Origin of the sequence: Hymenobacter sublimis (genome assembly GCF_023101345.1) — a bacterium.
Classification (GTDB): domain Bacteria; phylum Bacteroidota; class Bacteroidia; order Cytophagales; family Hymenobacteraceae; genus Hymenobacter; species Hymenobacter sublimis.
In genome coordinates this window covers 3917262-4030244 of record NZ_CP095848.1, presented here as the reverse complement: position 1 = coordinate 4030244, position 112983 = coordinate 3917262, and the positions used below count along the sequence as shown (strand labels likewise).

Annotated in this window: 110 protein-coding genes and 1 tRNA gene (2 of these 111 running past the window's edge); 57 read left to right on the top strand and 54 right to left on the bottom strand. The window is 58.8% G+C overall.

What is annotated here, in order from left to right; all coding sequences use genetic code 11:
• The 3 genes from MWH26_RS16940 to ruvX all read right to left on the bottom strand — a co-directional run.
• Positions 1-431, bottom strand: the beginning of a protein-coding gene (locus MWH26_RS16940; protein ID WP_247975198.1) for a zinc dependent phospholipase C family protein. 562 nt of this gene lie to the left of the window's left edge; 431 of the gene's 993 nt are visible here — the first part of the coding sequence; its start codon is at positions 429-431; the stop codon falls past the left edge of the window.
• A 172-nt stretch (positions 432-603) separates the two neighbouring features.
• Positions 604-1203: a peptide deformylase gene (gene def, locus MWH26_RS16935; RefSeq protein WP_247975197.1), complete on the bottom strand. Its 600-nt coding sequence runs from the start codon at positions 1201-1203 to the stop codon at positions 604-606.
• A complete protein-coding gene (ruvX, locus tag MWH26_RS16930) occupies positions 1200-1610 on the bottom strand; it encodes a Holliday junction resolvase RuvX (protein ID WP_247975196.1) in 411 nt (136 codons plus the stop codon). The genes def and ruvX overlap by 4 nt, the downstream gene beginning before the upstream one ends.
• Positions 1611-2033: 423 nt before the next feature.
• Between ruvX and MWH26_RS16925 the strand changes: the two genes are divergently transcribed.
• Positions 2034-3716, top strand: a complete 1683-nt coding sequence (locus tag MWH26_RS16925; protein WP_244698137.1) for a S41 family peptidase — start codon at positions 2034-2036, stop codon at positions 3714-3716.
• Positions 3717-3888: 172 nt separating this feature from the next.
• Here the strand turns inward: MWH26_RS16925 and MWH26_RS16920 are convergent, their stop codons facing one another.
• Positions 3889-4869, bottom strand: a complete 981-nt coding sequence (locus MWH26_RS16920) for a transglutaminase-like domain-containing protein (RefSeq protein ID WP_247975195.1) — start codon at positions 4867-4869, stop codon at positions 3889-3891.
• Positions 4870-5109: 240 nt separating this feature from the next.
• Here MWH26_RS16920 and MWH26_RS16915 point away from each other — a divergent pair, with 240 nt between their 5' ends.
• Positions 5110-6318, top strand: a complete 1209-nt coding sequence (locus MWH26_RS16915; protein WP_247975194.1) for a homogentisate 1,2-dioxygenase — start codon at positions 5110-5112, stop codon at positions 6316-6318.
• A gap of 279 nt (positions 6319-6597) precedes the next feature.
• Positions 6598-7128 carry a hypothetical protein gene (locus MWH26_RS16910; RefSeq protein WP_244698128.1) on the top strand — a complete coding sequence of 177 codons (531 nt, stop codon included), beginning with the start codon at positions 6598-6600 and terminating at the stop codon, positions 7126-7128.
• Between the two features lie 100 nt (positions 7129-7228).
• On the opposite strand, the gene MWH26_RS16905 is transcribed toward MWH26_RS16910, so the two are convergent.
• Positions 7229-8785 carry a hydroxymethylglutaryl-CoA reductase gene (locus tag MWH26_RS16905; RefSeq protein ID WP_244698125.1) on the bottom strand — a complete coding sequence of 519 codons (1557 nt, stop codon included), beginning with the start codon at positions 8783-8785 and terminating at the stop codon, positions 7229-7231.
• A gap of 289 nt (positions 8786-9074) precedes the next feature.
• Positions 9075-9845 (bottom strand): WG repeat-containing protein, encoded by a 771-nt coding sequence (locus MWH26_RS16900; RefSeq protein ID WP_247975193.1) that lies wholly within the window; start codon positions 9843-9845, stop codon positions 9075-9077.
• Positions 9846-10072: 227 nt separating this feature from the next.
• On the opposite strand from MWH26_RS16900, the gene MWH26_RS16895 reads away from it, so the two are divergent.
• Together MWH26_RS16895 and MWH26_RS16890 are read left to right on the top strand one after the other, a co-directional pair.
• Positions 10073-10888, top strand: a complete 816-nt coding sequence (locus MWH26_RS16895; protein WP_244698118.1) for a phytanoyl-CoA dioxygenase family protein — start codon at positions 10073-10075, stop codon at positions 10886-10888.
• Positions 10889-11005: 117 nt separating this feature from the next.
• Positions 11006-11788: an SDR family NAD(P)-dependent oxidoreductase gene (locus MWH26_RS16890; protein WP_247975192.1), complete on the top strand. Its 783-nt coding sequence runs from the start codon at positions 11006-11008 to the stop codon at positions 11786-11788.
• A 14-nt stretch (positions 11789-11802) separates the two neighbouring features.
• Here MWH26_RS16890 and MWH26_RS16885 read toward each other — a convergent pair whose 3' ends face one another.
• The gene (locus MWH26_RS16885; protein WP_247975191.1) at positions 11803-12435 is read right to left on the bottom strand and encodes a phosphatase PAP2-related protein; all 633 of its coding nucleotides are present in this window, start codon (positions 12433-12435) and stop codon (positions 11803-11805) included.
• A gap of 177 nt (positions 12436-12612) precedes the next feature.
• Between MWH26_RS16885 and MWH26_RS16880 the strand changes: the two genes are divergently transcribed.
• Together MWH26_RS16880 and MWH26_RS16875 are read left to right on the top strand one after the other, a co-directional pair.
• On the top strand, positions 12613-13932 hold the full coding sequence (locus MWH26_RS16880; RefSeq protein WP_247975190.1) for an amidohydrolase: 1320 nt from the start codon (positions 12613-12615) through the stop codon (positions 13930-13932).
• A gap of 252 nt (positions 13933-14184) precedes the next feature.
• Positions 14185-15060 carry an ATP-grasp domain-containing protein gene (locus tag MWH26_RS16875; RefSeq protein WP_247975189.1) on the top strand — a complete coding sequence of 292 codons (876 nt, stop codon included), beginning with the start codon at positions 14185-14187 and terminating at the stop codon, positions 15058-15060.
• Positions 15061-15318: 258 nt separating this feature from the next.
• Here MWH26_RS16875 and MWH26_RS16870 read toward each other — a convergent pair whose 3' ends face one another.
• The 3 genes from MWH26_RS16870 to MWH26_RS16860 form a co-directional block, all read right to left on the bottom strand.
• On the bottom strand, positions 15319-16104 hold the full coding sequence (locus tag MWH26_RS16870; RefSeq protein WP_247975188.1) for an SDR family oxidoreductase: 786 nt from the start codon (positions 16102-16104) through the stop codon (positions 15319-15321).
• Positions 16105-16331: 227 nt separating this feature from the next.
• Positions 16332-17087 carry a hypothetical protein gene (locus tag MWH26_RS16865; RefSeq protein WP_244698099.1) on the bottom strand — a complete coding sequence of 252 codons (756 nt, stop codon included), beginning with the start codon at positions 17085-17087 and terminating at the stop codon, positions 16332-16334.
• Positions 17088-17163: 76 nt separating this feature from the next.
• On the bottom strand, positions 17164-17883 hold the full coding sequence (locus MWH26_RS16860; protein ID WP_247975187.1) for a tetratricopeptide repeat protein: 720 nt from the start codon (positions 17881-17883) through the stop codon (positions 17164-17166).
• A gap of 166 nt (positions 17884-18049) precedes the next feature.
• Between MWH26_RS16860 and MWH26_RS16855 the strand changes: the two genes are divergently transcribed.
• A complete protein-coding gene (locus MWH26_RS16855) occupies positions 18050-18946 on the top strand; it encodes an alpha/beta hydrolase (RefSeq protein WP_247975186.1) in 897 nt (298 codons plus the stop codon).
• A 9-nt stretch (positions 18947-18955) separates the two neighbouring features.
• On the opposite strand, the gene MWH26_RS16850 is transcribed toward MWH26_RS16855, so the two are convergent.
• Positions 18956-19462: a methylated-DNA--[protein]-cysteine S-methyltransferase gene (locus tag MWH26_RS16850; RefSeq protein WP_247975185.1), complete on the bottom strand. Its 507-nt coding sequence runs from the start codon at positions 19460-19462 to the stop codon at positions 18956-18958.
• 246 nt (positions 19463-19708) lie between these two features.
• Between MWH26_RS16850 and MWH26_RS16845 the strand changes: the two genes are divergently transcribed.
• Positions 19709-21379 (top strand): PA14 domain-containing protein, encoded by a 1671-nt coding sequence (locus MWH26_RS16845; protein WP_247975184.1) that lies wholly within the window; start codon positions 19709-19711, stop codon positions 21377-21379.
• Between the two features lie 109 nt (positions 21380-21488).
• Here MWH26_RS16845 and MWH26_RS16840 read toward each other — a convergent pair whose 3' ends face one another.
• From MWH26_RS16840 to MWH26_RS16830, 3 genes are all read right to left on the bottom strand, one after another.
• Positions 21489-22214, bottom strand: a complete 726-nt coding sequence (locus tag MWH26_RS16840; protein WP_247975183.1) for a phospholipase D-like domain-containing protein — start codon at positions 22212-22214, stop codon at positions 21489-21491.
• Positions 22215-22219: 5 nt separating this feature from the next.
• A complete protein-coding gene (locus MWH26_RS16835; RefSeq protein ID WP_247975182.1) occupies positions 22220-23419 on the bottom strand; it encodes a glycoside hydrolase family 1 protein in 1200 nt (399 codons plus the stop codon).
• A gap of 67 nt (positions 23420-23486) precedes the next feature.
• Entirely contained in the window at positions 23487-24440 is a 954-nt protein-coding gene (locus MWH26_RS16830) for a cation diffusion facilitator family transporter (RefSeq protein ID WP_247975181.1), read from the bottom strand.
• A gap of 343 nt (positions 24441-24783) precedes the next feature.
• On the opposite strand from MWH26_RS16830, the gene MWH26_RS16825 reads away from it, so the two are divergent.
• A complete protein-coding gene (locus tag MWH26_RS16825; protein ID WP_247975180.1) occupies positions 24784-26205 on the top strand; it encodes an APC family permease in 1422 nt (473 codons plus the stop codon).
• Between the two features lie 152 nt (positions 26206-26357).
• Here the strand turns inward: MWH26_RS16825 and MWH26_RS16820 are convergent, their stop codons facing one another.
• From MWH26_RS16820 to rocD, 7 genes are all read right to left on the bottom strand, one after another.
• A complete protein-coding gene (locus MWH26_RS16820; RefSeq protein WP_247975179.1) occupies positions 26358-26867 on the bottom strand; it encodes a GNAT family N-acetyltransferase in 510 nt (169 codons plus the stop codon).
• 79 nt (positions 26868-26946) lie between these two features.
• Complete coding sequence (hemB, locus tag MWH26_RS16815; RefSeq protein WP_247975178.1) at positions 26947-27939, bottom strand: porphobilinogen synthase; 993 nt, start codon at positions 27937-27939, stop codon at positions 26947-26949.
• A gap of 80 nt (positions 27940-28019) precedes the next feature.
• Positions 28020-28421, bottom strand: coding sequence for a hypothetical protein (locus tag MWH26_RS16810; RefSeq protein ID WP_247975177.1), 402 nt, complete (start codon positions 28419-28421; stop codon positions 28020-28022).
• A gap of 117 nt (positions 28422-28538) precedes the next feature.
• Entirely contained in the window at positions 28539-29069 is a 531-nt protein-coding gene (locus MWH26_RS16805; protein ID WP_247975176.1) for a hypothetical protein, read from the bottom strand.
• Between the two features lie 163 nt (positions 29070-29232).
• A complete protein-coding gene (locus MWH26_RS16800; RefSeq protein ID WP_244698066.1) occupies positions 29233-29454 on the bottom strand; it encodes a hypothetical protein in 222 nt (73 codons plus the stop codon).
• Between the two features lie 136 nt (positions 29455-29590).
• Positions 29591-30157 carry an HdeD family acid-resistance protein gene (locus MWH26_RS16795; protein ID WP_247975175.1) on the bottom strand — a complete coding sequence of 189 codons (567 nt, stop codon included), beginning with the start codon at positions 30155-30157 and terminating at the stop codon, positions 29591-29593.
• Between the two features lie 459 nt (positions 30158-30616).
• Positions 30617-31885 (bottom strand): ornithine--oxo-acid transaminase, encoded by a 1269-nt coding sequence (gene rocD, locus MWH26_RS16790; protein WP_244698064.1) that lies wholly within the window; start codon positions 31883-31885, stop codon positions 30617-30619.
• A 213-nt stretch (positions 31886-32098) separates the two neighbouring features.
• Here rocD and MWH26_RS16785 point away from each other — a divergent pair, with 213 nt between their 5' ends.
• The gene (locus MWH26_RS16785) at positions 32099-33001 is read left to right on the top strand and encodes an LEA/WHy family protein (protein WP_247975174.1); all 903 of its coding nucleotides are present in this window, start codon (positions 32099-32101) and stop codon (positions 32999-33001) included.
• Between the two features lie 25 nt (positions 33002-33026).
• On the opposite strand, the gene MWH26_RS16780 is transcribed toward MWH26_RS16785, so the two are convergent.
• On the bottom strand, positions 33027-33497 hold the full coding sequence (locus MWH26_RS16780; protein ID WP_247975173.1) for a hypothetical protein: 471 nt from the start codon (positions 33495-33497) through the stop codon (positions 33027-33029).
• A 128-nt stretch (positions 33498-33625) separates the two neighbouring features.
• Here MWH26_RS16780 and MWH26_RS16775 point away from each other — a divergent pair, with 128 nt between their 5' ends.
• The 6 genes from MWH26_RS16775 (at position 33626) to ftsY (ending at position 37662) form a co-directional block, all read left to right on the top strand.
• Positions 33626-33811, top strand: coding sequence for a C1orf53 family protein (locus tag MWH26_RS16775; RefSeq protein ID WP_247975172.1), 186 nt, complete (start codon positions 33626-33628; stop codon positions 33809-33811).
• Between the two features lie 96 nt (positions 33812-33907).
• A complete protein-coding gene (gene rpmB, locus MWH26_RS16770; protein WP_110976335.1) occupies positions 33908-34147 on the top strand; it encodes a 50S ribosomal protein L28 in 240 nt (79 codons plus the stop codon).
• A gap of 238 nt (positions 34148-34385) precedes the next feature.
• A complete protein-coding gene (locus tag MWH26_RS16765; RefSeq protein WP_247975171.1) occupies positions 34386-36029 on the top strand; it encodes an aminopeptidase P family protein in 1644 nt (547 codons plus the stop codon).
• 114 nt (positions 36030-36143) lie between these two features.
• Complete coding sequence (rpmG, locus tag MWH26_RS16760) at positions 36144-36326, top strand: 50S ribosomal protein L33 (RefSeq protein WP_044510387.1); 183 nt, start codon at positions 36144-36146, stop codon at positions 36324-36326.
• Positions 36327-36334: 8 nt separating this feature from the next.
• Positions 36335-36496, top strand: a complete 162-nt coding sequence (locus MWH26_RS16755) for a DUF4295 domain-containing protein (protein ID WP_244698047.1) — start codon at positions 36335-36337, stop codon at positions 36494-36496.
• 188 nt (positions 36497-36684) lie between these two features.
• Positions 36685-37662, top strand: coding sequence for a signal recognition particle-docking protein FtsY (ftsY, locus tag MWH26_RS16750; RefSeq protein WP_247975170.1), 978 nt, complete (start codon positions 36685-36687; stop codon positions 37660-37662).
• Positions 37663-37752: 90 nt separating this feature from the next.
• Here the strand turns inward: ftsY and MWH26_RS16745 are convergent, their stop codons facing one another.
• A complete protein-coding gene (locus MWH26_RS16745) occupies positions 37753-38316 on the bottom strand; it encodes a Riean_0653 family protein (protein WP_247977103.1) in 564 nt (187 codons plus the stop codon).
• Between the two features lie 181 nt (positions 38317-38497).
• On the opposite strand from MWH26_RS16745, the gene rimO reads away from it, so the two are divergent.
• The 4 genes from rimO to MWH26_RS16725 all read left to right on the top strand — a co-directional run bounded on the left by rimO (position 38498) and on the right by MWH26_RS16725 (position 43520).
• Positions 38498-39811, top strand: a complete 1314-nt coding sequence (gene rimO, locus MWH26_RS16740) for a 30S ribosomal protein S12 methylthiotransferase RimO (RefSeq protein WP_244698042.1) — start codon at positions 38498-38500, stop codon at positions 39809-39811.
• Positions 39812-40121: 310 nt separating this feature from the next.
• Positions 40122-41714, top strand: coding sequence for a bacillithiol biosynthesis cysteine-adding enzyme BshC (gene bshC / locus MWH26_RS16735; RefSeq protein WP_247975169.1), 1593 nt, complete (start codon positions 40122-40124; stop codon positions 41712-41714).
• 85 nt (positions 41715-41799) lie between these two features.
• Positions 41800-42375, top strand: coding sequence for a 5-formyltetrahydrofolate cyclo-ligase (locus MWH26_RS16730; RefSeq protein ID WP_247975168.1), 576 nt, complete (start codon positions 41800-41802; stop codon positions 42373-42375).
• Between the two features lie 611 nt (positions 42376-42986).
• On the top strand, positions 42987-43520 hold the full coding sequence (locus MWH26_RS16725) for an ExbD/TolR family protein (RefSeq protein WP_247975167.1): 534 nt from the start codon (positions 42987-42989) through the stop codon (positions 43518-43520).
• Positions 43521-43613: 93 nt separating this feature from the next.
• On the opposite strand, the gene MWH26_RS16720 is transcribed toward MWH26_RS16725, so the two are convergent.
• The 5 genes from MWH26_RS16720 to mnmC2 all read right to left on the bottom strand — a co-directional run bounded on the left by MWH26_RS16720 (position 43614) and on the right by mnmC2 (position 46984).
• The gene (locus MWH26_RS16720; RefSeq protein WP_244698034.1) at positions 43614-43754 is read right to left on the bottom strand and encodes a hypothetical protein; all 141 of its coding nucleotides are present in this window, start codon (positions 43752-43754) and stop codon (positions 43614-43616) included.
• 121 nt (positions 43755-43875) lie between these two features.
• Positions 43876-44469, bottom strand: coding sequence for a GDYXXLXY domain-containing protein (locus MWH26_RS16715; protein ID WP_247975166.1), 594 nt, complete (start codon positions 44467-44469; stop codon positions 43876-43878).
• Entirely contained in the window at positions 44466-45686 is a 1221-nt protein-coding gene (locus MWH26_RS16710; RefSeq protein ID WP_247975165.1) for a DUF2157 domain-containing protein, read from the bottom strand. Before MWH26_RS16710 ends, MWH26_RS16715 begins: the two co-directional genes overlap by 4 nt.
• Positions 45687-45732: 46 nt before the next feature.
• A complete protein-coding gene (locus MWH26_RS16705; RefSeq protein WP_247975164.1) occupies positions 45733-46281 on the bottom strand; it encodes a hypothetical protein in 549 nt (182 codons plus the stop codon).
• A 16-nt stretch (positions 46282-46297) separates the two neighbouring features.
• Positions 46298-46984, bottom strand: a complete 687-nt coding sequence (gene mnmC2 / locus MWH26_RS16700; RefSeq protein WP_247975163.1) for a tRNA (5-methylaminomethyl-2-thiouridine)(34)-methyltransferase MnmC2 — start codon at positions 46982-46984, stop codon at positions 46298-46300.
• A 174-nt stretch (positions 46985-47158) separates the two neighbouring features.
• Between mnmC2 and MWH26_RS16695 the strand changes: the two genes are divergently transcribed.
• Together MWH26_RS16695 and rlmN are read left to right on the top strand one after the other, a co-directional pair.
• Positions 47159-47587 (top strand): thioesterase family protein, encoded by a 429-nt coding sequence (locus MWH26_RS16695; RefSeq protein ID WP_244698024.1) that lies wholly within the window; start codon positions 47159-47161, stop codon positions 47585-47587.
• A 347-nt stretch (positions 47588-47934) separates the two neighbouring features.
• Positions 47935-48999: a dual-specificity RNA methyltransferase RlmN gene (gene rlmN, locus MWH26_RS16690; protein ID WP_373285712.1), complete on the top strand. Its 1065-nt coding sequence runs from the start codon at positions 47935-47937 to the stop codon at positions 48997-48999.
• An 87-nt stretch (positions 49000-49086) separates the two neighbouring features.
• On the opposite strand, the gene MWH26_RS16685 is transcribed toward rlmN, so the two are convergent.
• Together MWH26_RS16685 and MWH26_RS16680 are read right to left on the bottom strand one after the other, a co-directional pair.
• Positions 49087-50250, bottom strand: coding sequence for a hypothetical protein (locus MWH26_RS16685; RefSeq protein WP_247975162.1), 1164 nt, complete (start codon positions 50248-50250; stop codon positions 49087-49089).
• Between the two features lie 193 nt (positions 50251-50443).
• Positions 50444-51415: a YihY/virulence factor BrkB family protein gene (locus MWH26_RS16680; protein ID WP_244698013.1), complete on the bottom strand. Its 972-nt coding sequence runs from the start codon at positions 51413-51415 to the stop codon at positions 50444-50446.
• Positions 51416-51554: 139 nt separating this feature from the next.
• Between MWH26_RS16680 and MWH26_RS16675 the strand changes: the two genes are divergently transcribed.
• The gene (locus MWH26_RS16675; RefSeq protein WP_247975161.1) at positions 51555-52382 is read left to right on the top strand and encodes a hypothetical protein; all 828 of its coding nucleotides are present in this window, start codon (positions 51555-51557) and stop codon (positions 52380-52382) included.
• A gap of 387 nt (positions 52383-52769) precedes the next feature.
• Here the strand turns inward: MWH26_RS16675 and MWH26_RS16670 are convergent, their stop codons facing one another.
• Together MWH26_RS16670 and MWH26_RS16665 are read right to left on the bottom strand one after the other, a co-directional pair.
• Positions 52770-53498, bottom strand: coding sequence for a DUF3891 family protein (locus MWH26_RS16670; RefSeq protein ID WP_247975160.1), 729 nt, complete (start codon positions 53496-53498; stop codon positions 52770-52772).
• A 345-nt stretch (positions 53499-53843) separates the two neighbouring features.
• Positions 53844-54839 (bottom strand): NAD-dependent epimerase/dehydratase family protein, encoded by a 996-nt coding sequence (locus tag MWH26_RS16665; RefSeq protein WP_247975159.1) that lies wholly within the window; start codon positions 54837-54839, stop codon positions 53844-53846.
• A 145-nt stretch (positions 54840-54984) separates the two neighbouring features.
• On the opposite strand from MWH26_RS16665, the gene MWH26_RS16660 reads away from it, so the two are divergent.
• Both MWH26_RS16660 and kbl read left to right on the top strand, forming a co-directional pair.
• Positions 54985-56067 (top strand): patatin-like phospholipase family protein, encoded by a 1083-nt coding sequence (locus tag MWH26_RS16660; RefSeq protein ID WP_247975158.1) that lies wholly within the window; start codon positions 54985-54987, stop codon positions 56065-56067.
• A gap of 558 nt (positions 56068-56625) precedes the next feature.
• Positions 56626-57873 carry a glycine C-acetyltransferase gene (gene kbl, locus MWH26_RS16655; protein ID WP_244698005.1) on the top strand — a complete coding sequence of 416 codons (1248 nt, stop codon included), beginning with the start codon at positions 56626-56628 and terminating at the stop codon, positions 57871-57873.
• A gap of 161 nt (positions 57874-58034) precedes the next feature.
• Here kbl and cdaA read toward each other — a convergent pair whose 3' ends face one another.
• Together cdaA and folP are read right to left on the bottom strand one after the other, a co-directional pair.
• Entirely contained in the window at positions 58035-58877 is an 843-nt protein-coding gene (gene cdaA, locus MWH26_RS16650) for a diadenylate cyclase CdaA (protein WP_247975157.1), read from the bottom strand.
• Entirely contained in the window at positions 58874-59752 is an 879-nt protein-coding gene (folP, locus tag MWH26_RS16645; RefSeq protein ID WP_247975156.1) for a dihydropteroate synthase, read from the bottom strand. Before folP ends, cdaA begins: the two co-directional genes overlap by 4 nt.
• Before the next feature lie 173 nt (positions 59753-59925).
• Here folP and MWH26_RS16640 point away from each other — a divergent pair, with 173 nt between their 5' ends.
• The 6 genes from MWH26_RS16640 to MWH26_RS16615 all read left to right on the top strand — a co-directional run bounded on the left by MWH26_RS16640 (position 59926) and on the right by MWH26_RS16615 (position 67038).
• The gene (locus MWH26_RS16640) at positions 59926-60480 is read left to right on the top strand and encodes a DUF1599 domain-containing protein (RefSeq protein ID WP_247975155.1); all 555 of its coding nucleotides are present in this window, start codon (positions 59926-59928) and stop codon (positions 60478-60480) included.
• 166 nt (positions 60481-60646) lie between these two features.
• The gene (locus tag MWH26_RS16635; RefSeq protein WP_244698003.1) at positions 60647-61753 is read left to right on the top strand and encodes a BT_3928 family protein; all 1107 of its coding nucleotides are present in this window, start codon (positions 60647-60649) and stop codon (positions 61751-61753) included.
• Positions 61754-61839: 86 nt separating this feature from the next.
• The gene (locus MWH26_RS16630; RefSeq protein ID WP_247975154.1) at positions 61840-62898 is read left to right on the top strand and encodes an ABC transporter permease; all 1059 of its coding nucleotides are present in this window, start codon (positions 61840-61842) and stop codon (positions 62896-62898) included.
• Between the two features lie 80 nt (positions 62899-62978).
• The gene (locus MWH26_RS16625) at positions 62979-63545 is read left to right on the top strand and encodes a shikimate kinase (RefSeq protein ID WP_247975153.1); all 567 of its coding nucleotides are present in this window, start codon (positions 62979-62981) and stop codon (positions 63543-63545) included.
• Between the two features lie 71 nt (positions 63546-63616).
• Positions 63617-64291, top strand: a complete 675-nt coding sequence (locus MWH26_RS16620; RefSeq protein WP_247975152.1) for a sterol desaturase family protein — start codon at positions 63617-63619, stop codon at positions 64289-64291.
• A gap of 305 nt (positions 64292-64596) precedes the next feature.
• Positions 64597-67038, top strand: a complete 2442-nt coding sequence (locus tag MWH26_RS16615; protein WP_247975151.1) for a T9SS type A sorting domain-containing protein — start codon at positions 64597-64599, stop codon at positions 67036-67038.
• Between the two features lie 84 nt (positions 67039-67122).
• Here MWH26_RS16615 and MWH26_RS16610 read toward each other — a convergent pair whose 3' ends face one another.
• The 4 genes from MWH26_RS16610 to pheS all read right to left on the bottom strand — a co-directional run bounded on the left by MWH26_RS16610 (position 67123) and on the right by pheS (position 69612).
• Entirely contained in the window at positions 67123-67299 is a 177-nt protein-coding gene (locus MWH26_RS16610; RefSeq protein ID WP_188556951.1) for a hypothetical protein, read from the bottom strand.
• 475 nt (positions 67300-67774) lie between these two features.
• Positions 67775-67848 (bottom strand) — tRNA-Asn (locus tag MWH26_RS16605).
• Between the two features lie 97 nt (positions 67849-67945).
• Complete coding sequence (locus MWH26_RS16600; protein ID WP_247975150.1) at positions 67946-68392, bottom strand: Rieske (2Fe-2S) protein; 447 nt, start codon at positions 68390-68392, stop codon at positions 67946-67948.
• A 182-nt stretch (positions 68393-68574) separates the two neighbouring features.
• Positions 68575-69612: a phenylalanine--tRNA ligase subunit alpha gene (pheS, locus tag MWH26_RS16595; protein ID WP_247977102.1), complete on the bottom strand. Its 1038-nt coding sequence runs from the start codon at positions 69610-69612 to the stop codon at positions 68575-68577.
• Between the two features lie 276 nt (positions 69613-69888).
• Here pheS and MWH26_RS16590 point away from each other — a divergent pair, with 276 nt between their 5' ends.
• The 3 genes from MWH26_RS16590 (at position 69889) to MWH26_RS16580 (ending at position 71751) form a co-directional block, all read left to right on the top strand.
• Entirely contained in the window at positions 69889-70437 is a 549-nt protein-coding gene (locus MWH26_RS16590; protein WP_247975149.1) for a hypothetical protein, read from the top strand.
• Between the two features lie 118 nt (positions 70438-70555).
• Positions 70556-70903 carry a hypothetical protein gene (locus MWH26_RS16585; RefSeq protein WP_247975148.1) on the top strand — a complete coding sequence of 116 codons (348 nt, stop codon included), beginning with the start codon at positions 70556-70558 and terminating at the stop codon, positions 70901-70903.
• A 191-nt stretch (positions 70904-71094) separates the two neighbouring features.
• Positions 71095-71751 (top strand): hypothetical protein, encoded by a 657-nt coding sequence (locus MWH26_RS16580; RefSeq protein ID WP_247975147.1) that lies wholly within the window; start codon positions 71095-71097, stop codon positions 71749-71751.
• A gap of 93 nt (positions 71752-71844) precedes the next feature.
• On the opposite strand, the gene MWH26_RS16575 is transcribed toward MWH26_RS16580, so the two are convergent.
• The 3 genes from MWH26_RS16575 to MWH26_RS20165 all read right to left on the bottom strand — a co-directional run bounded on the left by MWH26_RS16575 (position 71845) and on the right by MWH26_RS20165 (position 75706).
• A complete protein-coding gene (locus MWH26_RS16575) occupies positions 71845-73131 on the bottom strand; it encodes a M16 family metallopeptidase (protein ID WP_247975146.1) in 1287 nt (428 codons plus the stop codon).
• Positions 73132-73256: 125 nt separating this feature from the next.
• The gene (locus tag MWH26_RS16570; RefSeq protein ID WP_375374023.1) at positions 73257-75569 is read right to left on the bottom strand and encodes a TonB-dependent receptor plug domain-containing protein; all 2313 of its coding nucleotides are present in this window, start codon (positions 75567-75569) and stop codon (positions 73257-73259) included.
• Positions 75570-75577: 8 nt separating this feature from the next.
• Complete coding sequence (locus tag MWH26_RS20165; RefSeq protein WP_262921968.1) at positions 75578-75706, bottom strand: hypothetical protein; 129 nt, start codon at positions 75704-75706, stop codon at positions 75578-75580.
• 353 nt (positions 75707-76059) lie between these two features.
• Here MWH26_RS20165 and MWH26_RS16565 point away from each other — a divergent pair, with 353 nt between their 5' ends.
• The 4 genes from MWH26_RS16565 (at position 76060) to ytxJ (ending at position 79216) form a co-directional block, all read left to right on the top strand.
• Entirely contained in the window at positions 76060-78039 is a 1980-nt protein-coding gene (locus tag MWH26_RS16565; RefSeq protein ID WP_247977100.1) for an alpha-ketoacid dehydrogenase subunit alpha/beta, read from the top strand.
• A gap of 67 nt (positions 78040-78106) precedes the next feature.
• A complete protein-coding gene (locus tag MWH26_RS16560; protein WP_247975145.1) occupies positions 78107-78427 on the top strand; it encodes a hypothetical protein in 321 nt (106 codons plus the stop codon).
• 103 nt (positions 78428-78530) lie between these two features.
• Positions 78531-78863, top strand: coding sequence for a hypothetical protein (locus MWH26_RS16555; RefSeq protein WP_247975144.1), 333 nt, complete (start codon positions 78531-78533; stop codon positions 78861-78863).
• 11 nt (positions 78864-78874) lie between these two features.
• On the top strand, positions 78875-79216 hold the full coding sequence (gene ytxJ / locus MWH26_RS16550; RefSeq protein ID WP_244697971.1) for a bacillithiol system redox-active protein YtxJ: 342 nt from the start codon (positions 78875-78877) through the stop codon (positions 79214-79216).
• A 218-nt stretch (positions 79217-79434) separates the two neighbouring features.
• On the opposite strand, the gene MWH26_RS16545 is transcribed toward ytxJ, so the two are convergent.
• Complete coding sequence (locus tag MWH26_RS16545; protein ID WP_244697959.1) at positions 79435-79839, bottom strand: OsmC family protein; 405 nt, start codon at positions 79837-79839, stop codon at positions 79435-79437.
• 118 nt (positions 79840-79957) lie between these two features.
• Between MWH26_RS16545 and MWH26_RS16540 the strand changes: the two genes are divergently transcribed.
• Both MWH26_RS16540 and lipA read left to right on the top strand, forming a co-directional pair.
• Positions 79958-80752 (top strand): hypothetical protein, encoded by a 795-nt coding sequence (locus MWH26_RS16540; RefSeq protein ID WP_247975143.1) that lies wholly within the window; start codon positions 79958-79960, stop codon positions 80750-80752.
• 145 nt (positions 80753-80897) lie between these two features.
• A complete protein-coding gene (gene lipA / locus MWH26_RS16535; protein ID WP_375374050.1) occupies positions 80898-81800 on the top strand; it encodes a lipoyl synthase in 903 nt (300 codons plus the stop codon).
• 145 nt (positions 81801-81945) lie between these two features.
• On the opposite strand, the gene MWH26_RS16530 is transcribed toward lipA, so the two are convergent.
• Complete coding sequence (locus tag MWH26_RS16530; RefSeq protein ID WP_247975142.1) at positions 81946-82551, bottom strand: DUF4136 domain-containing protein; 606 nt, start codon at positions 82549-82551, stop codon at positions 81946-81948.
• A gap of 212 nt (positions 82552-82763) precedes the next feature.
• On the opposite strand from MWH26_RS16530, the gene MWH26_RS16525 reads away from it, so the two are divergent.
• Positions 82764-83057, top strand: a complete 294-nt coding sequence (locus tag MWH26_RS16525) for a hypothetical protein (RefSeq protein ID WP_247975141.1) — start codon at positions 82764-82766, stop codon at positions 83055-83057.
• A gap of 112 nt (positions 83058-83169) precedes the next feature.
• On the opposite strand, the gene gcvP is transcribed toward MWH26_RS16525, so the two are convergent.
• Positions 83170-86094 carry an aminomethyl-transferring glycine dehydrogenase gene (gene gcvP, locus MWH26_RS16520; RefSeq protein ID WP_247975140.1) on the bottom strand — a complete coding sequence of 975 codons (2925 nt, stop codon included), beginning with the start codon at positions 86092-86094 and terminating at the stop codon, positions 83170-83172.
• A gap of 198 nt (positions 86095-86292) precedes the next feature.
• Between gcvP and MWH26_RS16515 the strand changes: the two genes are divergently transcribed.
• Positions 86293-87513 carry an NAD(P)-dependent oxidoreductase gene (locus MWH26_RS16515; protein ID WP_247975139.1) on the top strand — a complete coding sequence of 407 codons (1221 nt, stop codon included), beginning with the start codon at positions 86293-86295 and terminating at the stop codon, positions 87511-87513.
• A 227-nt stretch (positions 87514-87740) separates the two neighbouring features.
• Here the strand turns inward: MWH26_RS16515 and MWH26_RS16510 are convergent, their stop codons facing one another.
• From MWH26_RS16510 to MWH26_RS16495, 4 genes are all read right to left on the bottom strand, one after another.
• The gene (locus tag MWH26_RS16510; RefSeq protein WP_244697934.1) at positions 87741-88568 is read right to left on the bottom strand and encodes a DUF1206 domain-containing protein; all 828 of its coding nucleotides are present in this window, start codon (positions 88566-88568) and stop codon (positions 87741-87743) included.
• 46 nt (positions 88569-88614) lie between these two features.
• Positions 88615-89076, bottom strand: a complete 462-nt coding sequence (locus tag MWH26_RS16505) for a hypothetical protein (protein ID WP_247975138.1) — start codon at positions 89074-89076, stop codon at positions 88615-88617.
• A 607-nt stretch (positions 89077-89683) separates the two neighbouring features.
• Positions 89684-90289, bottom strand: a complete 606-nt coding sequence (locus MWH26_RS16500; protein ID WP_244697930.1) for a hypothetical protein — start codon at positions 90287-90289, stop codon at positions 89684-89686.
• Between the two features lie 32 nt (positions 90290-90321).
• Entirely contained in the window at positions 90322-91083 is a 762-nt protein-coding gene (locus tag MWH26_RS16495; protein WP_247975137.1) for a hypothetical protein, read from the bottom strand.
• Positions 91084-91292: 209 nt separating this feature from the next.
• On the opposite strand from MWH26_RS16495, the gene MWH26_RS16490 reads away from it, so the two are divergent.
• On the top strand, positions 91293-92834 hold the full coding sequence (locus MWH26_RS16490; RefSeq protein WP_247975136.1) for a hypothetical protein: 1542 nt from the start codon (positions 91293-91295) through the stop codon (positions 92832-92834).
• 85 nt (positions 92835-92919) lie between these two features.
• On the opposite strand, the gene MWH26_RS16485 is transcribed toward MWH26_RS16490, so the two are convergent.
• Positions 92920-93282: a hypothetical protein gene (locus MWH26_RS16485; RefSeq protein WP_247975135.1), complete on the bottom strand. Its 363-nt coding sequence runs from the start codon at positions 93280-93282 to the stop codon at positions 92920-92922.
• Between the two features lie 193 nt (positions 93283-93475).
• Between MWH26_RS16485 and MWH26_RS16480 the strand changes: the two genes are divergently transcribed.
• Positions 93476-93919, top strand: coding sequence for a DUF6799 domain-containing protein (locus MWH26_RS16480; RefSeq protein ID WP_247975134.1), 444 nt, complete (start codon positions 93476-93478; stop codon positions 93917-93919).
• A gap of 11 nt (positions 93920-93930) precedes the next feature.
• On the opposite strand, the gene MWH26_RS16475 is transcribed toward MWH26_RS16480, so the two are convergent.
• A complete protein-coding gene (locus tag MWH26_RS16475) occupies positions 93931-96039 on the bottom strand; it encodes a WG repeat-containing protein (RefSeq protein WP_247975133.1) in 2109 nt (702 codons plus the stop codon).
• Positions 96040-96191: 152 nt separating this feature from the next.
• Between MWH26_RS16475 and MWH26_RS16470 the strand changes: the two genes are divergently transcribed.
• The gene (locus MWH26_RS16470; RefSeq protein WP_247975132.1) at positions 96192-96593 is read left to right on the top strand and encodes a hypothetical protein; all 402 of its coding nucleotides are present in this window, start codon (positions 96192-96194) and stop codon (positions 96591-96593) included.
• A gap of 201 nt (positions 96594-96794) precedes the next feature.
• Entirely contained in the window at positions 96795-97823 is a 1029-nt protein-coding gene (locus MWH26_RS16465; protein WP_247975131.1) for a hypothetical protein, read from the top strand.
• A 10-nt stretch (positions 97824-97833) separates the two neighbouring features.
• Here the strand turns inward: MWH26_RS16465 and MWH26_RS16460 are convergent, their stop codons facing one another.
• Positions 97834-98196: an RlpA-like double-psi beta-barrel domain-containing protein gene (locus MWH26_RS16460; protein ID WP_244697908.1), complete on the bottom strand. Its 363-nt coding sequence runs from the start codon at positions 98194-98196 to the stop codon at positions 97834-97836.
• A gap of 609 nt (positions 98197-98805) precedes the next feature.
• Between MWH26_RS16460 and MWH26_RS16455 the strand changes: the two genes are divergently transcribed.
• From MWH26_RS16455 to odhB, 3 genes are all read left to right on the top strand, one after another.
• Positions 98806-99999, top strand: coding sequence for an L-dopachrome tautomerase-related protein (locus tag MWH26_RS16455; protein WP_247975130.1), 1194 nt, complete (start codon positions 98806-98808; stop codon positions 99997-99999).
• 205 nt (positions 100000-100204) lie between these two features.
• A complete protein-coding gene (locus MWH26_RS16450) occupies positions 100205-103051 on the top strand; it encodes a 2-oxoglutarate dehydrogenase E1 component (protein WP_247975129.1) in 2847 nt (948 codons plus the stop codon).
• A gap of 118 nt (positions 103052-103169) precedes the next feature.
• A complete protein-coding gene (gene odhB, locus MWH26_RS16445) occupies positions 103170-104867 on the top strand; it encodes a 2-oxoglutarate dehydrogenase complex dihydrolipoyllysine-residue succinyltransferase (RefSeq protein WP_247975128.1) in 1698 nt (565 codons plus the stop codon).
• Between the two features lie 203 nt (positions 104868-105070).
• Here odhB and MWH26_RS16440 read toward each other — a convergent pair whose 3' ends face one another.
• From MWH26_RS16440 to yedA, 3 genes are all read right to left on the bottom strand, one after another.
• On the bottom strand, positions 105071-105436 hold the full coding sequence (locus MWH26_RS16440; protein ID WP_244697905.1) for a group III truncated hemoglobin: 366 nt from the start codon (positions 105434-105436) through the stop codon (positions 105071-105073).
• A gap of 152 nt (positions 105437-105588) precedes the next feature.
• A complete protein-coding gene (locus MWH26_RS16435) occupies positions 105589-105978 on the bottom strand; it encodes a group III truncated hemoglobin (protein WP_247975127.1) in 390 nt (129 codons plus the stop codon).
• Between the two features lie 64 nt (positions 105979-106042).
• Complete coding sequence (gene yedA / locus MWH26_RS16430) at positions 106043-106960, bottom strand: drug/metabolite exporter YedA (protein WP_247975126.1); 918 nt, start codon at positions 106958-106960, stop codon at positions 106043-106045.
• 204 nt (positions 106961-107164) lie between these two features.
• Here yedA and MWH26_RS16425 point away from each other — a divergent pair, with 204 nt between their 5' ends.
• The 7 genes from MWH26_RS16425 to lpdA all read left to right on the top strand — a co-directional run.
• On the top strand, positions 107165-108829 hold the full coding sequence (locus MWH26_RS16425; protein WP_247975125.1) for a M1 family metallopeptidase: 1665 nt from the start codon (positions 107165-107167) through the stop codon (positions 108827-108829).
• A 443-nt stretch (positions 108830-109272) separates the two neighbouring features.
• Complete coding sequence (locus tag MWH26_RS16420) at positions 109273-109980, top strand: Crp/Fnr family transcriptional regulator (RefSeq protein ID WP_247975124.1); 708 nt, start codon at positions 109273-109275, stop codon at positions 109978-109980.
• 502 nt (positions 109981-110482) lie between these two features.
• The gene (locus tag MWH26_RS16415) at positions 110483-110866 is read left to right on the top strand and encodes a hypothetical protein (protein WP_244697894.1); all 384 of its coding nucleotides are present in this window, start codon (positions 110483-110485) and stop codon (positions 110864-110866) included.
• Between the two features lie 178 nt (positions 110867-111044).
• A complete protein-coding gene (locus MWH26_RS16410) occupies positions 111045-111488 on the top strand; it encodes a hypothetical protein (protein ID WP_247975123.1) in 444 nt (147 codons plus the stop codon).
• An 83-nt stretch (positions 111489-111571) separates the two neighbouring features.
• Positions 111572-112264 carry a carboxypeptidase-like regulatory domain-containing protein gene (locus tag MWH26_RS16405; protein WP_247975122.1) on the top strand — a complete coding sequence of 231 codons (693 nt, stop codon included), beginning with the start codon at positions 111572-111574 and terminating at the stop codon, positions 112262-112264.
• Between the two features lie 37 nt (positions 112265-112301).
• Complete coding sequence (locus tag MWH26_RS16400; RefSeq protein ID WP_247975121.1) at positions 112302-112739, top strand: hypothetical protein; 438 nt, start codon at positions 112302-112304, stop codon at positions 112737-112739.
• Between the two features lie 200 nt (positions 112740-112939).
• Positions 112940-112983 carry the 5' end (the start) of a dihydrolipoyl dehydrogenase gene (gene lpdA, locus MWH26_RS16395; RefSeq protein WP_247975120.1) on the top strand. It continues 1363 nt past the right edge of the window, so only the first 44 of its 1407 coding nucleotides appear in the window; the start codon lies at positions 112940-112942; its stop codon lies off the right edge, out of view.

The window sequence follows — 112983 nt, the reverse complement described above, 5'->3', positions numbered from 1 at the left end:
ATATGCAGAATTCGGTCGGTATCATGAGCCTGGAAAGCGGCCGTGAGCTGGCCCTTCATGCGCGCCACCTGCCAGGGCACGATGCCGTGCCGAAGCAGGGAATCTTCGCCGAGTTGAGCCACGGCATCGGGGTAGGAGCGGGGCAGCTTGTAGATGGCCGAGTCGCCGTACACATCCACATCGAGGAAATGGCGCGGCGCCTCGCCTGGCACTACCGTGCGCCGGGAGTCCGGTCGGGTGGCATTATCAGTGAGGTAGTCGATGTTGGCCTTATAGAACCTAATCATTTCGGGCGGCAACGTGTACACCGCCAGCCGATTAATTAGCCGATGCCCGAAAAATCCCCAGGCCTGCGCCGTTCCAGGAAGCGTGTTAATCAGAATGATAATGACGGCATATCGGATCAGGGCTGAATAAGAACACGTTGTCATCAGCAATGCAGCACCTAAATAGGCATAAGTAGAGAAGGATAAACTTTGGTAAAGCTGCGAAATACTTCACAAAATAAGAACATAGCGAAGCCAGAGCAACCAAAAAAGGAAGAGCAGAAGCTCCAGCATCTGGAACCACTGCTCTTCCTCTTTTTAGTTGCGCTACTTGAGCTTATCGCCGGCCCTGACCTACGAAACGCATCCGGTAGTCGGCACTTACGTCGCCCTTGCTGATGCGCGCTAGCTTGCCCTTGAGCAGTTGCTTTTTCAGGCCCGAAGCGTAGTCGGTGAACAAGATGCCTTCCAGGTGGTCGTACTCGTGCTGAATCACGCGGGCCGTCATGCCCGAAAAGGTTTCCTCGTGCTGCTGACGGTTTTCGTCCTCGTAGCGTAGCACAATGGTGGAGTGGCGCACTACCTTCTCCCGAATGCCCGGAATGCTCAGGCAGCCCTCTTCAAAACCCCACTCCTCACCGGTTTCGCTCACCATGCGGGGGTTAATAAAAGCCCGCTTCACCGGGGCGGCCGTGGGCTCCTCCACAACGGGGTTGCCGTCCTCGTCTTCGTCCAGCATTGGCTCGGAGTCAATCACAAACAAGCGGATGCTCTTGCCTACCTGCGGCGCGGCTAGCCCCACGCCGTGGGCGTGGTACATGGTATCGTACATGTCGGCAATAATTTGCTTTAGCTCCGCGGCCGGAAAGTCGGCAGGAATGTCTTTAGCCGGCGTTTTCAGTACCGGGTCGCCGAAGGCAACAATGGGGTAAATCATCGGGATTCGAGGAAAGATTGCAGAATAATGGTGGCCGACACCCGGTCGACGGTGGCTTTGTCGCGGCGGTCCTTTTTGCTCAGGCCCCCGGCCAGCATGGCCGCGTGGGCCATGCGCGAGGTAAACCGCTCATCTATCTCGTGCACGGGCACCTCTGGAAATTCTTTTCGTAGGCGGCGCACTACCCCCACCACGGCCGGCGTCGAATCGGTGGCCTCATTGTTGAGGTTTTTGGGCATGCCAATAACCAGTGCCGCCAAGGGCTCGCGCAGGTGGTAAGCCTTCAGGTAGGCCAGCAAATCCTGGCTATGCACCGTGTCAAGAGGGGTAGCAATAAGCTGAAGCGGGTCCGTAACGGCCAGCCCCACGCGCTTGTGCCCGTAGTCGATGGCAAGAATTCGGCCCATCGCAAAGAGAAAAAATAGAAAGCCAAACAGCAACGGGTCAGTTTATTACCTCGCGCCGCGCTTCAAAGATACGACACCAGCCCGGAAAGGTGAAGCCCACGGGTGCCACCAGGCAATCCGGTCGGGGGGTAGTGGCGTACGTTTATCGTCGAAACTTACTGCTTAGCCGAAACCAGTTCGTCTTTCTAAAGTCATAAAACAATATTTGCACCAAGTTCACCATCAGGGGCTTCCGAGCCGGGAATATGAACTGAGAAATCTGATACATTAGAGTTTAAGTAATAAAAAATTGCATTGTTATTCGAAAATGCCTATCCCTCTATGTTCGGGGTGGTATTCTTGGAATAGTTTCAATAGTTTTGAAGACCTGCTCGTATTGAAATTCGCTACGTATCGCCTAAACTACTACTCTCTCAACGCTTTATGAACATCGAGCCGACCGACTCGCCACGTCCCGCGTTGGAGTCTGCCCCGCAAAATTCCCGGCGGCAGGTGCGTCAGCCGTGGCTGTTAGCCCTGGCCTTGGCGTGTGGAGTGTTACTGGGCGCTAACCCCTTCCGGCCTTCTGATCAGAACCCCGACCTCACGGCTCGTGGCTATCTAAAGTTCAAAGAAATCCTGAGCTACGTTGACCGCGACTACGTAGACTCCGTTAACGCCGAGGAGCTTTCCGATTACGCTATTAGCCGCATGCTGGAGCGCCTTGATCCGCACTCCGTGTTCATTCCGGCCAAGCAGCAGCAGCAAGCCTCTTCCTTTTTGCAGAGCGATTACGACGGTATCGGGGTAGAGTTCAACCTCTTCCGTGACACGGTAACCGTAGTGGCTCCCCTCAGCGACGGCCCGGCCGAGCGCGCTGGTTTGCAACCCGGCGACCGTATTCTGGCCGTGAACGGGCAGCGTGTGTCGGGCATGCACCTGACGACGGAGCAGATGTTTGGCAAGCTGCGCGGTCCGCGCGGTAGTAATGTGCTGCTGCAGGTGCTGCGCCGCGGGCAGGCCCGCCCGCTCAGCGTGCAGGTAACCCGCAACCGCATTCCTAACTCCTCGGTGGATGTGGCTTATATGGTAGATAACCAGACGGGCTACATCAAGGTCAGCCGCTTTGCCAGTGGTACGTACGATGAGTTTAAGTCGGCCTTGGGCGACTTGCGCCGGCAGGGCCTCTCCCGCCTCGTGCTAGACTTGCGCGGCAACCCCGGCGGCTACCTCGACCGCGCTACCAAGATGGCCGACGAATTTATCGGAGGTACCAAGAAGATTGTATACACTGACGGCAAGGGCGACCAGTACGATACCCAGACGTTTTCGCGGGTAGTCGGCGACTTCGAAGAAGGCTCCTTGGTCGTGCTCGTAGACGAAGGCAGCGCCTCCGCCGCCGAGGTGCTGGCCGGCGCCCTGCAAGACCACGACCGGGCCCTGCTGGTTGGTCGGCGCACCTTTGGCAAGGGCCTGGTGCAGCAGCCCATTGCCTTGAATGATGGCTCAGAACTCCGCCTAACTATTGCCCGCTACTACACGCCCTCAGGCCGGAGCATTCAGAAGTCCTACCGGGGTGGCCTGGCCGAATACGAGCAGGAGTTGCAGAACCGGCAGCGCCACGGCGAGTTTTTCCACGCCGACAGCATCCATTTTGCTGATTCATTGCGCTACCGCACGGCCCACGGCCGCGCCGTGTACGGCGGTGGTGGCATTATGCCCGACCTGTTTGTGCCCCGGGACACTACGGCCCACTCTGCTTATTACACCCGTCTGCAAAGCCTGAACCTGGTGCGCGAGTTTGCCCTAACCTACTACCAGGAGCACAAAGCCGAGCTAGAAGCCCTGCGGTTCGAACAATTCAACCATAACTTCCACATCAACGACGTGCAGTTGCAGCAGCTGGCTGCCAAAGGCGCCCGCGACGGTGTGCCCCAGAACCCCGCTGATATGCGCCGCAGCGCGGCCCTGCTGCGCAACCAGCTCAAGGCCCTAATTGCCCGCAGCGCCTACGGCAAGTCAGCCTACTACCAGGTTCTAAACCAGGAAGACGCCGAGATGCAGCACGCCCTGCGCGCTATGCAGGAGCCCGGAACTACAGCTATGCTAGGCCTGCTGGGTAAATAAAAGCCTCAAAGCACAGTATAAAGGCCCGCTGCTCTTCTAAAGAGTAGCGGGCCTTTGCTTATAGATGATTCAACCGGTTGTAGTCTCAACCGATGACCACCAGAAGGGTACCCCTTTGAGTTGAGAGTAATATACCTCACGCTGCCTTGAGCACGCGTGACCGGGCCCAAGACTATTTTTTGGCCAGATCCTGCATCCGAAACTCCTGCCTGATGCCGGTTAGCGGCTTGCCATCGGCTTCGGCGTAGGGGTAGATAAAGTAGTTCAGCGCCGGGTTGTTCTGGCGTGGCACCAGCACCAAGTCCCGGCCGCGGGTGAACTCCAGACGGTTCTCGTCGTGAGCCCCGAAGAAGTAGTTGCGACGGTCGGGGTTTTTGGCGGCTTCGGAAGCATCGACGGGTACCCAGCCAGTTTCGGGCGTGTAGAACTCGGCCCAGCAGTGGTAGCCTTTAATTTCAGCCGTGCCGCGCTCGGGTGGCAGCGGAAAGCCGATGCTGAAGCGGGCCGGAATACCCAGGGCCCGGCAGTAGCCAATAAATACGGCGTGGAAATCGGTGCAATTGCCGCGGCGGGCGTCGCAGGCGTAGTAGATGTCGCCGCGGCCCCAGCCCTGGCCGGTCTTGTCGTACTTCACGGTGCTGACCACGTGCTCATACACGGCGCGGGCCTTTTCCAAATTGGTTTTCGCCTGGGCCTTGGTAGCTACCTCCAGCGCCCAGAGCCGAATTTGCGGGTCAAGCGGCACGAGGCTGTCGGCGGCTAGCCAGCGCTGCAAGTTGGGGTCGGCAGCTTCGCGAGGCGGGCGCTGCCCACTCAGGGCCGGAGCCAGGTGTTCGCGCCGTGTAGCGCGCAAGCGCATATCCACCGTGAAGCCCTGCAGTGCTTGGCCAGTAGCGCGCAAGTGCAGAATTCGGTTGCCATACGGGCCAGTCTGAATATCGTACGGCACGGGCGAAGTTACCTGCAAGTCGCGGATATCCTGGGATTTATCATCGTGGGGCACGGGCAGCCATAAGTCCACTGCTTTGGTGCCGGCCGGCTGGGCCGGAATGGTGGCGGCATAGTCGAACGTGAACGTGCGGCTACGGGGAGCAGGCGTGGGTGGCTGAGCTATCGTCAGCAAGGAAAGCAAGGGGAGCAAAAACGAGAGCATAACGCAGGGGTAGCTGGGTTGTCCCGGCTGATAATCAGAGTGCAAAGAAACGACACGAAAGATTGTTATGGTTCACGCATCCTTTCTGTCCTTCTGAACGCAGGGAGGAATCTGGGTTAGCCTCTTGTTAGTAGCCCAGATTCCTCTAGTGTCGCACTAACACCCAAGCCTCCGGCCAAACTTTGTACCTTCACGTTACGGCATTCTACCCGCAGTTCCCACCCGCTACTTCCTACCCATATGCCCTTCTATCAACGCCTTGGCCAGATTCCGCGCAAGCGGCACACCCAATTTCGGCAGCCCGATGGCTCCCTTTACCACGAGCAGCTGGTAGGTACGCTGGGCTTTCATGGCGTCTCGTCGCTGCTCTACCACCGCCACGCGCCCACCGACATTCGGAAGGTAGGAGAGCCGCGGCCTTACGCGCCCAAGCTGCTGAAAGACCGGCCCCTGGAGCCGGCTCACCTGCGCACCCTGGCCCAAACCACCACCGGCGGCGACTACCTGCAGGCCCGCCAAACCCTGCTCGGCAACGCCGACGTGACCATGAGCATCTGCAACCCCACGGAGCAGCGCATGGACTATTACTACAAGAATGCCCTGGCCGATGAGGTGATTTTCGTGCATGAGGGCCGGGGCGAGTTGTGGAGCCAATTGGGCAAACTGGCCTTCGAGCCCGGCGACTACGTAGTAATTCCGCGCACGATTATTCACCAGCTGCACTTCGAGGAAGGACCGGTACGCCTGCTCATCATCGAGTCGTTCAGTCCCGTGGAAACCTGCCGGCGCTACCGCAACCACTTCGGGCAGCTGCTGGAGCACGCGCCCTATTGCGAGCGGGACTTCCGCGGCCCCTCGGAGCTAGTAGAAGGTGACGTGCGCGAGTCGGGCGAGTATGAGGTGCGGGTGAAGAAGGACGGGCTGCTGCACACGCTGGTGTATGGTCACTCGCCCTTCGACGTGGTGGGCTGGGACGGCTACTTTTACCCCTACGCCACCAGCATCCACGATTTCGAGCCCATAACCGGCCGCATCCACCAGCCCCCACCCGTGCACCAGCAGTTCGAGGGCAACAACTTTGTCATCTGCTCCTTCGTGCCGCGCCTATTTGATTATCACCCGCTGGCCATTCCGGCGCCCTATAACCACTCCAACGTCGATTCCGACGAAGTGCTGTACTACGTGGCGGGCAACTTCATGTCGCGGCGCGGGGTAGATTTGGCCTCCTTTACCTGGCACCCGAGCGGCATCCCGCACGGCCCGCACCCCGGCACCGTGGAGGCTAGCATCGGCAAAAAGGAAACCCACGAGCTGGCCGTAATGGTGGACACGTTCCGCCCGCTCTACCTCACGGAGGCGGCCCTGCCCTACGTGGACCCGCGCTACCCCATGAGCTGGCAGCCCGACTTCCAGCACGACCCACCCCGCGCCGCTGATATGATGGATTAGCGGTGATTGAATGAGTTAGTGATAGAGCGAGTTTATGCCATGTATGGCATGGTGAGGGTACCAAAGCTATCCTTTCTCTCTTTGCCAAACGCCTGCTAACATAACAAGCCCTTACCTCCACCACGGACGTAAGGGCTTGTCACGTTTCAAAGGGGTAGGGACCTAGACTAGGAACGGTGGCGCCGCGCCGTGCACCCTGGCAAAGGAGCTAGTGGACTAGCCGCGCTAGCAAACCCACAACGGCACGGATTTCGTAACTTCGCCAAAATTGCAAAACCCATGAAAAAAATCCTGTTTCTGGCCCCGGTGCTCCTGCTACTGGCCATTCTTTCCAGCTGTGATAAACTTGATAAGCTGCTGACCTTCTATATCGAAGACTCACAGTCGGTGAAAATTGCCAGCGCTTTCCCCATTGGGCAAGTAGTGCCGCTCACGCCCATTGCCGTGACGACTCGCTCCGACGAGAAGTTCAAGAACGAAAACACCAGCGCCAGCCTGGTGAAAGACGTAAAGCTCGACCGGCTTACGCTCACCATCACCGACCCGAACTCCGAGAACTTCGACTTTCTGCAGAGCATCACCATTTACATCAGCACTGATGCAAACGACAAAATCATGCTGGCCTCGTTGGATAACATCCCGACTGGCGTAAACACGCTGCAGCTGACGCCTTCCACCCAAAAGCTAGACAAGTACGTGAAGGCCAGCAGCTACACCCTGTCCACGGAAGCTAAAATCCGCAAGCCCATCAGCCGGGACATCACCATCCGCACCGATTCCCGCTTCAAAGTAACCGCCGATCCGCTGTAGGTAGTGAGATGGTGAACTAGTGAGATGGTGAGTTTACTGTTCAAACCGCGCCATTAGCGCCAACAGAACAGTAAACTCACCATCTCACTAATTCACCATTTCACCGATTCCGGCCGTATTGCTCGTGGCTGCTGACCCAGTCGGAGGAGGAAATAGCGGAACCTAGGCTAAGCTCCCCGGCCAGTACTACCCCGGCCACGATTTCGGCGAATTTATTGACCGTGCCGCGGCCTACGCAGTTCAGCATCCGCAGGCATTCGTTTTGGGTAGCCAAGCCGGTACCGCCGCCGTGGGTAGCTACTATCAGGGAGGGAATGGTAATGCTCAGGTACAGGTCGCCTTCCTTCGTGACTTCTGAGTAAAGCACACCGGCCGAGGACTCCGACACGTTAGCGACATCCTGGCCAGTGGCAATGAACAGGGCCGTAATGCCATTGGCCGAGTGGGCGCCGTTGTTGTTGGCTCCGCTCAGAAACGCGCCCACGTTGCTAACTTGGCCGTGGTAGGCCAGTTGCTCGGGCGTTACGCGCATGCGCTGCTGCAGAATGTCGCGCTTGATAACGCACTCGGCCACCACGCGCTTGCCGCGGGTACGCATCACGTTGATTTGGGAGGCTTTTTTGTCGGTAGCGAAGTTGGATTCGAGGTAGAAGTGGCGGATGGGCGCGCCTTTGTAGTTTTCCAGAATCCAGGAGCAGGCGGCGAAGGTAGCGCGGCCCACCATGTTCTGGCCCGCCGCGTCGCCGGTTGAAAAGTTGAAGCGCAGGTAGGCGAATTTATTGGCCAGATAGGTGTCGATGTACTGCAGCTTGGCCACGCGGGAAGTGCTTTCCGCCTCGGGCCGAATTCGCTCGATTTCTGCCGCTACCCACTGGCCAAAGTCGCGGGCCCCGCGGGCATCGTCGAACACGAACACTGGGGCCCGCTGCATGGCGTCGCCGATGACGGTGCACTTCACGCCCCCACAAAGGTTGAGCACCTGCATGCCGCGGTTGTAACTGGCTACCAGGGTGCCTTCGGTGGTAGCCATCGGAATCAGGAAGTCGCCCTGGGCATGCTCGCCGTTTACGCGCAAGGGGCCGGCCAAGCCCACCGGAATCTGGGCTACCCCCGTGAAATGCTCACAGTTTCCTTGCAGGGCGTGGGCATCAAAGGAATATTGTTTCAGGTGCTCGAACTGCTGACCCGTAAACTCCTCGGCAAACTGCTGGCGGGCCTGAATGGCGGCCTCGGAATAGTCGTCCTGCTCGGAGCGCGGAATGCGGGTGCGGTTTTCGGGCTGCTGGGCAATGGCGTCCTCCACTTCCACGGTCAGGTCGCCGAAGGGCTCCGCCGCAAACTGCACCTGCACCGTATGCATGCCTTCTTTGAGCGGACGTGTGGCTAGATGAAACGTGGCCGTCTGGCCAACGGGTAGGTTAATTCCCGAGCCATCGGCGTTGAGCACCGTGGCGGGCCGCACGTTCCCGTCGCCTAAATCCAGGGCAATTTGCTCGGCCGGAACCAGCGTGTCGCCAATCCGGACGTGGTCGATACGCGTCACGCGGACTGTATCCAGGCGGTTCTTGATGCTGAAAGCCACTCCTTCGGGCGTGTTATGCAGGCTGCCGCGGGTGTAAAGCAGCTTGAGCAGCATGGGGCTGGGCGTGAAGAGCATAAGGCGGGAGCAGTTAAGGGTTCGGGAGGGAAAGGAAGGTAGGCGGTTTACGGCGAATAGCGGGTAGTAGTAAAAGATGGGACGCCGCGTTTTAGCCTTCTGCGGCCAGTAGAGGCACAGCTGGGAATAAAATAGGTAGCGTATAGGCTACGCTACCTAGCTAGTGGTGGTGCCGTCCTGGCGTGAAGCGTCAACTTAACACCTTCACCAACCGCACTACTTCGACATCTGATGGTGACTACCGGCCTGCTTACCACTCTTCTTACTTCACTACCGCACCATTTCGCCACTACTCCCAGAACTCCTGGCCGTTGGTGTTGATGTAGCCGGGCTGCCCGTCGGGGGCCAGCACCCGGGCCAGGTCGCCGAGGAAAGGCTCGGCCTGGGGGTAGCGGATTTCCGTGAGCGTATTGCCTTCCTCGTCGAGGTAGCCGAAGAGCTGACCCAACTGCACCACCGGAAACATCAGGTTGCCCGTCAGGCGAATAGCATCGTAGCGCACGGGCTGCACCAGCTTGCCTCGGCTATCAATAACGCCCCACTTGCTACCCTGGCGCACAAACAGCAAGCCGTTGTAGTTCTCCCGAATTTCATCGTAGAGAGCCGGCACGCTGCCGCTACCTACCGTGAAGCGGAAGCCTACCTTGCCTTCTTTGCGCACTAGGTCGCCGTGCTCTAAGGGCTCTTCCTCCGGCTCGGCGGGGGCGGGCTCGGTCAGGCGCTGGCCGGTGGGGCCCAACTCGAAGGTTTCGCCGTTCAGCTCCACGGTGGCGCGGCCCAGCCGGAAGGTAGTGGCCCGGGTAAACTGCAGGGGCGTCACGGGGTTACCGCCGCCATCAATGTAGCCGTAGCGCTGGCCCTGGCGCACCCAGGCAATTTCCTCCACGAAGGGCCCGGCCTCGTCGTAGCGCAGGGGCAGCACCAGCCGGCGCGACTGGTCAGCGTAGCCCCACTTGCCGCCCTTCCGAAACGGCACCAGGCGGGAAGTGGCCGTTTGCGCCCACCCGGAATTGGCAGCCGCTAGCATCAGCAACAACAGCAGGAATAGGGGGCGTTTCATGCGCGACAAGGCCTGGGTGAGCCCCGGCTATTGCAGCTAAGGTACGCAGCCGCGGTAAACCAAACGCAGGGTCGGCGGTTGATTCACTCATTCTTCACCGCGGGAGGCGCGCCCTACGGTACTGCGTTGTCGGATTTCAGGGTTGGGAAGCACTTTTTCTGCAGCGGCAACCTTGGTATCGTATCTTTGCCTCCCCTCACTAGGCGTTTTGCTGACCGCCTTTGCTTATGCCCTTACAACTAACCTATCCTCGTTTTACCCTAGGAGAAAGCCTGACGGCCGAACAGCTGGCCTTCTTTCAGGAGCATGGATTTCTCCACTTTCGCGCTTTCATCTCCCCGGAAACCGTTCAGAGCCTGCTGCAGGCTTCCCAGCAGGTACAACACCAGTGGCTGACCGACGACGTCAAGAAAGTAAATGGAGTGCCTATCAAGTACGGTAAGGATGTGGATGGCTCGCCCATTGTGCAGCGCTTTGCTTTTGCTTCTCACCACAGCCCCGTGCTGCACGAATTTCTGCAGGACCCGCGGTTTCAGGCCTTGTTTCCGCTGCTGGAAGCGCCCGGCGGCCGGGTAGGCGAAAACGAGAAGGACGGGCTGGTGATTAACCACTACGTGAACGTGGCGGGCTCGGAGTTTTCGCAGATGGGCTGGCATACTGACTCCCTGCGCGACGTATTCTACGGCAAGAAAATTGGGCCTATGCTCAACGTAGGGGTTCACCTCGATGGCACGCCCGTCACCAACGGGGGCCTGCGCCTCATTCCGGGCACCCACCGCCAGGGCCTGCGCGACATTCTCTTCCGCAAGAAATACTACAAAGACGTAGGCCCCGACCCCCACGAGGTAGCCGTGGAAACTGAAGCCGGCGACCTAACCGTGCACGACGGCCGCATGTGGCACCGCGTGGCCCAGTCGCCGCTGGTGGGCGAAGCCTCCCGCCGCCGGGTGATGTACGTGCCCATTATTGCCGGCAAATACGAGCCCAAGCACGAAAACAGCCCTACCCCGTTTTATCTGCGGTTTCTTCACTTGGTGAAGTAATACTCGGTAAGTAAACCGCCTGTCATCCTGAGCTTATGCAGGGTGACAGGCGGTTTACCTATCTGCCTACTACCTCATACGGCTACTGCACAACCTCACTACTTCACTATTTCGCCTTTGAAAACTGCCCTTATTACCGGTGCTTCCCGCGGAATTGGGCGGGCCATGGCGCTTGTGCTGGCCCGCCAAGGCTACGACCTGCTGCTCACGGCCCGCTCCGCCGACCAGTTGGAGCAAGTAGCCACGGAAGCCCGGCAGCTGGGGCGCTCAGCTCAGGTGCTGCCCCTGGATTTGGCCGGTGCCGGAGCGGCTGCCCAGTTGGCAGCTTGGGTTACCGCCCAAACGCAGGAGTTGGCCGTGCTGGTAAACAACGCCGGCTATGGCCTCTGGGGACGGTTTGAGGAACTACCCCTGGCCCAGCAGCAGAACATGCTCCAGCTCAATATGCACCTGCCCGTGGAGCTGACTTACGCCCTGCTGCCCTTGCTACGTCGCCAGCCCAAGGCCTACATTTTGAACGTGGCCAGCACGGCCGCCTACCAGGCCGTGCCTACCCTTACGCTTTATGCCGCCAGCAAGGCCTTTCTGCTCAGCTTCTCGCGGGGTCTGCGCTACGAGCTGCGCGAAACCAGCGTGTCAGTAACGTGCCTGAGCCCCGGCGCCACCACCACCGACTTTGCCGACCGCGCCGGCATGAACGCCGACCTGCAGGCCGTGGCCAACAAAGTATCCATGACGCCCGAACAGGTAGCCGAAGCGGGCATTACCGCCCTGCTAGCTGGTGAGGCAGAGGTGATTCCTGGCGCGCTCAACAAGGTATCGGCGGCTTTGACTTCTCTGGTGCCCAAAGGCCTCACGGAGCGCATTGCGGCCGGCATCTACGAGAAGCACTTGAAATAAAATCTGAGCTAGACTCAGCCTTGTTTGGGCGTCAGCTTGCCGGCCAGCCAGAAGCTCAGACCCGCAAACAGCGGAGCGGCTAGCACATCGTAGCTGTAGTGGGCCCGTTGCATCATCACCAGCAGCCCAATGGCCACGGTGGCTACGAGCAGAACGCGGCGGCGCCAGCCAGCGGGTACTGCCAGGGCCAGCAGGAACAAGGTGGCGGTATGGCCCGAAAAAAACAGGTCTTTGGTAATGGGGGCGGGCGCCGCGTAAAACAGTTGCTCCACCAGCGGGTCGCGGAGTATAATCAGGCCAATGGGCGGCTCCAGGGGGAATAGAGCCAGGGTCAGGCACCGAAACCCGTGCAGGAGTAGGTAGGCCGTGAGGGCCCGTAGCAGCCGGTAGGGCTGGGGTAGCAGCGTAACTACTCCCAGTCCAATGCCCAGGTAAATAATGGCAAACGTCAGCCCCGATACGTTGCGGGCGGGCAGCAAGGCCAGCAGCGGATCGGGCAGGATAATGCCGGGGCGGGCCTGCACCCAGGCAAAAAAGCGCGGCAGGCTGGCGGCCAGCAGCAGCAGCAGGGCCAGTACCAGCAGCAGGCGCCGCCGGAACGCCGGGTGCCGCCACGCTTCCGGCCAAGTGGGAAAAGAAGACAACATGCAACGAGAGAAGTAAAGCGGCCTCGTCTTGCCGCCCCAGAGGCAGTAGACGCCGCGGTGGCAAACCTACCGCCATTTCAGCTAGCGCGGTTTTTTGCGGGGCACTTTCGGTCCGAAACGGTTTGCGGCGTACTTTTCCTCTCCAACGGCCTGTGCGCCTCTACCTCTAGATTCCTCATGAAGCTTTTTTCCGCTACTACCTGTACTGCCCTCACGGCGGCCCTCCTCACGGCGGCCCCCGTCCTGGCCCAAAACACAGCCCTCGACGCCCAAATTGCCAAGCTCGCGGCCCAGCAGGAAGCCAAGGTTATTGCCTGGCGCCGCGACCTGCACGAGCACCCCGAACTCGGCAACCAGGAAATCCGCACCGCCGCGCTAGTAGCCGAGCACCTGAAAAAGCTAGGCATTGAGGTGCAAACCGGCGTGGCCCGTACCGGTGTCGTCGGGATTCTGAAAGGTGGCAAGCCCGGCCCGGTGGTGGCCCTGCGCGCCGACATGGACGCCCTGCCCGTGACGGAAAGCAACAGCCTGCCCTTCGCCTCCAAGGCCCGCACCACCTACAACGGCCAGGAAGTGGGCGTCATGCACGCCTGCGGCCACGACACCCACGTGGCCATGCTGCTGGGAGCCGCCGAGGTGTTGAGCCAGGTGAAGAAGGACCTGCCCGGCACCGTGAAGTTTATTTTTCAGCCCGCCGAAGAAGGTTCCCTGCCCGGCGTGGTAGGGGGCGCCCGCCTCATGGTGCAGGAAGGTGCCCTCGACAAGCCCAAGGTGGATGCTATTTTCGGGGTGCACATTCAGGCCCAGACTGAGGTAGGCCAGCTTTCCTACCGTCCCGGCGGGGAAATGGCCTCCTCGGACGTATTCAACATCAAGGTGAAGGGCAAATCGGCCCACGGCGCCTACCCCTGGCTGGCCGTTGACCCCGTGGTAACGGCCGCCCAGATTATCCTGGGCCTGCAAACCATCGTCAGCCGCCAAACTGAACTGACGGAAGACGCGGCTGTGCTGACGGTGGGCATGGTGCACGGTGGGGTGCGCAACAACATCATTCCCGAGCAGGTGGAGCTGACCGGCACCATCCGCTGCCTTAACAAGGACATGCAGCAGAAAATATGGGCAGCGGTGCGCCGTACGGCCACCAATATTGCGGAAAGCGCCGGGGCCACAGCCGAGGTAGACATCGTGAATTACGCCCCCGTGACCTACAACGACCCGCACCTGACCGAGCAGATGGTGCCCAGCCTGAACCGGGCCGCCGGCACTACCAACGTGCGGGTGCAGAAGGCCGTGACCGGGGCCGAGGACTTTGCCTATTTCCAGGAGAAAGTGCCCGGCCTGTTCGTGTTCGTGGGTGGCATGCCCAAGGGCAAGAACCCCGCCGACACGGCCCCGCACCACACGCCCGGCTTCTTCGTGGATGAAAGCGGGCTGACCCTGGGCGTGAAAACCCTGGCTACCCTGGCCGCCGACTACCTTAGCGCGGGCAAGAAGTAGCACCCTCAGACTAAAGCAGAGGGAGCTACCTCTGCTTTCCCTTGTCATTCCGAGTGGAGCGAGGAATCTGGGTTACTCTCTAGAGGCGAGCCTAGATTCCTCGCTCCACTCGGAATGACAGCGTGGTTGCGCTTTGTTGCGCTTTAATAAGCAAAGCGCAACCGCAGTGCAACTTTACCGTCTAGTAGCCCATCCAGGCCGCCAACCGGCGCCTGTATCCGAAAAAACCGACAAATTCCCTCTGCACCCGTAATGAATATTGCCTTAGTTACCTGTGAAAGCCTTGCCCAGTACGCCGCCCCCAACGTGGAAGATGAGGACGGCCTGCTGACCCGCTACCTGCGCGAGCAGGGCCATACGGTGGAGCCCCGCGTCTGGACCAATCCCGCCGTTGATTGGCTCCGCTATGATGTGGTAGTCGTGAAATCGCCCTGGGACTACTTCGACCGGGTGGGCGAGTTCTACGAATGGCTCGACCGGATGGAAAGCTTGGGTGTGAAGATGCTGAACCCCGCGGCTACCGTGCGCTGGAATGCCGACAAAAAGTATTTGCTGGATATGGAGCAGGCCGGGGTGCGCATTGTGCCCACCCACTGGCTGAGCCGCGGCCAGGCCGTAGAAACGGCCGCTCTGTTCGACAAGCTGGGCCACGATACGCTGGTGGTGAAACCCGCCGTGAGCGGGGGCGCCAAAAATACCTTCGTGCTCACGCGCCAGGAGTCGGCCATCCGCCAGCCCCAACTGCAGGAACTGCTGCGCGACGAGGATTTCCTAGTGCAGCCCTTCCAGCCCGAAATTCAGGAAGAAGGTGAGTGGTCGTTGATTTATTTCGGCGGCGAGTTCAGCCACTGCGTGCTCAAAACCCCCAAGTCCGGCGACTTTCGGGTGCAACATTACCTCGGCGGCGGCATTGAGCCCCGGCAGGCCCCGGCCCACCTGCGCCAAGCTGCCGATGCCATTGTGCAGCAGTTTGCCGCCGGCTGCCTCTACGCCCGCGTCGATGGCCTGGACCAGAACGGCGAGTTTCTGCTCATGGAGCTAGAGCTAATCGAACCCTTCCTCTACCTGGCCTCCGCCGACGGCTCCCTGCCCCGCTACGAAGCTGCGTTGCGCCACATGAGCAATTGAGTAGGCGTAACCGTTTGTGTAGGCAGGTAGCATTAGCCGCTTCATAAGAACGTCATTCCTCAACAAGCTCGGAATGACGTTCTTTCATTACTGACTACACAGTCTGATCGGCCCACTGCCGACGCCTTCCTGATTAATTTCTTATCTGCTTCAGCCTAAAGAGTCCTTATCGTATGATACGATAAGGACTTTTCAGGCTATTAGGCTCACCTCATGGCGCAGAGTTATTAGCTGCCTACGCCGTTATTCAGTTCTTATTCAGAAGCTATTCACCGAGAAGCCCCCATCGACGCTGATGGTTTGGCCCGTGATGTAGCTGGCGGCCGGCAGGCACAAGAAGGCCACGGCGGCGCTTACCTCCTCCGGCTCCCCAATGCGCCGCATGGGCGTGCGGCTCAGCACCTCATGCAAGTACGCCTCGTTGCCCAGCACACCGGCAGCCAGCGGCGTTTTGATGTACCAGGGGGCCACGCAGTTTACCCGAATGCCCAGCCCGGCCCACTCCACGGCCAGGTTGCGAGTCAGCTGAATCAAGGCTGCTTTGGTCATGCCGTACACGGCCCCGGTGCGCACGTGGGCCAGCCCCGCCACCGAGGAAATATTTACGATGCTACCCCCGCCAGCGGCTACCAGCAGCGGTTGCACCCCCCGGCTTAGCTCCCAGGCCGAATCTAGGTTGGTGGCCAACAAATAGCGGTATTCCTCCTCGGAGTACTCCACGGTGGGCTTACGGATGTTCGTGCCCACGTTATTAACCAGAATGTGCAACTGCGGCCACCGCTCAGCTACCGTAGCCAGCAAGTGGGCCCGGTCGGCCGGTGTGCTTATGTCGGCGGGCAGGGCGTGGGCGTCCAGGCCCTGCTGCTGCCACTGAGCTACCTGCTGCTCCAGGTCCGGAGCCGTACGCGCTACGGCTACCACCGTAGCGCCCAGGGCCAGCAGTTCAGTTGCTACAGCTGCGCCTATGCCTTTGGAAGCGCCCGTAACCAAGGCCACTTGGCCCGTCAGGTTCCAGCGCCCCGGCCTAGATGAGGAAGTTTGCATAGAGAGATATGGGAGTATCTGAAGTGTTGTACGGATTACAGATTGATCTGACAGTTGTAACTGCCCCCGCAAAAATGAGGATTCTACCCTGGCTAGCAGTAGTCGAGCAGGAAACTTCCCGGCACGAAAAGGCCCACCATCTGGCGGGCCTTTTTTAGAAGCACATAACCCTAGAAACACACAGGCCCGACTCTAAGTCAGGGCCTATGTGTTTCTGGAACTGCGCGTTACCGTTTCCAAGGCGCGTACTCTAGTTTCAGCTCCACTTGCCCGAATCCATCGTTGCGGTCAGAGGAGGAGCGGCCGCTCACCGGGCTGATATCATCGAGCTGGTCGGTGGTGGTGAAGGAATAAGCGCCCTCAATGGATGCATTCAGTTGAGAGGTAAGGCGCAACGTGAGTCCGATGCCGACGGGTGCTACCAGGGCCATTGCGGGGTAGTCGTTGCGTTCTGAGGGCAGGAACACGGTATTGTCGTCGGGGCGCATTGTGCCGTTGTACGCCTTGGGACTATAGAGCAGAAAACCCACGCCGGCTTTGAGGTAAGGCTTAATCAAGGCCGCTGGCCGGCGCGGATCGGCAAAAGCTGCCTCGTCGCGGAAAGGCTCAAACCGAACCAGTACTACCCCGGACCCGTTGCGGCTGCGGAAGGCTAGGTTGCGCTCCGCTAGTTGGTCTTTCGCGCCTAGCTGCACATAGGAGGCCTCGCCGCCCACGTGCCAGCGGGGCCGCACTTTGTAGAGCAGCCCGGCGCTAAAGCTAGGCCCTACAAACTGCTCACCCAGGCCGCTGGTCAGGTCGCCGCTGTACAGCCCCACGCCCCCGCCCAGCGTAAACCGAACCGGTCCGCGGTAGTAGGGGCGGGCGTTGCCATCATAATACCGGCGGCGGCGTTCGGGGCCACCATCCTGGGCAGTTGCTTGCTGGGTTGTTGCCAGGCCCGAGAGCAGCAACAGGGCGGGGAAAAGAGGACGAATGTTCACGCGGGTAGACGGTAGGTGGGCCCCCGGCATACGCGGCCGGGGCAGTAGTCGTTGCCTAACGCCAGCGGGCGGGTCTTTATTTGAACTTGCCCTGCGGGTCGGGTAGGTGGGTGAGCAAGTCGGAAACCAAGTCGAAGTCTACCGCCGTAAGGTCGGTGCTCTGGGCTTTGTGCACGGCGGCCCAGGCTTGGTCGTACTTTTCCTGGTAGTAGTAGCCGCGCCCTAGCTGCTGCCAGGCCACGGCATTCGTCGCGTCCTGGGTGGTGGCTTTTTCCAGGAGTTCGATGCCCGTGGTCAGATCTTTTTTCTTCTTGGTCAGCTCGTAGCGCATCATGTAGCTGGTGCCCAGGTCGCTGAGTAACAGATTGTTGGTGGGCGCCAGGGCCAGCCCGCGGGTAAGCAGTTCAATGGCTTGGTCGGGGGTAGGATTGCGGCTGACCACAATGCCCAGGCCGCGGTAGGCGTCGGCGTTGGTGGGGTCCAGTACCCAGGCCAGATTGAAGCGGTAGGCGGCCGTGTCAGGCTGGCTTTCCCGCAGGTACTCATAACCTTTGGTGCTGAAGAAGCGGCTGGCTTCGGCGCGCGAGGCAAAGCTGCCGGCTACCTTGGTTACGTACGCCGGGCCTACCAATTGCTCCGCTTGGGCGGGCGTGAGCCCCCCAAACAGGGGCTGGAGCCGGCGGGCGGCGGTAGTCATTTCCAGGGCCGGGCCAGCCGATTTGCTTTTGCGCTGAGCCTGAGCCGGTGCGGCACCCCAGAGCAGTAAGGCCGCCGCAAGTAAAAATGTGGATTTCATAAAAGCCTAACGAACAGGAGCGGCAAAAAGTAAGCCGCCGGGAACTGTCAAAGATAACCGACGGCGGGCAACCTGCGCGCGGGCTTCCCGTTGGCGCTTTCGGGTAGGCCCCGCAATCCGGCCCGGGTCGATGAGCGTACCTGTTTTCTGCCGTTTCCTGCTTTCTATGCCCACATTATTTTTCCGGGTGTTGCCCGCCTTGTTAGTGCTGGCCCTGCTGCTGGCCGTTGCCAACGAATACGCCACGGCCCGCCCCAGCCGCCGCACCCAAGACGTGGCCTACGTGCCCGTCACCGACTCGGCGTACCAGGACCAGCGGCACCGGCTGGATGTGTATGCGCCCAAAGCCAGCAGCGCCACGTTGCGGCCCGTGGTGGTATTTATTCACGGCGGCAACTGGAACAGCGGCAGCAAAAATCTGTACTCGTTTATTGGGCGGCGGCTCGCCAAACAGGGCGTGGTAGCGGTTATCATCAATTACCGACTAGCTCCGCAGGTACAAGTGCCGCAAATGGCCGACGACTGCACCCGGGCCGTTATCTGGACGGTTGGCCACATTAAGGAGTACGGCGGCGACCCCAGCCGCATCTTCGTAATGGGTCACTCCGCCGGCGGGGGCCTGGCCGCGCTGCTGGCTGCCGATAACCGCCTGTTTGAACGGCGAGGAGTAGCCCAGAATCCGGTGCGCGGCGCTATTCTCGATGACCCCGCCGGCCTAGACATGTACGACTACCTCCAGAAAAAGCAGTACGCCGGTGATGCGCAGTACCTGGTGTCGTTCGGGCGGCAGCCGGAAGGCTGGCGGGAAGTATCGGCGCTCTATCACGTCACGGCCCAGAGTCCGCCTTTTCTGGTGTACGTGGGCGGCGAAACCTACCCCTCTATTCAAAGCAGCAGTGCGCGGTTCCGGCAGAAATTAACGAAGCTAGGCCACGCCCCGGGTTACCGGGTGTTGCCGGGCAAAAACCACATTCCGATGGTGTTGCAGCTGTATTGGCAGCATAACATTATCTACCGGGAGCTTCTTGCCTTCGTGGGGCTACCGCTCCGGCCGGCGGGATAGGTAGCCTGCTTAGCCAAACAACGTCGTCTGGGTCAGCGGCTGCTCAAAGGCCAGCAGCCACCGCTTGCGGTCCAGGCCACCAGCGTAGCCGGTGAGCTGACCACTAGCCCCAATAATGCGGTGGCAAGGCCAGATAATGGTCAGCGGATTTTGGCCGTTGGCAGCGCCCACGGCCCGCACGGCGGCCGGGTTGCCCAGGTGCCGGGCCAGATCTAGGTAGGATGCCGTGCGGCCGTAGCCCACCGTGGGTAAGTTCGCCCAAACCCGGCGCTGAAACTCGGTGCCGGCCGTTACGGCCAGCGGCAAGTCAAACTCGCGTAGCTCCCGGTTGAAGTAAGCCCGCAGCTGCCGGTGCGGCTCCAGCAAGCACACCGGGATGGGCGCCGTTGCAGCGGCCCCAGGAACCGCTGCCAGTAGGTGCGGCTTCACGAATTGCACCTCGTGCAAGCCAGCCTCCGTACCCCGCAATTCCAACGGTCCCAGTGGGGTAGGTAAATACGCAATAGCCTCAGTCATAGTAGGAAGGGAAAGATCAAAAATACGCACTTACCCAGCCGTACCTACGTCCTAAAACCCGATATTTGCGGGACTGTTCACGGGCGAAAAGTCCAGACTGGCAGTGAGATGGGAAGATTCTGGCCTAAATGGCTTATCTTGTTGAAATAGTACCAACCCGGAAAATGTACAAAATGCGTAGGGTTTCCCGAGTTGCCGCTGTAGGGTTCAGCTTCCCCTGATTTGTCCACCCAAAGTTTCCATATTGTGCGATATCTACTAGTCTGTTCCCTGGCCTGGCTGGGTTTCACCAACGGCACGCCTGCTGTGGCAACCACGCCCGGCCGGCCCGAAGCTAGGTTCTTGGCTGACCCTCCCGTGGGTAGGGTAGCTAAGCCAGTGCAAGGGTTCGGTACCGGCCTCACGGGCTTTTACTTCACCAATGGCAGCCTGGCCGGCGCCCCAGCCCTGCAGCGGATTGATGGCGCCATTGACTTCCGATGGGGCATGGCCGCGCCGGCTGCCGGCGTACCGTCCGATAACTTTTCCGTGCGCTGGGAAGGGTTGCTGGCCGCCCCGAGTACCGGCCGCTACCGTTTCGTGGCGCTTACCTCAGATGAGGTTCGGCTGTGGGTAAATGGCAAAAAAGTACTGGATACCTGGGATGGAAAAAAGAACAGCACCCTCGACCCAAACGTAAGCCTAGCGGCCGGTGAAAAAACCACCATCCGGCTGGAGTACAACGATGGCGGCGGCGAAGCGGGCATTCAGCTCCAGTGGGTGCCACCGGGGCAAGCCGCGCAGGTCATTCCTATGGGCAACCTCTACCCCCTAGGTTCCCCCACAACTCCCGATCCGGCAGGGCCGCGCCCGGCCCCGGTAGCCAAAGCCGCTACTCCTCAGCCTGCCCCAACGGCCAAACCGGTGGCTACCACCAAGCCCGCCGCTGCTGCCACCAAGCCCGCCGCTGCTACCGCCAAACCTGCTACGGCAGCGGCCAAACCAGCGGCCCCCGTTAAAGCGGCTCCCAAGCCCGCCCCGGCCCCAAGCGCCGCGGCCTTAGCTGCGAAAGCTAAAGCCGATGAAAAGGCCGCTGCCAAAGCCGCCGCGAAAGCCAAGGCCGCCGCCGAAGCCGCCGCTACGGCTACCCCACCTGTGCCCCTGACTCCCGGCGTGTATACCCTAACGGTGCGTACCACCGGGGCCCCGCTGGAAGTGCCTGACGAAGGCCGGTATGCCAGCCGGGTACTGGACCCTAACAGCAAAGGCAAGGCCCCCCAGTGGAAAATTGAGCCGGCTGGTGAAGGCTTCTACCGCATTTCGGTGCAGGGCAGCAATAAGGTACTGGAGGTGCTGGGCAGCTCCACGTCCAACGGGGCGCCCATGAGCCTCTGGAACTACTACAGCGGTAACAACCAAATCTGGCGCATTGAGGAAGTGGGCGGTGGCTACTACAAGCTGCTTGCCAAGCACAGCCGCAAGGCCCTTTCCGCGAGGGATTCAGCTGACGTTGCGGAAGGCGGCGGAGTGGAGCAGCGGCGTTATTCCGGCAAAGAAGCCCAGCAGTGGAAGTTAACGGCCGTAGCCCCGGCCCAAGCTCCGCCGGTAGTAGCGGCCATGAGCCTGCCCGGCGTAGGAGCCAACCAAATGAGCGTGTACCCCAACCCCAGCAACGGCGTCGTGCAGATGTCGTATCAGCTGGCCCAGGAGAAGCCCCTGGGCTGGGTGCTGTACAACCAGCGCGGCATTGCCGTGCGCGTGTCGGACTACCGTAAGCAGCCGGCCGGTTCGCATCACCAGTCCCTCGATTTTACCGACCTGCCCGCCGGCGACTACAACCTGAACCTGACCGTGGGCATCGAAACCACTAAACTTCCTCTGATCATCCGGCGCCCTTCGGCGGAAGGCGCCCAAATCCAGACTACCTCGGCCAAATAAGCCTAGGCTGGTTCCAGAACTACGCAACAAGGCCCGCCGCTTGGCTCCTGCTGGGAGTTGAGCGCCGGGCCTTGTTGCGTGGTACAGCCCAGGGTATTGAAGCGAGCCGTTAGCCTTGGTAAGCAGACAGTTGGGCCCATAGGCGCTCAAACTCTGCTGCGTAGCGGGCCACAATGGCTGGATCCGAAGTGATGAGCAGGTTTTCTAGGTTGTGCTCCGCGGCCGAGCGAGTCCAGTTATAACTGCCCGTAAGCACCCGTTGGCGGTCGGCTAGGGCAAATTTATGGTGCATGTGGTACTCGGTGCAGTCGGTGCGCACGGGTACGCCGGCGGCGTGCAACTGGCGCACGTCGGAGCCCCGGTCAAAGAGCTTGTCGTTATCGGTGAGCAGCCGTAACCGGACGCCTGCCCGGTGCGCCGTGAGCAAAGCATCAGTCAGCCGATCATCTGCCACCGTGAATACACAAACGTCCAGGGTACTCCGAGCCTCCAGAATAAACCGCCGAATAGCCGCTACGCACTCTTGGCCGGGACTGAAATACACTTCTGCGGCGCTGCTTTGGAGCTGCGGAACCGGAAGGGTTGCTTCGGGCAGTAATATGGTGGCCGCCTCCAGCCACTCTACCACGGCTTTGTCCTTGAAGGTGTTGAACCGCTCCCGAGCCAAGGCAAACACCTGATGGCGCAGTTGCCCCACGTCGCCGCCCTGTCCGGCAAAGCTCGCCAGCCGGTCGCGCAGGTGGTGGGCTTCCGCGGAGGACAGGTTTACGTCGGCAAAGGCCTGCTGGAACTGCTGAAGCAGGTCAGCTGAGGCAGAAGTGGGGCTACCGCTCATGTGTTTCAGGAGAAGGAAAGTTGCTCAACGGGCTGCCGCAGCGCCTTGGCCACGGTGTGCTGCGCCTGGGTGAGAGCATCGGCGGAGGGCTCGTGCAGCAGGCGGGTCAGGCCGGGAGCAGGCTGGGTCAGGTCGGCATCCCAGAGGCCGGCTCGGTGCCAGGGGGTCAGGTGGTCCCAGTCGGGCCGGTCGATGATGGGGTAGAGGCAAACGCCCAGCAGGGGAACTCCGGATTTAAGGGCGTGGGCTGCCTCGCGGGCAATCATGTTCAGCCACAATGGGCGGTCCTGGCCGGGGTGGCTGGTTTCGGTGAGTACTACCGGGCGGCCATAGCGGCGGTAGGCTTGCCGCAGCAAATGACTCAGGGGCCGGAAGCGCGAGTCGTTAAAATCGTTGGCCCAGGGTAGGGTTTGGTGGGGCTCCAGCTGCCACTGGTTGTCGTAGTAGAAATTAAACCCGAGCAGGTCCAGGTACTCTGGGCGGCCGCCTAGCTCCGGGCACAGGCGCCCGGCCAGCATATCCACGCTCTGAAATTGATTCAGGTGAAACTCCCGGGCGCGACGCGTTTCGGCAGGGCCAGCACCGTGGCGGGGCACAATGTTGATCAGAGGTTCCGTGGTCAGAATCCGAATGCCGGGGTCGGCCTCGCGCAGGGCGGCTACACCTTCAATGTAGGCCCGCATCAGCCCGCGCTTCACTTCCCAGCCTTGGCCCACGCAATAAGGTGAGGTGCCCCGCACATCACCGCCCAGCCAACTCATGAAGCTTACTTCGTTGATGGGCGTCACGATAAGAACATCGTGGGGGCGCTGGCTGCGGTAAAACTCCACAAAGGCCCGGCACAGGTGCGCAAAGCGGCGGGCAAACATGGGGTGCAGCGGGGTCAGGTCGTCGGGGTAGCCGAAGTGGCACAAGTCCCAGACCTGCTGGATGCCGTTGCGCTGGCCCGCGTCCAGCAGCACTTGCACCGTGCTCCAGTCATACTGGTAGGGAGTGCGCTCTACCTGGCTCCAGCGGATGCCTTCGCGCACGGTGCCCAGATTAAAGGAGCGCACGGCCTGGTAGTCGTCGTCGAGGAGTTGGAGGTGGCCGGTGAGCGTGAGAAAATCGACGCGGTTGCCGAAGGCGTTCTGCTGGTCGGTGCATTCAAAACCGGCCATCCAGAAAGATTGAAAGGGGGAGGTAGCGAGGAAGTCGTGTGGCATAGCAGCAGGAAAGGAGAGAACGAAGTCCTGGCAGCGCCAGCCGCCAAGACGAGAGCAACCCTTAGAGTTAGGCCGAGGTAGGACCGGGTGGCAGCGGGGTACGCTGCTGGCCGGCCAAACCGTGGGCCTCAATAAAGATGCGCTTGAACTCCGGATACGTGGCCCGGATTTTATCTTGAAGCTCGTCTACGGTTTTTTCAACCTCAACGGCCGACAAATGGTCGTGGAAATCAACGTCTAGGGCCAGTATCACGTCTTGGGGGCCGAGGTACATGGTCAGGGGCCGGCGAGTTTGCTCAACCCCGGCCTGCTGCCGCACCAGTGCTTCCAAGGCATCCAGGGTTTCCTCTTCTACCCCTTCGCCCACAAGCAGGCCCTTGGTTTTGTAGATGAGGAACACGGCCACGGAAACCAGCAGCACCCCGATGCAGATGGAAGCGGCCCCATCAAAGTAAGGATTCTGGAACATGTGTCCGAAGTACACCCCAGCCAGGGCAATAACCAATCCTAGCAGGGCTGCGGAGTCCTCCATCAGAATGGCAAATACCGACGGATCCTTGCTGCGCCCCAGGGTAGCCCAGAAGCCCGCCTCGCCGCGGCTTTTGTTGAACTCGCGGAAAGCCAGAAAGAAGGAAATGCCTTCAAAAGCCAGTGAAAGGCCTAGTACCCAGTAGTTCCAGGTGGCATCGGTGATGGGGGCCGGGTGCTTGATGTGCGCAATGCCCTCGTAGAATGACATGCCCCCGCCCACGGAAAACACCAGAATGGCCACAATCAGCGACCAGAAATACAGCTCTTTGCTGCGGCCGAAAGGGTGGCGAGCATTGGCGGGCTTCTGGGCCTGGTGCACCCCAAACAAAATTAGCAGCCCGTTGCCACTGTCTACAAGGGAGTGAATACCTTCCGAAAGCATGGCCGAGCTACCAGTAAAGAAGGCCGCTACAAACTTGCTGATGGCAATGGCGACATTAGCCCCAATGGCACCGTAAATGGCAATTTTAGACGAGGACTGGGATGCCATGTGGTAGAGCTAGGGCACAGGATAAAAACAACGAGCAAAAAGGGAAGCCCCCGTATAGTGGCCGTAGTGGGTGGTCGTAGCGCCGGCGGCCAGCACGAAGATGCGGCTAAATTCTTGGCCACTACGGCCAGCCACCAGCCGCCGGCCCCCTACTGTTCAGGCTACTACAACGGGGCCTCTAAGTGGCGGTACAGTGCATGTGAAGCGTGGTGACTGAGCCAGTGGTACGAAACCCGGCAAACCCAGGTTGGATGAGCCCGCCGGCTGGCTGCGGCTGGGTCCGGTTCGTAGGTGCATGAACAATCGGGGCTTCTGCGGATTGTACAGCTTCAACTCGTTTCCTATGGATCAGCCTCCCTCTACCCCCGCACCAGCTTCGGCCCCGGCCCCGCCTACCCTGCACCGGCGGTTGGGGCTGGTGCAGGCTACGGCCCTGAACATGATTGATATGGTGGGTATTGGGCCCTTCGTGACGCTGCCGCTGGTCATGGGATTCATGGGACCTAACTTTCTGCTGGCCTGGCTGGTAGGCGCGGCTCTGAGCCTGGTGGATGGGCTAATCTGGAGTGAGCTGGGGGCGGCCTACCCCGAAGCCGGCGGCTCCTACCGCTTCCTGAAGCTGGCCTACGGGGAGCAGAAGTGGGGCCGGCTTATGTCGTTTCTCTACGTGTGGCAGACTTTGGTGCAGGCGCCGCTGGTAGTGGCCTCCGGAGCCATCGGCTTTGCCCAGTACTTCGGCTACCTCGTGCCCCTCACCGAGTGGTGGCAGCCCAAGCTGGTATCGGGCGGGGTGGTTTTGCTGCTGCTGGCTCTGCTCTACCGCAAGATTGAGGATATCGGGCGGTTAGGGGTGCTGTTGTGGCTGGGCGTGCTCGGACTCATGGGCTGGCTGATTCTGGGCGGGGTGACGCACGCTACCCACCCAGTAGCCTGGCTGCCGGCCGGTGGGCTGGGGGCGCTGCCCGGAGTCCTGCTTTCCGCCGCCATGGGCCAGGCCACGGTCAAAACCATTTACAGCTACCTAGGCTACTACAACGTCTGCCACTTGGGCGGCGAGGTCCGGGAGCCCCACAAAATCATTCCGCGCAGCATTTTCTTGAGCATTCTCGGAATTATGGCCCTCTACCTGCTCCTGAACTGGAGCGTGGGCTCCGTAATTCCGTGGGCCGAAGCCAGCCGTTCGGAGTTCATTGTCAGCACGTTTGTGGAGCGGATTTACGGCGCTACGGCGGCCAAAGCGGCTACGGCCCTGGTGCTGTGGGTGGCATTTGCTTCCTTGTTCGCCGTGCTGCTGGGCTACTCGCGCATTCCCTACGCCGCGGCCGCCGACGGCGAGTTTCTGCCCATTTTCGCCCGCACTCATCCTACCAAGCATTTCCCCCACGTTTCCTTGCTGCTGCTGGGTGGGGTAGGGTTTGTGTTCAGCCTGCTTTTTAAGCTGGGCGAAGTCATCAGTGCCATCCTGGCCATGCGGATTCTGGTGCAGTTTGTGGGGCAGGCCGTAGGGCTGGTACTACTGCGTCGGCGGCGCGGCACCCAGGGGCTACCCTTCCGAATGCCCTTGTATCCGCTGCCCGTACTTGTGGCCGTAGCCGTGTGGCTGTGGGTATTCCTGAGCATTCAAGACGGAATCAGGCTCACCCTGTCCCAAACGGTCACGCTGTTTTTGCCTTTCCAGGTGGGGGCCTTGCTGATGATGGCGGTAGGGGTAGGCGTGTTCCTACTCTGGAGCCGTCAGCTCAGGCGCTGGCCGTTTAAGAAGTGAGTTTTCCCGAGTGTACCCCAACCACTACCACGTCGGCCCGGCTCATAGGCGGAACATGCAAGTAGGGTGGCTTGCTTATCCCCGCAGAATAGTGCCCGGAGGATGGTACTGAAAACCAAATAAGGGCCAAACTCCGGGCAATGTACGCTAGCTTACCCCACCCATTTCTCGTAGCAGAAGAACCGTAGCCCCGGCCGGAAAGCCAGCGTGATTTCGCCGGCGTAGCGGTAGCCCAGCCGCGGAAACAGCCGTTGCGTGGCCTGATTTTCGGAGTTGGTATCTACGCGCAGCACGCGCAGACCGTAGGCAAGGGCCAGCCGTTCGGCCTGCTCCAGCAACGCTACGGCCAGCCCGTGGCCCTGAGCGGCGGGGTCGACAGCTAGGCGGTGAGTTACCAGGGCCGGCTCCGCAAAATCCCAGTCGGCTTGGGCGTATTCGGCATCTTGGTCGTTGTGGGTGAGGGCCGCAACGGCCGCTACTGCGCCGTGTAACTCAGCTACCCACAAGTGGCCCCGAGCAATGTCCTGCTGAAACACCTGCTCATTCGGGTAATCGGCGCTCCATTGCTGGTTACCGCCGGCCTGCATCAGCGGCACTACTCGCCGGATAAGAGCCAGAATAGCAGGGACATCGGAAGAGGTAGCAAGCCGAAGCGTTGGCATAAGGAACGTGAATGTTGAGTGAAGACATAAAAAAAGCGGAACAAGCCGAGCCCATTCCGCTTTTCTAAGCATTAGAGTGCTAACCCCGGCGCAGTACCTCGGCGGCTTCTTTGGCGAAGTACGTCAGAATGGCGTCGGCCCCGGCCCGCTTGATGCTGGTCAGCACTTCCATCATGGTTTTCTCCCCATCAAGCCAGCCCTGCTGAGCGGCTGCTTTCACCATAGCGTACTCCCCCGATACATTGTAAGCCGTGACGGGCAGCTGGGTGTTGTTGCGCACCTCCCGAATGACATCGAGGTAGCTTAGGGCGGGCTTAATCATCACCATATCAGCGCCTTCCTGCTCATCAAGTGCCAGCTCAACCAGGGCTTCCCGGCGGTTGGCGTAGTTCATCTGGTAGGTTTTCTTGTCGCCTTTCTTGGGGGCCGAATCCAGGGCGTCGCGGAAAGGGCCGTAAAAAGCCGAGGCGTACTTGGCCGTGTAGCTCATGATGCTCACGTGCGAAAACGCGTTGCTGTCCAGCACCTCCCGAATCCAGGCCACGCGGCCGTCCATCATGTCGGAGGGGCCAATAATGTCGGCACCGGCCCGGGCCTGAGCTAGGGCCATCTGACCCAGCACCTCTAGGGAAGCGTCGTTGAGAATCTCGCCCGAGTCGGGGTCCACGATGCCGTCGTGGCCGTCGCTGGAATAGGGGTCCATGGCTACGTCGGTCATCAGCACTACCTCTGGAAACTGCCGCTTAATCTCGGCTACGGTTTTGAGGTAAAGACCTTCCATGTTGGCCGACTCGCGGGCCAGCCGGTCCTTTAGCACCTCGTTCACCTGCGGAAACGGCGCGAAGCTCTTGATACCTAGCTCCACGCACTGACCAATTTCATCGATAACCCGATCAACCGAAAACCGATGAATACCCGGCATCGACTTGATGGCCACCTGCTGGTTCTGTCCCTCGGTGATGAAAATGGGGTAAATAAAATCGTGGGTTGTAAGGCGGGTTTCCTGCACCATGTCGCGAATAACCTGGGACTTACGGTTGCGGCGCGGGCGGTGCGTAGGCAAAATAGGCATGGGTAGCTTTCAGTTATCAGTGAGGTAGACGGGGTAGAACAACCGCGGCAAAGGTAAGGTTGCGGAATTGGCAGATCAGGCTACCACTGGTTCACAAAACCTAGGAAGCCCAGCACTACGGCTGCCAGGCCTGCCACGGCTACCATAATGCCAGCAGTAGAACCGATAAAGGCACCCACAATCAGGCCTATAACTCCTCCAACCACTAGCAGTAAAAAGGTGCCGGCGTTTGGCCCAAAGTGCAGTTCGCGCGGGCTCCGGTAGTGAAACGACGGTTTCGGCTGCTGGCGGTGCTGAGCAGCATCCGTGCGGGTATGGCTGGTGGCTGCGGAAGCTGGCCGCCGCTTGGCTGCCGGGCGTGGTTGTTTGTTTCGGCTCCGGGCTGAGGACCGCCAGTCAGGCCCTACCGGTAGGCTCAGGCGGGCCACCTTCGCGGCGGGTGGCGAGGCTGTGCCAACCGGAACCTCCGGTTTTGCTACCACGGGAGCTGGCCTGAACTGAAACCCAGTCCTTTCGCTTCGGCAACCCGTGACCAAAGCACCAGCAAGGAATAGCAGGATGCCCTTACCGTACGCCATAATTTGTGCAGTATGTGGTGGTTACATGTTGAAAAACTCCTGAAAAATCTCCAGCCACGCGTGTTTGCCACCTAGGCCCAGCACCAGAAAGTAGTAGCCCAGAACAACAATCAGCGCCCCTACACCTAGCCCCAGCCAGCCGCCCAGCAGCAGCCCCGTTACTACCCCAGCCGCTATCAGCAACCCACCCAGCAGCAGATGCCACGTGTCGCGCCTGTCCGGAAGCTGTGCCTGGGGCCGGGCCGTAGTTTCCTGGGATTGATGGCGACGAAGTAGTTGACGGTGAAGCTGTTGAGGTGGCTGTGGCAGGTGAGCCAGTTGCTGCGTTTTCGGGCGGGCCGGGGTAGCAACGGAGGCCGTAGGGGTGGGTTCCAGCGGGGCAGGGGCCGGTGCCGGTGCCGGAGAGGGAGTAGTGGGAGAGGGGACAGAAATGGGGGCCGGAGCAACGCTGGGAGGAGTAGGTCGGAATTGAAAGGCTACCTGTTCGCTGCGGCAGCTAGTGGCCAGCAGCGCAATTGCCGCCCAGCCGCGGCACCATCGGAATACATGCATGGCCCAAGGTAAAACAAACGCCGCGCCGGGCCGCATTTTCGGGCTCCCGGAAGCCAGCTGGCCGAAAACACCACCGCCGCGGCCCCGCCCACTTTGGACTGGACCACGGCGGCGTGGTGTGTGAAAATCAGGGTGAAACGTCAGCGGGAAACCCGCTCCCGGCTTACTGCTGGCGGAAGGCAGCGGCTTCGGCGGCCGTTACCTGCACCCGAGTGGCCTGCGGGCCCTGGGAGTCGTGTAGCAGCAGTACCGTGGTAGCCGTGTCAGCGGAAAACGACATTACCGGACCCAAATGCCGGGCCTGAAAAGCCGAGCGACTCGTCTGGCAGCTGCTTGCTAGCATTGACACCAAACCACACAACAGAAGCAACCGACGAGTACGCATAACGAGTAGATGTTGAAGTAGTAATGAGTCAAAATTACTACCTCGTCTAGCCCCCTGCTGGCATCCTCGGCTAATCTGCGGCCATGCCCCGCCAGAAGCGCGGTTTCGTCGGTGGGCGTGGCCGCTGGCCCGCCACTTAGCTGGCTGAAGCTGCTGCTCCTTGGTGGCTGGCCTGCCGCCGCAGCCGGAAGGCCAGTATCGCTAATAGAATCCCGAAGGCAAATGCGTAAGCCCCCACCCACCAGGCAATAACCAGGGCGCCCGCAATGGGCCTCGTCATCAGTATCAATCCGAACAGTACCGAAAGCAAGCCCCCGGCCATCAGCACCCACTCCCCGGTTATGTGCTTGCGCAGCCGAATGGCCGAGCCGATCTGGAGCAGCCCGGTTACCAGGGCCCAGATGGCTACCACGTACAGAAGCACCAGGGAGGTAAGATCGGGCCAGGCTAAAGTCACGGCCCCAGCAACCAAACTGACGGCCCCTTCTAGAACCAGGGCCCACCAGCGCGGTTGGTTGCGCCCCCCGCGGAAGGCCGTGATTAGGGTGAGCACCCCATTCACCAGGCAGTATGCCCCGAACAAGGTTATCAGCACCAGTAAGGTCAGGCCGGGCATCAGGAAAGTAAGCAAGCCGAATAGCACGGCCGACAGTCCGCGCAGGGCCATTACCCACCAGTTTGAATACATAACTGATTGTAGCATAGCTGCTAGTCGTAAAGTTTGGAAGATTGCTCCAGCATACTCCCGCGGCCAACTCCGTGTTGCGGCCGTGCCGACCAACGCACCCAAATTCAGTATTTCCCGGTAAGGCTGCTCCGTTTTTGTGCGGAGCAACCGGGTAATACGTACGGCAAGCAAGCCCCATACTACGCCAAAGCGGGGCCCCTACTCAGGGACCCCGCTTGTAAAAGGATACTGCAGCAAAATGGCAAACCAGCCTTCCGATTAGGAAAAGGATAAGCCAGCGTACCGGGTTCAAGTATGGCAACCTAACCGGCGTGGACAGTAAGGGTGTTTGAGCTAAAAAAGAACGTCAGGCTGATTATTCTGCGCATCATGCAGAGACGAAGCATCTCGCGGGCTGACAGTAGCATGCGAAATGTTTTACTGTGCTCAGCCTGACGACCTGTGTTAATCCAAAGTTTTTACTCTTCATAGAGCTTAGAACTCCCGGATTACCTGCTCAATAATGTCGCAGGCTTCGTGGAGCTGTTCCTCGGTAATAACCAGGGGTGGGGCAAACCGAATGATGTCGCCGTGGGTAGGCTTGGCGAGCACGCCGCGCTCCATCAAGGTCACGCACACGTCCCAGGCCGTGCGGCCGTCGGGGCGGGGCTTGATAACCACGGCGTTGAGTAGTCCCTTGCCACGTACTAGCTCTACTACCTCGGGGCGCTGCTGCTGCACCCGGCGCATCCGCTCCCGGAATACTTCACCCAGTACGCGGGCGTTTTCGGTGAGCTTTTCCTCCAGCAGCACGTCCAGGGCGGCCCGCAGTACCACGCAGGCCAGCGGATTACCCCCAAACGTAGAGCCGTGCTGCCCGGGCTGAATAGTGAGCATGATTTCGTTGCGAGCCAGCACCGCCGACACCGGCATCACGCCCCCACTCAAGGCCTTGCCCAGAATTAGAATGTCGGCGTGCACACCCTCGTAACACACGGCCAGCAGCTCACCGGTGCGGCCCAGGCCCGTTTGAATTTCATCGGCAATAAACAGCACCTTGTGAGCCTTGCAAATAGCGGCGGCCTGAGCCAAGTAGCCCTCCGAAGGTACCATGACGCCGGCCTCACCCTGAATGGGCTCCACTAGGAAGCCGCACACGTGCGGGTCTTTCACGGCTTCTTCCAGGGCCGCCAAATCATCGTAGGGTACTACCTGGTAGCCGGGCGTGTAGGGGCCGAAGCCACCAGTGGAGTCCGGATCGGTGCTAAAGGAGATGATACCCGTGGTGCGGCCGTGGAAGTTGTGCTCGGCCACCAGAATGCGGGCCTGATTCGGGGCAATACCTTTTTCCTGGTAGCCCCACTTGCGGGCCAGCTTCAGGGCAGTTTCTACGGCCTCGGCCCCGGAGTTCATCAGCAGGGCTTTATCGTAGTTAAACAGTTCACAAAGCTGCTTTTCGGCCGGGCCCAATTGGTCGTTGAAGAAGGCGCGGGAAGTAAGCGTCAGCTTCTGAGCCTGTTCCGTGAGGGCGCCAATGATGCGCGGGTGACAGTGGCCCTGATTTACGGCCGAGTACGCCGACAAGAAGTCGTAATAATGCTTGCCTTCCACGTCCCAGAGGTGCACGCCCTCGCCCCGGGCCAACACCACGGGCAGCGGATGGTAATTGTGAGCCCCATACTGGTCCTCCAGCGCCATAAGCTCCTGGCTGCGGCTGGGCGAGGTGAGTACGTCGGCAGTGGGGTGGGTGGGGGCGGACTGCATAACAAGGGTGGTTTGGGTTAACAGCGGACTTAACTAGTTCAAAACTACGGAAAAAGGCGGGCCCGATACGGAGCTGCCAAGGCAAGCTCGGCCATAACCATTTCCCTGCTTTCAGGAGTAAGAGAAAAGTGCTGCCTTGTAAATTCTTGAAGCTCAACCGTATATACTATCCGGTAGCATTCTAGTTCACTCTCCAACGCAGCTTCCGAAACTATGGCCGCTACTTTCGTACGCCGTCACCCCGTCTGGACTTTTATACTGGCTCTGCTTGTGGTTCTATTGCTGGGCGGCGGCTGGGCCTACTTTTCAACCGATAAGGGCAAGGAACTGTTGCCGACCCTGGAAAATACTTCCCTCTCCGTTAATAATATTACCGCCGACCGTTTGCAGGCTCAGGTAAAGACGGATTTGCGCAACCACATGCCCGTAACCCTGCAAATTGATAGCCTAAGCTACCAGACCCGCGTAGATGGCAAACTGCTGGCTGAGGGTACCAAGGACAAGCCTACCGTCATGCAGGGCAACGCCGTCAGCCACCTGCAGCTTCCCATGTCCGTGGATTTAAGCAACGTCAAGAACACGCTCAAAAACAGCCAACAGGACTGCGTAGACGTGCAAATGACCATGAACCTGTACACCCGCTTACCCGTGGCCGGCCCCCAGAAGATTCCGGTGAACATCACCAAACGGGTGTACCTGCCCAAACTTCCGAAGGTGGAAGTAGCCGACGTAGACGTAAAAGACTTGGGGCTGAAGAACGGTGAAGCCGTTGTCACGCTGAAGGTGACCAATTACAACCCGTTTCCCGTCACGGTTCGGCGCGTGAGCTATGATTTCCGCATCAGTGACGACATGCAGGTGCAGGGCGTGGAGGAAAAGGATGTCTCGTTTCGTAAGCGCGGCACGGAGCTTATGCCCATTCACGTGAAGTTTGAACCCAAGGGGTTACCCAAAGTTGCCTTCAAAACCCTTTTCAAAGCGAAGAAAACCAACTACAAGCTCACCGGCGCGGCCGTAATTGCCGCCGGCCAGCACAACCCCAAGGACATGACCATGCGCTTCAATAGCAGCGGCACGTTGCAGGATTTGAAGAACATTCCGAAGAAAGGCGAGTAAACCGACGGCCGGCGCGGCAAACTACCTAGTCGTGCAGAGTTGCCAGTCGGTCTTCCAGGTCCAAGAATTTGCCGAGGTAGTTGCCTTCCTCCGCGCCGTTGGGCTGCACCAGCACCCAGTCTAGCACGGCAGCTTCCTCGAACTCGGCAGCGGGGCCGGGGGTAGCGCGGCCGTTGGGGTCTAGCCGCAGAATACGGCCGCTGATGCGGCTACCCTGCCACCGCTCAACAAGTATTACCACGGCTTCGGGGGTAGCCGTTTCATTTAGTACTCGGGCCGTGAGGTAGAAGTTAGTGCTGGCCGGTAGGCCGCGCTGGTAGCGCTGCCGCGCTTGGGGCAAGGTGCGACGGGCTTCTTTCAAGGGTAGTTCCGGCAAGGTTTCCGGCGCCTGAGCTAGTTGCTCAACCAGCAGCGCAACACCAGCCGATTCAGAGTGTTGGGCCTGCGCTGCGCCGGTCAGCAGCACAGCCAAAAACAAGGGTAGCAGAGGGCGCATGATGCAGGACAGCCGGCGCCATAAGCCCAAGCGCGGAGTAGACTATATACTCCCAAGGGTAAGAACATGTTTTCAACGGCCGCACTGGCTGAGCCTGCGTATCTTGCGGCTTCACTTCCTGTAATTTCGTGGCCCGTTCCGCTCCCCAACCCCTCCAGCCCGGCGACTATTACCTGACCCCGGAAGGCTATATGGTTTTCACGGAACAGTACCATTTGCGGCGGGGTACCTGCTGCGGCAACGGCTGCCGGCACTGCCCTTGGCAGTTCGGGCGCGACAAAAAGAAGCCCCGTCCGGGCCGGAAAACGGGCTAACCTGCTATTTTTCAGCCCGTGGGTTTGCTTCTGTCAAAATACTTCGGATATTTGCGTCCCTTTTTCTAGCATTGAAACCTCTAAGCTCCTGATATCATGGCCCGAGTTTGTGATCTGACCGGCAAGCGTACCCGCGTAGGCAACAACGTTTCGCACGCCAACAACAAGACCAAGCGCAAGTTCTACCCGAACCTGCAGAAGAAGCGTTTCTACATCCCGGAGCAAGACGCCTGGGTTACGCTCAAAGTTGCCGCCAGCACCATCCGTACCATCAACAAGAACGGCATCATGTCGGTCCTGAAGAAGGCCAAGGAGCAAGGCTTCATCGTGTACTAGTTTCTTCGGAAACCAGTAGCCTTTTAGCGCGAAGCTTCCGCCACGCGCAGATTCAGAGTATTTCCTTGTTTGGAAGTTCTCGGTTCTGCGGGTAGCGGAAGCTTCGCGCTGTTGTATAGCAATAGGTAGCAGGTGCCGTATTCCGGGCTGGCATAGGTGCTGCTTTTTTCGGAAGTTGCAGTATATCTGGTCCGCACCCTGCCTCTCGTGGGTAACTCCAGGGACCCAACTCCTCGCTATGCCTATCTCGCTGCTGCCCAAGCCCGCTCATCTTCTCCTGCTCGCGGGCCTGCTCCTAGCGGCTCCCTCGGCCCAGGCCCAGCGCGCCGCCGGCCCCGACCGCCCGGCCGATTTTCTGTCGCCCTCATTTCACAAGCAGCGGCGGGAGTTGCTGCGCCAAGCTTTGCCGGCCGGCTCAGTAGCGGTGCTATTTGCCGCCCCGGTGCGCAACCGCGCCAACGACGTCGATTTCACCTACCACCAGAGTCCCGATTTTTACTACTTGACTGGCTATACTGAGCCGGACGCGGTACTGGTGCTGTTCAAGGAGCCACAGACCGTTAAAGGGCAAGCAGGCGTTACGGAAGCCCTGTTCGTGCAACCCCGCGACCCCCAAGCCGAACAGTGGACTGGCCGTCGGCTGGGCACGGAGGGCGCCAAGCAGCAGCTACAGGTGCAGTTTGTAGCCGATAACAAGGAGTTTGCAACCGCCGGCATTGGGTGGGCTGGCTTCGCCCACATCATGTACTCGCCCCTGGCCACGGACGTGCGCGACGACAGCCGGGACCCCGCCGACCTATACAACCTTCTCGCCTCGTTTCGGCAGCAGGCCGCCCTCCCTGCCGATGTAAACCCCGTCGTGGCGGAGGCTCAGCAGCTTATTCAGCAGCGTGGCCTGACGGGTGCGGCGCGGCTGGTCCCTTACCTCCAGAACCTAACCCAAACTCAGCCCGCTCTAGCCCAGGATGCCTACGTGCAAGGGTACCTGAACGCCAAAACCGACGCCGAGCGCCAGAAAGCTGTGGCTAACCGCCCCGCCAGCCGCTTCGACACGCAAGTGCTTGATGCGGCGCTGGCCCAGTTGCGGGAAGTAAAAACCCCCGAGGAACTTGTCCTCCTGCGCCGGGCCGTGCGCATTAGCGCCGTGGGCCAGCAGGAGGTAATGAAGGCAACCCGTCCTGAAATGGGCGAAATGGAGCTGCAAGGCGTGCACGAGTACGTGTACAAAAAGTACGGGGCCGAGTTCGAGGGCTACCCCAGCATTGTGGGGGCTGGTGGCAACGCCTGCATTCTGCACTACACCGAAAACGACAAGCCCCAAGTAAAAAACGACCTGCTGCTGATGGATTGCGGCGCCGAATACCACGGCTATACTGCTGATGTTACGCGCACTATTCCGCCCTCCGGCAAATTCAGCCCGGCCCAGCGCCAGATTTACGAGTTGGTGCTGGCCGCTCAAGAAGCTGGATTTGCTGCCTGCAAGCCCGGCAATGAGTTTCAAGCTCCCAACAAGGCTGCCCAGCAGGTAGTAGCGGAAGGGCTACTTCGGTTAGGTATTATCAAGAAGCCGGAGGAAGCCCGCAAGTACTTTCCACACGGCACCAGCCACTACCTAGGCCTCGATGTGCATGATTCCGGTACTTATGGTCCGTTGCGCGCAGGTAGCGTAATCACTGTGGAACCAGGTATTTACATCCCCGAAGGCAGCCCCTGTGACAAGAAGTGGTGGAACATCGGTGTGCGCATCGAGGACGACGTACTAATTACGACCATGGGCTACGAAAATCTCTCGCGGGAAGCCCCGCGTACCGTGGCAGAAGTAGAAAGCTTAATGGCCAAGCCCAGCGCTTTGGATGATTTCACGCTGCCTGCACTCAAGTAGGAGCCAGTCGGATAAGGGCCGAGCACAGTTTTGCGGGGAATGTCACTGACTGTTTGGCAATTCCAAAAAGGGTCGTACCTTTGCAGTCCTTAATACCAAAAAAACCCCGTCGAGATGGCTAAGAAAGGCAACCGGGTGCAGGTAATCCTTGAATGCACTGAGCATAAGAACTCGGGGCAGCCGGGCACCTCGCGCTACATCACCACCAAGAATCGTAAGAACACTCCTGAGCGCATTGAACTGAAGAAGTTCAACTCCGTGCTCAAGAAGATGACCGTTCACAAGGAAATCAAGTAATCTGAGCAATGGCTAAGAAAGTAGTAGCTACCCTGAAAACTGCCGGCGGCAAGGACTGGGCGAAAGTTATCCGTGCTGTGAAATCGGAGAAAACCGGCGCTTACACCTTCAAAGAGGAAATGGTGCCCGTTGATAAAGTGCAGGAATACATCGCCACTGGCGTTAAGTAATCCGGCGCCCCCGTGGCATTCCGACCGAAGTGAAGAAGTCCCGCCACCGTGGGACTTTTTTGCGTTCTAGCACGAAGCTCCAGCTTTGTGCCGCTGAACCGCTGCCGCTGAGTTTCTAAAAGCTCGGCAAGCCGTTCAGCCTCAGCAACGATGCGCGAAGCTGGAGCTTCGCCCTACATCCTGACCGCATGGGACTTTTCGATTTTTTCAAGAAGGACAAGGAAAGCAAGGAGCAGCAGCAGGCCCTCGATGAAGGGCTGCAGAAAACTAAAACCAGCTTCTTCGATCAGCTCAGCAAAGCCGTGGTGGGTAAAAGCACCGTGGATGAGGCCGTACTCGACGACCTGGAAACCCTGCTGGTGCATGCCGATGTCGGGATTGATACCACCGTGAAGGTGATTGACCGCATCGAAAAGCGCGTGGCCCGCGACAAATACGTGAGCACCTCCGAGCTGGACCGCATCCTGCGCGAGGAAATTGCCGATTTGCTGGACCGCAACAGCAGCGCCACGGGCTCCCGCGCCATCCTTGATCGGCCCGATAACACTGGTCAGCCCTTCGTGATTATGGTGGTAGGCGTAAATGGCGTGGGCAAAACCACCACCATCGGCAAGCTGGCCCACCGCTTCCACTCGGCGGGCAAGAAGGTAGTGCTGGGCGCTGCCGATACCTTCCGGGCTGCCGCCGTGGACCAGCTCATCATCTGGGGGCAGCGGGTAGGCGTGCCGGTTATTTCGCACGGCATGAACACTGACCCCGCCTCCGTGGCCTATGACGCCGTGAAGAAAGGCGTGGAAATGCAAGCCGATGTAGTCATTATTGACACGGCCGGTCGCCTGCACAACAAGGTGAACCTGATGAACGAGCTCAGCAAGATCAAGCGGGTGATGCAGAAGGTGATTCCGGATGCGCCCCACGAAGTCCTGCTCGTGCTCGATGGTAGTACCGGCCAAAATGCCTTCCTGCAAGCCAAGGAGTTTACCAAAGCCACCGAGGTATCGGCCCTGGCCATTACCAAGCTCGACGGCACGGCTAAAGGCGGCGTGGTCATCGGTATTTCCGATCAGCTGCAGGTACCAGTGCGCTACATCGGGGTAGGCGAGAAGATGACTGATTTGCAGCTTTTCGACCGCCACACCTTCGTAAACTCACTGTTCAAGAAGTAGAAGATTCCCTGGGTGCCCTTGTAACAAAAAGCCCGCCTGTGCTTTCGCAGGCGGGCTTTTTGTTTTCGCGGCATAGATTAAGCACTCGTACTAAAACCGTACATCAAACCGCCCTTCCGTGACGCGAACTTGCTTGCGAGTCGTTTGATTAGTCCCAACAAAATGAAATCGACCCGACAGGATTCGTTGCGTGGCATCAAAGCGGGTAATCGTAAGCTCTCCTTCGTCGGAATCTAGTTTCTGATGTTTACCTCCTTCGGCATAAAAGGCGTGTACCGTGCCTTTGCTGTTTTTAAACGCATACGTTTTACCTTCCTCGACCAACAGACTATCCGTGGTGATGCTCACTGCCTTGATCGGGGTTGCCTTCCAGTCTGCTGCTGGAATATTCAAGTAACAGCCCCCCTGTGGCCCGGTGCCCAGATTGACGTATTGCACGTATAGGCCCTCTTGGCCTTGTCCATTGCGCGGCGTGAAGACGTGACCATCTACTTTGCAGCCGAAGGTCATGGCCCCGGTCGTAGTTTCGGGTGGAAGCTGCGGCTCGACTTCTTTCTTCTTGCACTGCGCCAGCAGCAAAGCTGAACCTAGCAGGGGTAGCAAACCCAGGCGCGGATACGATCCAAGGAATGAGGTAAACATAAAATAAAGCACCAAGCAAAATAGAGGTAGTAAGATAGGAAAGAAACCTTACGGGTAGGAAAAGGCGTTGCGGGCTGCGTACCTTTGCGGTCCGATTTTCCCTACGGGCCGTAGCGGGCAACTTTCTCAGCTAGAAAGTCTTGTCCGGCCGCCTGTTCACTGATTCGCGAAGCAAAACTTCGCGCTACACTCTATGAAAGTAAGAAGCCAACAGGCCAATAAAGTCAACGTTATTACCCTGGGCTGCTCCAAAAACCTCGTCGATTCGGAGGTGATGATGGGCCAGCTCCGCGCCAACCAGTTTGAGGTAACGCACGAAGCCGACACGAGCGACGCCAACATCGTCATTATCAACACCTGCGGCTTTATTGACAACGCCAAGCAGGAGAGCATTGACACTATTCTGCGCTACGCCGACGAGAAGGAAGCCGGCCGCCTGGAAAAACTCTACGTGACGGGCTGCCTGTCGCAGCGCTACAAGGATGACCTGGAAAAGGAAATTCCGCAGGTGGATGCCTACTTCGGCACCCTGGAATTGCCCCAACTGATGAAAAAGCTGGAAGCCGACTACAAGCACGAGCTGGTGGGTGAGCGGCTGCTGACGACCCCCGCCCACTACGCCTACTTCAAGATTGCCGAAGGCTGTAACCGTCCGTGCTCGTTCTGCGCCATTCCGCTCATGCGCGGCAAGCACCAGGACCGCCCCATCGAGGACCTCGTGAAGGAAGCGAAGCGCTTGGCTTCCATGGGTACGAAGGAGTTGATTCTGATTGCCCAAGATTTGACCTACTACGGCCTGCAGCACTACGGCGAACGGAAGCTAGCCGACCTGATGCGCCACCTTTCCGATGTAAACGGCATCGACTGGATCCGGCTGCAGTACGCCTACCCCTCCCAGTTCCCCATGGATGCCCTAGACGTGATGAACGAGCGGGAGAACATCTGCAAGTACTTGGATATGCCCCTGCAGCACGTTTCCGATAACATGCTGAAAACCATGCGACGGGGCATCAGCAAGCGCCGCACCGTGGAGCTAGTGGACACCATCCGCCAGCGCGTGCCCGACATTGCCCTGCGCACGACCCTTATTGCCGGCCACCCCGGCGAAACCCAGCAGGACTTCGAGGAGCTGTACCGTTTCGTGGAGGATACTCGCTTTGACCGCCTGGGCATCTTCACGTATTCCCACGAGGACAACACCCACTCCTACACCCTCGAGGACAACGTGCCCGCCGAGGAAAAGCAGCACCGTGCCGACCAGATCATGGAGCTGCAGCAGGGGATTTCCATGGAGCTGAACGAGGAAAAAGTAGGCCAGACCCATAAAGTTCTCTTCGACCGGAAGGAAAGTGGCTACTTCGTGGGTCGGACCCAGTTCGATTCGCCTGAAGTAGATAACGAAGTGCTGGTGCCTGCCACCAAAGACACCTACGTGCGCCTCGGCGACTTCGCCCAAGTGCAGATAACCGAGGCGTCTGACTTTGACCTGTATGGCAAGCTGATCTAGAAAATTTGAGAGCTTCTTATCTGAAACCCTACCCCAGCATGCTGGGGTGGGGTTTTTTGTATCCGCTTTGCAAGCAGTGAGGGTGCAGCTTATCGGGTAGCATAGCACGCTAGTATTCTCTCCCGTCTGCTGCAAGGGCGCGCCCTGATTCTAAACGTGGATACGCTTTGGGTTTTGCAGTAAACAGGGTTCGGGACTGCTTAAAAGTGCCGCCAGCGGGGAGTCGACAGGGCTAAAATCTGCGGGTCCGGGAAATTGCCAGTTACTTTGTGGACGCTGGCCGGTTATAGCCGAATATTTCTCCCTCCGTATGTCCGTCACGACCCTACGTTACGCCGATACCGGCGCGTTTTCTTCCCTGCTGACCGATTACCTGGCCCGGCACGAAGCCCTGGCTCCGTTTTATCACCGCTTCCCGGCCCTCGATGAATTTGCGGCGCAGATAGAGGAAAAGCGCGCTTCCTATACGCCCGAGGCGCGGCAACGGCTGGTAGACGCCTTGCGGGCGCAGTACGCTACGCTACCTACCGTGCATCCCGCCGTGCAAGCCAACCTCGACTTGCTCCGCCAGGAAACGACGTTCACCGTCACTACCGGCCACCAGCTCAACCTGCTCACTGGGCCCTTGTACTTTGTGTACAAGATTGTTACGGCAGTGAAATTGAGTCGGCAGCTCAAGGAAAAATATCCGCAGTACGACTTCGTGCCCCTGTACTGGATGGCTACGGAGGACCACGATTTCGCTGAAATCAACCACTTTAACCTGTTCGGCAAAAAGTACGAATGGAACGCCGCCGAAACCGGTGGGCCGGTAGGCCGGCTGAAGCTGGACGGTATGAAGGAAGCCTTGCTCGACCATTTGCCCGCCGATGTGCCGGCCCTATTTCGCCAGGCGTACGAAGAAGCCGACACCTTAGCCGCCGCTACCCGCCGACTCACCCACGACCTATTCGGCGAGCTGGGTCTGGTAAGCCTGGATGCCGATACGCCAGCCCTGAAGCAAGCGTTGGTACCCGTGCTCGAAAAAGAAGTTGAGGCGCAGGCTTCTCACCGCGCCGTACAGCAGGCCAACGCCCGGCTGGAAGCGGCCGGCTACAAGCCCCAGGTGTACTCGCGCCCGCTTAACCTGTTCTTCCTCACCGACACCGGCAAGCGGGAGCGGCTGGAGTACGATGCTGCCCAGGACTGCGCCCAGATTACGGTACGCAATACAGAGCGTTGCCACAGCCAGGCCGAGCTGTTGGAGCTGGTGCGGCAGCACCCGGAGCAGTTCAGCCCCAATGTAGTACTGCGCCCACTCTACCAGGAACTGTTGCTACCCAACCTCTGCTACATTGGCGGCGGGGCCGAAGTAGCGTACTGGTTTCAACTAAAAGGGGTGTTTGAAGAAAATGGCGTGCCCTTTCCCATTCTGCTACCCCGCAACTCGGCCCAGTACGTGGGCAAGGCTAGCGCCGGCAAATTGCGCAAGCTGGGCTTGACCTCCACGGACATTTTCCGGCCGCTGCCGGAGCTGAAAAAACAAGTAGGTGCCACGTTGGGGCAAGAAGAAGTCAGCCTGCAGGAGCAACAAAAGCAGCTAGCCGCTGCCTTCCAAGCCGTGTCGGCCCTGGCCCAGCGCCTCGACCCCACGCTAGTGAAAACGGTAGCCGCCGAGCAGCAAAAGGTAACGGGCATCGTAGCGGGGCTGGAGAAGCGCTTGAGCAAAGCCGCCGAAGCCAAGCACGAAACGGCCTACAATCAGCTCACGGCCCTCAAAGACAAGCTCATGCCCGGCGGCCACCTGCAGGAGCGCACCGACAACGTGCTGAGCATCCTGATTAACAACCCGCAGTTTATTCAGCAGCTGGTGGAAGCTTTCGACCCGCTGGCTCTGGAGTTTACGGTGTTGGAAGAGGAGTAGGGTTGAACTGGCCCGAAACAGAGAGTATTTCCAACGACCCGCCTCATGTTGAAGCGGGCCGTTCCCTGTAAAAAGCAAGTGAGCCATGCTGAAAGCCGACCTCCGCCGCGAGGCCCTAGCACGCCGCCGCGAGTTACCCCCGCAGGAGTTGGCCCGCCGTAGCGAAGCGCTGTGGCAGCAGCTACGTCAAGCATTTCCCCTGCAAGCCTGGCAGTGGCTGCATGTATTCCTACCTATTCCTCGGCAGCAGGAGCCCGATACGTGGCCGTTACTTCGGCAGCTGTGGGCTGAGCTGCCGACGTTACGGATAGCCGTGCCGGTAGTCCAGTCCGACGGTCAAACGCTGCGCCATCATCATCTTACGCCCGAGACGCAGCTACGCACTAACCGCTGGGGAATCTCGGAGCCGGTTGGGGCCGAAGAAGTGCAGCCGGCCCAGCTTGATGCCGTACTGATTCCCCTGCTGGCCTTCGACGAAACCGGCCACCGCGTGGGCTACGGCAAAGGCTTCTACGACCGATTTCTGCTGGAATGCCGCCCCGACGCGCTACGGATTGGGGTAGGCCTGGAGCCACCCGTGCCCCGCATCCTGGACGTTTGGGAAGGCGATACGCGCCTGCACGCCTGCCTCACGCCGGAGCGAGTGTGGCGATTTACGTAGGTGAAAGTAACTACCGAGAGCGATGGAGGCGCCAAAAGGTTATGCCCGACCAGATTACGACTCCAAGCAAAAATGCTTGCACTACCCACCCCGCCTTCACTAAGCGGCTTACCGCAGGAGCAGTTGTTTGGGCGGTTTGCAGCAGCCAAGAAGCAGGATGGAAATAACTGAGCATTGCCCACCTGAAGAGCAGCAGAGCGCTACCAACGCTACAAGCTAAAGCCACCGTTGCGCTTTTAACTACCTGCCGCCGGATGAAATGGAGGAGCAATGTGAAAAGCAGCAGGAGCAGAAAAGAGCACAGTTGACTAGCATAACTGCCCACAAGAAAGTAGGTGTTATGCATCTGTACATCGAGGGTGGGCTGCCAAAGCAAACGTGGACCAACAAGCGTCAGCCACAGCACCAGCCAAACGGCTAACGCCGTGGCGAAAGAGTACAAGAAACGGGTCATCTGAAGTGCCGCCAGGTTGGCCACTATACAGCAAGGTAGCGAAGTAAGAAGCGCAATGGGTACGTGTGAAAAGCAGCCTGCCTGTGGAGCTGACAATAACGCGCAGCAGTATAGCGTTAACTGAATACAACCTTATCCACTCAATCACTACTCTGTTATGGCCGAGATTCAAGCATCACCCGTAACCCGTGGCGGCAAACCCCGCGCGAAGAAAATTGCCTTTCGTCTCGACATGACACCCATGGTCGACTTGGCTTTTCTGCTGCTTACCTTCTTCATGCTGACAACTACCTTTAACAAGCCGACGGTAATGGACTTGGCCATGCCCGTAAAGCCGGATGTTGATGAGCCTGATTCCGCAGTGCCAACGAAAAAGGCATTGACCTTGATTTTGGGCAAGAACAGCCAAGTGCATTACTTTTTCGGGCTGAACACGCCAGCAGGTACGCCCAACGAGCCGCGCCCTACTCTGTACACCACCAATTTTAGTGATGCTGGCCTGCGCCAAGTACTTCTAAAACGCCAACGCCAGCAGCCTGCCCCTGTAATTCTGATTAAAACCAGCGAGGGTGCCAAATATCATGACCTGATAGATGCCCTGGATGAAATGAACATCACAGACCAGAAAAAATATGCCCTGGTAGAAATGGAGCGGGCCGATGAGGATTTGCTCCGCAGCAGTAATCTGTAGCCAGCGCCTACTGAGCGCCTTTTGAACTGATTGTCTAGCATAACCTTAAAGCAACATCGCCCGAACCTACATATAGGTCCGGGCGATGTTGCTTTACTTTTTGAGGGTAGTTGGGGCTACGGAATGAAGCGTAGGCTCGGCAGAGGTCGTAGTTTTTTTACGGGTAGCCTTAGGCTGAGTAGCCTGGCGCTGAGCGGCCAGCACCACGGACAAGTTGGATAGGTTGACTTTCATGCGGTAGAAAATGGAATGGATACAGCAACATGCAATAGGGTAGGTAGGGTAGGAAGAATGATAGCGCGACTTTAGGTCAGCAATATAATAAAGCAAGGTAATATATGAATAGTGGAGGGTACTATTCCGGGCTCGTTTCAACCTTGGTGATGCGGGCTTGCCCCCAGGGGGCTATGCTGACTTGCACCCGCAGGCTCTGGCGCTGCTCTAGTTTCCGGCCCATGTCCTCGGGCACGTAATACCGCTCTAGGCCGTAGCGCAACCGAATGCCGCGCCGCCATACATCCTGCACGGAGCCCCGCAGCACGGCTTGGCGCCCCACTGTGGCGGGCTTCTCGGGAAAAAGGCCGGTGGCTTCGTAGGTGCCATCAGGTTGGGGCTCTAGCAGTACGTAGGCTGCATCGTGGCGGCGGGGCATGGCTGAGCCCCGCCACAGGCTGCCGGGCAGCTCGCTCACATGGTAGCGCAGGTTTACGTAGTCGCCGTACAGCAGGTCGCGTGGGTCTACGGGTCGGGTGCGCAGCACCACGGTGCGCCCCAGAGCGGCAGTAGCGTAGCCAGCAGCAGCTACCCCTAACACGAACACCACCTGAGCCAGCACCAGCCACCGCATTCCGCGCCGCCGGCTACCCTCCGACAGTTCCAGTAGGGGCGTTGTGCTTCCTTGGAGGGAAGGAGCGGCAGAGTGCGCCGCAGTAGGAGTAGGGTGGCTCATGGCTTGGTAGGGCTTGATGAGGAAAAAGTGCGGGCCGCGCGGCGCCGCAGCCACCAGCTCAGCCCCAGTAGCAGTAGTCCCCCCAGCAGGAAAAACACCGACTTGTCAATAAAGCCCCAAGTCAGCTTAAAGTACGCCACAGCCGTGGTCAGGATAAACAGAACAGTGCCTAGAGTCACGCGGTCCTGATTTTGCTCCTGGTGGGCCCGCAGCAGTACCGCCCCAGAGTAGGCATAGAGCACTACCAGCGTGGCCACGGCTAAAGCCAGCCCGCCGGTAAAGTAAAACCCCGGCAGTAGCAGTAACCAGTCGGTGAGGCTGCCCAGGCGGCCCCGCCGCCGCTTGCCCAGCACCGAAAGCGCCAGCACGCTGCCCAAAGCCGCCACGTAAGGTAGCAGCGGCGCCCGCAGCTGCCCGGCGTAAAAATCCGATTCGCCAAACAAGGCCAGCCCCAGGGTGAACAGGAAAGCCGCTACCAGCGGGGGGCCCTGCAAGGCCCGCCCCGCCGGCCGGTCGGGCTGCCAGTCGCCGAAGGCATACACCAGCATGGCGGGAATAAAAAACCAGGTGATTTTTACGTGCAAATGACTGATGAGCAGAGCGGCCTGCCAGAGCAAGCCCGTGGCCAGCACTCCGCCTAGCAGGGCATCGGGGCGGCGCCACCAGTAGTAGCCCAGGCCCAACGCCGTGCCCGCGGCCGTGAGGTAGCTGAAGGCCCCGAGCTGTCCTGTGTTGTAGCCCTGCACAATGCCGCTGATAATGGCCGTCATCAGGAACAGCAGGCGGCTGCGGTACAGCCACGTTAGGCCCATGCCCGCCACGGCCCAGGCTAGCAAGCCCGTGAGGTCGTAGCCGATCAGTTGGTAAAGCTGGCTGGTCAGCACAATACTGGCCCCGAATAGAATTAGCCCCAAGGCCAACAGGCCCATGCCCAGGTTGTCGTTGCCGCGCCGCCGGAAATACTCGCCCCCGGCGTAGGCCCCGCACAAAGCCCCGAGCAGCAGCCCCAGCCGTACCAGCTCCGGCAAGCCTTGCCAGTTGGCCGCTACTACGCTCAGGGCACTCAGGCCAACTAGTAGGCTGCCCAGTAGGGGTAGCAGGCCAATAGCAGCCGTATCAATGGGGTAAAGGGCGAGCAGCTGCTCCCGCTGCGTCTCCGTGATAATACCCTTTTGCACCCATTCCTGCCCGTCGGTTTCTAACAGTTTGCGACTCATAGTAGAGGCAACTTACGCAGGATGCAGGAAGTAAACCGGCACCTTGTTATTCCTCCAGGTAGTTCCGCTGGTTGGCCCAGGCTTTTCGCTCCCGGCGGCGCTGCTCCGCTCGGTGGTCGAAGTGGCCACCGTAGCAAATCCGCCTGTCAGTGTTGAATTTCATAACACCTTCCGCAATGCGCGTTCCTTGTCGAATCATCACACCATTGAGAGGGCAAGTGTCGTAACCGCAGTTATGCTTGGAGTACGTGCCAAAATTGCGGTGCCGGATACGCTTCTCCGTTAGTATGCGCTGTTGCGTTCGGCCGATTTCCTCCCACGCGGCCCGCTCATCGGCTATGTTTAGCTCTTGCCCCAGGGTGCTAAGACGAAAAAATGTGGCTGGGTCTTTCAGCTGTAGAAACTCGTAGAACCTCGGAAAAACTTCCGTGGCCGCATCGCGCAGGCAAATTTGCTGCTCCAGATTCAGCTTCTCACTCTCAAGCAAACTGCGAAACAGGCCCAGCAAGTTGAAATCGGTGTAGCGCCGATAGTTAATCAACAGGTGCCGGTAATCGGCTTCGGTGAGTTGGTTCAAACGACGATTAAGCTTCATAACATCTACAGATAGGTTACCTCACTTTCCAGGCCCGAGTCATTTCGCGCTTGCCGGGCGGGCCGGGAATTTTTTCGACTAACCAGCCGGCCGCCTTGAGACTGCGCTTAAAGGAGCCTTTGGCGCAGTAGCTCACCAGCACGCCGCCGGGCGCGGTGGCCTGGTAGAGTTGCGCGAACACCTCGTCGGTCCACATGTCTGGCTGCTTTTCGGGGGCGAAGGCATCAAAATAAATCACCTGATAGGTATCCTGAGGTAGGGCTGTGGCTTGAAGTTCCCCAGAACGCTTGAGCAGCTTGAAATTGGGCGTCAGGTCGATAGGCCGGTTCCAGGTGGCGGCGTGCAATTGGTGCTGGTAGTCGAGCAGCTCGGGGCCGGAAAGGTAGTTTTCCGTGTTCAGCTGGCTTACTACCTCCCACGGCAGCGGAAACTTCTCAATGGTATCGTAGAAGATGGTGCAGTTAGTGCTGAGGCTACGCTCCAGAGTCAGCAGGGCGTTCAGGCCGGTGCCAAACCCGATTTCCAGCACCCATACCAGCGTGGTACTGGCGGCCAAAGCCGGCTCTAGACCCGCTGCTAGGTACACGTGTCGAGCCTCTTGCAGGGCCCCGTGCGTGCTGTGGTAGTGCTCATTAAGCGCGGGTACGTACAGGGTGCTGGAGCCATCGGCGGTAGCGCGAACTTCAACGTAGGGCGTAGACATGGAAACGAAAGAGAGGGCAGAAAGGCAGGAACACTCCCAAAAAGTAAGGCGGCGTTTGGCTAATATACTGCGTTTGTTATTGTGGCGGTAGTACTGCCGCGGCGCCGTAACTGGCAGTAACAGCCTCCCCTTAGGTAGGCCGCCGCACCTTCACCCTGTTTTCCTTTCCCCATTATGGCCCGCGTAAAAGTCCAGCTTCCCGATTCCTACTTGCTTACCATCGAAATTCCCATCCGTATCACCGACCTCAACTATGGGGCTCACCTCGGCAACGATGCCCTGCTGAGCATCCTGCACGAGGCCCGGGTGCAGTTTCTGCGCCACTTAGGCCACGCAGAGTACGACCCCACTACGGGCCTGGGTCATATCATGGCCGATGTGGCCATTGAGTACAAGGGCGAAGGATTTCAGGGCGACATTCTTCACATTCAGATGGCCGCCACCGACCTCAATAAGTACGGCTTCGACCTCGTGTACTGGGTAAAAAATCAAACCGGTCGCGAAATTGCCCGGGCTAAAACCGGCATGCTCGGCTTCAACTACAACACCCGCCAGCTGCTACCCCTCAGCGAAGAATACGCCGCCCGGCTGCGCGGTGAGTGATGTAGTGAGTTGACGCATTGAGTGATTAAGTGAAGCGCCCTGGCGAGCAGGTGGCGCATCAAGCTAGTGTTGATGCCATCCTTCCCGCTCAACCTACTACTCCCTGAAATGCGACAAGCCCTCGACGACTGTGTTAGCGCCAAGGGCTTGCCAGGTTATTAGGCTGGTCACAAAGAGAGGACGGATGGCTTCGTCGTGCCTCCTCGCCATGACAGTGCATCAACTCACCATTTCACCGCTTCAGCACTTGAGTAGTCGGCACTTTTTTCATGTTCAGCGGGTTAAGCAGTGTTCTGGAAGAGAAGGCGTACACCTTCGGCTTTCTGCCTTGTATCTTTGCCGTTATGATGATTGACCTGCCCGTAGTTTCGAAGCGCGATATTCGCAAACTCACCCCCGACGAGCTCAAGGCCTTTATGGTGGAGCACGGTGAAAAACCGTTCCGGGCCAAGCAGGTACTGGAGTGGCTGTGGAAGAATACAGCCGGCTCGTTCGAGGAAATGAACAACATTTCCTTGGCCACGCGCGAACTGTTGGCCCGGCACTTTGTCATCAACGGCGTGCAAGTGCAAAACTCCCAGCTTTCCAACGACGGCACCATCAAATCGGCTTTCCGCTTGCACGATGGCAACATTGTGGAGGGCGTGCTCATCCCGCACGACACGCGCATGACCGCCTGCATTAGCTCGCAGGTGGGCTGCTCCCTGACGTGCAAGTTCTGCGCTACCGGCTACATGGAGCGCAAGCGCAACCTTGATGCGGCCGAAATCTACGATCAGGTAGTGCGCATTCGGGAGCAGTGTGAGGCCCAGTACGGTACGCCGCTCACCAACATCGTGTACATGGGCATGGGCGAGCCGCTATTGAACTACGCCAACGTGGTGAAAAGCATTGAGCGCATCACGGCCCCTGACGGCCTGAACATGGCCCCGCGCCGCATCACCGTCAGCACCGCCGGTATTGCCAAGATGATAAAAAAGCTGGCCGACGACGGCGTGAAGGCTAACCTGGCCCTCTCCCTGCACGCCCCGAACGATGCCAAGCGCAACGAAATCATGCCTATCAACGAAGCCAACTCCCTGGCCTCGCTGAAGGATGCGCTCAAACACTACCACCAGGTAACGGGCCGCAAGGTGACCTACGAGTACATTGTGTTTGAGAGCTTCAACGACACGCTGCAGGACGCCGAGGAGCTGTTCCAGATTTCAAAGTGGATTCCCTGCAAGGTGAACCTCATCGAGTACAACCCCATCGAAAACGCCGACTACGTCAACACCGCCGACGATAAGCTGATGGCCTTCCACAAGTACCTGGCCGACCGGGGTGTGCAAACCAACGTGCGCCGCTCCCGCGGTAAGGACATTGATGCCGCCTGCGGACAGCTGGCCGTAAAAGAAAAAGCAGAGGCATAGAGCAACCCGCCTACCTGTTTACAGTTGTAGTGCGTTTCATATTAGCCGAGAAGTGCAAAAAGCCCTCGACTTCAGTAGCGCTTTTTCCTACTTCACTCGTCCGAATCGGTAAGCTACTTCTGCATAGGCCGGATAAATTCTACCCCCGTTTACTCCGTACAAAAAACCTAAGCTACCACTCACGCGCGAGGCCGCTACCCGGGCGCCTATTAAACCCACGAAGTCTTCTCCAAAAATATACGTTTCGTTTAGCAGCGAGAAACGGCGGGAGATGCGGGTAGTGCCGCCCAGCATCACTACTGGCGCGCCTTCATCTGCATCGGCGAAGCCGTATCCTAGGCCCAAAGTGGCATTATTGTCAGCGGAGCCTACTGTAGCTACTCCGTATCCCACCCCAGCGCCGCCGCCACCACTGCTAAATAACCCAAAAGCACGAGCATAAAGCACTCCCGCGCCCAAGTGAAATTTCTCGCTCACGGGTATGCTAACCTTTGGAGTTATTGCCAACAGGCCCGCGCCAAAGCCGGGAATGATGGGCACCAACAGACCGACGGAGAAGTGGTCAGTGACGCCATAGTTCGCCCCAAGTAAGAAAATATCAATGTTTTGCACGTAGCCCTCGCCCCGACGCAGATTGCGGGCCGTGGGAGCGAAAAATAGTCGGGTACCATTGCCTACCGACTCGTAACCACGTTGGACTTGAGTGGCCGATAGCTCCACTATCTGGCGGATATTATTTCGTTGAATTACCACTTTGCCTAGCTCCGCGGTAGTAAACTCCAACTCCGTGGGCCTGCTAGCTACCAGTACACCAATAAAGCTGGTACCAGACCTTAACTCTACGGAGTAGCTTTTTCCTACCACCTCACTGGGGCCAGCACTCCCTGGGGTGGTAGCATTGGCCGACCCGCTAGGAGTACGGCCCAACTCCTGCTCCCGGCTTTCTATACTTTGCTGTACCGCAGCTACTTCAGCGCGCGAGAAATATCTAATGAGAGTGCGGCCGTCGCGCAGTCGCGTAAACAAGCTAATGGTGCTGTCAGGGGCTACGTTTTCCTCGAAGTGAGCCTCCACAAAGCTGTCAGCCGAGTAGTACGGAAACAAGCCATACATTGCTTTTTCTTTGCGGTCAATGGTTTCTCCAACCAGGGGGCTGATGACCACAATACGGCTGGTTGGCTGCTGGGCGTAAGCCGCCGAGCTGAACAATAGCAACCAGGCTGCTCCCAATAATTTTAGTGCGCCAGACATATAAGTAGGGTGTAGAAAATAGGAGAATCAAACCTACTGTTTTACCTATATATTCATTCATTATCCTCTATAAATAGTTGAAGTTGATAGACCTCTCAGGGCCATCTAGCGACTGCTAAAAACCAATAACCCCCGAAAAACCCACAACTCTGCGGATTCTTCGGGGGTTACTAGCACAGGCAGATCAGACTTTCTAGTTCTTCCAGCGGCCCTCGGAGCGGGGGCGGCCGGTGCTGATTTCTTCCTTGGTTTCGCCCGCCGGCACCTCGCGGGTTTCAATGCGGACGGCGTGGGCCTTAGGCTGCACTTTCTGGCCAAAGGCATCGGCAAACTCCTGGGTAAACTCGGCCCCGAAAAAGATAATGAGCGAGGAGTAGTTCACCCACACCAGTAAAACAATGGCCGAGCCGGCGGCCCCAAAAGCGGAGCCCGGATTCGCCTTAGCAATGTAGAAGGCAATCAGAAACTTGCCTAGTACGAACAGCAGGGCCGTAATGAAAGCTCCCACGCCTACGTCGCGCCACCGGATAACGGCATCGGGCAGAAAGCGGTAGATCAGGGCGAACAGCAGGGTTGTGACGCCCAGCGACAAGGCGAAGTCAACTAACCGGATAACCACCACCCCAATTTCGGGAAACCACTGCTGCAACTTGCCGGTAAAGGCGCTGAGTACGGCACTAATCACAAAGGAAACGAGCAGCAATAGGGCCACGCTCAGAATAAGCCCAAACGAAAGAAAGCGCTGCTTGATGAACTGCCCAATGCCAATACCTACGGTGTTGACCCGCAAATTCCAGATGTCGTTGATGCTTTCCTGCAAGGTCACGAAGAAGGTAGTAGCGGCAAAAACCAGGGTGCCAATTCCGATGGCAGTAGCAATACCACCTTTTTGCTGCTTGGTAAACTCGGCAATGCTGTCCTGCAGAAACTTGGCGGAATCAGCCCCGACCAAGCCCTTCATTTGCCCGTACACCTGGCCCGTTACGGCATCATGACCATACACGGAGCTGGCTACCGTAATGACGATGAGCAGCAGCGGAGGCAGGGAGAAAATGGTGTAATACGACAGGGCCGCTGCGTGACGCAGGGAGTTGTTCACCATAAACTCGCTCGCGGTAGTCTTTAAGATACCAATAATGTCGGAAAAGCGGTAGTGCGTGGCCATGAGGCAAGGTTTCGGGGAAAGTCGGTGCAGGTAGTACGGGTAGGACAGACCCGGCGTTCGGTGGTGTTAGCCAAATACCGTTGATTTGCGTAGGAAGCTGAGCCATCCGGCGTTGTTGTCCGCTGATTTTCATTCTGCTATGCGTATTCTTCGTTTCGCTTTGCTGGCTTCCTTGGCCGCAACAGCCGCCTGCCAAAGCAGCCCGGCCGGAAACCCGGCCACGGCTACCTCACCCATGCCCGTGCTTAAAGCCAACAAAGGTGCTTCTTACCCGGCGGCCGAGGGGTTTGATCAGGCGGGCTCCGATGCCAAGGCTATGGCGCTGGCTGATAAGGTAATGGCGCAAATGGGGGGCTACTCGGCCTGGCAGCAAACCCGCCTGCTGGGCTGGGATTTTCTGGATGGCTCCTACCAGCTCTGGGACAAGCACACCGGTGACTTCCGCTGGCAGAAGGACAGCACCGTGGCCCTCTACAATCTCACCTCCAAGCAGGGGCGCGTGTACCGCTCGGGCCGCGACATTTCCGCTACCCCCGACGGCACGAAGCTACTGGGCCGGATGTACCCCATTTGGGTGAACAACTCCTGGTGGCTGCTGATGCCTTTCAAGCTCAAGGATTCCGGCGTAACGCTGACCTACAAAGGCGCGGGCCAGCTTATGGACGGTACGCCCGCCGAGGTGCTGAACATGACGTTCAAAAATGTGGGCGTTACGCCCGATAATAAGTACGAAGTGCTCGTCAACCCCAAAACCAATTTGGTGGAAGAGTGGGCCTACTTCCCCAAGGCCACCGATGCCCAGCCCGCCTTCCGCCGCCGCTGGACCGGTTACCAGCGCTACGGCAGCATCCTGCTTGCCACCGACCGCTCTGATGGCAAAGACGGCCGCGGCTTGGCCCACCTTTCGGCCCGCAACGAGGTGCCCACCGGCCTTATGCAAGACCCCAAACCGGTAACCAAACTATAGGGTTTAGGCGGCCGTTTTCGCCGAAAGGCGCCCTTAGACCTGGTATTACCCTCCTCATTTTCTGCATTATTCTGAGCGAATGACTTTATCACGCCTGAGCAAGTCGCAGAGTAAAGCGTCTTCTAGCAGGATAAGATCCTGTGCTTGAACTCAGGATAATAGGTACGGATAGGATGAGGTAGTAAACGGGTAGAAACCGGCTGCTCGCGCTACGATGCCGAAACGTATGGATAGGGTGAAGCAGTAGTGAACGGTTGTGCAGAGCCAAACCAGCTGGTGTGCTGACGACTGGTTGCTACTGCAATAGCAGCACGCTAGATGCTTCTGTAAATGGTCGCGTATGTGGACTCGCAAGGCTTTATTGCGCGCATACGTCCTGCAAAGGGGCTATTGCATTAGCTCCCAGCGCAAGGTTTCGATGGGAGCTTCGTGTAAGGCGGCAGCTAGTTCGGCGTCGTCTTTGAACTGTAGTTGGTGCAGCACCAGGGCCTCAACGCTTACAGTGAATTGTTTGGTCTGAAATGGCCAAGGGTGCACCCGAACGGGACCACCCGGCTCGGGTTGGAGCAGCTCGTAGTGCTTGCCATCCGGGCCGGTATGGATTTCGACGGCGCGGCCCATTTCCGGAATTTCATGTCGGCACAGAATCAGGCTCAATCGGTCGCACCAATGCAGCAGGGTATAGGCTTGCTCGGCCTCAGATTTCTTGACGTGCAACTCTCGCAGCCAGCGTTTCTGGTTGGCCCGCTGCTCGTCGAGAAAAGTATCAATTTGCTTTTTTTGCCCGCGCAGGCTTTCGTATAAAGTGCTCAGGTGCATGCTAGTAAGCAAACTACGCCAGCGCCCCTGGAAGCGGGCAGCCTTCATTACGCCGGTGGCCTGCTCCAGCGAAAATTCCTTCATGGTGAAATTAGCGGGAGCCCCGGCAGGCGTGATACCATAGTGGCCGCTCCAGTCCTGCTGCTCATCATCGTGCTGGGCCGCGGCGGCCAGCAGGCCTACCCACTGGTCGGAGGGTAGAAAGGCGGGCCACTGGTGTAGCAACTGGGCCGCCAGTAGGGCGTGAGCTTGCTGGTAGATAATCTGCCAGCCGGCCGGTACGTGGTTTACAATCATAAGCGCGGTAGGTAGTTGCGTTTCGGTGCAAACGCAGAGGGTGCGCAGAGGTTGGACCTTATTCCTCTCGATTTCTTTCTTATAGAGGGGGAGGCTGATAACTCTGTGCTACACTACTCGTCAGGCTTTCAGCTTACGTGCCGCTACTGTCTGCTTAAGGCCACCAACTTAATGTACCGCGAGATTCTACTTCACGACCCATCAGAACGATGCCCTTGGTCGGGTCATCCTATCAAGTCGCGAAGTAGAACTTCGCGGTACACTAGGTTGGTGGCCGCTCTGGAAACGCGAGCCGCATAACGACCCGCGTCAACATCAGCCCCTGCAGAAGCCGGAAATCCGGCTTTACACGCCTGCTGTTACCGGCTGCCGCAGGTGAAGCAGCATGTCATCGGTCATCTTGTGCAGGTCGAACTGCGGCTGCCAGCCCCAGTCCTGGCGGGCCTGGGTGTCGTCGATGCTGGCGGGCCAGGAGTCGGCAATCTGCTGGCGGGCATCGGGCTGGTAGCTGACCTGGAACTCGGGGTAGTGGCGCTGAATGCTGGCCGTAATTTCGCGGGGGCAGAAGCTCATGGCGCCCAAATTATAAGAGCTGCGTACTTTGATGCTGTCGGCCGGGGCGTGCATTAGGTCCAGGGTAGCCTTCAGCGCGTCGGGCATGTACATCATGGGCAGGTAGGTTTCCTCCGAAAGGAAGCACTCGTACTGCTGGCCTGCTACGGCCTTGTGGTAGATGTCCACGGCGTAGTCGGTAGTGCCGCCGCCGGGCAAGCTTTTGTAGCCAATGAGGCCGGGGTAGCGCAGGCTGCGCACATCCAAGCCGTGCTTGCGGAAGTACCACTCGCACCACTGTTCCCCGGCCAGCTTGCTGATGCCGTACACCGTGTTGGGGTTCATTACCGTCAGTTGGGGCGTGTTTTGGCGGGGCGTATCGGGCCCGAAGACAGCAATGGACGAGGGCCAGTACACCTGCTTTACGCCCAGGTCCACGGCCGCGTCTAACACATGAAACAGGCCATCCATGTTCAGCTGCCAGCCAAACTTGGGGTTCTTCTCGGCCGTGGCCGACAGCAGAGCCGCCAAATGGTACACTTGTTTGGGCTTGTACTGCCGCACTACTTCTTCTAGGCGGTTCTTGTCCAGCACATCCAGCAGCTCAAATGGACCAGCCTCAGCGGTTTCCGCGTCCTTGGGGGCGCGCACGTCGGCGGCTACTACGTTGGAGGCGCCGTACATCTGGCGCAGCTCGTGGGTAAGCTCCAGGCCCAGCTGTCCGCCGGCGCCGATAACGAGGATGGTGTCGCCGCCGGGGGTAGCGGCCGAAGTGCTGGATGCGTTCATTCGGGGGTGGTTGAAGGGTAGGAGGTGGATGGGGGCTCAAAGATAACCGGGCTGAACGGTTCTCAGGTGATGGCGCGGCAAGGAAAGTAGCCAAGACAACCCGTCGGCTCCTTTCAGTATCCTCTGCCTAACTACTCTGCTGTTTATGCGCCGCTACCTGCTCCTGTCCGTTCTGCTCCGCCTGGTTCTGTTCTCGTCTGCTGCCCTGGCCCAGGCGCCTACCCCGGTGGTGTACCGCAACCTGGTGATGGAAGGCGGCGGCATCCGGGGCATTGCCTACGGCGGAGCCCTGCTGGAACTGGAGAGGCGCGGGGTACTGGCGGGGCTGCAACGGGTAGGCGGCACTTCGGCCGGCGCCATTCAGGCGGCCCTGCTGGCAGTGGGCTACTCGGCCCAGGAAATCAGGGAGGTTGTGAACAGCACACCGGTGCAGCGCCTCAATGATGGGCGACTGCTGTTCTTTGGGGGCAGCACCCGCCTCGTCAGGCAGTTCGGCTGGTACCGCGGCGACGAGTTTGCCCGCTACATGAGCGAGCTAATCGGCCGCAAAACCCAGCTCCCTGACCTCACCCTGGGCCAGCTGCACGCTCTGGTTCAGCAAGCACCCGCCCGCTACCGTGACCTGTACACCACTGGCACCAACCTCACTACCCAGCGCGTGCAGGTGTTTAGTTACGAAACCCACCCCAACCTGCGCGTGGCCGATGCCGTGCGCATCAGCACGAGCATTCCGCTCTACTTCCGGGCCGTACTGCTCGATACACAAGGCCGCGTGGTGCGCCGTCCCGCCAAGGGCCAGGCAGTAGAGGTGCTAGTAGATGGGGGCCTATTGGCAAATTATCCCATTGATCTGTTCGACCACCCGCGCTACTGGGCGGCCGGCGCGGCTACGGCCACTGCGGGTGTTACCCCTGCTCCGTCCGTGAACCCCGAAACCCTAGGTTTGCGCCTCGACCGGGCCGAGCAGATTGCCTATGATACCCAGCCCGGTGGCCGGCAGCAGCTAGCGCCCTATCCCATCCAGGACTTTGGGTCCTACGTAGGCGCCCTGTACACGCTGGCCCTGGAGAACCTCAACCCCACTCAGCCCGAAGATTGGCCCCGCACCATCAGCATCAACACATTGGGCTTCAACCCAAAAATCAAGCGGATTTCCGAAGTGCAAAAACAGCAACTGATGGAAAGCGGGAAGGTAGGCGTGCAAGCGTTTTTCGGGCGGCAGCAGTAGGCAGCATGGAAGAAAAGCCTAGCACGGAATAACTCGATTTCGAAAGTCGTATTGTTTGCATGTGTCTGACAGACAGAAGACTTTACGAATAAACACACGGCGACTTGAGAGCCGGGACTATAACCGCCGCCATCCTACGGATGTCCGAGCTAGTGGCTGACTACAGCCCGAATTGCTCCTACTACCATTGCTTAACCCGGCTCCAGCAGCATGCGGAACCGACCGGCCATCGGCACCTTCTTTTTCGCACACTTACCCATAACTGATTAGGTTGAGGGTGTGCATATCACCCACTTCCTGAAGCCTCGGCAGATCCACCTGCCAGGGCTTCGTCTTTTCAGACGACGCGTTGGCGGGGTGACAACCGTGCGAATAGGGCAAAGACAGTACCCGGCTCTACGTTGAAGTAACCTTGTCATTCCAAGCGAGGCAAGGAATCCGAGTTACTCATCAGTGGCTAACCCAGATTCCTCGCTTCGCTCGGAATGACAGCCGCGATTGTCCTGTTACCTTTGTCTAACCTCCCACTCACGCAGTCACTCACTTACCCATTCACCGATGTACACCACCCTTCAGCCGGACCTCGAAAAGCAGCTTCAGGAAATCAAGGACGCAGGCCTCTACAAAAAGGAGCGCGTCATTACCTCGCCCCAGGGCGCCGAAATTGAAACCACCGAGGCCGGTGAAGTGCTGAACTTCTGCGCCAACAACTACCTGGGGCTGTCGTCGCACCCAGAGGTAGTGCGGGCGGCCAAGGAAGCCATTGATACCCACGGTTACGGCATGTCGTCGGTGCGCTTTATCTGCGGCACCCAGGATATTCACAAGCAGCTGGAGCAAAAGCTGGCCGAGTTTCTGGGCACTGAGGATACCATCCTGTACGCGGCGGCTTTCGATGCCAACGGCGGCGTGTTCGAGCCTTTATTCAACGAGCAGGACGCCATTATCAGTGATGCCCTGAACCACGCCTCCATCATTGATGGGGTGCGCCTGTGCAAGGCCCAGCGCTACCGCTACGCCCACAACGACATGCAGGACCTGGAAAAGCAACTTCAGGATGCCGTAGCCAAAGGCACCCGCCACCGCATCATCGTCACCGACGGCTCCTTCTCCATGGACGGCACCATCGCCCAGCTCGACCAGATCTGCGACCTAGCCGATAAGTACGAGGCCTTGGTAATGATTGACGAGTGCCACAGCATGGGCTTCCTGGGCAAAACTGGCCGCGGCACCCACGAGTACCGCAATGCCATGGGCCGCGTAGATATCATTACCGGCACACTGGGCAAAGCCCTGGGCGGTGCCATGGGCGGCTTCACCTCCGGCCGCAAAGAAATCATTGACATGCTGCGCCAGCGCAGCCGCCCCTACCTGTTCAGCAACACGCTGGCTCCGGCCATCGTGGGCGCTTCTCTGCGGGTGCTGGAACTGCTCACGGAAAGCACCGAGCTGCGCGACCGGCTGGAAGAAAACACCAAGTACTTCCGCGCCAAAATGACGGAAGCCGGCTTCGACATCAAGCCTGGTGAGCACCCCATCGTGCCCGTCATGCTGTATGACGCCAAGCTTAGCCAGGACTTCGCGGCTAAAATGCTGGAAAAAGGTATTTACGTGGTGGGCTTTTACTTTCCGGTAGTGCCCAAAGGTCAGGCCCGCATCCGGGTACAGCTCAGCGCCGCCCACACCCGCGCCCACCTCGACAAGGCCATCAATGCCTTCATCGAGGTAGGCCGCGAGCTAGGCACCATCAAAGAGCCCTCAGCCCAGCAGCCAGAAGCCGGCCAGGTTGTGCAAAACACGCCGTAAGCATCCTTATATACAATCTATGTCCGTCATCTTGAACGGAGCGAAGGACCTTATGAGGCCTGAACAGCAGTCAGCCAACGACTCATTCAGGCCTGGTAAGGTCCTTCGTTCCGTTCAGGATGACGGGCTTTAATGACTACGAGAAAGGAATTAATCAGCCGCTATGCTGCTACCTCGGCAGTAGCGGAGCCAGCTGCGGCGGTGGGCTTGGGTGCCACATCAAACAGAAACTCGTTGAGGCGGGCGCGCAGGTCGGCGGGGGCTAGGTTGCGGAATACTTCGCCGCCGCGAACCAGGGAAATTTGGCCGGTTTCCTCGCTTACTACCAGCACAATAGCGTCGGTAATTTCGGTGAGGCCGATGGCGGCGCGGTGGCGCAAGCCCATGGAGGCGGGCACATCGGGGTTTTCGCTGACGGGTAGGATGCAGCGGGCGGCCCGAATGCGGCCGTTGGTGATAATGACGGCGCCGTCGTGCAGGGGCGAGGTTTTGTTGAAGATGCTCATGAGCAGGCGCTTACTCACGGCCGCATCAATCAGGTCGCCGGAATCAGCGAAAAACTTCAAGTCAGAAGCCATGCTGAAGGCAATGAGGGCCCCGGTTTGCTTGCTGGCCAGGCTTTTGGCGGCTTCAATAAACGGGGTGATGTTCATGCGCTCCTGCTGGGGCTCGCGCCGCCACGGAAACATGCGCAGACGGTTGCCAAACGAAGTAGCCTTGCCCACATTGAGCAAAAACCGCCGGATTTCCTGCTGAAACAGAATGATGCCGGCCAGCACACCCACACTCATAAACTGACCTAAAATACTGGTTAGCAGCTCCATGCCCACCGCCTTTACCACCAAGTACACCAGGTAAAGCGACATGAAACCCAGAAACACCTTCAGGGCCACGCTACCCGTCAGTAGCTTGTAGAGCTGGTAAAACAGGGCCGTGACCAGAAGTACGTCCACGACGTCTATCCAGCCGATGCGCAGGAAGCCGATGGTGAAGGCGCCAATCACGACGAGTGGGGTAGGGGGTAGGTACTGGAAACGAGCTGGATAGTTTGCACTGCTTCGGCCACGTCGTGTACGCGCAGCAGACGGGCCCCGTTGAGCACGGCCAGGGTATTGACGGTAATGGTGCCAGCCAGGGCCGCCTCGGGCGTAAGGCCCAGAGGTTTGTACACCATGCTTTTGCGCGAGAGGCCCGCCAGTATGGGCAACCCCAGCACATGCAGCTCCCGCAGCCGCCGCAGCAGCTCGTGGCCCTGGGCCGGCGTTTTGGCAAACCCGAAGCCGGGGTCCAGCACCACATCTACCACCCCGTGGTGGCGCAGCTCGGCCAGCTTGTCGCGGAAGTAGCGCACCAGCTCCAGCACCAAATCGTCTTCGTAGTGGGTAAGCTGGGTCATGGTTTGGGGCGTGCCGCGCATGTGCATCAGAATGTAGGGCACGCCCAGCCGGCCCACCGTGGCAAACATGTCCTCGTCCAGGGTGCCCCCGCTGATGTCGTTGAGCATGTCGGCGCCGGCGGCTACGGCCTCGGCCGCTACCGCGGCCCGGAAGGTATCCACGGAAATAACGGCGTCTGGAAAAGTTTGGCGCACGGCCTCTACGGCGGGCAGTAGGCGCTTTTTCTCTTCGTCGGCGGAAATGTGCTCGGCGCCGGGCCGGGAGGAGTAGCCACCCAAATCCAGCACGGCAGCCCCAGCGCGCAGCATCTGCTCGGCCCGGCGCAGCAGCTCATGCTCACTACCAATGCGGTTACCCGCGAAGAATGAGTCCGGAGTCAGGTTCAGGATGCCCATCACCTGGGGCTGGCGTAAATCTAGCACCCGGCCGCCGCGGCAGCGCAGGGTTTGCCTCGGGGAAAAGCACGTATCTTGCGTTGTCATGGGTCTTGGGGGCTTCGGGTCTTGGGGTCTTGGATGGCCGGTGGGTGGGCAGGAGGCAGGTCAGCGAGGAGCTGGGCGGCTGTCAGTGTCTGATGGAGAAGAATCAGCTCAGCGCGTAATCCAAGACCCCAAGACCCGAAGCCCCCAAGACCCTCCAAAATAGCCCCAAAAACTTGGAGAATCAAACCCAGCACGAATACGACCAGGTCATTGCCCGGTGTCGGCAGCTGTTTCTGGCCAAAACCCACGACTACGGCACGGCCTGGCGCATCCTGCGCCTACCCTCCGTTACGGACCAGATTTACATTAAAGCCCAGCGCATCCGCAGCATTCAGGAAAAGGGCGTGCAGCTGGTGGCCGATGGAGTAGAAGAAGAATTCGTGGCCATCATCAACTACTGCATTATTGCTCTCATGCAGCTGGGCCTACCCCCTGAGGCGCCCCTAGAGCTGGAGCCCACCGCCGTAGCCGCCGCCTACGACGCGCAGGTAGCCGAAAACCGCCGGCTGCTGTTCGCCAAAAACCACGATTACGGCGAGGCCTGGCGGCAGATGCGCATTGAAAGCATCACGGACATCATTCTGATGAAGCTGCACCGCACCAAGCAAATCGAAGATTTGGGCGGCCTCACCCGCGTTTCGGAAGGCGTAGAAGCCAACTACCGCGACATGCTGAACTACGCCGTGTTTGTGTTGATTAAAATGGGACTTGGGGACTCGGGGTCTTAGGGTCTTGGTTCTCGTTCTGTTACTTTGTTCAGAGAAGCGGGCCCTACTGTCATAACTCTGCGAGGAAAAACGGAACAGCGCAGGCTTGCCAGCAGTATGTGCCCTTGGCTGGTTGCTAACCTGGCTACATCTAAGACCCCAAGACCCTAAGTTTCCAAGACCCCACATGAAACAAGTTACCCGTATTTGCTGGCTGCTGCTGGGCGTTGTGTTTATCTTCTCGGGCCTCGTAAAGCTGAACGACCCCGTGGGCACTGCCCTCAAGCTGGAGGAGTACTTTGAGGTATTCTCCAAGGACTTCGGCTCTTTCTTCGAAATCTTTATTCCGCATTCCCGCACCCTGAGCATTGTGCTCAGCTCCCTGGAAGTGGTGCTGGGCGTGGCTGTGCTGCTGCGCTGGATGCTGCGCCAAACCCTGTGGGTGCTGCTGGCCCTGCTGGTGTTCTTCGGGTTCCTGACGTTCTACTCGGCGGCCTTTAATAAGGTAACCGACTGCGGCTGCTTCGGCGACTTCATCAAGCTCACGCCCTGGACTTCCTTCTTCAAGGACCTGTTCCTGCTCGTGCTCTGGGCCGTGGTGTTCTTCAACCAGCGCTACTTGCGCCGGGTATTTGCCAAAGGCACGCTGGGCGTGATGTACATCACCCTGGCCTCGGCCGTGGCCATTGGCATTGGGGTGCGGGCCCTGGGCCACTTGCCCTACTTCGACTTCCTACCCTACAAGGTGGGTAACGACATAGGCAAGCTCATGAAGCCCCAGGAGCAGGCCAAGTACCAGTACGTGATGGAGCGCAACGGCGAAACTAAAACCTTCACGGAATACCCCACCGACTCAACCTGGAAATACAAGAGCATGGAAGTGCTCAACCCGCTCACGTCCAAACCCGTCATCACCGACTTCTCCATCTTCGATGCCGAGGGCAAGGACCACACCCAGGACGTGCTGACCGGCAACAAGCTGCTGCTGATTGTGCAAAGCGCCAATACGGCCGACCGAGACCGGTTCAAGGACATCAGCAAGCTGATGGAGGATGCGGCCAAGTCGCGCAAGCAGATTCGGCCCCTCATCATTACCAGCAGCAGCCCGCAGGAGTTTGACGCCTTTCGCCACGACGTGAACCTGGCCGGCACCTACTACTTCGCCGACGCCACCGTGCTCAAGTCCATGATTCGCTCCAACCCCGGCTTTATTCTGCTGCAGGATGGGGTAGTGAAGGGCAAGTTTCATTACCACGATATTCCCGAAGCCAGCAAGCTAGAGGAACTGCTGTAAATCAGTTGCCAGCTGCCGGTTATCAGTCACCAGATTATTCTGTTGCTCACTGAAAACTGGCAATTGGCAACTAGCAACTGAAGAAGATGCTAGGTTTCATTTTAAGCCGATTGTGGCAGGGCGTACTGGTGCTAGTTGGGGTAGCGCTGACGGTGTTTTTCCTGTTTCAGGTGCTGCCCGGCGACCCGGTAGCCCTGCTGGCCGGGCAGCGTAGCGACGCCGCAACCCGCGCCGCCATTGCCGCCGACTTGGGCCTGGACCAGCCCCTACCCGCCCAATTGGCTGGCTACCTGAATGACGTGTCGCCGCTGGGCGTGCACCCGCGCGACTCGGCGGGGGTGGCCAAGTACGGCGGCGTGCAGTTGCTGCCCCTCGGAAGTGAAAAGGCGTTGGTGCTGAAAACGCCTTACCTGCGCCGCTCCTTTCAAAGCAACAAGGAGGTGCTCAGCATTCTGCTTGACCACTTCACCGGCACGCTCTGGCTGGCCGTGGCGGCCATGTTGCTGGCGGCGGTGCTGGGCATTGTGCTGGGCATTGTGGCGGCCCTAAAACCCCACTCCTGGCTCGACCGGACCCTGCTTTCCACCTCGGTGCTGGGCATTTCGGTGCCATCCTTCGTGGCGGCCATTCTTATTGCCATGACGTTCGGGTTTTACTGGAGCAACTGGACGGGGCTGAACCTCACGGGCCAGCTCTACGAAACCGACGCCTTTTCTGGCCGCCACCTGACTCTGAAGAACTTGCTGCTCCCAGCTTTTGCCCTGGGCATCCGCCCCTTGGCCGTTATCGTGCAGCTAACCCGCTCCTCCATGCTGGAGGTCATGAGCCAGGACTATATCCGCACGGCGCGGGCCAAGGGCCTCTCTAGTTACCGCACCGTCATGGGCCACGCTGTAAAAAACGCCCTGAACCCGGTGATTACGGCCGTGTCGGGGTGGCTGGCTTCGCTCATGGCGGGTGCCTTTTTCATCGAGTACATCTTCAACTGGAAGGGCCTGGGTACCGTCACATTGCGCGCCGTAGAAAACCTGGATTTCCCCATTGTCATGGGCGCTACCATCTTTATTGCCGCGCTTTTCGTGGTGGTTAACATTGTAGTTGATGTACTCTACGCCCTGCTGGACCCCCGCGTGAAGCTAGGATAGGTGCTGAGCCTTTTTCTATTACAGTCCGAGCAAGCATGCAACCCTACATGGCTTTGCTGATCAAGTAGTTTCTTTTCCTCATGACTCGCCCCAGCCCAGTTCGTTACGCCCTACCTGCCACTGCTAAGCGGCTGCATTTGATAGGGATGCCGGGGGCGGGCAAAACCACCCTGGGCCGGGCCTTGGCCGTAGCCTATGGCCTCCCCTTCCTGGATTTGGATGAGGAAATAGTGCAGCGGGAGCAGCGCAGCGTCTCTGAAATCTTCGCCCAGGAAGGCGAGGAGTATTTTCGCCAGCGGGAAGCCGATACCCTCCGCGACGTGGTAGCTACTTACCCACGGCTGGTGCTGGCTACGGGTGGGGGCACGCCCTGCTTTCATCATAACCTGGAGGTACTACTGACCACCGGCCTAACGCTTTACCTGGCCGTGCCGGTAGAGGAACTGGTGCGGCGCCTGCAAGCCGTGGCGGCTAGCCGCCCCCTGCTGGCCGCTTTGCCCGACGCAGCCGGGCTGGAAACGCGCCTGCGCGAAACCTTAGCTGCCCGCCAGGGGTTTTACGACAGCGCCCCAATTTGCTGCGCGGCTCCTACCTGCTCCTTGGAGGCCGTGCAGCAGCTAATAGCGCGTTATTTCACTACTGCCTAAGGGGGGTAGTAGTTGGCCTGGCATTTGCGCGGCCCTGTGTACTTTTGCGCCTTCATCATTCCTGTATTGGCATGAACACCTCTTCTGAAACCCTGGAAACCAGCACTACAGTAACGCCGGTTAAAACTCCCGAGGCCATCAAGCCGAAACACAAGGGCTCGGCCCGTCTGTTTGAAAATCCGGTTCTGGAGCGTCTCACGCACACGCACATTGCCGGTCCGCTCTCTATTTTCTTTGCCGTGGCGGGCGTGAGCCTCTACTACAGCCTCAGCGAGGGCCTGCTTACCGGGTTGTCGGCCTTTGGTCTTTTTCTGGGCGGATGGCTGCTCTTTACCCTGGCGGAGTATCTAATGCACCGCTTCGTGTACCACATGAGCACCAATACGCCCCGTAAGGCTAAGTTTCAGTACACCATGCACGGCGTCCACCACGAGTTTCCCAAGGACAAAACGCGCTTGGCCATGCCGCCCATCCTGACGGTGTTCGTAGCTTCGCTTCTGTTTTTTATTTTCCGCTTCACTTTCGGTAACGCGGGCTACGGCGTGCTGGCTGGCTTCGTATTTGGCTACGCCCTGTACCTGTTTGTGCATTACGCCATCCACGTGTATTCGCCCCCGAAAAACTTTCTCAAGTTCTGGTGGCACCACCACGCCCAGCACCACTACCGCCAGGATGAAATTGCCTTCGGAGTGAGCACCACCTTGTGGGACCATATCGTCGGGACCATGCCCAAGAAGAGCGCATAGGCAAGCATACTCCTGTTTTCCCGCTTTGAAAGAGCCTGACCAAAACGTCAGGCTCTTTTTTTATGTCCAACCCTATACTCAGTGTGAGTTGTCCGTAGGCAAGCTCTACAATAAAAAATTGAATTAATGAAAGAAGTATCAAGAAATGGTAGGTAGATTATATAATTTAACTTCTAAATATACTTATTCAGCTACTGATATAATTTATAATAGGAATGATTATATACATTTGAAAAACCATTGTGGGAAAATTCAGAAGGATTTTGTCAGAATGAGTCTTTCAGCCATATCCTTTACTGCTCTGTATGAAAGCACCCTCTACCCGAGTATTGCCTTTGCTTACCTTGTTGGCCTGCTGCTCGGGCGTAGCGCAGGCGCAGTACGTGTTCAAGGACAAGCCTACCACCGACGGCACCTCCAACGGGCTGGCTCCTTACGTGCAGAACTTTAATGCGCTCGGCAACACAAACAGCGTGTTTGTCAACAACCAAACGCTACTGGGCGTGTACGCCGGCTTTACCCTGAACAAGCACGGGGCTCAGGAATTTCCGACCAGCATTCGGGCAACTCCCACCGCCATATTCTACGACCGGACCATTCCGCCCGACAATGGTTCCCAGGGCAAGACGGTAAACCCAGATGGCACGGCAGCTGGCGCGGGTTGGTACCACTTCGGCGCTGCAACCAGCTCCCCCGACCGGGCCCTGGGTGGTATTGCCGCCACTAGCACCGACACCGGAGTGGGCTACATCGGCATTCGGCTGCAAAACTCGTCTGGTACGCTAATCAAGAACCTGGAAGTGGCCTACGCCATGGAGCAGTGGTACAACTCCGGCAAAATGGATGACGCCCGCGTACGGGTGTGGTACCGCAAGCTGCCGGCCACGGCCAGCGCTGCGGAAAAGGCAGCTTTGGTAAGCGGCACCTGGACGGAAATCGGTGACTTGATGGTGAATGCGCCCTCTACGGCGGCCGTTATTGCCAGCAGCGACGGCAACTCCGCCACCAACCGGCGGGTAGCGCGGGCCAAGCTTATTGGGGGCGGTAGCTCGCCCTTCGGAGCCGGCTTAGCCAACGGCGAAGAGATTATGATTCGTTGGTCGTACGTGTTCAACTCGACTTCCAACGGCAACGGGCTAAGCTTGGACGACGTGACCATCACGCCCGAAACCAATATTTTCTATTCGGCCACTACTGGCAACCTGAACGACAAAAGCAGCTGGGGTGTGAATGCTGATGGCACCGGCACCCAGCCCGCTAACTTCAACCTGGATAACACAACCTTTTATGTGCGGGGCAATACGGCCGGAGTTAGCCGCCTGAGCAGCGGGGCGGCGCTGAGCCTGAAAGGCGCTAACACCAAGCTGGTAGTGGGGCGGCCCGGCGAACCGGCCACGCTTTACCTGGGTGGCCACGACAACCTGAACGCCACGGTGGATGTTACGGCCGGCTCAGTACTGCAAATCGATAAACTGACCAGCGGCGGCATTACCCTGGGCGCGTTGGCTACCACCAGCACCGTGGAGTACAGCAACACGACTACCACGGGTCCGCAAACCGTGGATGGAGGCAGCTATGGTATTCTGAAGCTAACCGGCACCGGAGCCAAGCAGCTAGGAAGCAACGTGTTGGTTAGCAACAAGGTAAGCTTCAGTAGCACCGGTCTGTCGGCCCTGGCTCTGCGCGACTTCGACCTGACCATTTTGAAAGAAGGCTCGGTGGAAATGCTGGCCGGCTCGGGGCTTTTTGTAACCAACGGCAAAGGCGGGCTGCGTCAAACCGTCACTAGCTCCGGCGCCGAAGTTAACTTCCCGGTGGCCGTTACCCCCGACCTGAACGATTACTCGCCGGTAGTACTCTCGCAAACGGCTGCTAACTCCGAGGATACCTATAAGGTGCGGGTTGCCAACAACGTGTACCGCTCCTACGATGCCAATGAAAACGGGGCTGAGCCGCTAACCATAGGCGTGGTCAAGAAAACCTGGTTTGTAAGCGAAGAAGTCCCTGGCAACTCCGACATAACCCTGCAGGCCTTCTGGACTACCAAGGACGAGGGCACCGACTTCCAGGCCAACAACGCCTTTATTGACCACTACACAACCGGTGCCAGTTGGGATGGAGTGCGCGATACGCCTTCCTTGATTGTGAGAGGCAACACGAAGGGTAGCAAAAAAGGCGGCATTAAAAAGTTTTCGCCCTTTGGCGTTACCTCCCAGAGCCGGGGCGTACTACCCGTGCAGCTGGTGGCCTTCAGGGTCACTCGGGTTGGCGCTGCCGTGTCGTGCAACTGGCGAACGGCTGCGGAGCTACACAACAACGGATTTACTGTGGAGCGCAGTGCGAACGGGCAAGCCTTCAGCGCCATTGGAACGGTAGCCGGGCATGGCACCACCAGCCAGGGACAGCAGTACCGCTTCCTAGATACGGCTCCGCTACCGGGCATCAGCTACTACCGCTTGCGCCAGCGTGATACGGACGGTACCGAGGCCCTGTCGCAGGTAGTGGTGGTAGCGGCAGCGGAAGTAGCGGCCCAGGTGGTGCCTAACCCCGGTACTACCCGCTTTCAGGTACTGCTACCCAGCGGCACGGCGGCTGGGGGCGCTGAAGTGCTGAACGTGCTGGGCGCCCGGGTAGCCGCTATTGCTCCCGACGGTAGCTTCGACCTAACCCACCAACCAGCCGGCATGTACGTAGTGCGCATTCGCACGGCTGAAGGCAGTCAGAGCATCCGCGTGGTGAAAGAATAACGAACTTCAAGCCCTAGAAAAACACGCAACGGCCGCCCCTACGTAGGGGCGGCCGTTGCGTGTTTGTGGCAGGAAAGGGAACGGTTAACGCCGGCGGAAGCGGTTAACTACCAGCCAGAGCAGCAGCACAATCAGGAACACGCCAATCAGGCCCGTCCAGGCGCCGGCCTTGAAGATGGTGCCAATAGCATCGCAACTGCTCAGTGAAAACGTGAACAGCACAAGAAAAGCCAGGGTGAGGGGAAAGCGGAAAGTAGTCATGGTGCAGGAGAGATAGTGGAACGCAAGCCACGATGAGAGGGCTCTTTCTGCATGTACTCTTTCGCCCCGGAAAAGGTTAGTATCCAGGGCGGTGAACAGCCTAGCTCTGGGTATTCTACAATGATTTGGCGTGAGAGGTAGCGAAACCCCCGGTCTGGACGTGCAGCAGGTGCGTGTATCAGGAAGTGTGCGGGCCAAGTCAAAGCTCTCCAACAAACCCGAGGCTGGTACGGTGGCCGCTTGTTCCCTGTAAGGCCATCACCTGAAGATGTACTGGGCGTGGGCAGTCATCACGGTCTGAGATTTCGTCAACTCATTAACCGCCACCACCCTGGCAATTATGGCAGTCGTCAGGAAGCGGGCGTTTGTTAATCAAATGGGCGGAACATTCTTTTAGCGTTGTCCCACGAGCTGTACTACCAGCAAAGAAAAAACCCGGTAGCAGACTAAGTGTAAGTCTACTACCGGGTTTGTGCGCTCCCTCCTGGGCTCGAACCAGGGACCCTCTGATTAACAGTCAGATGCTCTAACCGGCTGAGCTAAGGAAGCGGCTATGGCGGCGTGTTTTTCGCCGTTGCTGGTGCAATATTAGAGCAAAGTTCTGGAACGTCCAAACATGTATTTCGAAAAAAATACAGAAAAACAATTAGTTCGTGATTGTCAGAGTATTGCCAGACAGCGCCGTGTTGTACTGGCGCAGGGGGCGGGTGGCTGGGCCGCCCTGTACTTGCCCCTGAAAGCTAAACTGTGACTTGCAGCACGGATCGTAAAGCCGCAGAAATGGGTCGATTTTTACCCGTGCGCAGGTGTCCAGAGGTTGGTAGGGGCAATTACGGTCGAAGGCTAGGTAGCTGTTGGCATTTTGCCGGACAATGATGAGGCCGCGCACGCCCCCCTTGTGGTACACAGCTCCATTATCAAAGCGCAGGTTGCTGTTTTCCTGATTGGTCAGAAACACAACCTCGTTTACGGCCGCTAGCGGAATTTGAGGTTGGGCGTCGTTGGTGGCGGAATTGCAGGCCGCCGACATCAGCCCGGTGGCCAGAATACTACAGGCAACAGCGCACGTGCGTCGGAAAGGAGTGAAGAACATAAGTGGAAGCGTAAAACAGCGGAACGGGTAGAACGCACAACTTGCCCGCACTGATACACGCAAGGCTTACGGTTGGTTGTATATCCAAGAGAAAGCTCTTGTTCAGCGTGGCTAAGGTAGGGATGCAAAAAGCTCCCACCTACAGCCGTAAATGGGAGCTTGCCTAGTAGTGATTAGGCGCTTTACTGGGCACTTTCAAACTGACGCAGAAAGCGAGTGTCGTTTTCCGTGAACAAGCGCAGATCCTTAATCTGGTACTTAAGCATGGTGATGCGCTCAATGCCCATACCCCAGGCGTAGCCAGAATAGCGTTCCGGATCAATGCCGGATTGCTCTAGCACGGCCGGGTCCACCATGCCGCACCCCCCAATTTCTACCCAGCCCGTACCCTTACAGATATTGCAGCCCTTGCCTTTGCAGATCAGGCAGGTAATGTCGATTTCCGCGCTGGGCTCCGTGAAAGGGAAGAAAGAGGGCCGAAACCGCACCTGCATGTCTTGACCAAACAGCTCCTGCACAAAGTAATACACCGTCTGCTTGAGGTCGGCGAAGCTAACGTTTTCATCCACAAACAGGGCTTCCACTTGATGGAACATCATGTGGGCCCGCGCCGAAATGGCCTCGTTGCGGTACACGCGGCCGGGCATAATGCTCCGAATTGGAGGCTTCTGCGTCTGCATCACGCGCACCTGCACCGGGCTGGTGTGCGTACGCAATACCCATTCCTGCTCGCCGGGTGTGCGGCGCACGAAGAACGTGTCCTGCATGTCGCGGGCGGGGTGGTTTTCCGGGAAGTTCAGGGCCGTGAAGTTGTGCCAGTCGTCCTCGATTTCCGGGCCTTCCTCCACGTTAAAGCCGATTCGGGCCAGAATACGCACGATTTCCTCGCGCACCAAGCTCAAGGGGTGGCGGGTACCGAGAGCATTGGGGGTGGTAGGCAGCGTGTAATCGAAGGTAGGATCGGCGGGGGCGTTGGCCGCAGCGGCCTCCAACTCCTGCTGGCGCTGCTCAAAGCGGGCCAGAGCCTGCTGCTTGAGCTGGTTAAGCTCCTGGCCCACGGCCCGGCGGTCTTCTTGTGGTACCGTTTTCAACTGGTCGAACAGATCGGCTAGCTGGCCCTTGCGGCCGGTATAGGCAATGCGAAACTGGTCGAGCTGTTCCGCTGTAGAAAGGTCGTAGGCTTCAATTTCGGCCCGCAGCCGCGCGATGTTATCCTGCATCATGGGGCAAAGGTAACTTGATTGCAGCGAGATGCCTGCTATTCGCTGATTGATGAAAATTACTGTCTGATTATCAATAACATATGATTTATACAACGCAAATTTCATGTAAGTTAACCACCTGCTCGGACCGGAGTAAAAAACTGGTATGGTTGCTGCAAATAGCCTGAACACAAGCGGCAACTGAGGCTGAACGTGGGGCGCCACCCGTTAGCCAGCTGGCTGCAAGCCCGGTTCGGCCGGGTGTGGTATTCACCTCCTGATCTGCCTTTCCCGATGAAACGTTACCTTCTCTCCGCTGCTGTGGCAGTGGCCTTCTTTAGTGCGTCCCAGGCGCAGGCACAAACCCAATCGAAAGTGAAAGCTGGCAAGCTGGCCAACACCAGCGTGGCGCCTTCTGCCGCAGCTCCGGAGCCCGAGTGGCCGGCGCTGGAAACCTGGAGCGAGCCGGCCGCCCTAGCCAGCCCCAGCAATAGCTGGGAAGCTGCCGCTACCACCGATACGGACCCCATGATGCAGTCGTCGGGGGTGATGGTAGCGCCCGGCATGAGCTCCTCACCCTACCGCGGCACCAGCACCGACTACCACGGCCGTCCTGTAGCCAAGCCCAAATCCAAGCGCCCCCGCTCCGTAGAAGTAGCTCAGGACGACCCGATGATGCGTTCCTCGGGCGTTATGATAGCCCCCGGAATGAACACGGCCCCCTACCGCGGCACCAGCACTGATTACCACGGCCGCCCCGTGCGCAAACCCGTAGCAAATACTACCGTGTCGGCCTCCGCGCAAGCTGATGTAAGTCAGGAGCCCATGGCAGCAGGTTGGTAAGCCCATGTTCTGTTGGTTCAGTACCGCGTACAGCCCGGACGGCATAGCCGTTGCCGGGCTGTTGCCGTATGAGGGAAAACACGCGGTAACTACTTGAACTTCTTACGGCTTCCTTCCTATGAGAACCTCACTGCTACCCTTTTTGCTGGTTGGCCTAGCTTGCCTATTTACGGAGGCACCTACCCAGGCACAAACCAAACCAGCGACGCGCACCAAAGCCGCCTACCAGCGAACCTCTAGCTCCCGCCCAAGAGCCCGAGCCGGAGCTTACGCGCGCTACGACCGCTCCGGCCGGCGTGATGAGGAAAACTTGAAGCTGGCTCCTGGCTTACGCCTGAACATGCCCAGCCCCCCAACCACAGACTACATGGGCCGGCCACTAAAGAAAAAGCCTGCCAAACAGCCCGCCGGTGGTCCGACCACCATTTCAGCTGAGGGCGGCAAGAAAGCCGCCGGCCGACCGTAGAAGCCACCGCCGACTGTAGCCCTACCACCATGGAGGTGCGGTAAGCTAAGGGCCCGTTGAATTTCTGAATTTCGGCTTTGAGATGGAACTTCTCGGGCAAGGCCGCGTTAGGCCAAAATGTGAGGCGGGGGTTTCGGGCCCGCGCGGGGTGCCGTACCTTTGCGGTAAGAATCTGCTTTATACCTTCTTTTATGACTCGTCAATTCCTCCCACTGTTGCTGATTGGCGGCGTACTGCTGGCAGCGCCAGCCGTAGCCCAGAAAAAATCATCGGGCGGCTGGGATACTGCCTCCGATGGTTGGGGTGCTCCGGCCAAAAAATCGGCTGCTCCTGCCAAGAAAACCACTGCTGCTAAAGCGGCGGTAGCCCCTGCTGCTGAGCCCGCAGCCGCCACGCCTGCGCCCACCGCTACTGCGGCTCCTGCTTCGGGTAGCGGAGAATGGGGTGGTGCAGCCGGCGGCGCTGCTTCGGCCGCTCCCGCTGCTGAAAGCCAGCCGATTGGCGCTAGCCTGGCCCCCGGCTTTTCGGCCGCTCCCTCACGCCGCGTAACCACGGATTATCGGGGCCGCCCCATGAAGCCGTATGTGCGTCGGAGTGTGCGCTCTGCTGACCCAATGCCCACTGCGCCAGCGCCAGCTCCTATCATTCCGGTAGCAGAGCCCGAGCCCGCTCCTGTAGCAGCTACACCGGCTCCGGCGGCGCCTAAAGCCAGCGGTGCAGGCGCTTCGGGTACTGCCAAAAGCGGTGGTGCTACTAGTACCACCAAGAAAACGGCTGCTCCGGTGAAGAAAGCTGCTCCCAAGAAGAAGGCCGATGACGGCTGGGGTAGTGGCGGTAGCGGCTGGTAAGCCTCTCCGTGAAGTACTTAGGTAACAGAACAGCCCGCTCGGTAATCCGAGCGGGCTGTTCTGTTATAAACTTAGTGTACTTACACTTACCGTCTAGTTTGCCAATTCTACCAATTCCGGCTCCGCCGGAAGAGTAGTAGCGGCAGATGCCGCCCGATAAAACAAGGTGCTGCAGTTGTCGGGCCGCAGGACTTCCTGGGCTGCGGCCAGCACGTGCGTCGGCGTAACAGCCTGTACCTTGGCGCTTTCTTGGTTAACGAGGTCGGCGTTGCCGAGCAGCTTGCTGAACGCCAGATTCATGGCGCGGTTAAGCAACTCTATTTCGCTGAATACAATGCTGGCTTCGGCCTGATTTTTTACTTTCTCTAGCTCCGCGGTGGGCACTTCCGTGGCCCGAAGTTCTGCCAGCACAGCTTCCACCGCTGCATCGGCCTCCTCTATAGTTACGCCGTTATTGAGCTTGCCGCTCACTACCAGCAGGCCCGGCTCAAAGGAACCCATAACGGAGGCCGAAATTGAGTTGAACAGGGGAGTTTCTTTCACCAACTGCTGGTACAAGCGCGAGGATTTGCCCCGGCCCAGCAAGTCGCTGAGCAAGTCGGCGGCGTAGTAGCCCTCCTCGGCCCGGCCCGGAATGTGGTACACCTTATAGAGCGCCGACAAGGGTACTTCGGCAGTTACCTCCAGGTGGCGGGCCTCCGTTTGGCGCGGTTCCCGAGGAAGCTGCCGCTCGTAGCGGGTACCGCCGGAGATGGGTCCAAACCACTTTTCAGCCAGGCGCTGAGCTTCAGCCACTGTCACGTCGCCGGCCACCACCAGAATGGCGTTGCTGGGCGAGTAGTGCTTGGCAAAAAAGTCGCGCACCTGCTGCATGGTCGCGTCTTCGATGTGGCTGACTTCCTTGCCGATGGTAGCCCACTGGTAGGGGTGGTGCTGGTAAGCCAGGGGGCGCAGCTTTAGCCACACGTCGCCGTAGGGCTGGTTGAGGTAGTTCTGCTTAAACTCTTCCACCACCACTTTACGCTGTACTTCCAAGCCATTTTCCGAGAAAGCCAGGTTTAGCATACGGTCCGACTCCAGCCAGAAACCAGTTTCCAGATTGGCAGCGGGCAGGGTGAGGTAGTAATTGGTAATGTCGGGAGAGGTGAAGGCGTTGTTTTCGCCGCCCACCAACTGCAGGGGCTCGTCGTAGCTGGGAATGTTCACGGAGCCCGAAAACATCAGGTGCTCAAAAAGGTGCGCGAAGCCGGTGTGCGCGGGGTCCTCGTCGCGGGAGCCGACGTTGTAGAGCACGTTGAGCACAGCCATGGGCGTACTGTGGTCTTCGTGCACAATGCAGCGCAGGCCGTTTTCAAGGGTAAATTCTTCGAAGTGAATCATAGAAAGTCAGCGGGGAGGTAGTGCCCAGCGGGGCAATAAGATAAACAACCAGCCGCCCGAAATAGAAGTTTCGGGCGGCTGGCTAGGCAAGGTCGGAAGATGTACGCAGGCCGCCAAGCCGGGGGTTACAGCGTGGCCCGCAGGCCTAGCAGCAGGGTGCGGGCCGTGGGGTAGGCCCCGGCATCCAGGCCAGCCTGCTGGTTGTCGGCGCCAGCGGAGCTGACGTTGGGGTCGTAGCCGCGGTACTTGGTGAGCACCAGTAGGTTGTGGCCACCCAGCCACACGGATGCACTGCGTGCTTCTTTCTCCCAAACCTTATAGCTGACCGTAACGGCCGACAGCCGCGCATGATTACCGGATTGCAGGGTGTAGGTGCTAGCAAGGGTCTGAAAGTAGGTGCCCGCTGCCGGAACCTCGGCGGTGGGAGTGGTAGGCGTCCAGCGTTGCCGCACCCGGCCCGAAGAATTCCGGTAGAGTCCTTCTGGCACGTCCAAACTCAATAGCGTAGTGTTTAGCATCTGCTGCCCAAACATGCCATCGGCCTGCAGCTGCACGCCAAAGCGGCCCAGGGCAAAGTGCTGATTCAGGCTGAGTAGCTGCCGGGGCAGGCCGCTACCTAGGGGCGCCTGGTCGGCGAAGTTGCCCCGTCCGTCCCCGTTTCCATCTTGGAAAGCAGGCTGGCCGGTGGCATCGGGCCCCAGGTAGCGCAGGCCGTTAAAGGTGCTGAGCGGTTGGCCGGAATAGGTGCGGTGATAAGCGAAGAAGTAGCCAAACACGCTGGCATCAGTCTCTAACCGGTTACGGTTAAAAGCCGCCGCCAATTGGCTAGTGGCCTGAAGCCTACCGGCCTGCCAGCTGCTGCGTACCGTCAGCTCCAGGCCCGTGTTGCGCAGGCGGGCCAGATCAGTGGTGTTGGTAGGGGTGATGCCCTGGTGCCGGGTGCGGCGGGTGTATCCTTCCACGGTCACCGTCAGCCGGTTGTTGGGCAGGCCGGCTTCCAGACCCGCGTCCAGGTGGGTGGTGTGGTCGGGGGTAAGCACAGTGATGCGCTGCGAGATAGTACCGTTTATAGGAATGAACTGATACGTGAAGTTGCGCCCCGTCAGGCCCCGAGCCGACGTCCGCCCCCCGCCCGTCCACAGCTTTAGGTGGAACCCCGTACCGGCCAGAAATTTTTCCTGCGAGGCGTGCCAGATAACTTGCCCGCCGGGGAGCCACTGCCACCGGTCCTGGACGACAAAGCTGCTGCTGGCGTCGCGGCGCAGGGTGCCCCGCACCTGGTAGCGCCCGGCAAAGGTGTAGTCGGTTGTAAGCTGATAGAAGTTCAGCTGGTCCTCGGTGCTGCTGCTGCTACCGCCCAGCGTAACGCCGGGGGCCGTACCGGGTAGGTAGGATTGTTGCTCGGTAGTGGTCAGGCGGTCTTGGCGCTGGGCTTCCACACTGGCCGCCACCACGTGCTGCTGCAACTGTCCGAAGCTGTGGGCGTAGCGCAGGGCCGAGCTGAGCACCAGCTGGCGGTAAGTGAAGGCGAGGTTGCCGTTTTCGCCGGCCGGAATACCAGAAACAGCCATCTGGTAGGAGTGACTGCGCAACGTGTTGCGCTCCAGCCCGGCGCGCACATCCAAGGTAAAACCAATGGGTAGCCGGTACTCGGCCCGGAGCTGAGCCAGCAGGCGGCGGTGCGTGGGCGTTTGGTAATTGCCCTCGGCCAACCGTGCCGGATTAAGCTCGAAAATGGAAGTAGTAGGCATATTGGGCGCAGTGGTGGGCAGGGCCAGCAGGGTAGCACTCGTGACTCCGTTGTTGGGTAGGCGCTGCTCCAGGTGCGCTAGGCTGCCGCTGGCTTCCAAGCGTAGGCGCTGCCCAAGTTGCTGGGTAACGGCTGCCCGGGTGGCGTAGCGGCGCAGGCGCGAGTTCAGCACTACGCCTTGTTGGCTCAGGTAGTCGGTGGCCACGTAGTAACGGGTGGCACTGCTGCCGCCCGCCAGGCCCAGGTGGTGCTCCTGCACGGCGGCCGTGCGCAGTACTTCCCGCTGCCAGTCGGTACCGGTGCCCAGGGCGGCTATATCGGCGGCAGAATAGGGCGCGGGGTCACCGTAGCGCTGGGCAGTTTCGTTGCGGAGAACGGCATACTCCCGCGCATCCAGCAAATCGTAGCGGTAGCGGGTGCGTTGCACGCCGCCGTAGCCGGCGTACGTAAGGCGGGGCTTGCCTAGCTGGCCCCGGCGGGTAGTAATCAGGATAACGCCATTCACGGCCTGGGAGCCGTAGCGAGCGGTTTCGTAGGCCCCTTTCAGCACCTGTACGCTCTCTATATCCTCGGTAGGAATGCTCAGCAGCGGATTCGCGTCCAACTCCTGCATTTCTGTCGCTACAAAGCCTATTGTGCCATTAGAAGTACTGGTGCCCGGCCGAAACGTGTTTTGAAACACGGGCATGCCATCCACTACGTATAGGGGCTGGGCATTGGATGACAGGCTGGCCGCCCCCGGATGCGCACCGCCACTTGGGCCCCCGGCGCCCCGGAGTAGGGCGTGGCCTGTACTCCAGCTACTTGGCGCAGCTGTTCTTGCACAGGGAGGTAGGGGAGTAAGTTAGCTGATGGAGTAAGTTGAACGCCTGGTACTTTATTACTAAACCCATTTGGTTCGGTGGTAGCCGCAGGCAGCGCCGCTAAACTATCGATTGGTAATGCCACGCCCGCGCGGCGCGACGCCAGGGTATCGGGCTGCTGGGCCTTGGCAGCAATAGAAAGTGGGAGTAATAAACCGAGAGGTAATAGTCGGGGCATAGAGAATAGGTAGGATGAAAAAGGGTCCCGAAGATAGATGCTCAACAACAGCCGATTTCACAAAGACCAGCCGATAATTTCCCTTCCCCGCCAAACCCGTACTTTTGGCCCTACCCACCACTACCTGCTACCTCCCGATGAACTTCGACCGCAAGGATTACTCCAACGATACGCTGCTGCATCTGTACCAGGGCCTGCTTAAGCCCCGGATGATTGAGGAGAAAATGCTGATTCTGCTGCGCCAGGGCAAAGTCAGCAAGTGGTTTTCGGGCATCGGGCAGGAGGCTATATCGGTAGGTAGCACCCTGGCCCTGGAGCCCGACGAGTACATCTTGCCCCTGCACCGCAACCTGGGCGTGTTCACGGGCCGCAACGTGCCCCTGGACCGGCTCTTTGCCCAGTGGCAGGGCAAAACCACGGGCTTCACCAAGGGCCGCGACCGGTCCTTTCATTTCGGTACCAACGAGCACCACATCGTGGGCATGATTTCGCACCTGGGGCCCCAGCTGGCCGTAGCGGGCGGCATTGCCTTGGCCGATAAGCTCGATGACAAGCCCAAAGTAACCATCACGTACAGCGGCGACGGTGGCGCTTCTGAGGGTGACTTCCACGAGGCCCTGAATGTGGCCGCTGTGTGGGAGCTGCCCGTCATCTTCATCATTGAAAACAACGGCTACGGCCTGAGCACCCCCAGTCGGGAGCAGTTCCGCTTCCGCTACTTCGTCGATAAGGGTCCTGCTTACGGTATGGAAGCCGTGCAAGTGGACGGCAACAACGTGCTGGAAGTGTATGACACGGTGCGCCGCCTAGCCGAGGACCTGCGCCAGAACCCGCGCCCCGTGTTGCTGGAGGCCCTTACCTTCCGCATGCGCGGCCACGAGGAAGCCAGCGGCACCAAGTACGTACCCCAGGAGCTCTTTGAGGAATGGGCCCAGAAAGACCCGGTAGAGAATTACGAGAAGTGGTTGCTGCAGGAGGGCATCCTGGATGAGGAAGCCCGCATGCGCTTCCGCGAAACCATCAAGCGCGAAATTGAGGAAGGCCTGCGTATCGCCGACACTACCCCCATGCCTACTGCCGATCCTCAGCAGGAGTTGGCCGACATGTACCAGCCCTTCCAGGCCCCTGACCAAGCCCCGGCCGCCGATGCCGCTACCACCGACAAGCGCTATGTAGATGCTATTTCCGACGGGCTGCGCCAAAGCATGGAGCGCTACCCCGAGCTGGTGCTCATGGGCCAGGACATTGCCGACTACGGCGGCGTGTTTAAAGTCACGGAAGGCTTCGTGCAGCAGTTTGGCAAGGGCCGGGTGCGCAATACGCCCCTCTGCGAGTCGGCCATTGTGGGGGCCAGCCTGGGCCTGAGCATTAAGGGCAAAAAGGCCATGGTGGAAATGCAGTTTGCGGATTTCGTGACCTGCGGCTTCAACCAGATTGTGAATAACCTGGCCAAAAGCCACTACCGCTGGGACCAGAACGCCGACGTAGTGGTGCGCATGCCCACCGGCGCCGGCACCGCCGCCGGCCCCTTCCATTCCCAGAGCAACGAGGCTTGGTTTACCCACACGCCCGGCCTGAAAGTGGTATTCCCCAGTAACCCTGTCGATGCGAAAGGGCTGCTCTGCGCCGCCATCGAGGACCCCAACCCGGTCATGTTTTTCGAGCACAAGCTGCTCTACCGCAGCGTGTCGGCGCCCGTACCGGATGCCTACTACACTACACCCATCGGGAAAGCGGCCCTGGTGCGCGAGGGCGACGAGATGAGCATTATCACCTACGGGGCCGGCGTGCACTGGGCTTCGGCCCTGGCCGATGAGGTAGGGCTTTCGGCCGACATCCTCGACCTGCGCACCCTGCTGCCCTGGGACACAGAAGCCGTGCGCCAGACCGTGGAGAAAACTGGTCGGGTTATTATTCTGCACGAGGATACGCTGGTAGGCGGCCTGGGCGGCGAAATAGCGGCCTGGATTGCCGAACACTGCTTTACCCACCTCGACGCGCCCGTACACCGCGTGGCTTCCCTGGATACGGCCGTGCCCTTCGCCCCGCCCCTGGAAAAGGTATTCCTACCCCAGCAGCGCCTGCGCGAAACCGTGGCTAAGCTGCGCAGCTACTAGTCCGCTAAACCCGTAATTTGCGTCCTCTGTCCCGCTGACGAGAAGCTGATTTATACTAGAAATGAACATGTTTACTGCTTCTGGGCCGCGCGTACGGCTGGTGGTACTGGTGGCGTTGCTACTACTCACGGCCCCGGCCTGCCACCGCTACCGCCTGCCTAGCCCCACAGGGCCGCCCCAGCCCAAAGTCAAGAAGGCCAGCAACCCCGACAACCAGTCGGCCGACGGGCGGGCCTTGGATGTGGAAAAGGAAGCCGTGAAAACCAAAAAGAACAGCTACGACAAGCAGGGGCTGCTCAAAAAGCCCAAGTATGAGCGCCGCCGCCTGAAGCATAAAGTAGGGCAGCGTAAAATCCTGGGCATCACCCTGCCCGATTTTATGCAGTAAAGGAAGCTTCCCTGGTTGCTGTGCCGTATGTGGGCTATCTTGGGGCACGTGCGCTGCCTAGCTGCCGGCTATTTTCCTACCCCTCACATTATCTTTCTACCCTATGCGCTACTTGTTCCTCACTACTTTCGCATTGGTCAGCCTGGTAAGTAACCGGGCGCTGGCGCAGCTGGAATCTACGAATCCGGCCCAGCAGCGCGTCGCCAACCGCCGCGCCCTGCGCGAAGCCGCCCAGTTCAAGGGCGAATACAAGGAGTCGCATCTGACGGTGACGAAGGCTGAGCTCAAGCACGCCGGCAGTGGGCGGCAGGCGGCTACCAAACCCACCGATGGCCGGGCTAGTTATCAGTTTGACCGCACGGGTACGCCCCGCGTGTCCGAACCATCCCGCGTGAGTTTTCGTCTTCGGAAGAAGAAAGAATCCAGTTCCCAATAACCACCCCGCATATGACTCCCTGGCAACCCCTCACGCAAGCCGAGCAGCTCACTGATATCGTCCGCGAATCATTTGAGCACCCCGTTCTGATCTTCAAACACAGCACCTCCTGCTCTATCAGCGCCGCGGCCAAAGGTAAGGTAGAGCGCCAGTGGGACGAGGCTGGCCTATCCGCTACCAAGCTGTACTACCTTGATCTACTGCGCTTCCGGCCCATTTCCAGCGAAATAGCCGAGAAATTCGGTGTCCGTCACGAGTCGCCCCAACTACTGCTGATCCAAAACGGCGAGTGCAGCTACGACGCCTCCCACATGGGCATCCGCCTGAGCGAGGTAGCGCAACTGGTGAAATAGTGAGAGAGTGAAACGGTGAGTGAAGTACTGTCATGGCGCGGAGCGCGGCCATCCGTCCTTTACGAGAAGCACTACCTCTAGAAAGATAACAAGCCCTTACCTCCGGGCTGGAAGTAAGGGCTTGTCTGATTAGTGGGCTGGTCACAGAAGAGAGGACAGATGACCTCATCCCGCGTCCTTGCCATGACAGCTCACTCATTCACTATTTTACCGCTTCACTACTCATAAATAAACCGAACCTCCTGGCGGATTTCTGGGTTTAAACTCAGGGCTACCGGGCAGGTACGGGCGGCGTTTTCCAGAATCGTTTGCTCCTTCTCGGTGAGGGTGGCAGGCATGCGGAACGTAACGTCAATTTGCCCGATGCGGCGGGGCTCGGCCAGCATGTGCTTGGTTACGTCCCAGCTGGCGCCGGTCAGGTTTAGGCCGTGGCGCTCCGCCACGATGCCCATGATGGTCATCATGCAGGAGCCCAGGGCTGCGCTTACCAAGTCGGTGGGAGAAAAGGCCTCGCCCCGGCCGTGGTTATCCACGGGAGCGTCGGTCAGGATGATGTTGCCGGAGGCTACGTGGGTAGCTTCGGTGCGCAAATGGCCGGCGTAGCGGGCGGTGGCAGTGCTCATAGGAAATCGAAAATCAGGTACTTGTATGCGGGTAAATTTACGTACTTTCGATAGGGTTGCTGGTGGTTTGCAGCTGCTGGGCCCACAATTTTCCCACCGTTCTTTCCTTCCCCGAACCGTGCGCACTCCGTTCGTTTTTGGCTGCGGCCTGCTGCTGGCAGCCATTGGGGCTGCCCCGGCGGCGCAGGCCCAGCAAACTCAGGTTACTTCCTCCAGCAACGACGAGCCGTCGTACCGCAAGGAGTTTACCTACGGTATCAATTTTAATACCCGGGGTGGCTTGATTGGCGGCGCTTCCGTGCGCTCTACCCGCCTGCTCAACCAGGACTGGTCGCGCTTTTGGAGCCTGGAGGCCGTAGAGATAAAGCACCCCAAGGAGCAGAAGGTAGCAACCCGCTACGGCGGCTCGTTTGTGTATGGCAAAAGCAACTACCTATTTGCCATTCGGCCTTCGGTGGGCCTGCAGCGGGTCATCTTCCGCAAGGCGCCGGAGTCAGGGGTGCAGGTGAATGCGCTGGTAGGAGCCGGCCCTAGCATTGGCCTGCTCATGCCCTACTACATCAGCTACGACTACGGTAATGGCCAAGGCAACCCCAATGCTTCCGATATCCGCAACGAGCAGTACAACCCCGATATTCACCGCAGCCCCCAGGAACTGGTCGTGGACCGAGCGCCGCTGTTTTCGGGGGCGGGTGAAACCAAACCGGCTCTGGGTGCTCATTTGCGCGGCGCCCTCAGTTTTGAGTATGGCCGTTACCGGGATGCCGTGGCGGGGGTAGAGGTAGGGTTTCTGGTGGAGGCATATACCAAAGACCCGGCCATCATCCGGGTGGCGCAGGTGCCCGACAACGACCTGAACGACCAGTTTTTGCCTTCCGTTTATCTGACGCTGTATTTGGGCACCAGAAATTAAAAAGTGAAAAACAGCCCCCGGAGCCATCCTTCGGGGGCTGTTGTGTTTTCCGGGGATGCCGCGAAACCACAAGGGGGGCGGAATTGTCTTAGAAGCTGACTCTGTAGCAACCCATTCCCCTTACCTTTGCAGCATGGATGAACTGTTGCTGACCCTGCCCATCATTCAGCCCGTGGCGGCTGCTCCCGTAGCGCCCGCCAAACCGCGCAAACCCGATTGGTTGCGCGTAAAGCTGCCCGTGGGTCCCGCCTACGCCAATGTCCGCCGCTTGGTGGATGAACATAAGCTGCATACCATTTGCGAGAGTGGCAATTGCCCGAATATGGGCGAGTGCTGGGGCGCTGGTACGGCTACCTTCATGATTCTGGGTAACGTGTGCACGCGCTCCTGCTCATTTTGTGCCGTAGCCACCGGCCGCCCCACCGAATACGACCTCGACGAGCCGCGCCGGGTAGCCGAAGCCATTCAGCTCATGGGCGTGAAGCACGCCGTAATTACCTCCGTCAACCGCGACGAGCTCAAGGACCGGGGCGCCAGCGTGTGGTACGAAACGGTGGTGCAAACCAAGCTGCTTTCGCCTACCACTACCATCGAAACCCTAATTCCGGACGTGAAAGCGAACTGGGCTGCTTTGGATACCATGATAGCCGGCGGCCAGGAAGTAGTGTCGCACAACATGGAAACCGTAGGTAGTCTTTACCGCCTCGTGCGTCCCCAAGCCAAGTACGACCGGAGCCTGGAGCAGATTCGCCGTACCAAGCAGGCCGGCAAGCGCACCAAATCTGGCATCATGCTGGGCCTGGGCGAAACCAAGGACGAGATGTACCAGGCCATGGACGACCTCGCCGCCAACGGCCTCGACATCCTGACGCTGGGCCAGTACTTGCAGCCTACTAAGCGCCACATTGAGGTAGCCGAGTTTATTCACCCTGACCTCTTTGCCCATTACCGGGAAGAAGGCTTGAAGCGCGGCCTGAAGTACGTGGAAAGCGGCCCGCTGGTGCGCTCCAGCTACCACGCCGAGCGCCACGTGAACGTGCCGATCTAGCAACTCGCCTAACTAGCATCAACAGAAAGGTCCCGCTCTACATCAGAGCGGGACCTTTCTGTTGATGAAAACCGAGTAAGGGCTCAATAAAAGACCTGCTCCGCATAGCGCGGAGCAGGTCTTTAGATATGATACTGCTAATAGATTAGCGGCTGGCTTGCTCAGCACCGGGAGGGTAAGTGCCCAGGATGCTGGTTACAATGCGCTGCACTTCGGTTTCAGAAATGGTCTGGTTGTCGACTTGGGCTTGGCCCTGACCGCGCCACGCCAACTCCTTGCGGCGGGCATCTACGAAGTCGAGAATTACGGTGCCAGCCTTGTAATCGATTACTCCCTGGTTGAAGCCACGGCCGTACCAGCCGCCCCAACCATAACCGTACGGGTAACCATAGGGGCCATAGCCGCCAGTGGTGCGCTGCTTGTCCTCTACGCGGGCACTGTAGGCAACGTACACATCAGGGTTCTTTTCAACCTGGGAGAGGCCTTTTTGGGCGAGTTGCTGCTCCACGGCGCTCCGGATGCGCTTGTCCAGAAACGACTCATAGCCTTTGGCCGGGCCGCCTTCCGTATCGGTGGGCTGCTGCGGATACCAGGCCCAGGTTTTGTAGGCGCGGAAGTTTACGGAATGATCAAAATCGTTGCTTACCCCAACACGAGCCGAGGTAGCACAGCCACTTACCCCCAGAAGTAGGGTTAACCCTAGCACCGACAACGTCAGGGGGCGGGCCAAGAATTTCGGAATACGGTTCATAGGAAGAAATCAGTAGGGATGATGGCCACCAGACGCGGATAAATCCCAAGTTCCTGGCTAGCTCTGCCAAATAAACAGCAGCACGCTTCAGGTCGTTCCCCAGGAAATAGGATGCTTGCAGAATAATTCTGCGAAGAATCCGACTAGGAAAATTCCTTTCCGCCTTAAAATGTGCCTATCTTTTGCAGAGCTATTTCTCCACGTACTGACCTATGAAAAAACATCTACTTTGCTTGAGCAGCCTAGCCCTGCTCGCCTCTTGCAGCGCCACCAGCAATGAATCCCGCTCCAACCAAGCATCCACAGGGCCCGTGGCCCACAACACAGTGGTAGAGTGCATCTTGTACGACGGCATGACGAAAGAATCCCAACAGCTCACTACCATCAGCTCCGGCAACGAAGTGCAGGTCATGGACACCGTGGATGCTCACTTTGTGAAAGTGCGGGTAACGGCGGCCGGCAAAACACAGAACGGCTACATGTATCGCACCTGTTTCTCCAAGTAGGATTCTGACCTTAATCCCGCTAAACTCTCCGCTGCACACGTAAGCACACATAAAAAAGCCCCGGCTAGCATATAGCCGGGGCTTTTTTATGTGTGCTTACGTGTGCAAGCGCTTAGTACGAAGGACCTTTATCGGTGTCCACGAGCTGCTCCTCAGCATCCACGTACTGCTCTAGCGGGGTGCAGGAGCAGATCAGATTCCGGTCGCCGTAGGCCGAGTCGATGCGCGACACGGCAGGCCAGAACTTGTAGGCGCGGGCGTGCTCGGTGGGGTAAACGGCCTCCTCACGGGTGTAAGGGCGAGTCCACTCGTGGGTCAGAACCGTAGCGGCGGTGTGGGGAGCGTGCTTGAGCACGTTGTCCTTGGCATCGGCGCGGCCTTCTTCCACGGCCGCAATTTCCTTACGAATGGAAATCATGGCCTCAATGAAGCGGTCCAACTCCTCCTTGCTCTCCGACTCCGTAGGCTCCACCATCAGGGTGCCCGCTACCGGGAACGACACGGTGGGAGCGTGGAAACCGTAGTCCATCAGGCGCTTGGCAATGTCTTCGACCTCAATGCCAGCCTTCTTGAACTGGCGGCAGTCGAGAATCATTTCGTGGGCGCAACGGCCGTTGGCGCCGGTGTAGAGCACGGGGTAGTGCGCTTCCAGCTTGGCCTTGATGTAGTTGGCGTTCAGAATGGCCGTGCGCGTAGCCTGGGTCAACCCTTCACCGCCCATCATGTTGATGTAGGCGTAAGAAATTGGCAGGATGCTGGCCGAACCCCAGGGTGCTGAGGTAACGGCCCCAGCCGTACGGCCATCGGCGTCAATCAACACGTGACCCGACAAGTAGGGGGCCAGGTCGGCGACTACCCCGATGGGGCCTACGCCGGGTCCGCCGCCGCCGTGCGGGATGCAGAACGTTTTGTGCAGGTTCAGGTGGCACACGTCGGCCCCGATGGTGGCGGGCGAGGTCAGGCCTACCTGGGCATTCATGTTGGCGCCGTCCATGTACACGCGGCCGCCGTGCTGGTGAATAGTCTGGCAGATGTCGATGATGGTTTCCTCATACACGCCGTGGGTGCTGGGATAAGTCACCATCAAGCAGCTGAGCTTGTCGGCATACTGCGCGGCTTTAGCCTTCAGGTCCTCCACATCGATGTTACCTTCCTCGGTGCTTTTCACCACTACCACTTGCATGCCGGCCATAACGGCCGAAGCGGGGTTGGTGCCGTGAGCCGAAGCCGGAATCAGGGCCACGTTGCGATGCTGGTCGCCGCGGGCATCGTGGTAGCCTTTGATGGCCAGCAGGCCGGCGTACTCGCCCTGAGCACCCGAGTTGGGCTGCAGTGAAACAGCCGCAAAGCCGGTTACCTCGCACAGCCAGGCCTCCAAGTCGCGGAAGATTTCGGCGTAGCCCTGGGCTTGCTCCCGCGGGGCGAAGGGGTGCAAACCGCCAATTTCCGGCCAGGTCACCGGAATCATTTCAGCGGTGGCGTTGAGCTTCATGGTGCATGAACCCAGCGGAATCATGGAGTGAGCCAGGCTCAGGTCCTTGTTTTCCAGCTGCTTCATGTAGCGCAGCATCTCCGTTTCGGAGTGGTGGGTATTGAAGACGGGGTGGGTCAGGTACTCGCTAGTCCGGATCAGGCCCGAAGCCCAGTTCACCTGCACCTCCGTGGGTAGCTCCACCGTAGCGGCTTCCTTGCCGAGCACCTTGGCAAACACGGCCACGATGTCCTGCACGTCGCTGATTTCGGTGTTCTGGTGCAGGCTAATGCCTACGCGGGGCGTACCGTGCTCCTCGAAGTAGCGGAAGTTGATGCCAGCCGCCTCGGCTTCCTGCCGGATGGCCTGCTGCAGCTCCTGGCTTTCTAGCTTGATATCGAGCGTATCAAAGTAGAACTCATTGCGCTGGTTCAGGCCCAAGCTAGTGAGGGCGCCGGCCAGAGTTTGTGCCAACGTGTGCACGTTGGCGGCAAACTGGCGAATGCGCTGGGGGCCGTGATACACGGCGTACATGCCTGCCAGCACCGACAGTAGCACCTGCGCCGTGCAGATGTTAGAAGTAGCCTTTTCGCGGCGGATGTGTTGCTCGCGGGTTTGCAGGGCCATGCGGTAAGCCTTGTTACCGGCGGCGTCGATGCTCTGGCCAATGATGCGGCCTGGAATTACGCGCTTGAAGGCGTCCTTGGTGGCCAGGAAACCGGCGTGCGGGCCACCATAGCCCATGGGCACCCCAAAGCGCTGGGAGTTACCCACCACGGCGTCGGCGCCCATTTCGCCGGGAGGCGTGAGCAGGGTCAGGGCCAGCAAGTCGGCAGCCACGGTTACAAACAGGTTGTTGTCGTGGGCCTGGGCAATAAAGTCGGTGTAATCGTACACGGCACCATCGGCGGCGGGGTACTGCAGAATGGCCCCGAACAGCGTTTCGTCGGTGAGGTCAATCGTGCGGTGGTCACCTACTACCAGCTCAATACCCAGGGGCGTGGCGCGAGTGCGCAGCACGTCAATGGTTTGGGGCAGTACCTGTTCCGAGACGAAGTAGCGGCTAGCGTTCTTCTTCTTGGTCAGGGAGTGGAACATGTGCAGGGTCTCGGCGGCGGCAGTACCTTCGTCGAGCAGGCTGGCGTTGGCAATTTCCAGGCCCGTGAGGTCAATTATCATCGTCTGATAATTGATGAGGGCTTCCAGCCGGCCCTGAGCAATTTCAGCCTGGTAGGGCGTGTAGGCCGTGTACCAACCCGGGTTTTCCAGAATGTTGCGCTGAATAACGGGGGGCAGCTGGGTGTCGTGGTAGCCCAGGCCGATGTAGTTCTTGAAGAGCTTATTCTTACCGGCAATCTTTTTGAACTTCGCCAAAAAGGCCTGCTCCGTGAGGGCTGCGGGCAGGTTCAGCGGCTTTTTCAAGCGGATGGCGGCCGGCACGGTTTCGTCGATGAGCTGGTCAATCGACTCCACACCGATGGTGCGCAGCATCTGGGCTACGGCAGCGTCGTCGGGGCCATTGTGGCGGTCCACGAACACATCAGCGGGCTTGGGTTGAAGCAACATAAAAGAAGGGGTGAGGGTGGCAACAGAACGGGCCCCGGGTGGAGCCTTGACAAAGGTAGCGCGAAACGGCTTCACAGGTAAGTGCTAAAACCCGCAAATGTTTAGGCTTGTTCCGCCATACCTACTGGCAGGAGCAGGACTACGGCACAGGTTAAATTTTTTGCCCAGATTGAGGCCCCATCCTACCCATTCTACCCCATGCGTCCCATTACCATTGGCCTGATTTGCGAAGGAAAAGTCCCCCCCGACAAGCGCGTACCGCTCACGCCCAAAAAATGCGTCGAAGCTGAAGCACGGTTTCCGGGCCTGAAGCTGGTAGTGCAGGAAAGTCCCGGCCGCTGCTTTTCCGACCAGGAATACCGCAGCCTGGGCATTGACGTGCGCCCCAAGGTAGCGGACTGTGATATTCTCATGGGCGTGAAGGAAGTGCCAGTTTCCCAGCTTATTCCCAATAAAACCTACCTGTTTTTTTCGCACACGGTGAAAAAGCAGCCCGCCAACCGGGAGCTGCTTCGGCAAGTACTGGCCAAGAACATTACCCTCATCGACTACGAGCTACTGACCAACGAGCAGGGCGAAAGAATTGTGGCGTTCGGGCGCTGGGCCGGCATTGTGGGCGCCTACAACGCCCTGCTGACCTACGGCCGCAAGCACCAGTTGTATGAGCTAAAGCCCGCCTACCAGTGCGTGGATATGGAGGACATGCAGGAGGAGTTCTTTAAGGTGAAGAAGCTGCCGCCCATTAAAATTGCCGTTACCGGCTCGGGCCGCGTGGCCCAGGGCGCCGTGGAAGTGCTCAATCTGATGCGCATCCGCAAAGTGAGCGTGTACGACTACCTCTACCAGGACTTCAACGAGCCGGTGTACACCCAGCTGCGCTCCGCCGACTACAACCGCCGCCGCGACGGCCGCGTCTGGGATACGCCCGATTTCCACCGCAACCCCCAGGAATACGAGTCCACGTTTCAGAATTTTCTACCCGTTACCAACTTGCTGATAGCCTGCGCCTACTGGCACCCAGCCGCCCCCAAGTTGTTTACCCTGGAGGATACCTGTCGCGCCCACTTCCGCATTGACACCATTGCCGACGTAACCTGCGACGTGAACGGCTCCATCCCAACCACGTTGCGCAGCAGCAGCATTCAGGAACCCGCCTTCGACTACAACTGCCAGACCCGCCAGCTAGAGCCCGCTTACTCCCGTCCCAACAACATCACCGTGATGGCCGTGGACAACCTACCCTGTGAGCTACCCCGCAACGCCAGCCGCGACTTCAGCCGCCAACTCATTGACAACGTCTTACCCCACTTGGTGCAGGAACACGGCCCCGATGCAGTAGTAGAGCGCGCCACCATTGCTCGCAACGGCCAGCTCACGGAACGGTATCAGTACCTAGCTGATTATGTGGCAGCTGATTAGTTGCTAGCTGTCAGTTGATAGTTGCTGGTTGGTAGCGGCCGATTGACAGGTGCTAGTTGGTAGCTACCGCAAAAAAACTGTCCTTCTGAGCGGAGCGAAGGACCTTATTACGTCAGCACGACCTCGTTGTAACGACTCGGCTAAATGTAATAAGGTCCTTCGCTCCGCTCAGGAGGACAGTTTTTTATTTACAACTGCCAGCTGACAACCAGCAACTACCAACCAAATCAGATACGCAGTACGGGGTAGCGGGCCTGAACTAGCATGTAAAAGCCGTAGGCCATCAGGCCCAGGGCTACAATGCCCAGCACTGCCGGGCCCATAGATGCCAGCAAATCAAAGGCTTCGCCGGTGGTGCCCACGGCTGCGGCGCGTGACTGCTGGCCTGCTTGCACGAAAAAGTAGCCAATAAGACTCATGACAATACCCCGGGCGGTGTAGCCTACCTGGCCAGCTCGGTACACTACTTGTTGCTGGTTGGCGGGTAGCCCGCTGGCGTTAACGTGCTTATGAAAAGAGCCGGAGTAGGCCTTGTAAATCTGGTAGATGCCGCTGCCAATGATGACCAAGCCCAAGGCCATGATGATCCATTCGCCCGCGGGCCAGCTCAGGATTTTTGCGGTCAACGTCTGCTGTCTGTTGCCGCCATCATCAGCCGAGCCATTCAGGGCTAGCCGGGCGGCGTACCAGGCCACACTGGCGTATAGCAGTCCGCTGCCCGCGTACGCCAAGCGCCGCCCGAGGCCTTTGGCATCGGAGCCTTTCTGCTCAGTATCAACCAGGGCTTGGGTAAACCGCCAAACGATGTATCCTAGTAGTCCAAAGGCTACTAGGCCCAACAGTACCGAGCCGCCCGGCAAATCCTGGAGCGTTTGCACGGCCTGCTTCTTGTCGGCAGTTTGACCACCCTGTTGGCCGGTGGCAGCTAGCAGGGCCAGAATTCCCATCAGCAAGTACACTACGCCCTTGGCCGCAAAGCCGAAACGGGCCAGCGCCCGAATGCCCGAGGAGGGCGAGTGGGGAACGGCAGAAAGAACAGTATCGGCAGCAGACATGGGGTAGGGGAGCTAGGTGAAGAATATTCCCACTACGCGAGAAGGCTTAGCTAAGGTTGGGCTGGGGTGCCCCCACGGAGTGCGCCAACAGGCCCGGGGGCTGATAGATGCGAGCCCCCGAGCGTAACAAGGCCTCGTTTTGGGGCAGGTCTAGGGTGATGATGGGCTTGCGGCGGGCGGCTTCACTTTGCAACAGCCGCTCCAGGTTGCCGCCGGGCGTAACGTAGGGAATGAAAAAGCGCTCGGCCAGCTCCACCAGCAGCAGGTCGCGGATATCGGACGTTTCCGGGGTGACGGTTGAAACCGAGGCCTCGAAGGGCGACACGAACAGCAGGCGGCCCAACTGAATATCCCGCTCGTAGTCAAAGGGCAACGTAGGCTGAATACCCCGCCCCAGCACGTATACAATGGGCTGCTGCACATCCTGCCGCAAAAACCGAAACACGGATTGCTCCAGTCGGGAGTTGAACCCTGAAACTACGCAGTAGCCAAGCTGGCGCTGTTCCATGGCCCAGAGGTAGGTAGTCCGCTCAACGCTCACCGGGTATTCGCGGGAGCACAAAAAGGCAGTTTTCGGTAAGCGTAGCAGCGCCGTGTTTCCTAACGTTCGTAGTTCTTCAGCCCTCATCTTCCGTTCTCCTTATGAATGTTAAGTTATAAAAAATATATAATACAGTATATGTATGAGTTAGACGTCGTATAAAAAACAGCGCCTGACACTGAAGTAGTGTCAGGCGCTGAGGTAGTATAAGAGCCGCTTAAAAGTACGGTGGATCCAGTTTTCTAAATCGGTAAAGACTTCACTATGCTTAGCCTGTTTGCCTTCTTCACAGTGCAAAGTCGTTGTCAGTGGGATTGACCTGCTTGTGCTTGGCCTTACCTTTTACCTCTTCCCAATTGCTCCTGGCGCGCAACTCGGTGAAATCGTTGATACCGTTGTTGGCGTCTATGAGAGGGGAAAAATGTGAGTAGAAACCAAAGATACTTTGCGGTGCTGCTTGGCGCGGAGTTGTGCGGGTACTGCACTCCGTGAGTTACCGGCCAGGGTGGCGTGGCTTCATAACCTAGGCCCCGTGGACTTAGGGAAAGCAGAAGAGGACAGCCTTGGCCAGCAACTATATGTGCTTGATTGTGGAAAATGCAATCAGCAGCCACAGGGCGGCTCCGGTTACTAGGCCCGTACCGAAGCCGGCCGCCGCTTTGCCTACCTTTTTGCGCTGGGCCTGCTTCTCGTAGCCCCGCATATAGTTGGCGTCGGACTGGCGCTGGCGGTCAGGCACGTTCAGGTTATGCTCCTTGGGCGGCGTCACGGCAATGGCCGTGCCGGTTGCCAGGCCTCCCAAACCTCCCAGCACGGGTATGCTGACTGCTGTGGCTCCGAATGTACCCCAAAACGCTCCCGGCGCCTTGAAATGCACGCGGGCATCGTGGCGGCCTTGGGCGTAGGCTTCGGTGGGGCTAATGGCAGGAGTAGGGGCCGGGGCTGGCGTGGCTAGGTTGCGGAGCACTTCCTTCGTGCCGTTGGCATAGCGAATCAGGAATACCTGCGCGGCAGGCAGTTGCAGGGTGTCGGCGGCGGCACTTACGTAGGTAACGCGCTCCGGCGTAATGGCAAGCACTTTACCCGGAACCTCGGCTCCATCGGTTTGCAGGATAACATCCTGGGCGGTAGTAGGTAGCGCCAACAGTAGGCTGCTCAGGAAAAGTAGAATAAAGCGCATGCGGATGAAGATAAAGAAGCGAGAAAATCAGACTACCGGCGGCGGGAGTTAAACCCAAACAACAAACTGAAGCGGGCCCCGCCATTGCCGGGGACTACCGCAAAATTCACCGGGAAATTGATGCCCTGGCTGCGGAAGGAAGTGCCCACGGCCAAGGCAATGCTGGCTCCGGTTGGCGACACGTTGGGCCCCAGGCCAAACTCCAAGCCCTTGGGCCCGCGAATTCCAATTAGCGCGTTCAGGCTGGGCAGAAACTTGCCCTGCTCCAGGCCGCCAATCAGGGGCACTAGCTCTAGCAGACCCGCAGTACCGTTATCAAGGCGAAAAATCCGGGTTTCAAACTGCCAGCCAAACTGGGTTAGAAACGGATTGACATTGTAGTCTTTATCAGCCTTGGTAGCTACCCCGCCGCTCAGAACGGTAAAGCCCAGGCGGGGGCCGTTCAGCTGCACCTCCTCGTACATAGACTCCTCGTCGCCGGGAACGGTTCCGGTTCGGGAAGTGGTAGTAGTGCTGCCCGCGGGAAGGGGGGCGGGGGTGGTAGCAGGTAGCGCGCTGGCCCCGCTAAGCAGCTCCTTCGTGCCATTAGCGTAGCGAATCATGAACACATCCGTGCGGCGCGCCGTGATAAGGGGGCCGTCGGGGTTGTCGGTGCGCTTGTAGCGGACTTCGGTGGGCGTAATTTCCAGCACCTTCACCTGCAGCTCCTCCCCGTTGGACTTGGTGAGCACATCCTGGGCGTGGGCTACTACCCCGGCCAGCACAAACAAGAAAGTAAACAGTACGCGGATCATAATAGAAGGACAGAAAGTGGGGGATAGAAGTGATGAATCGAAGGTGGGCGTTAAGAACGGATAACCCCAACCAGCTTTTCCTTTATTCAGACTATTGGATGTTTATATAAATGCCTATAAGATATTGTAAAACAATACCTTGCGTAAAATACTTCTGACTTATCGGCTGGGAAATTGGGGGATGTCGAACGGAGCTTTATCTTCCCGACATGGATGACTTGCGCACTACGCTCCTGACTTTTTCCGCCGACGACCGCAAGGACTTTCGGCAGTTTATCCAGCGCCAGCGCCGCAAGCAGAAAGGCCGGATGGACGTCCGCCTCTGCGACTTGCTCTTGCACCAGAAAGAGTATGCTACCGAGGAGCTGCTGGCCCGGCTTTACCCCGAGGAGCCCAACGCCGTAGCCTACTACGCCCTGCGCAAGCGCCTCATGCGCCACCTCACCGACTACCTGCTGCTGCGCCAGCGCCAGCAAGACGCTACCGCCGCTTCCTCCGTGCGCAGCCTGCTCACGTTGGCCCAGTATCTGTTTGAGGTGAGTGTGCCCCGGCTGGCCTGGAACACGGTGCGCAAAGCCGAAAAGCTGGCCCGCCAGAACGAGCAGTATCAGCTGCTCAATACCGTGTACAACCTCCAGATTGCCCAGGCCGGTAGCAAGTACGCCGATGACCTGACGGACATCATTCAGCGGCGCAACCTCAACAAAAAAGCCGCCGACGAGGAGGAGCGTGCCAACATTGCCGACAGCCTGATTCGGCAGCGGCTGCGGGAAGCGCGCGTGAAAGGCCGGGCCGGCGAGTCGTTCGATACCATTCTGCAGGACGTGCTACGCGAGTATGATCTGCAGGAAGCTTTTGCCCGGCGGCCGGCCCTGCTCTACCGGCTAATGTCGCTGGCCCGGGCAGCCATGCTCGTGCGCCGCGACTACCTTTCCTTCGCGCCCTTCGTGATGCGCTGCTACCACCTCATGGAAAAGCGCCACGGCTTTCAGCCCGCCCACCGCGAGGCCCAACTGGGGTTGCTGTACATGATTGCGCACTCCCTGTACCGTACCCGGCGGTTCCGCGAATCAGTGGAATACCTGGAGCGGCTGCGGGCGGTGCTGGAGGCGGGCCCGAAGTTGCAGGCCAGGGAGCTGCTGGCCCGCTACACCTTTTTGCTGGCCGCTAACTACGCCTTCCTACGCCGCAACGCCGACAGCATTCGGCTGCTGGAAGACATTTTGCGCACCCCACTTACTTCCCGCGACCAGCTCACGGCCCGTTTGGGCCTGGGCTTCCATTATTTTGCCGAAGGACAGTTTCAGAAAACCAACCAAATTCTGCTGGCCATTGGCCGTACTGACCACTGGTGCGAGCAGGAAATGGGCGTGGAGTGGGTGCTCAACCGCAACATGGGCGAAATGCTGACGCAGCTAGAGCTCGGCAACCCTGACCTGGCTCTGAACCGGCTGCGAGCCATTGAACGCCTAATCAAGGAGCGGTTCGGGCCCGATGGGGGCGGCTACGCGGCCGTGCTGTACTACCTGCAGCTGGTGCGCGATATTATTGATGAGCCTACCCTAGCCCGGGCGCCAGCATTTGCCGCCCGCGCGGCTAGCATTCCTTCTTTCGTGCCCCTAGAGCAGGAAGACTTGCAGGCCCTGAGCTTTTACAGCTGGCTGCAGGCCCGCATTGAAGGCCGGCCCTACTACGAGGTGCTGCTGGAGCTGGCTGGCGCTTCCGATACTGCCTTGGTTAGCCAGGGGTAGGCCGGCGGGAGCTGCGACACTAAAAAAAGAGCCCGTGCTAGCTGTTAGCACGGGCTCTTTACAAAGCGAATGACCTTGGCTGCGACTAGTTATTTTTAGTAGCAGCGTTGATTTCGGCTTTGGCGTCAGCGGCAGCTTTGTCGGCGGCGGCTTCGGTCTGGTTGGCAGCTTCCTTGGTTTCAGCAGCGGCCTCGTTGGCAGCAGCTTCCGTCTTGTTAGCGGCTTTGTCGGCGGCATTTTCTACGGCCTGACCAGCGTTTTCAGCGGCGGCTTCGGTTGCGTTAGCGGCGTTGGTTGCTTCGGCAGCGGCAGCGTCGCCGGCGTTTTCAGCGGCAGCTTCCGTGTTGGCAGCAGCGGCGTCGGCGTTTTCTTTGCCTTCCTGAGTGCAAGAGGTAGCGGCAAAGGCAACGGCAGCAGCCAGCAGCATCAATTTGAAGGTAGCTTTCATGATGTTAACAAGTAAGGTGAGGGTAGTAACAAGCGCAACAGTGGTTGCTAAGCCTTTATAATTCTGCGCATAGAAGGTAACCCAGGCCCAACCAAGATTTTGGCCCCTGCTTTGCGCTCCTAACTTCCGGCCTGCTTCCGCGTACTGCGGGCTACCCCCACCTGCCCAGCTTCCCTTGAAATTTCGCTTCTCTATGTTTTCCCGATTTAGCCTGCTGACTTGCTGTCTCGCTCTGCTTGCCCACTGTGCTACCGCTCAGGCCAATGATGGTTTTCAGCGGCGCGACGGCGGCATGTACCTTATCCGGAATGGGGAAACCCGCCCCATGACGCGCGACATACGCCTACCCAACGGCCGCTTGGTTACCCGCGACGGATTTGTGGTAGGGCGCGATGGAAGCCGGACGGAGTTAAAAGACGGACAAGGCTGCTCCCTGCTGGGGGAGGCCGTGGCCAGTAGGCCCCAACCCGATGGCCGGGTACTCTTGGCTACGGCTACCAGCCCAGGGAGGCGCTCTGCCCCAGCATCCTCATCAGTACGCAGCTACCAAGCCGCCGTGTGGCAGTGGTTAGAGGGCCGGGGCAAGGGCAAAGGACACGGCAAGTTCAAGCGCAAACACAAGCGCGACGACGACTAGCGCCGCCTAGGCTACTCTTTTACTTCATCCCCGTCCCGATCAATAAAGAAGGTGCGGCCCTGCTGACTAACCCGGGCGCGGCCTTGGGCATCAAAGTCGGTGGCACTCGTGTAGCGCCCGAACGGCGCCGTTCCCACGGTGGTGTCGGCCAAGTACTCAGGCCCGATAAACGTGAACTTGTTTTGCGTCTTAACCCGCGCCAACTCTTGCTCGAAGGAATAGGCTTCCTGGAAGATGACGGGAGCCGTAGCTGGCTCATCGGGGCCAGTCAGGTAATGCCAGCCGCGGTAGTCGAGCACGGCGGCATAGCCCCCGGCAAAGTCGCGGGCGGCGTAATAATAAGCGCCAAATTCCTGGCCCGTAGCGTCCAGGAAAGTGTAGAGCTGCCCCACACGGGCTCGGGCGTACCCATCGGAGTACGGATACAGCGCATCGTAGGCGGGCTTCACCACTTCCGTACCATCGTCGCGGATAAACCCGAAAACGCCGTTTTGCTCGACTACCGCCACGTGGTTCTTGAACTCGCCAATTGTAGTGTAACGGGCCGGTAAAAGCGTGTCGCCATTTGAAGCCAGCAGGCCATAGCGCCCCTGCTCCTGAAAAGGAACCGGGGCTCCGGCGCTGCTGCAGCGGACAATGCCTACGGCCACCAGCAAGGCTATTCCCGCGCTAGCTGCATACAAAGTCTGCCGGGGCTGCTGGCGCACCTTGGCCACCCACGGCCCAAAGCGGCCCGTCAGTTGGCGCAGCGCGGGCCGCCAGCGGTCCAACCCAGCCAACAGCCGCTGCCGCGCTTCCGCTGGCCGGCCAAACTGCTCCCGCCGCGGAGGCGTGGTAATAGGCGGCTTCGGCGCGGTAGGCGGGACCGTTGTTGTAGGACTCGGTGCTGTTGGGGCAGCCGTTACCGGTGGAGCTGGCAGCACTGGGGCTGCTAGCGGAACCACTGGAGGCTCGGGGGCCGGAGTAGGCTCGGCTGTTGGTTTGGGCAAAGCAGGTGGTTCCGGGAGGACGGCCGTACTACCCGGGGGCACAACGGTAGGGGCCGCAGACAGGCGCTGAATCAGGTTTTCCAGCTGCTGAATTTTGCTGCCCAACTCCTGGTTGCGGTTTTCTAGCTCCGTACGGTACGCCTGAATGGAAGACTCCAGCGCGTCCTTTTCGCGTTTTTCGGTGGCTAGCTGAGCTTGCAGGTCTGGGGCTTCGGCCGCTACGGGGGCAGCGGCTAGCTGCTGCTGCAGTTGCTGAATGCGCTGCTCCCGTTCCGTTTCCCGGGTTTCCATGGCGCGCAGCTGTTGGCTTAGATCCGTCTGCAAGCTGGTGCGCAACTGCTCCAGCTCCTGCTTTTCTTGGCTGCGCGCCTCTAAGTCAACCTCGTAGCCAGTGGAACGGCGGTCCAGCTCATCTACATCCTCCGCGCCCAGCCACCGCCACAACTGGCCAGCTTTCTGCCGCAGCAAGTCACCGGCCCGAGCCGGCTCAGCCGCTACTGGCTGGTCCGGCTCGGGTGCTGCTGCTGCTGGCGGTGAAGCGGCGGTTATGCCGAGGCTGTGGACGAGCTGCTCTAGGTCGGCGGGGGTAAGGTCAATTTCTGGGGTAGCCAGCTGGGCCAAGCGGCGCGTGAACCGGGCGGGGTCGGCCAACAGATGGAAGGTAGAAGCCGCAGGTACGGCCGCCATGCGCGCTTCCACTTCGGGCCCAAACCGCACTGGCGCCCCGAACAGTACCAGGCCAGTGGTGAACTGCAGGTTAGCGGCTTCGGGCGGTAAATGCGGAGCTAGCCACGTTGCCAGCACGGTGCGCTGCTGCTCAAACAAGGCAAACGGGTTAGCTGCTTCGCCGGGCAGTTCCAGGGGTATGCCGTCCAGCAGCCAGGTGCTGGCGCGCAAATCCGGGATATGCAACAGTCCGCCGGCCGCTATCAACTGCAGAATAGTCAGGCTGCGCGGCCGAATAACCACCGCATCTAACTGTAAATCAGGTTGGGAAGGGTCTGGTGTGATGTTGGCCAGGACCAGGGTGTAGGGAGCCCCCGCCTCCGCGCGCAAGGCCGCCACCACGGCTTCAAACTGTTGCTGCCGGGAGGGAGAAGAAAAAGGAGCCGATTGGTAGATGTGCAGCATAGGTGGGCGGCGCGGGCCGCAACTTTCCGGCCAGAATGGGCCGCGCGGCATTGTACGGTCATTTAGCGGTTGAGGTATGCCAACTTTTCCGGGCCTGGGCAAGTATAGGTTGGTAGCCTTCTTACTCATCCGTTTGAATTTCTTTCCCGCTTATGGATTCCACCGCCTCCACCCCCCAAACCCCGGCTACCCCTACCGTGCCCCTCGATGTTACGGATCAGCAGAACTCTGCCCTGCTCGATGATACCCTGAGCCTGTTGAGCGCCGGGGCTCCCGACAAAGCCGGTGAAAAAGGCCTAACTGAAATTGACCGGTGGGCTGAAGTGCTGCGCGCCTCCGAGCGCCCCGGCCTGGCCAAAATTATCCAGGAGCTGACTACCCTGCGTGAGCAGCTCAGCACCCCGGGAACCGAAGCCCACGACATTGCCGAAACCATGGCTACGCTCGGGGCCGAAACCTCCAAAGTAGCCGACGAAACCTCCGATGGCTACAGCGCCCCCCTGGCTCAGCTAGGAAAGCTGCTAATCAAACTAGGTTCCAGCCTGTCGCGCTAGGGCCTGACACTTGAGCAACATAGCAAAGCCCCTGGCTACTTGATAGTCAGGGGCTTTGCTATTTTTGGGTTTTGGTAGCAAACAATTAGCGAGTAGGGAAGTATTCAGGCTTCACTTGCCGCAATGGGAAGAAGTTGTCTGGCCCTGTTTGCGCGGCCGGACGGCCGCTTGCCGTACTTTTGCGGTTTCATTCCAGTTGCCATGTCTGAATTTCCGCCCCGCGCCGCGTTGTCCTTGTATGATCCTTTCGATGGTATGCGCTTCGGAATGCGTCACTGCTTTCTGTGCGGCACACCTACCACGCCTCCTCAGGACACCATACCCGTGTTTGCCGAGTGGCTAATGCAACGTTATAACCTGCACGAACGACAGATTAAGTTGCTGGATATGAGTATTGTGCAGTATCAGCAGCTACGCATTGCGTGCTGCGCCCACTGCCGCACCCAGCACGTAGCACCCCTGGAGGCCCGGGTAGAAGCAGCGGCTACGGAAGGCATAGCCGGTTTCCGCCGCCTCGATGAACAGACGCTGTTTCTGTGGCTAGGCAAAATGTTCTACGGCATTCTGGTAACGGAACTCCTGAACGAGCTGGACCCGTTGGCCCGCCCCCAGTATCCGCTGGCCGAAAACGCTTTGCTGCTACGCCGATTTCAGGCGTTTTTCCAACCGCTGCAAGCGTTGCGAGTGCCCATGGAATATGATGATTTCACGCCTGGTTCCGTGTTTATTCTCGAAACGGATCCGCGCGAAGACACCATGCCCTTTGAGTACGATGACGACTTAAGCACCATTGCCTTTAGCATCAAGCTCGATAGCACCGTGCTGGTGGCTTGTCTGGTAGATAATGGCATTATTCAGCAGGCCATGCGCCGTGTGTACCAGGACGCCTACCGGCCCCTGCATCCGGTGCAAATAGCTGAGTTTAAGGCCCGAGTGTACTACGCAGCGTACTTACTGAACATCATTCCTGATTACTACCCCCGCGCCGTAAAGCCCGGCGACACCGAGGTAATCCTGGATACGCTGATTGACGACATCAACACCGCTATTTTCAACCCCTGGGAAAATAGTGGGTACGCGCAGTCCTTGCTGGAAATGTGGAAAAAATGGCAGATTCCGTTGGATGAAATCATGCGAAACCCGGCCGAGCCGCTCACCTTCCTGTATGATGCGGACGGGCAGCCCCAGTTGCTGGAGCAGTTTCCTAAAAAGGCCGGGGGAATTAGGTAAGTAGCCTGTCCTAGCTGGCTTGCCAGGGGGTAGGCTCCGTGTACCGTGTAAGCTTAATGTTAGTCCAGCGTCCTTCAAAGCCGCTTTTCTTCTTGCATTCACGCTTGCTAACCAGCACATCCACGCAGTGGCGGTGGCGTCGGTTCATCGTGTCATGAATGATATAGACGCCATCTAGGTCGTCGGAAATACCGCGTACGCGCACTTTGTCGCCGTAGCGGAAGGGGCCTCCCCACTTATTGAGCAGGTCGCGGGAAACGGCTAGCCAGCGGGTTTTGCTGGAGTGCCGGGTAGGAATGATGGAGCCATCGGCGGTTTCCATCGGGTTATCATCGGTCTGGCCCACTTCGGGCCAGTAGGTAGTTGCCGTCACACGGTACGACAAGGTTTGGGGAGCCTTTTTTACGGGCTCTACCGGTATGGCTACGGATACCGGACGGGGGCTCAGGCTAGCAACCGTGGAAGGTAGAGCCAGAGCGGAGACAGAAAGAGTACGGGGGGGGAATAGGAAGGTCAGTAAGAATAACGCAATGGACATGACATTTGGGTTCGTGAACTCTCACTTGGGCCCGGAGAGGATGGACAGCCGGCCCGACTCGGCTAGTGGGAAGCGCGCCATCTGCATTAGCAGAATAAAAACGCCTTTTAAACTATAGTGAGCGGCTTTAGAAGCCGGAAACATGCTCTAGATGGAGGTGATAGAGGGTTTAATATAGATAATTATTATAATTGGTTGTACTTATAATATGTTGTCGTGTTGCAGGGCTCAAAGGTAAGAACTTTTTTTTAAGTGAGCTTTTTGTGTATTGCTAAATAATTTAGCAAAAATTCCCCTTCAAAACGGCAATAGTCCCGCCCCTTACGGACGTTGCGCAAGCAAGGTTATGGGCGAGGTAGGAACCCACTCTGGGCCAGGCCGTATGGATATAGTTAGGATTAATAGCCTTTTGTCTTGCCTCTTTCCAACCAACCCTTGCTGATTATGCTTTACCCTACTTTGCCTAAACCGGCGGCCACTGCCTTAGCAGGTGCGCTTGCAGGTTTGCTGTTCACAGCCTGTTCCTCACCTTCTACCACGCCTGATAACGCTTCTGGTTCTACGGCCTCCACTGATTCCGCTACCACTGAAGCTCCCACCGCGCCAGCTAACTCGCCCCTGCAGGTAGTAGCCCAATTTCGGGAACCGCAGATTGTGGGTGTAGCCGTTACGCCCGATGGCCGCGTGTTCGGCGACTTTCCGCGCTGGGACAACAACCCGGTGAACCCCGTGGCCGAAATCATGCCCGATGGGTCCGTGAAAGGCTACCCCGATGCCAACTGGAACCTCTGGAACGAGAGCGTGCGCAACGAGCCGCAGAAGCACTGGATCTGCCCGCAGAGCGTGTACACCGATAAAACGGGCATGTTGTGGGTGCTCGATCCGGCCTCACCTGGCATTAAAGGCACCGTGCCCGGTGGTCCCAAGCTCGTCAAGATTGACCCCAAAACGGACAAAGTGATGCAGAACATCAGCATCCCCGAAAGCGTGGCCTCGCGCAAATCCTACCTCAACGACGTGCGTGTGGATACCCAAAACCAATACGCTTACATCACCGAGTCGGGGGTAGGCAGCTTGGTAGTTGTGGATTTAAAGTCTGGTAAGTCGCGGAAGCTGCTGGCCCAGCATCCGACCATGATGGCTGACACTACCCTCAACATCAAGGCCGATGGACACGAACTAATTGACCCCAGCGGCAACAAGGCCCGCTTTAATGCCGATGGCATTGCCCTGAGTCAGGACCTGCAATACCTCTACTGGAAGCCGCTGACCAGCTATAAGCTCTACCGCATCAAAACCGAGGCCCTGCGCAATCCAGCTTTGTCGGATGCCCAACTGGCTCAGCAAATTGAGGATTTGGGCAAGGTGCCCGCCTGCGACGGCATGGAGCTGGATGCGCAGAATAACCTATACATGACCACGTTCGAGGATCATTCCATTAAACGCCGCACGCCCGCCGGCAAGATTGAACTAGTGGTGCAGGACCCGCGCCTAGAATGGCCCGACAGCTTCTCGTTAACGGCTGATGGCACCCTGTACGTGACCAACTCAGCCATCCACAAAACGCCTACCTGGAACAAAGGCATTGGTAAGCAGGACCAGCCGTACCACATCTTTAAGATGAGCTTACCGAAATAAGGGTAATCGAATCAGTGAAAAAGCCGTTCCTGGTTATGGGAACGGCTTTTGTATTTATTTGATAGATTGGGCATTCTAACCAATCACTTAGCGTTGAGGAAATGCATAGGCTTGATAAACAAGTTTATTTGCATATGCGCATATCGGTTTTAGCTTTCTGGTCAAGCTAGTTATCTTTACTCCTGACACTACCAGTTCCCACCGCATGGATGCTTACTCTTACATCGCCAATGCACACGGCGAATACATTGATCAGCTCTACCAATCGTACAAGGCCGATCCGCAATCGGTTGACGTAAGCTGGCAGAAGTTTTTTGAAGGCTTCGACTTTGCTCAGCAGTATTCCGAAGATAGTGCTGCGCAGGCCGATGGTGAAGGTGTACTCGGCACTACGGCCAGCACCAACCAAGCCGGCACTATCCGCGCCGTAGACACCGTATCGGCCGATAAGGAAACCCAAGTCCGCAACCTGATTCACGCTTACCGCAGCCGCGGCCACTTGGTGGCCCGCACTAACCCGGTACGGGAGCGGAAAGACCGCAAAGCCCGCCTAAGCTTGTCGGACTTTGGTCTAAGCGAAGCTGACCTTGACACAACGTTCAAAAACGGCGAAGTACTAGGCCTCGGGCCGAATGCCAAGCTTCGCGACATTGTGGCCGCCCTGGATAAGGTGTACACCCGTACCATCGGATTCGAGTACATGTACATCCGCGACCCGCAGGTGCTCGACTGGTTCCGGGAGAAAGTAGAAAAAGACTCGCTGAGCTTTAACCCCGGCGTGGAGTACAAAAAGCGTATCCTGAGCAAGCTCAACGAGGCCGTTGTATTCGAGAACTTCTTGCATACTAAGTTTTTAGGTCAGAAGCGCTTCTCGCTGGAAGGTGGCGAAACCACGATTCCCGCCCTCGACGCCATCATCCGGAAGGGTGCGGAGCTGGGCGTGGAGGAAGTGATGATTGGCATGGCCCACCGCGGCCGCCTGAACGTGCTGGCCAACATCATGGGCAAAACCTACGAGCAGATCTTCTCGGAATTCGAGGGCACTGCCGTACCGGACCTGACCATGGGTGACGGCGACGTGAAGTACCACATGGGCTACAGCAGCCAGGTAGATGCCGGTGGCCGCACCGTAAACCTGAAGCTGGCGCCCAACCCCAGCCACCTGGAGGCGGTAAACCCGGTAGTAGAAGGCTTTGTGCGCGCCAAGCTCGACCACGGTTACCAGAACGACTATAATAAGGTGTTGCCCATCCTGATTCACGGCGACGCGGCCGTGGCGGGCCAGGGCATTGGCTACGAGGTAACGCAGATGTCGCAGCTGGAAGGCTACAAGACCGGCGGCACCGTGCACTTCGTCATCAACAACCAGGTAGGTTTTACCACCGATTTCGAAGACGCCCGCTCGTCTATCTACAGCACCGACCTGGCGAAGATTATCGACGCGCCGGTGATGCACGTGAACGGCGACGACCCAGAGGCCGTGGTGTTTGCCGTGCAGCTCGCCACTGAGTACCGTCAGCAGTTTCACGCCGATATCTTTATTGATATGGTGTGCTACCGCCGTCACGGCCACAACGAGTCGGACGAGCCGAAGTTCACCCAGCCCACGCTCTACAACCTCATTAGCAAGCACCAGAACCCCCGCGAGGTGTACAACGCCATGCTCGTAGAGCGCGGCGACGTGGACAAGGAGCTGGCGAACCAGATGGATAAGGAGTTCCGCGACACCCTGCAGGCCCGCCTGGACCTGGTGAAGCAGAAGCCGCTACCCTACAACTACCAAGCCCTCGAAAATGAGTGGCGCAGCCTGCGCCGCAGCAAGCCCGAGGACTTCGACCAATCGCCGGTGACAGGCATTAGCGAAGAGCTGGTGCAGAAAGTCGGTAAGGCCCTGACGACCCTGCCTGAGGGCTTCCGCCCCTTGAAGCAAATTGAAAAGCTGATGGAGGAGCGTCGGAAGATGTTCTTTGAGTCGCGCAACCTGAACTGGGCGGCGGGTGAGCTGCTGGCCTACGGTTCGTTGCTGGCCGAAAAGCACATTGTGCGCCTGAGCGGCCAGGATGTGCAGCGCGGCACGTTCTCGCACCGCCACGCGGTGCTGCACGACGCCGAAACCTCGGCGCCTTACAATTCCCTAAACTATATTGAAGAAGGGCAGGAGCAGCTCCGCATCTACAACTCCCTGCTGAGTGAGTATGGCGTGCTAGGCTTCGAGTTTGGCTACGCCATGGCCAACCCTACGGCCCTAGTTATCTGGGAAGCCCAGTTCGGCGACTTCGCCAACGGCGCCCAGACCATGATTGACCAGTTCATCGTATCGTCGGAAAGCAAGTGGCAGCGCATGAACGGCTTGGTGATGCTCTTGCCCCACGGCTACGAAGGCCAGGGCCCGGAGCACTCCAACGCCCGCCCCGAGCGGTTCCTGCAGTTGGCCGCCGAGCACAACATCGTGGTAGCCAACATGACCACGCCGGCCAACTTCTTCCACGCCCTGCGCCGCCAGCTAACCTGGGAGTTCCGTAAGCCGCTGGTGGTAATGTCGCCCAAGTCCATGCTGCGCCACCCGCTGTGCGTGTCGCCGGTAGAGGAGTTCACCTCCGGTACCTTCCGCGAAGTGCTCGGCGACGTGTACGCCGAGGACAAGAAGGTGAAGCGCGTGTTGCTGTGCACGGGTAAAGTGTACTTCGATTTGCTGGAAGAGCAGCAGAAGTCGGAGCGCCGCGACGTGGCCATTGTGCGCCTGGAGCAGCTGCATCCTTTCCCGCAGAAGCAGCTCGCCGTCGAGCTAGCTAAGTACCCAAAGGCCAAAGTGTACTGGGTGCAAGAGGAGCCCGAAAACATGGGCTACTGGAACTACCTGCTGCGTTTCATGCGCCGGGAGCTGGAAGACGTGATTTCGCGCAAGCCTTCCGCCTCGCCCGCTACCGGTTACAACAAGGTGCACGTAAAGGAGCAGAAGGACCTCGTGGCCCGCGCCTTCGACAAGCCTCGCGAAGCCGTAGCGGACACCACTATTAAGGAAACCGCAGCCAACGCGCAAAAGGCAGACTAGTTTTTCGAGCTGTTAGCTCCTGGCTGCTGGCTGTAGCTTCATCACTCGAAAGCTGACAGCTATCAGCCAGGAGCTAATAGCTAAAGATACCTACCGAAACCCTTCAATTCTCCCACCTATGGGTCTGGAAATTAAAATCCCCGCCGTTGGCGAGTCTATTACCGAAGTTACCATCGCCAAATGGCTGAAGGCTGACGGAGACGCCGTGAAGCGCGACGAAGTAATTGCCGAGCTGGAATCAGACAAAGCTACATTTGAGCTGCCCGCTGAAACCGACGGAATCCTGAAAATCCGCGTCGCTGAGGGCGAAACCATTGGCATCGGCACCACCATTGCCGACATCGACGGAGCCGCTGGTGCTTCAGCGGCACCAGCTACTGCTACTCCCGCCGCTTCGGCTGCCAGTGCTCCGGCCGCTACGTCTAGCACTGACCCGGTAACTCAAGGTGAGCAGAACCCCGCCGCCAGCAACCAAAGTGGCTACGGTGGCTCCCAGGCCGGCTCGGCTGATACGCCTACGGCTGCCGCCCCGGCAGCTGCTAGCGCACCCGCCAGCAACGGCGGCGGTAGTGCAGCTACTGTAGAAATGAAAATTCCAGCCGTGGGCGAGTCCATTACGGAAGTAACGGTAGCCAAATGGCTTAAGGAAGACGGTGCCCAAGTGCAGCGCGACGAAATCATTGCCGAACTGGAGTCGGACAAGGCCACGTTTGAATTGCCCGCCGAGGGTAGCGGCACGCTGCGTCACGCCGCCAAAGAAGGCGAAACCATCGGCATCGGCGCTACCATCGCCCGCATTGAAGGCGGCAGCGGCGCCCCGGCTGCTACTTCCGCTCCGGCCGCTCCGGCCGCCAGCCAGGCTAGTGCAACGGCTCCGGCTACCTCCAGTGCTACCAGCTACGCTACCGGCACCCCTTCGCCAGCGGCTGGTAAGATTCTGGGTGAAAAAGGCATCAACCCCGCCGACGTACAAGGTTCCGGCCGCGATGGTCGCATCACGAAGGAAGACGCTCAGAACGCTCAGGCCCGCCCAGCGGCCCCAGCTCCGGCGGCTACCCCCGCTGCTCCGGCCAAAGCTACCGCGCCAGTAGCAGCGGCTCCGGCTGCCAGCGGCAACCGCAACGTGCGTCGGGAGCGGATGAGCAACTTGCGCAAGACGGTAGCTCGCCGCCTGGTATCCGTGAAGAACGAAACGGCCATGCTCACCACCTTCAACGAGGTGAACATGCAGCCTATCATGGACCTGCGCAACAAGTTCAAGGACAAGTTCAAGGAGAAGCACTCGGTAGGTCTCGGCTTCATGTCGTTCTTTACCAAGGCCGTGTGCGTGGCCCTGAAAGAATGGCCCGCCGTGAATGCCCAGATTGACGGCACCGACATCGTGTACAACGACTTCTGCGACATTAGCATCGCCGTATCGGCGCCGAAAGGGCTGGTGGTACCGGTAATTCGCAACGCCGAAGAACTGTCGTTTGATGGTATCGAGAAGGAAATCGTGCGCCTGGCTACCCTGGCTCGCGACAACAAGCTCACCATCGAGCAAATGACCGGCGGCACGTTCACCATCACCAACGGCGGCGTGTTCGGCTCCATGATGAGCACCCCGATTATCAACGCCCCGCAGTCGGCTATTTTGGGTATGCACAACATCGTGCAGCGCCCCATTGCTGAAAACGGCCAAGTGGTAATCCGCCCCATGATGTATCTGGCCCTGAGCTACGACCACCGCATCATCGACGGCCGCGAGTCGGTATCGTTCTTGGTGCGCGTGAAAGAGCTGCTTGAAGACCCGACCCGCCTGCTGCTGGGCGTGTAAACGGACTATTTGAAGCGTTAATGGAAAAGGCTACCCGCCATAATGGGTAGCCTTTTTCATGCCTCTCTTGTCTTGGCAGCATGATTGCGCAAAAAAGCCCTCTGGAACAAACCAGAGGGCTTTTCAGCGGGTGGGTGGGTGGATGGGTGAGTGAGAAAGGAGCGGGAATTGGGGGTGGGATAAAAAGAGCGGGGTAATATCGGTTAGGCGGCGCGGGAGTTAGAGGCCAGCGTCGCTACTTTGCTTTTGGCTTCTTCGGCTTTTGAGCCGGCAAACTTCTCGTCAACGGTGCGTTTCAGCAAAGAAACCCAGCGCTGAAACAAAGGACCTTGCGCCGGCAGCGCCGAGTGCAGGGGAACCATCTGGCCTTCCTGGTAACGGGTGGTGCCTAGCAGCGCCGTGCTCCAGTAGTCATACATGGAGGTGAGGTGGCGGGGCCAGTGCACGCGCGCAACGGCGCTGCATAGAGGAGCCAAGAGCTCATCTTCATTGGCTTTGCTGAACGCGGTATCCACCAGCGTCTTGATGTCACCTTCGGTGCACAAATCGGGAAGAGTAGAAGTAGCCATACGAGCAGAGGTAGGACCAGTGGATACGGAGCGAATTTACGCAGGTTGCACAACTTTCGCTAAAGGGCTAAAAAATATTTTTATGATTCCTTGAAATTATGTTCTTTCTAATTGATTAATAGCCGCTAAAGCTAGATCCGGCTTGAAAAAGTTTAAAGCAGGTTGAGCGGGTTGTTGGCTTGCTGGATACGATACTCAAAAATGGAAGCAAGGTTACCCGCCTTGTACAGCGCTTCGTCGGCGGTAGGGCCGGCGAAATGGGCTTCTACCGTTTCCACGAATAAGGCAAGCCAGCGCCGGAAATGCTGACTGTTGATGGGTAGGGCCAGGTGCTTGGGAAAGGGCCGGCCCCGGTAGCGCCCCGTGCCTAGTAGCAGGCTGCTCCAAAAGTCATACATAGTAGCCAAATGGCGGGGCCACTGCCCCTGAACCACTGCCTCGAAGATGGGCCCAATCAGGTCGTCGGTTTGCACCCGGCTATAGAAGGAATCTACCAGCAGGCGAACGTCCTCTTCGGATTGAATATCGGGTAGGTGTTCCATAACAGAAGTAGACAGGAGAAGGGCGGAACAAAGCAACTTACGGCCGACGCTAACATGGGCGCCGTTAGGCGGCGCGCCTACCGCCCAACACCACCAGCACCACGGCTAACACAATCAGGGCCGCGCCCCCAAGCATGCCGGCGTTCAGTTGCTCGCCGGCAAAGGCCCAGCCCAGCAGCACCGCCACCACGGGGTTCACAAAGGCATAGGTACCAGCCAGGGCTGGCTCCACGGCCCGTAGCAGCCAGATGTACGCCGTAAAGGCGACAATCGAGCCGAACGTAACCAGATAGATATACGCTAGCCATGATTTCGACGTCACCTGCGCCAGCTCAAAGCCCTGAGCCTCGCCCCGAACTAGGCCCACCACCACCATCACCAGTCCCCCGCAAAGCATCTGCATACCCCCCGACAAGAAGGGCGACGGACTCGGCTGGTGCCGCTTGGAGTACAACGAGCCAATGGCCCACACCAGCGCCGCTGTTAGCACCAGAACCATCCCAATGCCCTCGTGCCCGGGCAGGGCTACGTGGCTAGCGCCGGGCGTACGAGCCAGCAAATACACGCCGCCCAGGCCGCACACCAACCCTAGCGTTACGGCCGGGGTAGGCCGCTGCGCTACCCCGCTCCACCACCCCAGCACCGCCAGAAACATAGGTACCGTGGCCACCAGCAATGCCGCCAGGCCCGAGGGAATGTACTGCTCGCCCAGCGTGACGCCCCCGTTGCCGAAAGCCAGCAGGCAGATACCAATAAGCAGGGCCACACCCCAGCCGCGCCAGGTGGGGGCCGGCTCCCCGCGCAGGCGCATGAAGCCGTAGAGCAAGGCTCCCGCCAGGGCATAGCGGCTGCCGGCCATGAGCAGGGGCGGCATGGAGTCGATGGCGAAGCGGATGCCCAGGTAGGTGGAACCCCAGATGAGGTAGACGGCCGCAAAGGCCAGGAGCAGGGCCGTGCGGGAAGGAGGTAGCTGATTCGCCATAAAAACCGGAAGCATGTAGACTGCAAACCTACGCCGGTTTTGGCAGGATGGCCGCGTGCTACCAGCCGCTTGTCAGGCCACTTGGCTGGGCGACTAGCAGTGGGGCAACCCTGGCCTTGCAGCGTACCGGCTTGGGTAGGGCAGGAGATGCAGCGCTTGCGCCCGAATCCCGTTCTTTACCGCGTACTCCTACCTTGCTTGCCTGTGCGCTCTTTTCTTCTACTTCTTTGGCTGGGCCTGCTGGTGGGCCTGAGCAATCCGGCCGCCGCCCAACTGCTTCAGGCCAAGCCTGCCTTCACACGCGCCGATTCCCTGCGCGGGGCCCTCACGCCCCTGCGCACCTGCTACGACCTCAACTACTACCACCTGGATGTGCGGCTGGATATCGGCAAAAAGGCGCTCAGCGGCTCCAACCTGTTCGGTTTCACGGCCACCCAGGATTTCAGCCGGCTGCAGTTTGACCTGTTCGCGAACCTGAAGGTGGAAAAGGTGGAGTACCAGGGCAAGTCGGTGCCGTTTACCCGCGAAGCCAACGCTGTGTTTGTCACGTTTCCGGAGCCCATCCGCAAGGGCAGCCGCGCCGCCTTCACCGTGTTCTACTCCGGGCAGCCCACCGAGGCCAAGCACGCGCCCTGGGACGGCGGACTGGTGTTTACTCAGGATAGCAAGGGCAAACCCTGGGTTGCCTCGGCCTGCCAGGGGGTAGGGGCTAGCATTTGGTGGCCCACCAAAGACCACCAGGCCGACGAGGTTGACAGCATGCTCATCAGCGTAACGGTGCCCAAGGGTTTAAAAGACATTTCCAACGGCCGTCTGCGCAAAACCACTGCCCTCACAGGCGGCGCCACCCGCTTCGACTGGTTTGTGAGCAACCCCATCAACAACTACGACGTGGCCCTGAATGTGGGCGACTACACGCACTTTGCCGACGAGTATGCCGGCGAGAAAGGCAAGCTCACGCTGGACTATTGGGTGCTACCCGAGAACCTGTCCAAGGCCAAAACCCAGTTTGCGGCCAACGTAAAGCCCATGCTCAAGTCGCTGGAGTCGTGGTTTGGGCCTTACCCGTTTTATGAGGATGGCTACAAGCTGGTGGAGGCCCCGCACCTGGGCATGGAGCACCAGAGCGCCGTGGCCTACGGCAACAAGTACCAGAATGGCTACCTGGGCAAGGACCGCTCCGCCACCGGCTGGGGCCTGAAGTGGGACTTCATCATCATCCACGAAAGTGGGCACGAGTGGTTCGGCAACAACATTACCAGCAAGGACATAGCCGACATGTGGATTCACGAGAGCTTTACTACCTACTCCGAGGCTCTGTTCGTGGAAAGCCAGTTTGGCAAGCAGGCCGCTCAGCAGTATATCCGGGGGCAGCGCCGCAACATTCAAAACGACGCGCCCATTATTGGCCCCTACGAGGTAAACCGGGAGGGTTCCTCCGATATGTACGACAAGGGTAGCAACGTGCTCAACCTGATCCGGACGGCCTACGTGCCCGATGATGCCCGGTGGCGGGAACTGCTGCGGGGCCTGTCCCGCACCTTCTACCACCAAACCGTAACTACGCCCCAGGTAGTAGGCTACCTCAGCCAGCAAACCGGCTACAACCTCACGCCCATTTTCGACCAGTACCTGCGCTACGCCAGCCTGCCAACCCTAGAAATTCGTTTCGAGGAGGGTAAACCGGTGGGCCGGTGGATTGCCAACGTGCCAGAGTTTAACCTACCCATCAGGCTGCGCACCAAGGGCGGTGAGTACCACACCCTGCCACTTACTACCTCCTTCCAACCCTTGAACCTGCCCGGCCTTACCCGCGAAAACCTGGAGGTTGACACGGAAAACTACTATATCGGGGTGCTAGTAGAGTAACCCGCGCTGGTAGTACAGGCAGGAGCCACACATACTGAGCGCAAGCCAGATAATAAGCGTCGCTTCTAACAGGTAAAGTTGCTGTAATAGTAGGAGGCCAAACGCTATGCAGTAGTAGTTGCCTTATTTCAAGAAGTGCATTCCCTTAATGAAAACTATTTGTGTCATTATGGGATGATATGATAGGCGTATAAATCTGCTGGTAGATTAAAAATATGTTAATTTTGTGCCGTTAATGGCACAAATACGTGCCGACTATAGTTTACGTACCCGGTTAAGGTATTCTTAGCTGAGTGACTGGGGTAGAGTTTGTAGAGCAGATGATTTGAATTTTGCTAAGGTAGCCGTACTATGCATCTGCCCTCTTGTCAGCTCATGGAGCTCACAGGAGAGCAAGCAGAGCGAAACGGCACTAGTGCAAATAGTCTATATCGTATCACCGTATGATCGTTCCTTCTGTTCCAGTCAATTGTCAGAACTGCCCGCACGTGCAGCAGTCGTTGCTGGGAGCCTGCCAGCACGGCGAGTTGACCTTTATTTCGGGCGGAAAAGTGCACCAGTCTTACCACAAGGGGCAGGTAATTTTCCAGCAGGGTAGCCGGGCCAACGGGCTGTATTGCGTGCACCAGGGTAAGATTAAAGTCTCCAAGATCAGTGCCGATGGCAAGGAGCACATCATCCGGCTGGTGAAGGAAGGCGACGTTATTGGCTACCGCTCCCTGATGATGGGCGGCAACTACTCCACCGCCGCTACCGCCCTCACCGACTGCGTGGTGTGCCTGGTGCCGCGCACCGACTTCTTCAGCCTTATTGAGCAAAACGCCCAGTTTGCCCATTCCCTGATGCGCCTGCTGGCCAAAGCCCTGGGCGAGGCCGAGGAACGGATGCTGCACGGCTCTTACAAGCCCGTGCGCGAGCGGCTGGCCGAAGCCCTGTTGCTGCTCTACAACGTGTTTCGGCCCGCCACCGATGAGCCCTTCAGCATCCCCATTTCCCGCGACGACTTGGCTGCACTCATGGGTACGGCCAAGGAAACCGCCAGCCGCCTGCTTTCCGAATTCCGTGACGAAGGGCTGGTAGCAACCCAAGGTAGCCGCATTACCATTCTGAACGTGGGCAAGCTGAGCCACCTAGCGGCCCTCTATGATTAAGGCAGGGGTTGTAACCTCAGGCCCCAACAGGCTCCTGGGCGGGTTGCAAGGCAACTTGCCGGGGTAGCCCGCAGGGTATAGTTGCCGCTTCTGGAAACCACTAGAATTCTCTTTTCGTACTTCCCCGGCCGGTACTAATCGGCGGGGAAGTGTTGTTTTATCGAGGAGTGTTTTATAAGTTAGTATTTATAGTACTTTATGAATCCCAATATGGTTTCCCAGGCTGGAAACGCCGGGAAAAGTTTAATCAATATCATTTTTTGTGTTGACGAAAGTCATTTTTTAGGGTAGAGATTCTAGGGAGATTTGTAAACCAATTCATCCTGTCAGAGGCCGTATGTACCAGCAAGTCAGGAGTCTTGCCACAAGTTTTACTCACGACTTCTTTTCAGCCGTCAGCAGCGGGCCAACGCGTGGGCTCAAGGCTAGACAGCAGCAGAGGAACAGGCGGCTTGTGCGGATCGATTTTTTACTTCCTCTTATATTTTCTCCACTCAGTAGCATGGCTTACTCAGTTAACAACCCCGCTGGTAAAGTAGTAGAAGGCATCATCAGCGACCTGCCTGGCCTGGTGGCCGTGGCCGTAGTTGATGTTACCTCCGGCATGAGCCTGGCGTCGCACTCCAACTCGCCCGCCCTCAACCCCGATACGGCGGCCGCTTACAACACCGAAGTAGTAAAGCAGAAGCAGAAGGCCATGACGGCCCTGAAGCTGCAGGGGGAAACCATTGAGGACATCCTCATCACCCTCTCCAACCAGATTCACCTGCTGAAGCTGACGGAAGCCGGTACCAAGTTCATTTACCTGGTAGTAAACTCCCGCGACACCAACCTGGCCATTGCCCGCGAGGTGCTGCGCAGCCACGTTGCCACCCTCAACAACTAAGCTAACGACAGAAGTTGTACACGAAACAGTGCAGAACCGGTTGGCTGCGCCGGCCGGTTCTGCACCTGTTGCCAGCCCAAGGGGCACGCTGACAAAAGGGGCGGAAAGCAGAGAGTAGATGTCATGTGTTGCTTGTGCTACTGGTGCCCGCGAGGCGCCAGTGCTTTATTGATAGGCTATGCCAATCTCTTTTCTTCAGCGCTTGCAGGAGCTTGCCGGACCCGCGGTTAACAAGGTTGTTTCCGCGGCCGCCGGGGCCGAGAAAGTTTCCGCCGAGCGCATCATACACCACTTGCTGGTGGGCCTTCCGGAGTTGTTGGGAGCGGCCGTCGTAGAGGTAGAATCGGGTCAGGCCTTGGCTTCCTATACCACCTCCCGCGAGTTCAACCTCAGCAAAGTAGTGGGCTTTAACGCCGAGGTAGTCCGGCAGCAGCGCCGGGCCCTGGCCGTCCTGCAACTGGGCCCCGAGGAGCAGCTGGAAGAAATCCTGATTACGCTGCACTCCCAATTGCATTTGCTGCGCCTGCTGCCCGATGGCCGCCGGTTCCTGTACGTAGCCGTGGACTGCCGGGACACCAACCTGGGCATTGCCCGCGAGGTAATGCGGACCTGCGAGGAGTAGCTGCCGAGCGGGCTGCCGTGTTGAGAGGAGAAGAATACCGAATTCCCTTTTTCTATTGTTTCACTTCAACTTCCTACCCGCCTATGAAATTGACAGCTTCTCCCTTCGATCCGCAAACTGGTGAGCTGCTGCCCGTGTACCGGGATGCCTACCTGCGCGGCGACTTAAGTAAGGCTTCGGCGCAAGCCGTGGAAGCCTACCTGCATCAAGATGCCGATCAGGCCCACTCTACCCTTACCCGCTGGCAGGAGCTGCAAGCCGCCCAAGACGCGGCGCTGGCCCCGGGCTGGGTAAACCGGCAGATTCAGTACATCCGGGCCGAGCCCGTGCGCTTCCGCCGCCGCGCTACTACCCTGGTGGCCTCGGCCGTGCTGGTAGGTACCGTGGTATTTGCCGGCACCCGCACCCCCACCGAGAACTTGCCCACCGGCAGCCTGCCTACCGATGTGGCAGCTACGGAAGTGTTGGAAGCCGGTGCCTCGGCCGAAATGGCTTCCTCGGCAGCCTCCCTGCGCATGATTACCGTGCGCGGCCAGATTAAGGGCGAAAACGGCCAGCCCCTGGTAGGTGCTACCGTGATGCAGCCCGGCAGCCTGCGCGGGGTATCTACCAACGCCCAGGGTGAGTACGTGCTAACGGTGCCCGCCGGCACCAGCTCCCTGAAGTATGGCTACGGTGGCTACCACGACGAGGAAGTAGCCGTGAAAGGCTCCCGCACCGCCGACGTAACCCTACTACCCCGCGCCCAGCAGAAAAAGCGCTGGCTGTTTTTCTAGGCGCTACCCGCGCCTGAGTACCTAGTAACCAGCGTGAGTGAAGCCGAAATCGTACCGTAAGAAAGCCTCCCGCCGGCCCGACAGGCTGCCTAAGCCCAACCCGCTAGCCACTCTGGTCGTGCAAAACGTGCTGGCGGAGCTGCCTGGCCTGGTGGCCGTAGCCGTAGTAGATGTAGCCTCGGGCACCAGCCTGGCCGCGCACACCAACTCGCCCACCATCAACCCCAGCACGGCGGCCGCTTACAACGCGGAAGTGGTAAAGCACAAGCTCAAAGCCCTGACCGCCCTGGCCCTCCAGGGTGAGGCCATCGAAGACATCCTCATCACGCTTTCCAGCCAGCTGCACTTGTTTCAGCTCACGGACAAAGGCGGGCAATTCATCTATCTGGTCGTCGACGCTGGTAGCACCAGCTTAGCTATGGCCCGTGAAGTGCTGCGCAGTCAGGTGGGGCAGTTGGAGCCCGCCGCGGGGTAGGAACGCCGTCCAACTGAGCTATGACTTGAGAAGCTCCCTTTCCAGTCCGGAAAGGGAGCTTCTCGTTTTCCGGGTAGCCTTGGCCTCGTTTAAGCAGAGCTGCCCGGCACTGTTAGAGCGTAAAAACTTGCCATTTCACCATTTCCCAACTTCACCGTCCGTACCTTCGCTCCGTTGATTTCCACCGAATTCACCTTAGCATGAACCAATACGACGTTACCGTCATCGGCTCCGGGCCCGGCGG

Coding starts and splice junctions, on each gene's coding strand:
- def (WP_247975197.1), bottom strand. CDS start 1,203: ATGATTTACCCCATTGTTGCCTTCGGCGACCCGGTACTGAAAACGCCG.
- ruvX (WP_247975196.1), bottom strand. CDS start 1,610: ATGGGCCGAATTCTTGCCATCGACTACGGGCACAAGCGCGTGGGGCTG.
- MWH26_RS16925 (WP_244698137.1), top strand. CDS start 2,034: ATGAACATCGAGCCGACCGACTCGCCACGTCCCGCGTTGGAGTCTGCC.
- MWH26_RS16920 (WP_247975195.1), bottom strand. CDS start 4,869: ATGCTCTCGTTTTTGCTCCCCTTGCTTTCCTTGCTGACGATAGCTCAG.
- MWH26_RS16915 (WP_247975194.1), top strand. CDS start 5,110: ATGCCCTTCTATCAACGCCTTGGCCAGATTCCGCGCAAGCGGCACACC.
- MWH26_RS16910 (WP_244698128.1), top strand. CDS start 6,598: ATGAAAAAAATCCTGTTTCTGGCCCCGGTGCTCCTGCTACTGGCCATT.
- MWH26_RS16905 (WP_244698125.1), bottom strand. CDS start 8,785: ATGCTCTTCACGCCCAGCCCCATGCTGCTCAAGCTGCTTTACACCCGC.
- MWH26_RS16900 (WP_247975193.1), bottom strand. CDS start 9,845: ATGAAACGCCCCCTATTCCTGCTGTTGTTGCTGATGCTAGCGGCTGCC.
- MWH26_RS16895 (WP_244698118.1), top strand. CDS start 10,073: ATGCCCTTACAACTAACCTATCCTCGTTTTACCCTAGGAGAAAGCCTG.
- MWH26_RS16885 (WP_247975191.1), bottom strand. CDS start 12,435: ATGTTGTCTTCTTTTCCCACTTGGCCGGAAGCGTGGCGGCACCCGGCG.
- MWH26_RS16880 (WP_247975190.1), top strand. CDS start 12,613: ATGAAGCTTTTTTCCGCTACTACCTGTACTGCCCTCACGGCGGCCCTC.
- MWH26_RS16875 (WP_247975189.1), top strand. CDS start 14,185: ATGAATATTGCCTTAGTTACCTGTGAAAGCCTTGCCCAGTACGCCGCC.
- MWH26_RS16870 (WP_247975188.1), bottom strand. CDS start 16,104: ATGCAAACTTCCTCATCTAGGCCGGGGCGCTGGAACCTGACGGGCCAA.
- MWH26_RS16860 (WP_247975187.1), bottom strand. CDS start 17,883: ATGAAATCCACATTTTTACTTGCGGCGGCCTTACTGCTCTGGGGTGCC.
- MWH26_RS16855 (WP_247975186.1), top strand. CDS start 18,050: ATGCCCACATTATTTTTCCGGGTGTTGCCCGCCTTGTTAGTGCTGGCC.
- MWH26_RS16850 (WP_247975185.1), bottom strand. CDS start 19,462: ATGACTGAGGCTATTGCGTATTTACCTACCCCACTGGGACCGTTGGAA.
- MWH26_RS16840 (WP_247975183.1), bottom strand. CDS start 22,214: ATGAGCGGTAGCCCCACTTCTGCCTCAGCTGACCTGCTTCAGCAGTTC.
- MWH26_RS16835 (WP_247975182.1), bottom strand. CDS start 23,419: ATGCCACACGACTTCCTCGCTACCTCCCCCTTTCAATCTTTCTGGATG.
- MWH26_RS16830 (WP_247975181.1), bottom strand. CDS start 24,440: ATGGCATCCCAGTCCTCGTCTAAAATTGCCATTTACGGTGCCATTGGG.
- MWH26_RS16825 (WP_247975180.1), top strand. CDS start 24,784: ATGGATCAGCCTCCCTCTACCCCCGCACCAGCTTCGGCCCCGGCCCCG.
- MWH26_RS16820 (WP_247975179.1), bottom strand. CDS start 26,867: ATGCCAACGCTTCGGCTTGCTACCTCTTCCGATGTCCCTGCTATTCTG.
- hemB (WP_247975178.1), bottom strand. CDS start 27,939: ATGCCTATTTTGCCTACGCACCGCCCGCGCCGCAACCGTAAGTCCCAG.
- MWH26_RS16805 (WP_247975176.1), bottom strand. CDS start 29,069: ATGCATGTATTCCGATGGTGCCGCGGCTGGGCGGCAATTGCGCTGCTG.
- MWH26_RS16800 (WP_244698066.1), bottom strand. CDS start 29,454: ATGCGTACTCGTCGGTTGCTTCTGTTGTGTGGTTTGGTGTCAATGCTA.
- MWH26_RS16795 (WP_247975175.1), bottom strand. CDS start 30,157: ATGCTACAATCAGTTATGTATTCAAACTGGTGGGTAATGGCCCTGCGC.
- rocD (WP_244698064.1), bottom strand. CDS start 31,885: ATGCAGTCCGCCCCCACCCACCCCACTGCCGACGTACTCACCTCGCCC.
- MWH26_RS16785 (WP_247975174.1), top strand. CDS start 32,099: ATGGCCGCTACTTTCGTACGCCGTCACCCCGTCTGGACTTTTATACTG.
- MWH26_RS16780 (WP_247975173.1), bottom strand. CDS start 33,497: ATGCGCCCTCTGCTACCCTTGTTTTTGGCTGTGCTGCTGACCGGCGCA.
- rpmB (WP_110976335.1), top strand. CDS start 33,908: ATGGCCCGAGTTTGTGATCTGACCGGCAAGCGTACCCGCGTAGGCAAC.
- MWH26_RS16765 (WP_247975171.1), top strand. CDS start 34,386: ATGCCTATCTCGCTGCTGCCCAAGCCCGCTCATCTTCTCCTGCTCGCG.
- rpmG (WP_044510387.1), top strand. CDS start 36,144: ATGGCTAAGAAAGGCAACCGGGTGCAGGTAATCCTTGAATGCACTGAG.
- MWH26_RS16755 (WP_244698047.1), top strand. CDS start 36,335: ATGGCTAAGAAAGTAGTAGCTACCCTGAAAACTGCCGGCGGCAAGGAC.
- ftsY (WP_247975170.1), top strand. CDS start 36,685: ATGGGACTTTTCGATTTTTTCAAGAAGGACAAGGAAAGCAAGGAGCAG.
- rimO (WP_244698042.1), top strand. CDS start 38,498: ATGAAAGTAAGAAGCCAACAGGCCAATAAAGTCAACGTTATTACCCTG.
- bshC (WP_247975169.1), top strand. CDS start 40,122: ATGTCCGTCACGACCCTACGTTACGCCGATACCGGCGCGTTTTCTTCC.
- MWH26_RS16730 (WP_247975168.1), top strand. CDS start 41,800: ATGCTGAAAGCCGACCTCCGCCGCGAGGCCCTAGCACGCCGCCGCGAG.
- MWH26_RS16725 (WP_247975167.1), top strand. CDS start 42,987: ATGGCCGAGATTCAAGCATCACCCGTAACCCGTGGCGGCAAACCCCGC.
- MWH26_RS16720 (WP_244698034.1), bottom strand. CDS start 43,754: ATGAAAGTCAACCTATCCAACTTGTCCGTGGTGCTGGCCGCTCAGCGC.
- MWH26_RS16715 (WP_247975166.1), bottom strand. CDS start 44,469: ATGAGCCACCCTACTCCTACTGCGGCGCACTCTGCCGCTCCTTCCCTC.
- MWH26_RS16710 (WP_247975165.1), bottom strand. CDS start 45,686: ATGAGTCGCAAACTGTTAGAAACCGACGGGCAGGAATGGGTGCAAAAG.
- MWH26_RS16705 (WP_247975164.1), bottom strand. CDS start 46,281: ATGAAGCTTAATCGTCGTTTGAACCAACTCACCGAAGCCGATTACCGG.
- mnmC2 (WP_247975163.1), bottom strand. CDS start 46,984: ATGTCTACGCCCTACGTTGAAGTTCGCGCTACCGCCGATGGCTCCAGC.
- MWH26_RS16695 (WP_244698024.1), top strand. CDS start 47,159: ATGGCCCGCGTAAAAGTCCAGCTTCCCGATTCCTACTTGCTTACCATC.
- rlmN (WP_373285712.1), top strand. CDS start 47,935: ATGATTGACCTGCCCGTAGTTTCGAAGCGCGATATTCGCAAACTCACC.
- MWH26_RS16685 (WP_247975162.1), bottom strand. CDS start 50,250: ATGTCTGGCGCACTAAAATTATTGGGAGCAGCCTGGTTGCTATTGTTC.
- MWH26_RS16680 (WP_244698013.1), bottom strand. CDS start 51,415: ATGGCCACGCACTACCGCTTTTCCGACATTATTGGTATCTTAAAGACT.
- MWH26_RS16675 (WP_247975161.1), top strand. CDS start 51,555: ATGCGTATTCTTCGTTTCGCTTTGCTGGCTTCCTTGGCCGCAACAGCC.
- MWH26_RS16670 (WP_247975160.1), bottom strand. CDS start 53,498: ATGATTGTAAACCACGTACCGGCCGGCTGGCAGATTATCTACCAGCAA.
- MWH26_RS16665 (WP_247975159.1), bottom strand. CDS start 54,839: ATGAACGCATCCAGCACTTCGGCCGCTACCCCCGGCGGCGACACCATC.
- MWH26_RS16660 (WP_247975158.1), top strand. CDS start 54,985: ATGCGCCGCTACCTGCTCCTGTCCGTTCTGCTCCGCCTGGTTCTGTTC.
- kbl (WP_244698005.1), top strand. CDS start 56,626: ATGTACACCACCCTTCAGCCGGACCTCGAAAAGCAGCTTCAGGAAATC.
- folP (WP_247975156.1), bottom strand. CDS start 59,752: ATGACAACGCAAGATACGTGCTTTTCCCCGAGGCAAACCCTGCGCTGC.
- MWH26_RS16635 (WP_244698003.1), top strand. CDS start 60,647: ATGAAACAAGTTACCCGTATTTGCTGGCTGCTGCTGGGCGTTGTGTTT.
- MWH26_RS16630 (WP_247975154.1), top strand. CDS start 61,840: ATGCTAGGTTTCATTTTAAGCCGATTGTGGCAGGGCGTACTGGTGCTA.
- MWH26_RS16625 (WP_247975153.1), top strand. CDS start 62,979: ATGACTCGCCCCAGCCCAGTTCGTTACGCCCTACCTGCCACTGCTAAG.
- MWH26_RS16620 (WP_247975152.1), top strand. CDS start 63,617: ATGAACACCTCTTCTGAAACCCTGGAAACCAGCACTACAGTAACGCCG.
- MWH26_RS16615 (WP_247975151.1), top strand. CDS start 64,597: ATGAAAGCACCCTCTACCCGAGTATTGCCTTTGCTTACCTTGTTGGCC.
- MWH26_RS16610 (WP_188556951.1), bottom strand. CDS start 67,299: ATGACTACTTTCCGCTTTCCCCTCACCCTGGCTTTTCTTGTGCTGTTC.
- MWH26_RS16600 (WP_247975150.1), bottom strand. CDS start 68,392: ATGTTCTTCACTCCTTTCCGACGCACGTGCGCTGTTGCCTGTAGTATT.
- pheS (WP_247977102.1), bottom strand. CDS start 69,612: ATGCAGGATAACATCGCGCGGCTGCGGGCCGAAATTGAAGCCTACGAC.
- MWH26_RS16590 (WP_247975149.1), top strand. CDS start 69,889: ATGAAACGTTACCTTCTCTCCGCTGCTGTGGCAGTGGCCTTCTTTAGT.
- MWH26_RS16585 (WP_247975148.1), top strand. CDS start 70,556: ATGAGAACCTCACTGCTACCCTTTTTGCTGGTTGGCCTAGCTTGCCTA.
- MWH26_RS16580 (WP_247975147.1), top strand. CDS start 71,095: ATGACTCGTCAATTCCTCCCACTGTTGCTGATTGGCGGCGTACTGCTG.
- MWH26_RS16575 (WP_247975146.1), bottom strand. CDS start 73,131: ATGATTCACTTCGAAGAATTTACCCTTGAAAACGGCCTGCGCTGCATT.
- MWH26_RS16570 (WP_375374023.1), bottom strand. CDS start 75,569: ATGCCCGTGTTTCAAAACACGTTTCGGCCGGGCACCAGTACTTCTAAT.
- MWH26_RS16565 (WP_247977100.1), top strand. CDS start 76,060: ATGAACTTCGACCGCAAGGATTACTCCAACGATACGCTGCTGCATCTG.
- MWH26_RS16560 (WP_247975145.1), top strand. CDS start 78,107: ATGTTTACTGCTTCTGGGCCGCGCGTACGGCTGGTGGTACTGGTGGCG.
- MWH26_RS16555 (WP_247975144.1), top strand. CDS start 78,531: ATGCGCTACTTGTTCCTCACTACTTTCGCATTGGTCAGCCTGGTAAGT.
- ytxJ (WP_244697971.1), top strand. CDS start 78,875: ATGACTCCCTGGCAACCCCTCACGCAAGCCGAGCAGCTCACTGATATC.
- MWH26_RS16545 (WP_244697959.1), bottom strand. CDS start 79,839: ATGAGCACTGCCACCGCCCGCTACGCCGGCCATTTGCGCACCGAAGCT.
- MWH26_RS16530 (WP_247975142.1), bottom strand. CDS start 82,551: ATGAACCGTATTCCGAAATTCTTGGCCCGCCCCCTGACGTTGTCGGTG.
- MWH26_RS16525 (WP_247975141.1), top strand. CDS start 82,764: ATGAAAAAACATCTACTTTGCTTGAGCAGCCTAGCCCTGCTCGCCTCT.
- gcvP (WP_247975140.1), bottom strand. CDS start 86,094: ATGTTGCTTCAACCCAAGCCCGCTGATGTGTTCGTGGACCGCCACAAT.
- MWH26_RS16515 (WP_247975139.1), top strand. CDS start 86,293: ATGCGTCCCATTACCATTGGCCTGATTTGCGAAGGAAAAGTCCCCCCC.
- MWH26_RS16510 (WP_244697934.1), bottom strand. CDS start 88,568: ATGTCTGCTGCCGATACTGTTCTTTCTGCCGTTCCCCACTCGCCCTCC.
- MWH26_RS16505 (WP_247975138.1), bottom strand. CDS start 89,076: ATGGAACAGCGCCAGCTTGGCTACTGCGTAGTTTCAGGGTTCAACTCC.
- MWH26_RS16500 (WP_244697930.1), bottom strand. CDS start 90,289: ATGCGCTTTATTCTACTTTTCCTGAGCAGCCTACTGTTGGCGCTACCT.
- MWH26_RS16495 (WP_247975137.1), bottom strand. CDS start 91,083: ATGATCCGCGTACTGTTTACTTTCTTGTTTGTGCTGGCCGGGGTAGTA.
- MWH26_RS16490 (WP_247975136.1), top strand. CDS start 91,293: ATGGATGACTTGCGCACTACGCTCCTGACTTTTTCCGCCGACGACCGC.
- MWH26_RS16485 (WP_247975135.1), bottom strand. CDS start 93,282: ATGAAAGCTACCTTCAAATTGATGCTGCTGGCTGCTGCCGTTGCCTTT.
- MWH26_RS16480 (WP_247975134.1), top strand. CDS start 93,476: ATGTTTTCCCGATTTAGCCTGCTGACTTGCTGTCTCGCTCTGCTTGCC.
- MWH26_RS16475 (WP_247975133.1), bottom strand. CDS start 96,039: ATGCTGCACATCTACCAATCGGCTCCTTTTTCTTCTCCCTCCCGGCAG.
- MWH26_RS16470 (WP_247975132.1), top strand. CDS start 96,192: ATGGATTCCACCGCCTCCACCCCCCAAACCCCGGCTACCCCTACCGTG.
- MWH26_RS16465 (WP_247975131.1), top strand. CDS start 96,795: ATGTCTGAATTTCCGCCCCGCGCCGCGTTGTCCTTGTATGATCCTTTC.
- MWH26_RS16455 (WP_247975130.1), top strand. CDS start 98,806: ATGCTTTACCCTACTTTGCCTAAACCGGCGGCCACTGCCTTAGCAGGT.
- MWH26_RS16450 (WP_247975129.1), top strand. CDS start 100,205: ATGGATGCTTACTCTTACATCGCCAATGCACACGGCGAATACATTGAT.
- odhB (WP_247975128.1), top strand. CDS start 103,170: ATGGGTCTGGAAATTAAAATCCCCGCCGTTGGCGAGTCTATTACCGAA.
- MWH26_RS16440 (WP_244697905.1), bottom strand. CDS start 105,436: ATGGCTACTTCTACTCTTCCCGATTTGTGCACCGAAGGTGACATCAAG.
- MWH26_RS16435 (WP_247975127.1), bottom strand. CDS start 105,978: ATGGAACACCTACCCGATATTCAATCCGAAGAGGACGTTCGCCTGCTG.
- yedA (WP_247975126.1), bottom strand. CDS start 106,960: ATGGCGAATCAGCTACCTCCTTCCCGCACGGCCCTGCTCCTGGCCTTT.
- MWH26_RS16420 (WP_247975124.1), top strand. CDS start 109,273: ATGATCGTTCCTTCTGTTCCAGTCAATTGTCAGAACTGCCCGCACGTG.
- MWH26_RS16415 (WP_244697894.1), top strand. CDS start 110,483: ATGGCTTACTCAGTTAACAACCCCGCTGGTAAAGTAGTAGAAGGCATC.
- MWH26_RS16410 (WP_247975123.1), top strand. CDS start 111,045: ATGCCAATCTCTTTTCTTCAGCGCTTGCAGGAGCTTGCCGGACCCGCG.
- MWH26_RS16405 (WP_247975122.1), top strand. CDS start 111,572: ATGAAATTGACAGCTTCTCCCTTCGATCCGCAAACTGGTGAGCTGCTG.